At 62.3% G+C, this 115,343-nt stretch carries 100 protein-coding genes and 3 tRNA genes (2 of these 103 cut by a window edge); 69 read left to right on the top strand and 34 right to left on the bottom strand.

The window, feature by feature from the left end; all coding sequences use genetic code 11:
- The 5 genes in view from bluB to RC54_RS14625 are tightly spaced (each overlapping or abutting the next) and all read left to right on the top strand, a layout consistent with a single transcriptional unit that may run on beyond the window.
- A protein-coding gene (bluB, locus tag RC54_RS14645) for a 5,6-dimethylbenzimidazole synthase (protein ID WP_061789538.1) crosses the window boundary here: on the top strand, positions 1–506 show its 3' portion. The gene continues 166 nt to the left of window position 1, outside the view; the window shows 506 of its 672 coding nt (coding positions 167–672); the start codon falls outside the window, past its left edge; its stop codon occupies positions 504–506.
- Positions 503–1,114 carry a bifunctional adenosylcobinamide kinase/adenosylcobinamide-phosphate guanylyltransferase gene (gene cobU / locus RC54_RS14640; protein ID WP_061789539.1) on the top strand — a complete coding sequence of 204 codons (612 nt, stop codon included), beginning with the start codon at positions 503–505 and terminating at the stop codon, positions 1,112–1,114. The genes bluB and cobU overlap by 4 nt, the downstream gene beginning before the upstream one ends.
- Positions 1,108–2,055, top strand: coding sequence for an adenosylcobinamide-phosphate synthase CbiB (gene cbiB / locus RC54_RS14635; protein WP_061789540.1), 948 nt, complete (start codon positions 1,108–1,110; stop codon positions 2,053–2,055). The genes cobU and cbiB overlap by 7 nt, the downstream gene beginning before the upstream one ends.
- Positions 2,048–3,058, top strand: coding sequence for a threonine-phosphate decarboxylase CobD (gene cobD / locus RC54_RS14630; RefSeq protein WP_061789541.1), 1,011 nt, complete (start codon positions 2,048–2,050; stop codon positions 3,056–3,058). Before cbiB ends, cobD begins: the two co-directional genes overlap by 8 nt.
- Positions 3,051–4,520 carry a cobyric acid synthase gene (locus RC54_RS14625; protein WP_058895837.1) on the top strand — a complete coding sequence of 490 codons (1,470 nt, stop codon included), beginning with the start codon at positions 3,051–3,053 and terminating at the stop codon, positions 4,518–4,520. Before cobD ends, RC54_RS14625 begins: the two co-directional genes overlap by 8 nt.
- A 70-nt stretch (positions 4,521–4,590) precedes the next feature.
- On the opposite strand, the gene RC54_RS14620 is transcribed toward RC54_RS14625, so the two are convergent.
- Positions 4,591–4,788 carry a hypothetical protein gene (locus RC54_RS14620; protein ID WP_058895836.1) on the bottom strand — a complete coding sequence of 66 codons (198 nt, stop codon included), beginning with the start codon at positions 4,786–4,788 and terminating at the stop codon, positions 4,591–4,593.
- A gap of 573 nt (positions 4,789–5,361) precedes the next feature.
- On the opposite strand from RC54_RS14620, the gene RC54_RS14615 reads away from it, so the two are divergent.
- From RC54_RS14615 to RC54_RS14600, 4 genes are read left to right on the top strand one after another with little or no spacing between them, the layout of a single operon-like run.
- Entirely contained in the window at positions 5,362–6,513 is a 1,152-nt protein-coding gene (locus RC54_RS14615; protein ID WP_197416621.1) for an efflux RND transporter periplasmic adaptor subunit, read from the top strand.
- Positions 6,514–6,517: 4 nt separating this feature from the next.
- Positions 6,518–9,751, top strand: a complete 3,234-nt coding sequence (locus RC54_RS14610; RefSeq protein WP_061789542.1) for an efflux RND transporter permease subunit — start codon at positions 6,518–6,520, stop codon at positions 9,749–9,751.
- A complete protein-coding gene (locus tag RC54_RS14605; protein ID WP_061789543.1) occupies positions 9,748–12,879 on the top strand; it encodes an efflux RND transporter permease subunit in 3,132 nt (1,043 codons plus the stop codon). The genes RC54_RS14610 and RC54_RS14605 overlap by 4 nt, the downstream gene beginning before the upstream one ends.
- A gap of 5 nt (positions 12,880–12,884) precedes the next feature.
- Positions 12,885–14,387 carry an efflux transporter outer membrane subunit gene (locus tag RC54_RS14600; protein ID WP_123020502.1) on the top strand — a complete coding sequence of 501 codons (1,503 nt, stop codon included), beginning with the start codon at positions 12,885–12,887 and terminating at the stop codon, positions 14,385–14,387.
- Between the two features lie 52 nt (positions 14,388–14,439).
- Here the strand turns inward: RC54_RS14600 and RC54_RS14595 are convergent, their stop codons facing one another.
- Both RC54_RS14595 and RC54_RS14590 read right to left on the bottom strand, forming a co-directional pair.
- Entirely contained in the window at positions 14,440–15,426 is a 987-nt protein-coding gene (locus tag RC54_RS14595) for a response regulator transcription factor (protein WP_061789544.1), read from the bottom strand.
- Positions 15,404–18,826 carry an ATP-binding protein gene (locus RC54_RS14590; protein WP_058895831.1) on the bottom strand — a complete coding sequence of 1,141 codons (3,423 nt, stop codon included), beginning with the start codon at positions 18,824–18,826 and terminating at the stop codon, positions 15,404–15,406. Before RC54_RS14590 ends, RC54_RS14595 begins: the two co-directional genes overlap by 23 nt.
- Positions 18,827–19,321: 495 nt before the next feature.
- Here RC54_RS14590 and urtA point away from each other — a divergent pair, with 495 nt between their 5' ends.
- From urtA to RC54_RS14550, 8 genes are all read left to right on the top strand, one after another.
- Entirely contained in the window at positions 19,322–20,578 is a 1,257-nt protein-coding gene (gene urtA / locus RC54_RS14585; protein WP_008329498.1) for an urea ABC transporter substrate-binding protein, read from the top strand.
- 116 nt (positions 20,579–20,694) lie between these two features.
- Positions 20,695–21,612: an urea ABC transporter permease subunit UrtB gene (gene urtB / locus RC54_RS14580; RefSeq protein ID WP_058895830.1), complete on the top strand. Its 918-nt coding sequence runs from the start codon at positions 20,695–20,697 to the stop codon at positions 21,610–21,612.
- A gap of 43 nt (positions 21,613–21,655) precedes the next feature.
- On the top strand, positions 21,656–22,861 hold the full coding sequence (gene urtC / locus RC54_RS14575) for an urea ABC transporter permease subunit UrtC (RefSeq protein ID WP_061789545.1): 1,206 nt from the start codon (positions 21,656–21,658) through the stop codon (positions 22,859–22,861).
- Entirely contained in the window at positions 22,858–23,625 is a 768-nt protein-coding gene (gene urtD, locus RC54_RS14570) for an urea ABC transporter ATP-binding protein UrtD (RefSeq protein WP_058895828.1), read from the top strand. The genes urtC and urtD overlap by 4 nt, the downstream gene beginning before the upstream one ends.
- Before the next feature lie 25 nt (positions 23,626–23,650).
- On the top strand, positions 23,651–24,340 hold the full coding sequence (gene urtE / locus RC54_RS14565; RefSeq protein ID WP_017450343.1) for an urea ABC transporter ATP-binding subunit UrtE: 690 nt from the start codon (positions 23,651–23,653) through the stop codon (positions 24,338–24,340).
- Positions 24,341–24,369: 29 nt separating this feature from the next.
- The gene (locus RC54_RS14560; protein WP_058895827.1) at positions 24,370–25,401 is read left to right on the top strand and encodes an aliphatic amidase; all 1,032 of its coding nucleotides are present in this window, start codon (positions 24,370–24,372) and stop codon (positions 25,399–25,401) included.
- Positions 25,402–25,452: 51 nt separating this feature from the next.
- The gene (gene fmdA / locus RC54_RS14555) at positions 25,453–26,631 is read left to right on the top strand and encodes a formamidase (RefSeq protein ID WP_017450345.1); all 1,179 of its coding nucleotides are present in this window, start codon (positions 25,453–25,455) and stop codon (positions 26,629–26,631) included.
- A gap of 89 nt (positions 26,632–26,720) precedes the next feature.
- Positions 26,721–27,017 (top strand): FmdB family zinc ribbon protein, encoded by a 297-nt coding sequence (locus tag RC54_RS14550; RefSeq protein ID WP_044528480.1) that lies wholly within the window; start codon positions 26,721–26,723, stop codon positions 27,015–27,017.
- 9 nt (positions 27,018–27,026) lie between these two features.
- On the opposite strand, the gene RC54_RS14545 is transcribed toward RC54_RS14550, so the two are convergent.
- Both RC54_RS14545 and RC54_RS14540 read right to left on the bottom strand, forming a co-directional pair.
- Positions 27,027–27,263: a hypothetical protein gene (locus RC54_RS14545; RefSeq protein ID WP_058895826.1), complete on the bottom strand. Its 237-nt coding sequence runs from the start codon at positions 27,261–27,263 to the stop codon at positions 27,027–27,029.
- A 21-nt stretch (positions 27,264–27,284) separates the two neighbouring features.
- On the bottom strand, positions 27,285–28,157 hold the full coding sequence (locus tag RC54_RS14540; protein WP_061789546.1) for an HDOD domain-containing protein: 873 nt from the start codon (positions 28,155–28,157) through the stop codon (positions 27,285–27,287).
- Between the two features lie 138 nt (positions 28,158–28,295).
- On the opposite strand from RC54_RS14540, the gene RC54_RS14535 reads away from it, so the two are divergent.
- Positions 28,296–30,755 carry a DUF3141 domain-containing protein gene (locus RC54_RS14535; protein WP_061789547.1) on the top strand — a complete coding sequence of 820 codons (2,460 nt, stop codon included), beginning with the start codon at positions 28,296–28,298 and terminating at the stop codon, positions 30,753–30,755.
- A gap of 32 nt (positions 30,756–30,787) precedes the next feature.
- On the opposite strand, the gene RC54_RS14530 is transcribed toward RC54_RS14535, so the two are convergent.
- From RC54_RS14530 to psrA, 5 genes are all read right to left on the bottom strand, one after another.
- Positions 30,788–31,333, bottom strand: a complete 546-nt coding sequence (locus RC54_RS14530; protein ID WP_044529096.1) for a glycerol-3-phosphate responsive antiterminator — start codon at positions 31,331–31,333, stop codon at positions 30,788–30,790.
- Between the two features lie 146 nt (positions 31,334–31,479).
- Positions 31,480–33,006: an FGGY family carbohydrate kinase gene (locus tag RC54_RS14525; RefSeq protein ID WP_058895823.1), complete on the bottom strand. Its 1,527-nt coding sequence runs from the start codon at positions 33,004–33,006 to the stop codon at positions 31,480–31,482.
- A complete protein-coding gene (locus tag RC54_RS14520) occupies positions 32,993–34,450 on the bottom strand; it encodes an MFS transporter (protein ID WP_058895822.1) in 1,458 nt (485 codons plus the stop codon). The genes RC54_RS14525 and RC54_RS14520 overlap by 14 nt, the downstream gene beginning before the upstream one ends.
- A gap of 168 nt (positions 34,451–34,618) precedes the next feature.
- Positions 34,619–35,446 (bottom strand): phosphonoacetaldehyde hydrolase, encoded by an 828-nt coding sequence (phnX, locus tag RC54_RS14515; RefSeq protein ID WP_058895821.1) that lies wholly within the window; start codon positions 35,444–35,446, stop codon positions 34,619–34,621.
- A gap of 33 nt (positions 35,447–35,479) precedes the next feature.
- Positions 35,480–36,571, bottom strand: a complete 1,092-nt coding sequence (psrA, locus tag RC54_RS14510) for an iron-containing alcohol dehydrogenase PsrA (RefSeq protein WP_061789548.1) — start codon at positions 36,569–36,571, stop codon at positions 35,480–35,482.
- Between the two features lie 131 nt (positions 36,572–36,702).
- On the opposite strand from psrA, the gene RC54_RS14505 reads away from it, so the two are divergent.
- The 4 genes from RC54_RS14505 (at position 36,703) to RC54_RS14490 (ending at position 38,840) form a co-directional block, all read left to right on the top strand.
- A complete protein-coding gene (locus tag RC54_RS14505) occupies positions 36,703–37,563 on the top strand; it encodes a LysR substrate-binding domain-containing protein (RefSeq protein WP_058895819.1) in 861 nt (286 codons plus the stop codon).
- Between the two features lie 73 nt (positions 37,564–37,636).
- A complete protein-coding gene (locus RC54_RS14500) occupies positions 37,637–37,939 on the top strand; it encodes a Dabb family protein (protein WP_061789549.1) in 303 nt (100 codons plus the stop codon).
- A gap of 7 nt (positions 37,940–37,946) precedes the next feature.
- Positions 37,947–38,381 carry a PaaI family thioesterase gene (locus RC54_RS14495; protein WP_017450356.1) on the top strand — a complete coding sequence of 145 codons (435 nt, stop codon included), beginning with the start codon at positions 37,947–37,949 and terminating at the stop codon, positions 38,379–38,381.
- Between the two features lie 42 nt (positions 38,382–38,423).
- On the top strand, positions 38,424–38,840 hold the full coding sequence (locus RC54_RS14490) for a GNAT family N-acetyltransferase (protein WP_017450357.1): 417 nt from the start codon (positions 38,424–38,426) through the stop codon (positions 38,838–38,840).
- 11 nt (positions 38,841–38,851) lie between these two features.
- Here RC54_RS14490 and RC54_RS14485 read toward each other — a convergent pair whose 3' ends face one another.
- Positions 38,852–40,429, bottom strand: coding sequence for a HAMP domain-containing methyl-accepting chemotaxis protein (locus RC54_RS14485; RefSeq protein ID WP_164471219.1), 1,578 nt, complete (start codon positions 40,427–40,429; stop codon positions 38,852–38,854).
- A 317-nt stretch (positions 40,430–40,746) separates the two neighbouring features.
- On the opposite strand from RC54_RS14485, the gene RC54_RS14480 reads away from it, so the two are divergent.
- The gene (locus RC54_RS14480) at positions 40,747–42,072 is read left to right on the top strand and encodes a dicarboxylate/amino acid:cation symporter (RefSeq protein WP_058895816.1); all 1,326 of its coding nucleotides are present in this window, start codon (positions 40,747–40,749) and stop codon (positions 42,070–42,072) included.
- 95 nt (positions 42,073–42,167) lie between these two features.
- On the opposite strand, the gene RC54_RS14475 is transcribed toward RC54_RS14480, so the two are convergent.
- Positions 42,168–43,079, bottom strand: a complete 912-nt coding sequence (locus tag RC54_RS14475) for a LysR family transcriptional regulator (protein WP_174526100.1) — start codon at positions 43,077–43,079, stop codon at positions 42,168–42,170.
- Positions 43,080–43,212: 133 nt separating this feature from the next.
- Between RC54_RS14475 and RC54_RS14470 the strand changes: the two genes are divergently transcribed.
- Positions 43,213–43,911, top strand: coding sequence for a type 1 glutamine amidotransferase domain-containing protein (locus RC54_RS14470; protein ID WP_061789551.1), 699 nt, complete (start codon positions 43,213–43,215; stop codon positions 43,909–43,911).
- Positions 43,912–43,967: 56 nt separating this feature from the next.
- Here the strand turns inward: RC54_RS14470 and RC54_RS14465 are convergent, their stop codons facing one another.
- From RC54_RS14465 to RC54_RS14450, 4 genes are read right to left on the bottom strand one after another with little or no spacing between them, the layout of a single operon-like run.
- A complete protein-coding gene (locus RC54_RS14465) occupies positions 43,968–44,888 on the bottom strand; it encodes an ABC transporter permease subunit (protein WP_058895813.1) in 921 nt (306 codons plus the stop codon).
- The gene (locus RC54_RS14460) at positions 44,888–45,766 is read right to left on the bottom strand and encodes a carbohydrate ABC transporter permease (protein WP_058895812.1); all 879 of its coding nucleotides are present in this window, start codon (positions 45,764–45,766) and stop codon (positions 44,888–44,890) included. Before RC54_RS14460 ends, RC54_RS14465 begins: the two co-directional genes overlap by 1 nt.
- A gap of 18 nt (positions 45,767–45,784) precedes the next feature.
- Positions 45,785–47,128 (bottom strand): extracellular solute-binding protein, encoded by a 1,344-nt coding sequence (locus RC54_RS14455; RefSeq protein WP_058895811.1) that lies wholly within the window; start codon positions 47,126–47,128, stop codon positions 45,785–45,787.
- Positions 47,125–48,222, bottom strand: coding sequence for a LacI family DNA-binding transcriptional regulator (locus RC54_RS14450; RefSeq protein WP_058895810.1), 1,098 nt, complete (start codon positions 48,220–48,222; stop codon positions 47,125–47,127). The genes RC54_RS14455 and RC54_RS14450 overlap by 4 nt, the downstream gene beginning before the upstream one ends.
- 428 nt (positions 48,223–48,650) lie before the next feature.
- Here RC54_RS14450 and RC54_RS14445 point away from each other — a divergent pair, with 428 nt between their 5' ends.
- The 6 genes from RC54_RS14445 (at position 48,651) to RC54_RS14420 (ending at position 56,463) form a co-directional block, all read left to right on the top strand.
- Positions 48,651–51,449, top strand: coding sequence for a TonB-dependent receptor (locus RC54_RS14445; protein WP_058895809.1), 2,799 nt, complete (start codon positions 48,651–48,653; stop codon positions 51,447–51,449).
- Positions 51,450–51,502: 53 nt separating this feature from the next.
- Positions 51,503–52,228 (top strand): MotA/TolQ/ExbB proton channel family protein, encoded by a 726-nt coding sequence (locus RC54_RS14440; protein WP_058895808.1) that lies wholly within the window; start codon positions 51,503–51,505, stop codon positions 52,226–52,228.
- Positions 52,225–52,623, top strand: coding sequence for an ExbD/TolR family protein (locus tag RC54_RS14435; protein WP_058895807.1), 399 nt, complete (start codon positions 52,225–52,227; stop codon positions 52,621–52,623). Before RC54_RS14440 ends, RC54_RS14435 begins: the two co-directional genes overlap by 4 nt.
- A gap of 7 nt (positions 52,624–52,630) precedes the next feature.
- Complete coding sequence (locus RC54_RS14430) at positions 52,631–53,332, top strand: energy transducer TonB (RefSeq protein ID WP_058897585.1); 702 nt, start codon at positions 52,631–52,633, stop codon at positions 53,330–53,332.
- A 25-nt stretch (positions 53,333–53,357) separates the two neighbouring features.
- A complete protein-coding gene (locus RC54_RS14425; protein ID WP_272481398.1) occupies positions 53,358–55,448 on the top strand; it encodes a phosphocholine-specific phospholipase C in 2,091 nt (696 codons plus the stop codon).
- An 88-nt stretch (positions 55,449–55,536) separates the two neighbouring features.
- Complete coding sequence (locus tag RC54_RS14420; RefSeq protein ID WP_244216350.1) at positions 55,537–56,463, top strand: glycerophosphodiester phosphodiesterase family protein; 927 nt, start codon at positions 55,537–55,539, stop codon at positions 56,461–56,463.
- Positions 56,464–56,693: 230 nt separating this feature from the next.
- Here RC54_RS14420 and RC54_RS14415 read toward each other — a convergent pair whose 3' ends face one another.
- From RC54_RS14415 to ygfZ, 3 genes are read right to left on the bottom strand one after another with little or no spacing between them, the layout of a single operon-like run.
- Positions 56,694–57,542, bottom strand: a complete 849-nt coding sequence (locus tag RC54_RS14415) for an NRDE family protein (RefSeq protein WP_061789553.1) — start codon at positions 57,540–57,542, stop codon at positions 56,694–56,696.
- Positions 57,533–57,832 (bottom strand): DUF4936 family protein, encoded by a 300-nt coding sequence (locus RC54_RS14410; protein WP_058895804.1) that lies wholly within the window; start codon positions 57,830–57,832, stop codon positions 57,533–57,535. Before RC54_RS14410 ends, RC54_RS14415 begins: the two co-directional genes overlap by 10 nt.
- A gap of 35 nt (positions 57,833–57,867) precedes the next feature.
- Complete coding sequence (gene ygfZ, locus RC54_RS14405; RefSeq protein ID WP_044527720.1) at positions 57,868–58,932, bottom strand: CAF17-like 4Fe-4S cluster assembly/insertion protein YgfZ; 1,065 nt, start codon at positions 58,930–58,932, stop codon at positions 57,868–57,870.
- Between the two features lie 143 nt (positions 58,933–59,075).
- Here ygfZ and mltG point away from each other — a divergent pair, with 143 nt between their 5' ends.
- The 7 genes from mltG to RC54_RS14370 all read left to right on the top strand — a co-directional run bounded on the left by mltG (position 59,076) and on the right by RC54_RS14370 (position 65,303).
- The gene (gene mltG / locus RC54_RS14400) at positions 59,076–60,056 is read left to right on the top strand and encodes an endolytic transglycosylase MltG (RefSeq protein ID WP_017450375.1); all 981 of its coding nucleotides are present in this window, start codon (positions 59,076–59,078) and stop codon (positions 60,054–60,056) included.
- 41 nt (positions 60,057–60,097) lie between these two features.
- The gene (tmk, locus tag RC54_RS14395) at positions 60,098–60,706 is read left to right on the top strand and encodes a dTMP kinase (RefSeq protein ID WP_017450376.1); all 609 of its coding nucleotides are present in this window, start codon (positions 60,098–60,100) and stop codon (positions 60,704–60,706) included.
- 9 nt (positions 60,707–60,715) lie between these two features.
- A complete protein-coding gene (locus tag RC54_RS14390) occupies positions 60,716–61,753 on the top strand; it encodes a DNA polymerase III subunit delta' (protein ID WP_058895802.1) in 1,038 nt (345 codons plus the stop codon).
- Between the two features lie 45 nt (positions 61,754–61,798).
- Positions 61,799–63,136 carry a HAMP domain-containing histidine kinase gene (locus RC54_RS14385; protein ID WP_061789554.1) on the top strand — a complete coding sequence of 446 codons (1,338 nt, stop codon included), beginning with the start codon at positions 61,799–61,801 and terminating at the stop codon, positions 63,134–63,136.
- Between the two features lie 84 nt (positions 63,137–63,220).
- The gene (locus RC54_RS14380; protein WP_017450379.1) at positions 63,221–63,769 is read left to right on the top strand and encodes a response regulator transcription factor; all 549 of its coding nucleotides are present in this window, start codon (positions 63,221–63,223) and stop codon (positions 63,767–63,769) included.
- 86 nt (positions 63,770–63,855) lie between these two features.
- Complete coding sequence (locus RC54_RS14375) at positions 63,856–64,635, top strand: TatD family hydrolase (protein WP_061789555.1); 780 nt, start codon at positions 63,856–63,858, stop codon at positions 64,633–64,635.
- Positions 64,632–65,303, top strand: coding sequence for an ankyrin repeat domain-containing protein (locus RC54_RS14370; RefSeq protein ID WP_058895799.1), 672 nt, complete (start codon positions 64,632–64,634; stop codon positions 65,301–65,303). Before RC54_RS14375 ends, RC54_RS14370 begins: the two co-directional genes overlap by 4 nt.
- Positions 65,304–65,392: 89 nt before the next feature.
- Here RC54_RS14370 and RC54_RS14365 read toward each other — a convergent pair whose 3' ends face one another.
- The 3 genes from RC54_RS14365 to hpnD all read right to left on the bottom strand — a co-directional run bounded on the left by RC54_RS14365 (position 65,393) and on the right by hpnD (position 68,916).
- Positions 65,393–66,535 carry an alpha-hydroxy acid oxidase gene (locus tag RC54_RS14365; protein ID WP_017450382.1) on the bottom strand — a complete coding sequence of 381 codons (1,143 nt, stop codon included), beginning with the start codon at positions 66,533–66,535 and terminating at the stop codon, positions 65,393–65,395.
- Positions 66,536–66,730: 195 nt separating this feature from the next.
- Positions 66,731–68,062 (bottom strand): hydroxysqualene dehydroxylase HpnE, encoded by a 1,332-nt coding sequence (gene hpnE, locus RC54_RS14360; protein WP_061789556.1) that lies wholly within the window; start codon positions 68,060–68,062, stop codon positions 66,731–66,733.
- A gap of 20 nt (positions 68,063–68,082) precedes the next feature.
- The gene (gene hpnD / locus RC54_RS14355; protein ID WP_044530120.1) at positions 68,083–68,916 is read right to left on the bottom strand and encodes a presqualene diphosphate synthase HpnD; all 834 of its coding nucleotides are present in this window, start codon (positions 68,914–68,916) and stop codon (positions 68,083–68,085) included.
- Between the two features lie 338 nt (positions 68,917–69,254).
- On the opposite strand from hpnD, the gene RC54_RS14350 reads away from it, so the two are divergent.
- Positions 69,255–70,094 carry an HDOD domain-containing protein gene (locus RC54_RS14350; protein ID WP_058895797.1) on the top strand — a complete coding sequence of 280 codons (840 nt, stop codon included), beginning with the start codon at positions 69,255–69,257 and terminating at the stop codon, positions 70,092–70,094.
- Positions 70,095–70,190: 96 nt separating this feature from the next.
- Here RC54_RS14350 and hpnC read toward each other — a convergent pair whose 3' ends face one another.
- The 3 genes from hpnC to RC54_RS14335 all read right to left on the bottom strand — a co-directional run bounded on the left by hpnC (position 70,191) and on the right by RC54_RS14335 (position 73,228).
- A complete protein-coding gene (gene hpnC / locus RC54_RS14345) occupies positions 70,191–71,000 on the bottom strand; it encodes a squalene synthase HpnC (protein WP_061789557.1) in 810 nt (269 codons plus the stop codon).
- Positions 71,001–71,038: 38 nt separating this feature from the next.
- The gene (locus RC54_RS14340) at positions 71,039–71,323 is read right to left on the bottom strand and encodes a hypothetical protein (RefSeq protein ID WP_044530119.1); all 285 of its coding nucleotides are present in this window, start codon (positions 71,321–71,323) and stop codon (positions 71,039–71,041) included.
- Positions 71,324–71,584: 261 nt separating this feature from the next.
- Positions 71,585–73,228, bottom strand: a complete 1,644-nt coding sequence (locus RC54_RS14335; protein ID WP_244216349.1) for a calcium-binding protein — start codon at positions 73,226–73,228, stop codon at positions 71,585–71,587.
- A 67-nt stretch (positions 73,229–73,295) separates the two neighbouring features.
- Here RC54_RS14335 and RC54_RS14330 point away from each other — a divergent pair, with 67 nt between their 5' ends.
- Entirely contained in the window at positions 73,296–73,622 is a 327-nt protein-coding gene (locus tag RC54_RS14330; RefSeq protein ID WP_156481286.1) for a hypothetical protein, read from the top strand.
- A 616-nt stretch (positions 73,623–74,238) separates the two neighbouring features.
- Here RC54_RS14330 and RC54_RS25315 read toward each other — a convergent pair.
- Entirely contained in the window at positions 74,239–74,922 is a 684-nt protein-coding gene (locus RC54_RS25315) for a hypothetical protein (RefSeq protein WP_156481287.1), read from the bottom strand.
- A gap of 218 nt (positions 74,923–75,140) precedes the next feature.
- Positions 75,141–75,425 (bottom strand): hypothetical protein, encoded by a 285-nt coding sequence (locus tag RC54_RS25310; RefSeq protein ID WP_156481288.1) that lies wholly within the window; start codon positions 75,423–75,425, stop codon positions 75,141–75,143.
- Positions 75,426–75,552: 127 nt separating this feature from the next.
- Here RC54_RS25310 and RC54_RS14325 point away from each other — a divergent pair.
- The 6 genes from RC54_RS14325 (at position 75,553) to RC54_RS14305 (ending at position 79,730) form a co-directional block, all read left to right on the top strand.
- A protein-coding gene (locus RC54_RS14325) for an IS3 family transposase (protein WP_123020437.1) occupies positions 75,553–76,787 on the top strand; the annotation gives its coding sequence in 2 pieces (ribosomal slippage) (positions 75,553–75,913 and positions 75,913–76,787; 1,236 coding nt in all).
- 87 nt (positions 76,788–76,874) lie between these two features.
- Positions 76,875–77,249 carry an SMI1/KNR4 family protein gene (locus RC54_RS14320; RefSeq protein ID WP_156481321.1) on the top strand — a complete coding sequence of 125 codons (375 nt, stop codon included), beginning with the start codon at positions 76,875–76,877 and terminating at the stop codon, positions 77,247–77,249.
- A 580-nt stretch (positions 77,250–77,829) separates the two neighbouring features.
- Positions 77,830–78,060 (top strand): hypothetical protein, encoded by a 231-nt coding sequence (locus RC54_RS14315; RefSeq protein ID WP_123020455.1) that lies wholly within the window; start codon positions 77,830–77,832, stop codon positions 78,058–78,060.
- A gap of 35 nt (positions 78,061–78,095) precedes the next feature.
- Positions 78,096–78,458 carry a hypothetical protein gene (locus RC54_RS14310; protein ID WP_061790124.1) on the top strand — a complete coding sequence of 121 codons (363 nt, stop codon included), beginning with the start codon at positions 78,096–78,098 and terminating at the stop codon, positions 78,456–78,458.
- Between the two features lie 239 nt (positions 78,459–78,697).
- Positions 78,698–79,021, top strand: a complete 324-nt coding sequence (locus RC54_RS25305) for a hypothetical protein (protein WP_156481322.1) — start codon at positions 78,698–78,700, stop codon at positions 79,019–79,021.
- A 454-nt stretch (positions 79,022–79,475) separates the two neighbouring features.
- Positions 79,476–79,730 (top strand): hypothetical protein, encoded by a 255-nt coding sequence (locus RC54_RS14305; protein ID WP_061790125.1) that lies wholly within the window; start codon positions 79,476–79,478, stop codon positions 79,728–79,730.
- 386 nt (positions 79,731–80,116) lie between these two features.
- On the opposite strand, the gene RC54_RS14300 is transcribed toward RC54_RS14305, so the two are convergent.
- A tRNA-Leu gene (locus tag RC54_RS14300) sits at positions 80,117–80,203 on the bottom strand.
- Positions 80,204–80,407: 204 nt separating this feature from the next.
- Here RC54_RS14300 and RC54_RS14295 point away from each other — a divergent pair.
- The 9 genes from RC54_RS14295 to RC54_RS14250 all read left to right on the top strand — a co-directional run bounded on the left by RC54_RS14295 (position 80,408) and on the right by RC54_RS14250 (position 88,511).
- The gene (locus RC54_RS14295) at positions 80,408–80,602 is read left to right on the top strand and encodes a DUF1653 domain-containing protein (RefSeq protein WP_061790126.1); all 195 of its coding nucleotides are present in this window, start codon (positions 80,408–80,410) and stop codon (positions 80,600–80,602) included.
- A 77-nt stretch (positions 80,603–80,679) separates the two neighbouring features.
- Positions 80,680–81,177, top strand: coding sequence for a CreA family protein (locus RC54_RS14290; RefSeq protein WP_061790127.1), 498 nt, complete (start codon positions 80,680–80,682; stop codon positions 81,175–81,177).
- A 283-nt stretch (positions 81,178–81,460) separates the two neighbouring features.
- Positions 81,461–82,810 carry a trigger factor gene (gene tig, locus RC54_RS14285; protein WP_017454807.1) on the top strand — a complete coding sequence of 450 codons (1,350 nt, stop codon included), beginning with the start codon at positions 81,461–81,463 and terminating at the stop codon, positions 82,808–82,810.
- A 51-nt stretch (positions 82,811–82,861) separates the two neighbouring features.
- Entirely contained in the window at positions 82,862–83,488 is a 627-nt protein-coding gene (gene clpP / locus RC54_RS14280; protein WP_008329424.1) for an ATP-dependent Clp endopeptidase proteolytic subunit ClpP, read from the top strand.
- Between the two features lie 260 nt (positions 83,489–83,748).
- Positions 83,749–85,014 (top strand): ATP-dependent Clp protease ATP-binding subunit ClpX, encoded by a 1,266-nt coding sequence (gene clpX / locus RC54_RS14275; protein ID WP_058895787.1) that lies wholly within the window; start codon positions 83,749–83,751, stop codon positions 85,012–85,014.
- Between the two features lie 282 nt (positions 85,015–85,296).
- Positions 85,297–87,705, top strand: coding sequence for an endopeptidase La (gene lon / locus RC54_RS14270; protein WP_058895786.1), 2,409 nt, complete (start codon positions 85,297–85,299; stop codon positions 87,703–87,705).
- Between the two features lie 300 nt (positions 87,706–88,005).
- Positions 88,006–88,278, top strand: a complete 273-nt coding sequence (locus tag RC54_RS14260) for an HU family DNA-binding protein (RefSeq protein WP_017450395.1) — start codon at positions 88,006–88,008, stop codon at positions 88,276–88,278.
- Between the two features lie 55 nt (positions 88,279–88,333).
- A tRNA-Val gene (locus RC54_RS14255) sits at positions 88,334–88,409 on the top strand.
- A 25-nt stretch (positions 88,410–88,434) separates the two neighbouring features.
- Positions 88,435–88,511: transfer RNA gene (locus RC54_RS14250), tRNA-Asp, on the top strand.
- Positions 88,512–89,118: 607 nt separating this feature from the next.
- Here RC54_RS14250 and RC54_RS14240 read toward each other — a convergent pair.
- The 5 genes from RC54_RS14240 to RC54_RS14220 are packed head-to-tail and all read right to left on the bottom strand — an operon-like array spanning position 89,119 to position 93,466.
- Positions 89,119–89,901, bottom strand: coding sequence for an amino acid ABC transporter ATP-binding protein (locus RC54_RS14240; protein ID WP_058895783.1), 783 nt, complete (start codon positions 89,899–89,901; stop codon positions 89,119–89,121).
- Positions 89,898–90,839, bottom strand: a complete 942-nt coding sequence (locus RC54_RS14235; protein ID WP_061790129.1) for an amino acid ABC transporter permease — start codon at positions 90,837–90,839, stop codon at positions 89,898–89,900. Before RC54_RS14235 ends, RC54_RS14240 begins: the two co-directional genes overlap by 4 nt.
- Positions 90,836–91,747: an ABC transporter substrate-binding protein gene (locus tag RC54_RS14230; protein WP_058895781.1), complete on the bottom strand. Its 912-nt coding sequence runs from the start codon at positions 91,745–91,747 to the stop codon at positions 90,836–90,838. Before RC54_RS14230 ends, RC54_RS14235 begins: the two co-directional genes overlap by 4 nt.
- A gap of 18 nt (positions 91,748–91,765) precedes the next feature.
- Positions 91,766–92,566: a deaminated glutathione amidase gene (locus RC54_RS14225; protein ID WP_058895780.1), complete on the bottom strand. Its 801-nt coding sequence runs from the start codon at positions 92,564–92,566 to the stop codon at positions 91,766–91,768.
- Positions 92,567–92,578: 12 nt separating this feature from the next.
- Positions 92,579–93,466: a substrate-binding domain-containing protein gene (locus RC54_RS14220; RefSeq protein WP_231738636.1), complete on the bottom strand. Its 888-nt coding sequence runs from the start codon at positions 93,464–93,466 to the stop codon at positions 92,579–92,581.
- Between the two features lie 98 nt (positions 93,467–93,564).
- Between RC54_RS14220 and RC54_RS14215 the strand changes: the two genes are divergently transcribed.
- The 7 genes from RC54_RS14215 to RC54_RS14185 all read left to right on the top strand — a co-directional run bounded on the left by RC54_RS14215 (position 93,565) and on the right by RC54_RS14185 (position 104,991).
- Positions 93,565–94,905: an aminotransferase class I/II-fold pyridoxal phosphate-dependent enzyme gene (locus tag RC54_RS14215; RefSeq protein ID WP_061790130.1), complete on the top strand. Its 1,341-nt coding sequence runs from the start codon at positions 93,565–93,567 to the stop codon at positions 94,903–94,905.
- Positions 94,906–95,288: 383 nt separating this feature from the next.
- Complete coding sequence (locus RC54_RS14210; RefSeq protein WP_061790131.1) at positions 95,289–96,932, top strand: methyl-accepting chemotaxis protein; 1,644 nt, start codon at positions 95,289–95,291, stop codon at positions 96,930–96,932.
- A 255-nt stretch (positions 96,933–97,187) separates the two neighbouring features.
- Positions 97,188–99,764 (top strand): 2-oxoglutarate dehydrogenase E1 component, encoded by a 2,577-nt coding sequence (locus RC54_RS14205; protein ID WP_061790132.1) that lies wholly within the window; start codon positions 97,188–97,190, stop codon positions 99,762–99,764.
- Between the two features lie 598 nt (positions 99,765–100,362).
- Positions 100,363–102,159: a sensor histidine kinase gene (locus tag RC54_RS14200; protein WP_058895775.1), complete on the top strand. Its 1,797-nt coding sequence runs from the start codon at positions 100,363–100,365 to the stop codon at positions 102,157–102,159.
- Between the two features lie 12 nt (positions 102,160–102,171).
- Positions 102,172–103,635 (top strand): hybrid sensor histidine kinase/response regulator, encoded by a 1,464-nt coding sequence (locus tag RC54_RS14195; RefSeq protein ID WP_061790133.1) that lies wholly within the window; start codon positions 102,172–102,174, stop codon positions 103,633–103,635.
- Entirely contained in the window at positions 103,636–104,286 is a 651-nt protein-coding gene (locus RC54_RS14190; protein ID WP_017450498.1) for a response regulator, read from the top strand.
- Between the two features lie 249 nt (positions 104,287–104,535).
- The gene (locus RC54_RS14185) at positions 104,536–104,991 is read left to right on the top strand and encodes a response regulator (RefSeq protein WP_061790134.1); all 456 of its coding nucleotides are present in this window, start codon (positions 104,536–104,538) and stop codon (positions 104,989–104,991) included.
- Positions 104,992–105,082: 91 nt separating this feature from the next.
- On the opposite strand, the gene RC54_RS14180 is transcribed toward RC54_RS14185, so the two are convergent.
- Entirely contained in the window at positions 105,083–105,760 is a 678-nt protein-coding gene (locus RC54_RS14180) for a Crp/Fnr family transcriptional regulator (RefSeq protein WP_061790161.1), read from the bottom strand.
- A 268-nt stretch (positions 105,761–106,028) separates the two neighbouring features.
- Here RC54_RS14180 and RC54_RS14175 point away from each other — a divergent pair, with 268 nt between their 5' ends.
- The 8 genes from RC54_RS14175 to alaC all read left to right on the top strand — a co-directional run.
- The gene (locus RC54_RS14175) at positions 106,029–107,990 is read left to right on the top strand and encodes an AMP-dependent synthetase/ligase (RefSeq protein WP_061790135.1); all 1,962 of its coding nucleotides are present in this window, start codon (positions 106,029–106,031) and stop codon (positions 107,988–107,990) included.
- 76 nt (positions 107,991–108,066) lie between these two features.
- Positions 108,067–108,948: an ABC transporter ATP-binding protein gene (locus tag RC54_RS14170; RefSeq protein WP_058895774.1), complete on the top strand. Its 882-nt coding sequence runs from the start codon at positions 108,067–108,069 to the stop codon at positions 108,946–108,948.
- Positions 108,949–109,020: 72 nt separating this feature from the next.
- Positions 109,021–109,935, top strand: a complete 915-nt coding sequence (locus tag RC54_RS14165; protein ID WP_017450503.1) for a branched-chain amino acid ABC transporter permease — start codon at positions 109,021–109,023, stop codon at positions 109,933–109,935.
- 66 nt (positions 109,936–110,001) lie between these two features.
- Positions 110,002–111,078 (top strand): branched-chain amino acid ABC transporter permease, encoded by a 1,077-nt coding sequence (locus tag RC54_RS14160; RefSeq protein ID WP_017450504.1) that lies wholly within the window; start codon positions 110,002–110,004, stop codon positions 111,076–111,078.
- A gap of 87 nt (positions 111,079–111,165) precedes the next feature.
- The gene (locus tag RC54_RS14155) at positions 111,166–112,497 is read left to right on the top strand and encodes an ABC transporter substrate-binding protein (RefSeq protein ID WP_017450505.1); all 1,332 of its coding nucleotides are present in this window, start codon (positions 111,166–111,168) and stop codon (positions 112,495–112,497) included.
- Between the two features lie 67 nt (positions 112,498–112,564).
- Entirely contained in the window at positions 112,565–113,425 is an 861-nt protein-coding gene (locus RC54_RS14150; RefSeq protein ID WP_174526125.1) for an ABC transporter ATP-binding protein, read from the top strand.
- 10 nt (positions 113,426–113,435) lie between these two features.
- The gene (locus RC54_RS14145; RefSeq protein WP_061790136.1) at positions 113,436–114,707 is read left to right on the top strand and encodes a phenylacetate--CoA ligase family protein; all 1,272 of its coding nucleotides are present in this window, start codon (positions 113,436–113,438) and stop codon (positions 114,705–114,707) included.
- A 137-nt stretch (positions 114,708–114,844) separates the two neighbouring features.
- On the top strand, positions 114,845–115,343 hold the beginning of the coding sequence (alaC, locus tag RC54_RS14140; protein ID WP_061790137.1) for an alanine transaminase. Its footprint extends 779 nt past the window's final position; the window shows 499 of its 1,278 coding nt (coding positions 1–499); the start codon lies at positions 114,845–114,847; the stop codon falls past the right edge of the window.

Below are 115,343 nucleotides of genomic sequence, written 5' to 3'. Positions count from 1 at the left end.
TGCAACCCTGGCGCTTCATCCGCATCGCCAGCCGCGCTTTGCGCCAGCAGATCCACGCCCTGGTCGAACAGGAACGCATCGCCACCGCCCAGGCTCTGGGCCAGCGCGAGGATGAATTCATGCGCCTGAAGGTGGAGGGCATCCTGGAGTGTGGCGAGCTGCTGGTGGCGGCCTTGATGGATCGCCGCGAAGCGCACGTCTTCGGTCGTCGCACGCTGCCACAGATGGACCTGGCCTCGCTGGCCTGCGCCTTGCAGAACATGTGGCTGGCGGCGCGTGCCGAGGGCTTGGGCATGGGCTGGGTATCGCTGTTCGAGCCGCAGGCGCTGTCGCACTTGCTGCATCTGCCAAGCGGGGCAGAACCGGTAGCGGTGCTGTGCCTGGGCCACGTGCCTGCCTTCTATGACAAACCCATGCTGGAGCAGCAGCAATGGGCGCAGCGCCAGCGCCTGCAAGACCTGGTCTTCCAGGACCGTTGGCCGGCGCAAGGAGAAACGCCGGCATGACCGCCTCCACTCTCGCATCATGCCGCAGCCTGGTTTTCGGCGGCGCTCGCAGCGGCAAGAGCGCCCATGCCGAGCAACTGGCACTGGCCGCCTTGCAGGCCGGCGCCAGCGAGATCGTCTATATCGCCACCGCCAGTGCCCACGCCAGCCGCAGCGACACCGAGATGCAGGCGCGTATCGCCCATCACCAGCAACGTCGCATCGCCCTCGGTGGTCAGTGGCGTAAGGTCGAAGAAGCGCTGGCTCTGGGCGATGCGCTGCGCGCCCATAGCCGCCCCGATAATGTCGTGCTGGTCGATTGCCTCACCGTGTGGCTGGCCAATCTGCTTTTTGCCGATGGCCTCGAATTTCCCGAGGTCGGTCCTATCGAGGCACCGCCCGCCTTCACCCTGCAGCGTGTGTCCTTCTTGCGCGCCTTGCAGGAGGCCGCGGGTACGGTGATTCTGGTGTCCAACGAAGTGGGCATGGGCATCGTGCCGCAGGGCGCCATCTCGCGCTGGTTCGTCGATGAGGCAGGGCGCCTGAACCAGGCCGTGGCCGCCCTCTGCGAGCGGGTGCAATGGGTGGCGGCGGGCCTGCCGCTCACCCTCAAGGGCAGCCCATGTTGAGCGGCCTCTCCTGGCCCTGGCTGGCCGTGCTGATGGCGCTGGGCATGGCGCTGGACCTCCTGTTGGGCGAGGCGCGGCGCTGGCATCCGCTGGTCGGTTTCGGCCACCTGGCCCAGCGTATCGAAGCGCTGCTCAATGCGCGACCGGGGCTGCGTCTGCGTGGGGTGCTGGCGTGGAGCCTGGCGGTGCTGCCCGCAGTACTGCTCACGATCTGGCTGCTGTCATGGCTGCCGTGGTGGTTATCGGCGCTGCTCCATGCGACGCTGCTGTATTTCTGTATAGGCTTGCGCAGCCTGCGCGAACATACGCTGCCCATCGCCCAGGCCCTGGCTACTGGCGAGCTGGAACAGGCGCGTCGTCTGACCTCTTACATCGTCAGCCGTGACACGCGCCAATCCAACGAACAGGAACTGGCCAAGGCCGGGGTCGAATCGCTGCTGGAAAACGGTAACGATGCGGTCTTCGGCACGCTGTTCTGGTTCCTGGTGGCCGGTGGCCCCGGTGCCTTGCTGTTCCGGCTGGCCAATACGCTCGATGCGATGTGGGGTTACCGCACAGAGCGCTTCTTGCAGTTCGGCTGGGCAGCGGCGCGCATCGACGATGTGCTGAACTGGATACCGGCGCGCCTGACCGCCTTGTCCTATGCCTGGCTGGGACAGCGCCAACTGGCCATGCGCTGCTGGCAGCAACAGGCCCCGGCCTGGAGCAGCCCCAATGCCGGCCCGGTGATGGCCGCCGGTGCCGGTGCCCTGGGGCTGGCCCTGGGCGGCCCGGCCATCTATGACGGCGAACTGGAGCAGCGTCCGCCCTTGGGCCTGGGCCAGCCGCCGCAAGGGTCGGACATCCTGCGCGCCTGGCGCCTGGTGGCCATGAACGCGGCCCTGTGGCTGGCGGTGGTCGGTGCCGTGGCCGTGCTGTGCCTGGGAGGCAGCCATGCTTGAACACGGCGGCAACCTCGACGACGCAGCCCGTCATTATGGCCGTGCGCGCAGCCAGTGGCTGGACCTGTCGACCGGCGTCAACCCCCGGCCTTACCCGGCGCCAGCACCTTCGGCCGAGGCCTGGCATCGCCTGCCCGAAACCTCGCACGCCCTGCAACATGCGGCCTGCGACTACTACCTCGCGCCGCATATGCTGGCCGTGGCCGGTACCCAGGCGGCCATCCAGGCGCTACCCCAAGTGCGCCTGCGCCAAGATGGCCGCCCGGCCCAGGTGGTGGTGGCCGCGCCCATCTATGCCGAGCACGCGCATTGCTGGCGGCGTGCTGGTCACCAGGTGCGCGAAGTCAGCTACGCCGACCTGGAAGACGCCGTCAGCACACCCGGCTGCGAAGTGCTGGTGCTGTGCAATCCCAACAATCCCACCGGCGCGCTGGTGGCTCCCGAACACCTGTTGCGCTGGGCCGCGCTGCTGGCCGAGCGCGGTGGCTGGCTGGTGGTCGATGAAGCCTTCGGCGACACCCTGCAGGGCTACAGCGTGGCGCCCTACAGCGAACAGCCGGGTCTGATCGTCTTGCGTTCGGTCGGCAAGTTCTTTGGCCTGGCCGGCTTGCGACTGGGTTTTGTCGGCGCCGCGCCTGCGCTCCTGGCTGCGCTGGCCGACTGGCTGGGACCGTGGACCATCACTGGCCCGGCCCAGCAGATCGGCAGCACGGCCTTGCGCGACTTCGCTTGGCAGCAACAGACCCGGCAACGCTTGTTGAGCGAGGGTGAACGCCTGCATGAACTGCTGGCGCAGCAGGGCATTGCCGCCAGCGGTACGGCCCTGTTCCAGTGGTGGCCGGAGCCACGTGCCGCGGCCTTTCACGATGCCATGGCGCGCGCTGGTATCTGGGTGCGCCTGTTCCGCCAAGGGGCGGGCGGCATCCGCCTCGGGCTGCCCCCGGATGAAGCCGGCTGGAGCCGCTTGCAGGAAGCATTGATGGCATGGAGCCCGCATGGCTGATTTTCCTTTCCATACCCTGATGATCCAGGGCACCACCTCGGACGCCGGCAAGAGCACGCTGGCGGCGGCCCTGTGCCGGCTGTTGAAGAACGATGGCATTGCCGTGGCGCCCTTCAAGCCGCAGAACATGGCCTTGAACAGTGCGGTCACCAGTGACGGCGGCGAGATCGGCCGCGCCCAGGCCTTGCAGGCCCAGGCCGCTGGCATCGCGCCGCACACCGATATGAACCCGGTGTTATTGAAACCCTCCAGCGATACCGGCGCCCAGGTCATCGTGCATGGCAAGGTGCGCGCCGATATGAACGCTCGCGACTACCATCGCTACAAGACCGAAGCCATGCAAGCCGTGCTGCAATCCTATGCACGGCTGCGCGCGCAATATGCCTGCGTGATCGTGGAAGGGGCGGGCAGTCCGGCCGAGATCAACCTGCGCGCACGCGACATCGCCAACATGGGCTTTGCCGAAGCGGTCGATTGTCCCGTCATCATCGTGGCCGACATCGACCGCGGTGGTGTCTTCGCACACCTGACCGGCACCCTCGACTGTCTGTCCGAGAGCGAGCGCGAACGTGTGATCGGCTTCGTCATCAATCGCTTTCGCGGCGACATCAGCCTGCTGCAACCGGGCCTGGACTGGCTGGAGCAGCGCACCGGCAAGCCGGTACTGGCGGTGCTGCCTTACCTGCATGGCCTGCACCTGGATGCCGAGGATGCGGTGGCGGTTACGCAGGAGGTCAAGGGTGATTTCCGCATCGTGGTGCCGGTCTTTCCGCGCATCAGTAACCATACCGACTTCGACGCGCTACGCGCTCATCCCGGAGTGGATCTGCGCTTCATCGGGCCGGGCCAGCCGGTGCCGCCGGCCGACCTCATCATCCTGCCCGGTAGCAAGAACACGCGTGGCGACCTGAGCTGGTTGCGGGAGCACGGTTGGGACGCTGCCATCGACCGCCATCTGCGCTATGGCGGCAAGCTGATCGGCATCTGCGGCGGTTTCCAGATGCTGGGCGAGAGCGTGGATGATCCGCATGGCGTGGAAGGCGTGCCCGGCAGCAGTCCCGGTCTGGGCCTGCTGTCCATGCGTACCGCGCTCACCCGCGAAAAACGGCTCTTGCAGGTCAGCGGCCATTGCGCCTTCGGCGACACGGCCGCGCCGGTGCGTGGCTACGAGATTCATATGGGCGTGTCATCCGGCGCGGCGCTGCAGCGGCCGGCCTTCGTCATCGAGGGGCGTGGCGAGGGGGGGCAATCGGCCGATGGGCAGATTCTGGGCAGCTACCTGCATGGCATGTTCGACACGCCGCAGGCTGTTGCCGCACTGCTGGCCTGGGCGGGGCTGGCAGGCGTGGAGGCGGTGGATCTGGATACGTTGCGCGAAGCCAGTCTGGAGCGTCTGGCGCAATCCTGCCGGCCTTTGTATGAGGCGCTGCAGGGCCTGCCCACGCGCTTTGGTCGGACCTGATGCGCGGTGGCACCAACGAAAATCCCGGCTTTGCGGGCCGGGATGCGGTTGGGGAAGTATCTGATGAAAATCAGGCCAATGCTTCCTTGGCAGCTTCTTCCGGGGTAAGTCCATCGTAGTAGAGGTCGGTGAACCATTCGACCTGTTCTTCGATGTGCTCCTGTGCCTGCTCCAGCGTGGCGCCGCCCTTGACCAGGAATTGCTCGACTTCGGTACACCATTGGATCAGGGCTTCGGTTTCCGGATCCAGTTTCTCTTTCTTGGCCATGATGCCTCCTTGCTTCGGTGATGATGGGCGTGAGTGCCCTGTGCAAGGATAGGGGAAGCCAGCGAGCATGGGGGAATTTTCTTCGCCGTACGCGCCGGCCTTCTCAGCAGGAGTGCCATTAAGCTCAGCAAATCTTGAGGGAATAATGAGGAAAATGTTGAATTGCTGTAAGCGCTGTGCGACCAATGGTAAAAAACTTGCCTCGCCCCATATTGAGGCTCCACACTAGCGACCGTTCACATTCTTCCAGGATTGCGCTTTGGGGCGTGACCAACGGATCTCACCTGCGCTCTTGCTGACCCTAGTCGCAACACCGCGATGGCGCTGGCCGGGGCGAGCGGCCACTGGCACCCCCGGATGGAATGTGAAACGGCCGCAGGCCAGGGAAGACATTCTTCCTTTCATATCGTCCGTCCGTTCAGCCATGCCGCTCCCAAGCGGACAGCCAGTGATGACGGGCGAATTCGACTGACCAGAACCCATCCAATTCCAGGCCGCCTACACATGACTGCCCAATCTTCTGTTCCGCCGGTCCGCCGCCCTCTGCGCTGGCTTCTTGTCCTCGTTGTGCTGTTGCTGCTCATCGCTGTGGGCTGGTTCCTGTCCCACAAGATGGGGCGCCGACCTTTCCCCAACATGGATATGCCGACCCCGGTGCAGGCCGGCGCAGCTACGACCGGGGATGTGCCGGTGACCCTGACCGCCCTGGGGACGGTCACTGCCAACGCCAGCGTGACCGTGACCAGCCGTATCGACGGGCACCTGCAAGCGGTCTACTTTACCGAGGGGCAATACGTGCAGAAGGGCCAACTGCTGGCGCAGCTCGATACCCGTGCCTACCAGGCTGAAGTGGTCCAGTACCAGGGCACTCTGGCGCAGAGCCAGGCGCAACTGGTCAGCGCCAGGCAGACCCTGGATCGTTATGAGCGGCTGTTTGCCAAGGATTCGCTGGCACGTCAGGATCTGGATACCCAGCGCTCCACCGTACTGCAATACCAAGGGGCCGTGCAGGCCGCCCAGGGCCAGATCCAGGCCGCCCAGCTCAATATCCAGTACGGCCGCATCACCGCGCCGGTGAGCGGCTATGTCGGCCTGCGTCTGGTCGATCCGGGCAACGTGGTCCACGCTAGCGATACCACCGGCATCGTCACCATCACCCAGACCCATCCCATCGCGGTGAAATTCAGTATTCCCCAGGCCAGCCTGAAGTCGGTTCTGGGGCCGTTGCGCCAGGGTCAGACCTTGCCGGTGCAGGCATTGGAGCAGCAGGGCACGCAGAGCATCGCCAGCGGCAAGCTGATGTTCGTCAGCAATGAAGTCGATACCACCACGGGCAGCGTGCAGCTCAAGGCCCTGTTCGATAACAATGATGACGCGCTCTATCCCAACCAGTTCGTCAACGTGCGTCTGCAGGTGGACACTCTCAAGCAGGCTATTCTGGTGCCCGCGTCCTCGGTGCAGCAGAGCGATTCGGGCAAGTACGTGTTCGTGGTCAACGCCGACAATACCGTGCGGCGCCAGGTGGTGAGCACCGGCCCCGTGACCGATGACGGTCGCATCGTCATCAGCAGCGGCGTCAAGGCAGGCGACCAGGTGGTCACGCAAGGCATCGATTCGCTCACCAACGGCAGCAAGGTCAAGCTGGTCAAGGCCCGGCAGGTCGATGCCAGCGAGCTGGAGAACGCGCCTCAACACCGCATGCACATGGGTCCGCCGGGACGTTGAAGCGATGAATCCATCCAGTCTCTTTATCCGGCGGCCGGTTGCCACGCTGCTGCTGATGATCGCGGTGGTGCTGTCGGGGATGTTTGCTTACCGTACGCTGTCGATTTCGGCGCTGCCGCAGGTGGACTATCCCACCATCCAGGTCACTACGCTCTATCCGGGTGCCGGCCCGGAAGTGATGACTACTGCCGTGACGGCGCCGCTGGAGCGGCAGCTCGGCCAGATGGCCGGGCTGGCCCAGATGTATTCCACCAGTGCCGGTGGCGCTTCGGTCATTACGCTCAAGTTCAATCTCGCACTGTCGCTGGACGTGGCCGAGCAGGAAGTGCAGGCCGCCATCAATGCGGCCAATGCGCTGCTGCCCTCGGGCTTGCCCAACCCGCCCACCTATAAAAAGGTCAACCCGGCCGATACCGCCGTGCTGACGCTGGCGGCTACCTCCGAGTCGCTACCGCTGACCCAGGTGCAGGATCTGGTCAATACCCGCATCGCCTTGAAGTTGTCGCAGGTCTCCGGCGTGGGCCTGGTGACCCTGGCCGGTGGCCAGCAGCTGGCCATTCGCGTGCGGGCCAATCCGACCGCGCTGGCGGCGCACGGCCTGACGCTGGAAAACCTCTACAACGTCATCAACAACGGCAACGTCAACGGTTCCAAGGGCGGCTTCGATGGTCCCGCCCATTCGGTGACCATCGATGCCAATGACCAGCTGCGCAGTGCCGAGGAATACGGCAATCTGGTGGTGGCTTACCAGAACGGGCAGGCCCTGTTCCTGCGCGACGTGGCCAGCATCGACCAGGCCCCGGAAAACATCTACCAGGCTGCCTGGGCCGGCAACAAGCCGGCCATCGTCATCAATATCCAGCGCCAGCCGGGCGCCAACGTGGTCCAGGTGGTCGATAGCATCAAGGCCTTGCTGCCCTCGCTACAACAGAGTCTGCCCGGCGCGGTGAAGCTGGAGATCCTGAGCGACCGCACCCAGACCATCCGCGCCTCCATTTCCGACGTGCAGTTCGAGCTGATGCTCTCCATTGCGCTGGTGGTGATGGTGTCCTTCCTGTTCCTGCGCACGGTGTCGGCCACGCTCATTCCCAGCGTGGCGGTGCCGCTGTCGCTGGTGGGGACTTTTGGCGTGATGTATCTGGCGGGTTTTTCACTGAACAACCTGACCCTGATGGCGCTGACCATTGCCACCGGCTTCGTCATCGATGATGCCATCGTGGTGGTGGAGAACATCCAGCGCCACCTGGAAAACGGCGACAGTCCCATGGAAGCCGCCTTCAAGGGCTCGCGCGAGATCGGCTTTACCATCATCTCGCTGACGTTCTCGCTCATTGCGGTGCTCATTCCGCTGCTGTTCATGGGCGATGTGGTGGGGCGGCTGTTCCGCGAATTCTCCATTACGCTGGCCGTTTCCATTCTGGTGTCGATGCTGGTGTCGCTCACGCTCACACCGATGCTGTGCGCCTATCTGCTGCGCCACATTCCACCCGAGCAGGAAGGACGCTTTGCCCGCTGGAGCGCCGGCCGTTTCGACCGTCTGTTGCAGGCCTATGAACGCAGCCTGGGCTGGGTGCTGGGACATCAGCGCCTGACACTGCTGGTGGCTGCTGCCAGCCTGGTGTTGACGGCACTGCTGTATATGGCCGTGCCCAAGGGCTTCTTCCCGACCCAGGATACCGGGCAGCTCCTGGGTGTGACCACGGCGCCGCAAAACGTCTCGTTTGCGGAAATGTCGCGCCGTCAGCAGGCGCTGGCTGCGGTCATCCAGCAGGACCCTGCGGTCAAGTCGATCTCCTCGGTGGTGGGGGTGGACGGCGCCAACAATACCTCGCTCTCCAATGGCCGTCTGCAGATCGAACTGAAGTCCTTCGATGAGCGTAGCGACAGGGCGCCGGTCATCATCGAGCGCCTGCGCGCGGCTGCGGCACAAGTGCCGGGTATCAAGCTCTATCTGACCGCCAGCCAGGACCTGAGCGTGGATGATCAGGTCACGCCGAGCCAATATCAGCTCACCCTGTCCACGCCGACCCAATCCGATCTGGAGGCCTGGGCCCCGCGCCTGGTGGCGGCACTGGCCAAGCATCCCGAATTGCGCGACATCACCAGCAATCTGCAGAACAGCAGTCCGGTGGCCTATGTCGACATGAACCGCATGGCGCTGGCCCGCTATGGCCTCACTGCCACCGACGTCGATACGGCCTTGTATAACGCCTATGGGCAGCGGCTGGTCTCGACCATCTTCACCCAGGCCAACCAGTATCGCGTGGTGCTGGAAGTGGCACCGCAATTCCGCCAGGATGTGTCGGCCTTCGATCAGCTGTACCTGGCCGATGCCAACAGCACGTCGAGCAGTTCCAGCAGTACCTCCAGCTCCAGTTCCAGCAGCAGCTCCAGCAGTTCCAGTAGTTCGAGCAGCGCCAGCAGCACCTCCAGCAGTACATCGACGTCGAGCAGTACCACGCTCACGCCGATGGTGCCACTGCGCAACGTGGCGCGTATCCAGGAGCGGGTGGGCTACCAGAGCCGTTCGCGTCTGAACCAGACGCCGGCCGTGACTCTTTCCTTCAATCTGGGCAAGGGCTATTCGCTGGAGCAGGCGCGGGCAGCGGTGAGCGAGGCAGTGCAGGAGATCGGCCTGCCAGACACCATCAGCCTGCGCTACCAGGGTGCCGCACAGGCGTTTGCGTCGGCCACCTCCAATACCTTGTGGCTGATCCTGGCGGCGGTGATCACGATGTACATCGTGCTGGGCGTGCTCTATGAGAGTTTCATCCATCCGGTGACGGTGCTGTCGACCCTGCCATCGGCGGCCATCGGTGCCTTGCTGGCGCTGTTGCTGACCGGCTCGGACTTCAGTCTCATCGCCTTGATCGGGGTGATCCTGTTGATCGGCATCGTCAAGAAGAACGCCATCATGATGATCGACTTCGCCCTGCAGGCGCAGAAGGAAGGCAAGAGCGCCTTCGATGCGATCCAGCAGGCCTGCGTCATGCGCTTCCGTCCCATCATGATGACCACCATGGCCGCGCTGCTGGGCGCAGTGCCGCTGATGTTGGCGACCGGCTCCGGTGCCGAGCTGCGGCGTCCGCTGGGGCTGGTGATCGTGGGCGGGCTCTTGTTGAGCCAGTTGCTCACGCTCTTCACCACGCCGGTGATCTATCTGTTCTTTGACCGGGCAAGCGTCGCCGTCAAACGCCGCTGGGCCGCCCGTGCGTCCAGTCTGGGTGAGTCCGCATGAACCTGTCGCGTCCTTTCATCCTGCGCCCGGTTGCCACGCTGCTGCTGAGCCTGGCGCTGACCTTGCTGGGCGCGCTGGCGTACCGGATGCTGCCGGTGGCACCGTTGCCGCAGGTGGATTTTCCGACCATCATGGTCACCGCCAGCCTGGCCGGCGCCAGCCCGGAAACCATGGCCGCGACCATTGCCGCGCCGCTGGAGCGGGCCATGGGGCAGATCGCCGGTATCACCGAAATGACCTCCAGCAGTTCGCAGGGCTCTACCAACGTGATCGTCCAGTTCGACCTGGAGCGCGATATCGATGGTGCTGCCCGCGATGTGCAGGCTGCCATCAATGCGGCGCGCAGCCTTCTGCCCAGCAGCTTGAAGACCTTGCCCACCTACCGCAAGGCCAATCCGGCCGATGCGCCCATCCTGCTGCTGGCCTTGACTTCCAAGACGGTGGACAAGGGCAAGCTCTACGACCTGGCCTCCAGCAAATTGCAGCAGACCATTGCCCAGGTGCAGGGGGTAGGGCAGGTCTCGCTCATGGGTAGCGCTTTGCCTGCGGTGCGCATTGAATTGCAGCCGCAACAGCTGAGCCACTACGGGATTTCGCTGGATACGGTGCGCCAGGTCGTGGCCAATGCGACCACCAACCTGCCCAAGGGCGAACTGCAAGGCGAGGGCCTGCACTGGTGGGTGGATGCCAACGGCCAACTGACCAAGGCCAGCGACTACACCAACCTGGTGGTGAGCTACCAGAACGGCGCTGCGGTCAAACTCTCCGACGTGGCCCGGGTCTATGACTCGGTGCAGGACCAGTACGTGGCGGGCTACTTCAACGACTCGCCTTCGGTGATGATGGGTATTACGCGCTCCTCCGGTGCCAACATGTTGGCCACCATCGATGCCATCAAGGCGCAGCTGCCGATCATGCAGAAGATGCTGCCCAAGGAAGTGCAGCTCAGTCTGGCGATGGACCGCTCGCCCTCGATCCGCGGCTCCCTGCGCGAAACCGAACTGACCTTGCTGATCTCGACGCTGCTGGTCATTGCCGTGGTCTTCCTGTTCCTGCGCAATGCACGGGCGGTGCTCATTCCTGCGGTGGCCTTGCCGATTTCGCTCATCGGCACCTGTGCGGCCATGTATCTGCTTGGATACAGCCTGGATACCCTGTCGTTGATGGCGCTGATCATCGCCACCGGCTTCGTGGTGGATGATGCCGTCGTGGTGCTGGAAAACATCAGCCGCCATCTGGAAGAGGGTGCGCCGCCGCTGAAGGCGGCGTTGGATGGCAGCAAGGAAGTCGGTTTTACGGTGCTGTCGATGACGGCTTCGCTCATTGCGGTGTTTCTGCCTATCCTGCTCATGGGCAGCATCGTGGGCCGCCTGTTCCGCGAGTTCGCCGTCACCCTGTCGGTGTCGCTGGTTCTGTCGATGATCGTCTCGCTGACCCTGACGCCGATGCTGTGCTCGCGCCTGCTGCGCGCGCACAAGCATGATGCGTCGGGCGCACCGGTGCAGCCCAATGTATTTTATCGGGCCATCGAGCGCGTCCTCAATGCCGTATCAGATGGCTATGCCAGCAGCCTGGAATGGGTCATGCGCCACAAGCGCCTGACCTTGCTGAGCCTGGTGCTGACGGTGGCATTGAATCTGTTTCTCTTCACCGCCGTGCAAAAGGGCTTCTTCCCTGACCAGGATACCGGCATGCTGATGGGCCAGATGCGGGCCGACCAGGCCGCGTCCTTCCAGTCGGTGCATCCGCAGTTGCTGGCCTTCAGCCGCTTGATCCAGAGCGACCCGGACGTGGCTTCGGTCATGGCCTCCACCGGGGGCGGGGCGTTTGGTTCGCGCAATACGGCCAATTTCTTCGTCAGCCTCAAGGACAGCAGCCAGCGCAAATCCACCGCCACCGAGATCGCCAACCGCCTCACGCGCAAGGCCAGCGGTGTGCCAGGTGCTTCACTGTTCCTGATGGCCGGGCAGGATCTGCGCATGGGCGGACGCAGCGCCAATGCCACCTACCAGTACAGCCTGCAATCGGATTCGCTGGATACGCTGCGGGAGTGGTCGCCGAAAGTCTATGCGGTGCTGCGTAAGCTGCCGGAACTGACCAGCGTGGACACCGATGCGCAAAGCGGCGGCCAGGCCGTCAAGCTGGTGATCGACCGCATCGCGGCGCGCCGGCTGGGGCTGGAAATGACGAACATTGATGATTTTCTCAATAATGCTTTCAGCCAGCGCCAGGTCGCCACGCAATACCAGGCGCTGAACCAGTACTACACCATTCTTGGCTTGGCGCCCCAATACACCCAGGATCCCGAGGTACTGAAGCAGTTGTTCGTGCTCAATAGCGCCGGCAACGCGGTGCCGCTGTCGGCCTTCGCACGCCTGCAAAGCGCCAGTGCGCCGCTGGCGGTGGCGCACCAGAACCAGAGCGCCACTACCACCATCGCCTTCAACCTGGCCGATGGCGTTTCTCTGCAACAGGCCAAGGCGGCCATCGATGCGGCCGTCATCAGCCTGGGCCTGCCCGGTAGCATCCATGGCGGCATGCAAGGCACGGCGCAAGCCTTCGTGGCCATGGCCAGCGCCATGCCCTGGCTGATCCTGGCGGCGCTGCTGGCGGTCTATATCGTGCTGGGGATGCTCTACGAGAGCTGGATCCATCCCATCACGATCCTCTCCACTTTGCCCTCGGCCGGCGTGGGCGCGTTGCTGCTGCTGTTGGCGACCCATACGCAATTTACGGTGATTGCATTGATCGGCGTGCTGCTCCTGATTGGCATCGTCAAGAAGAACGCCATCCTGATGGTGGACTTCGCTCTGCACGTCGAGCGCCAGCACGACTGGGCAGCGGAGCGCGCCATCTTGGAAGCCTGCCGCATGCGTCTGCGTCCTATCCTGATGACCACCATGGCGGCCTTCTTCGGGGCCTTGCCGATGGTGTTGCAAACCGGTGGCGACGCCGCGCTGCGCCGTCCGCTGGGCCTGACCATCTGCGGCGGCCTGGCCCTGAGCCAGCTTCTGACCCTCTATACCACGCCCGTGGTCTATGTCTACATGGACCGCATGGGCAGCGCGGCCAAGCGCTTATGGCGCCGTCGCCGGCCGCGTTCGTCCGTCCCTGCAAGCGAGAATTGATCACTATGCCTTCTTTGACTCCATCACTGCGCCTGCGTCCCATGGCCATGGCTTGCTTGCTTACGCTGCTGGCCGGTTGCGCCGTGGGTCCAGACTATCATCGTCCCACCGTGGATATGCCCATCGCCTACAAGGAGGCCACCGGCTGGAAACAGGCTGCACCGTCCGATGACCAGCCGCGTCGCGCCTGGTGGCAAGCCTTCGGGGACGAACAGCTCGATGCCCTGATGCGCCAGGTGGAGATTTCCAACCAGAACGTGGCGCAATACGCGGCCCAGTATGCCCAGGCCCAGGCGGTCGTGCGCCAGGCCGATGCCAGCTTCTTTCCCACCGTCACGGCCACGGCCAGCGGCACGCGCAGCGGCAATGCGTCTGGCACCACGAGCAGCAAGACCACTACCAGCACCGCCAGCACTACCCGTAGCGGCGTGAGCAATGAGGTCTCGGCCTCGGGCAGCCTGAGCTGGGAGTTGGATCTGTGGGGCAAGCTGCGCCGCACCCGTGAAGAAGACGTGGCCAGCGCCCAGGCCAGCCAGGCCGATCTGGCCAATGCATTGCTGAGCGCGCAATCCAGTCTGGCGCAGGATTACTTCTCGCTGCGCATTCTGGATGAGCGCATCGCCCTGTATGAAAAAACGGTGGCGGCCTATACCCGCTATGCCAGCATCGTCGAGAACCAGTACACCGAGGCCCAGTCCTCGCGCGCGGACGTGGCGCAGGCACGCAACCAGCTGGAGTCGGCCAAGGCCTCCATGCATGATCTGGCCTGGCAGCGTGCGCAGTACGAGCACGCCATCGCGATCCTGCTGGGCAAGGCGCCGGCGGCGTTTTCGCTGCCGGCCGTTATCGGCGGCCCGATGCAGGTGCCGGTCACGCCCGTGGGGCTGGCCTCCACGCTGCTGGAGCGGCGCCCCGACATCGCCTCATCCGAACGCAGCATGGCCAAGGCCAATGCAGCCATCGGGGTGGCCATCGCCGCCTATTATCCTGACCTGACGCTCTCGGCCAGTGCCGGCTTCCAGAACAGCAGCGCCAGCAAGCTCTTCACGGCGCCGTATCGCTTCTGGTCGCTCGGTCCCTCGTTCAGCCAGACGCTCTTTGATGGCGGTTCCATCAAGGCCCAGGTTGAGCAAGCCCGCGCTAGCTACGATGCGGCCGTGGCCAGCTATCGCCAGACGGTGCTGACGGCCCTGGGGCAGGTGGAAGATTATCTGGCCAAGATGCGCATCATGGAGTCCGAAATACAGGCCCAGCAGGCGGCCACGGATGCGGCCATCGTGTCGGCCCGGGTGACCCGCGATCAATACGAGGCCGGCAAGATCAACTACCTGGACGTGGCCACCACCGAGGCCACCAGCCTCTCCGCACAGCAAAGCCTGTGGGAACTCAAGGGCACGCAGTTGACCACCAGCGTGCAATTGATCGTCGCCCTGGGAGGCGGTTGGCATGCCGATGACGGTGAGGCTTCTTCCGCAGCCCATCAGGCCGACAAGACACCGGCCAATTGATGGCAGGGCGGCCAAGGTGCCGCCCTGAACCTGCATCAGTCGCAGAGGTGCGTTATTGCAGCAACTGGCTGCCGCTGGCCGGTGCGCTCGCCATTGCGCTGGCCAGCACCGCTGCAGCCGAGCGTGTCTCCACACCCAGCTTCACGAAGATGTGTTCCAGGTGCTTGTTGACCGTGCGCGGGCTCATGCCGAGGATCTCGGCGATGTCGCGGTTGGTCTTGCCCTTGCCCAGCCATAGCAGTACGTCGTTCTCGCGCGGGGTGAGGCGGCAGCTTTCCAGCGTGGGCGGCAGGCTCATGCCTTCGTCGGTACGCAGGGCGGCGCTCGCGGTCTTTTCTTCCAGCACGAGGCTCACGCCATGGCCCTGGCCGGGGCCGGACAGGGTGATGTGCAAGGCATCCTGCTGGTGCCGCACGATCAGCGGCGGCACATGGTCCAGGCTCCCGCCCTGGCGTTGGCGCACCAGCTGTTCGTTGAGCCAGACCTGCAAGGGCGCGGGCAGCTTGTGGCTGGTGGGTGCGGCCGGGCCGTAATATTTTTCCAGCCATTGCGATGCCTTGCTGGTCTGCCACATCGGCAGGCCATTGCCGCCCAGCACGATCACTGCATGGGCCGCATGTTCCAGCACGCCGCGCGTCTGCGTCATCAGGCGCGCAGTGCGGATGTGGGCGCCGATGCGGGCTACCACTTCCTGTGGTCGGATCGGCTTGGTCACGTAATCGATGCCGCCGACCTCGAAGCCCCGCACCACATGCTCGGTCTCCGACAGGCCGGTCATGAACACCACCGGCACATGCGCCACGCGCTTGACCTGCTTGATGCGGCGGCAGGTCTCGAAGCCGTCGATGCCGGGCATCATGGCGTCCAGCAGGATCAGGTCGGGCGTGATGTGGTCCAGCCGTTCCAGGGCCGCCTGGCCGTCGGTGGCGACCAGAACGATATGGCCGCTTTCATCCAGTGCGTCGGACAACATGGCCAAGTTATCGGGCATGTCATCGACGATCAGGACCACGTGTCTATCGAACGTCGTTGAGATCATGTCGGATCAGCTCCTTGATACGGGTGACGTATTCATTCAATCGGAATTGCTTGACCAGTAGCCGCAGTTCGGTGGTGAAGGGCAGGTAGGCCGGATTGCCACTTTCCAGAGCATCGAGCTGGCGCAGGATTTCCTTGGCGTAGCCGATGTGGCCCAGCTCCAGCAGGGCGGCGAGCTTGTCTTGCGTGGGCACCAGCATCAGCGACTGCGACACCACCGCTGGCGCGGCCGGTGTGGCCACCCAGTCCAGTTGCAGATGCTGCCGGATCTTGCCTAGCAGTTCGTTATAGGACACCGGCTTGACCACGAAGTCATTGACCAGCGGCGGCTCGTTGCGCTCGTGCAGGTTTTCGAAGGCATTGGCCGAGACCAGCAGGATGGGCAATTGCGTCAGGCCACGGGCGCGGATGGCGCGCGCCACCGTCCAGCCATCCATCTGCGGCATGGCGATGTCCAGCAGCACCAGGTCCGGCACTTCATGCGCCAGCCGCTCCATGCAGGCCAGGCCACTGTCGGCCTGGCTGACGGTAAAGCCCAGCGGCAGCAGCATGTCCTGCAGCAGGCGGCGCTGCGAGGCCTGGTCGTCCACCACCAGGATGTGGCGCGAACGGCCCAGGTAACCAGACATCTGATCTTCGAGCGGAATGCGCGGGCGCGGGACGTGGACTTCGGGCAGGTAGATCTTCAGGTGGAAGCTGCTGCCCTGGCCGACCTGGCTTTGCACGCCTAGTTCGCCACCCATGATGTGCACCAGCATACGGCTGATGGCCAGGCCCAGGCCGGTGCCGATGTCTTCGCGCAGATTGGCGGCGCTGCTGCGTTCGAAGGGCAGGAAGATGCGTTCCAGGTCGTCCTCGGCAATGCCGATGCCGGTGTCGATGACGTCGAAGTAGGCGATCTCGCGGGCATAGCGCAGCTTGAGTGTGACGCCACCACGGTCGGTGAACTTGACCGCATTGCCCAGCAGGTTGATGAGGATCTGGCGCAACCGCTTCTGGTCGGCATGGACGATCTGCGGCAGGCGCCCGGTTTTTTCGAAGCGGAACTGCAAGCCCTTTTGTTCAGCCTGCGGCGCGAACATGCCCACGATCTGCTCCAGGAAAGCTTCCAGCGCCAGTTCGTCGGAAGCCAGGCGCATCTTGCCGGCCTCGATCTTGGCGATGTCGAGCAAGCCGTCGATCAGGCTCAACAGGTGTTCGCCACTGCGGCGGATGATGGCGATGGCTTCCTTGCGGGCCGGCGGGATGGTGGCATCCACGTGCAGGATCTGGGCGTAGCCGAGGATGCTGTTCAAGGGTGTGCGCAGTTCATGGCTCATGCCGGCCACGAAGCGGCTCTTGGCCAGATTGGCCGATTCGGCGGCTTCCTTGGCGCGCTGCAGTTCGGCGTCGGTCTGCTTGTGGGCTTCGATTTCCTGCAGCAGCAGGTTGGTCTGGCGCTCCGATTCTTCCTGCGCTACGGCGCGGCTTTCGTTGGTCAATACCAACCACCAGGCCCCCACGCCCACCACCACCAGCAACAGGCAGAACAGCTTGATGAAGACGCCCCGCAGCGAGTCCGGGGCTGACAGCGTCAGTCCCGAAAGATCGGCCATCTGTTGGAAATACAGCATCCACAACACGATGGCCAGCCCACCCGCCAGCAAGCCGAAGACGGCGAGGTAATGCCCGATGCGTGTATTTAGCTTGAGCGTAAAGCGGGCCGGGATCAGTTGACGCAGGGTGTGCAGGATCTGGTTGGGCAGTCGTGCGCGTGGGGTCTTGCAGCGGTCCTTGCAGCGTGCATCGAGCGAACAGCACAGCGAACATATCGCGCCCTGGTAGGCCGGGCAATGCGCCATGTCCGGGGTTTCGAAGGCATTGCCGCAGATCACGCAATCCAGCACCGAGTGCGCCTGGCCGGGGGTGTAGGGGCGATAGCTCTGCTCGGACAGGGTGTCGCGCCGTGCGATGTAGTAACGGCTGCCGGTGGCCACGGCAATCAGGGGCGCGCTCACCAGTGCCGTGCCCAGCGCGATGAAGGGCGCCATCGCCGCCACCGTCTTGCCCAGTACACCCGACATGGCCAGCGTAGAGAGCAGGGTGGCGATGGTCATCGAGCCCACGCCCACCGGGTTGACGTCATACAGGTGGGCGCGCTTGAATTCGATATGGGCAGGGCTTAAGCGCAGCGGCTTGTTGATGACCAGGTCGGCCACTACCGCACCGATCCACGAGATTGCCACCAGGCTATAGAGCGCCAGCACGTGCTCCAGTGCATTGAACACGCCCAGTTCCATCAGCAGCACGGCGATCAACACATTGAAGACCAGCCACACCACCCGCCCCGGATGGCTGTGCGTGAGACGCGCAAAGAAATTGGACCAGGCCAGCGAGCCGGCATAGGCATTGGTGACATTGATCTTGATCTGCGACACCACCACGAACAGCACCACCGCACCCAGCGCCAGGGCCGGATTGCCGAACACGTACTGGTAACCGATCAGGTACATCTGGGTCGGTTCCACCGCGCGTGCCATGGGCACTTCATGCTGGATGGCGAGGAAGGCCAGCAAGGTGCCGCCCAGCATCTTGGCGCCACCCAGCAGAATCCAGCCAGGGCCGGCCAACAGTAGCGCGCCCCACCAGCGACCACGATTGGCGCTGGTCTTCTGCGGCAGGAAGCGCAGGAAGTCCACCTGTTCACCCACTTGCGCAATGAGCGAAAAGGCCACCGTGGCCGCCGCACCGAACAGGGTCAGGTTGAAGGAACTACCTTCCTCGGCGCGGCCGGCGAAGCTCAACAGGTTCGACAGGGCCTCGGGCTCCTTGTACAGCACGCACACGTAGGGCAGCACCAGCAGCACCAGCCACAGCGGCTGGGTCCACATCTGCAGGCGGTTGATGAGGGTGATGCCGTAGGCCACCATGGGGATGATGATGAGCGAACAGAGCACATAGCCATACACCAGCGGCAGGCCGAAGTAGATCTCGATGGCCTGGGCCATGATGGCCGCTTCCAGCGCGAAGAAGATGAAGGTGAAGCTGGCGTAGATCAGCGAAGTGATGGTCGAGCCGATATAGCCGAAGCCGGCGCCGCGCGTGAGCAGGTCCATGTCCACCCCGTAGCGGGCGGCGTAGTAGCTGATCGGCAGCCCCGTCAAAAAGAACAGCACCACCACGCAGACGATGGCCCAGAAGGCATTGGTGAAGCCATAGCTCAGGGTGATGGCGCCACTGATGGCTTCCAGCGCCAGGAAGGAGGTGGCGCCCAGGGCGGTATTGGCCAGGCGGAATTCCGACCAGCGCCGAAACGACAGTGGTGTATAGCGCAGGGCATAGTCTTCCAGTGTCTCGTTGGCGACCCAGGTGTTGTAGTCGCGGCGGACCTTGACGATGCGTTGGGTGGCGGGTGGGGTCACGTTGGCTCTGGCTTAACTGAAGTCGGGATCGGGTCAGGTCCCTGTCAGCTTGCTTGCTGGCGGAACCGCTCGCGTTTATGCGCAAGCAATTTTCAAACCATTCGCGCGTCGGGGGCATACGTCAAATGACGTAGATGCGGCGTTGCATCACGCGGGAATTCACCAAAACGCAGCAAGCTTGACCAGCTCTGCGAGAGCTTGCACACGCCCCCGCTCATCCGCTTGCACCACCAGCAGGCAAGCCGCGGGCAAAAGCTGTGCGGGCCGCAACGCCGCACCAGCAGGGGGCTTACGTCAAACAACGTATTGTTGCGATGCACTGCGGAACCTATTCTGCCTCCCAGAACGAAGGGCCAGACAGCGGGCCGGGGAGGCAAGGAAGAAAGCTTCACCCACTCAGCGGGCAGCGACTTGCCGGGGCCTTCGTTTCATTGCTTGCATGACGCCACGATGGCCCAGACCGAGTCCAACAACAACGCCCGAAAGGAGTACCGCATGTCGCATTCCTCGTCTTCCAACCCTCCCTCGTTCCCGCGCCGCAAGATCTTGATGGGTCTGGCCGCTGGTGCGGCAGCAGCGGCCCTGCCGGGCATGGCCTCGGCTCAGCAGTATCCGACCGCCAAGGTCAATACCACCAAGCTGGCCATCACCGATACCGAAGTCACGGTGGGCCAGTTGCACTCGGCTACCGGCACCATGGCCATCAGCGAGACCGGATCGATCCAGGCTGAACGCCTGGCCATCGACCAGATCAACGCGATGGGCGGCATCCTGGGACGCAAGATCAAGATCATCCAGGAAGACGGTGCCAGCGATTGGCCGACCTTCGCCGAAAAGGCCAAGAAGCTGCTGGAGAACGACCGTGTGGCGGCTGTCTTCGGCTGCTGGACCTCGGCCTCGCGCAAGGCGGTGCTGCCGGTGTTCGAGAAGGACAACGGCCTGCTGTACTACCCGACCTTCTACGAAGGCCTGGAGCAATCCAAGAACGTGTTCTATACCGGGCAGGAGGCGACGCAACAGGTGCTGGCGGGCCTGAACTGGGTGGCCAAGGAAAAGAAGGCCAAGACCTTCTTCCTGGTCGGCTCCGACTACATCTGGCCGCGCACCTCCAACAAGATCGCCCGCAAGCACATCGAGAACGTGCTCAAGGGTTCGGTGGTAGGCGAGGAGTACTACCCGCTGGGCAATACCCAGTTCGGTTCGCTCATCAACAAGATCAAGCTCAAGAAGCCGGACGTGATCTTCGCCGACGTGGTGGGCGGCTCCAACGTCGCCTTCTACAAGCAGTTGAAGGCCGCCGGCGTGACCGCCAAGACCCAGAACCTGCTGACCATCTCGGTGACCGAGGATGAAATGCTGGGCATCGGTGGCGAGAACGTGGAAGGTTTCTTCGCGTCGATGAAGTATTTCCAGAGCCTGGACAATCCCAACAACAAGAAATTCGTGGCCGAGTTCAAGGCCAAGTTCGGCGCCAATTCGGTCATCGGCGATGTCACCCAGGCCGCCTATCTCGGTCCCTGGCTGTGGAAGGCAGCGGTGGAAAAGGCCGGCAGCTTCGACGTCGACAAGGTGGTGGCGGCGTCACCCGGCATCGAACTCAAGACCGCGCCGGAAGGCTACGTCAAGGTCCACGAAAACCATCACCTGTGGAGCAAGACCCGCATCGGCGAAGCCCAGAAGGATGGCCAGTTCAAGGTGGTCTACGAGTCCGAACTGATTGAGCCGAATCCCTTCCCCAAGGGCTATCAGTAAGGTGTTTCGGCTGGTACGTACCGGCCCTTGTGCAGCAAAGCGGCGGTGTCTGTAGTGACATGCGGGCGCTGCCGCCCCTTCCTCCAATCTCCAAACCTGCCCCGTCGGGAGTCAACATGGTTTCTCTATCCGAATTCGGCGCCATCTTCGCCATGCAGGGCTTCAATGGCCTTTCGGTCTTTTGCGTGCTGCTGTTGATGGCGCTGGGCCTGGCCATCATCTTCGGGCAGATGGGCGTGATCAACATGGCCCACGGTGAATTCCTCACCATCGGCGCTTACATCACCTACCTGCTGTCGCACCTGACCACGACCTATGCGCCGGCCTTGCAGCCGTTCTATTTTTTCGCGGCCATCGTGCTGTCCTTTGCGGTGGCGTATGGAGTGGGTTATCTCACCGAGCTGCTGCTCATCAGCCGCCTCTACAAGCGTCCGCTCGATACGCTCCTGGCCACCTGGGGCTTGTCGCTGGCGATGCAGCAGACCTTCCGTTCCATCTTCGGCGCCAAGGAAGTCAGCGCCACCTTGCCGGACTGGCTCATGGGTTCCTTCAAGCCTACCGATGCCATCGACATTCCCTTGAATGGCCTCTTCATGATGGGCCTGACGGTCTTGCTGACCGGCGCCATCTTCGTGCTGCTGTTCCGTTCGCGCTGGGGCTTGCAGGTACGTGCCACGATGCAGAACCGCGTCATGAGCGGGGCAGTCGGCATCAATACCCGCAAGGTGGACCGTACCACTTTTGCGCTGGGTTGCGGCGTGGCCGGCGTGGCTGGCGCAGCCTTCACCACCATCGGTTCCACCGGTCCCACCAGCGGTTCGCTCTACATCGTCGATACCTTCCTGGTGGTGGTCTTTGGTGGCGCGCAAAGCCTGATCGGCACCATCGCCTCGGCCTTCTCTATCGCCCAGACCCAATCCACGGCGGAGTTCTTCCTGACCGGTTCCATGGCCAAGGTGCTGACCTTGTCGGCGGTGATCGTGATCCTGATGCTGCGTCCGCAAGGGCTGTTCTCGGTGAAGGTGCGCAAGTGATGGCCGCTTCCTACAGATCAAACAATACGTGCGAGGTCCGATAATGAATGCAGCCGATGAAAAACTGTTGGGCGGGCGCTCCGGTGCGCTTGGCCTGCTGGTGATGGCGGCACTGCTGCTGGTGGTGTTCCCGCTGACGATGGACATGTTCCGGCTCAATCTGGTAGGCAAGTACCTGTCCTATGCCTTCGTCGCCGTGGGCCTGGTGCTGTGCTGGGGCTATGGTGGCATCCTGAGCCTCGGGCAGGGCGTGTTCTTCGGCCTGGGGGGCTATTGCATGGCCATGTTCCTGAAACTCGAAGCCTCCGACCCCATCAGCACCAAGATCCAATCCACGCCGGGCATTCCCGACTTCATGGACTGGAACCAGATCACCGCCTTGCCGGCCATGTGGGAGCCCTTCCACAGCTTTGCCTTCACCATCTTTGCCGTGCTGGCGGTGCCGACCGTGTTGGCCATGCTGATCGGCATGGCGATGTTCAAGCGCCGCGTGGGGGACGTGTATTTCTCCATCGTCACGCAGGCCATCGCCGCCATCCTGTCCATCCTCATCATCGGCCAGCAGGGGCTCACCGGCGGCGTCAATGGCATCACTGACCTGAAGACCCTGATGGGCTGGGATATCCGCACCGATCACGCCAAGCTGGTGCTGTATTTCGTCAATGCCGGCCTGCTGTTTGGCTGCATTCTGTTCGGTCGCTATGTGCTCAGTTCCAAGCTGGGCCGCTTGCTGGTGGCCATGCGCGACAAGGAAGAACGGGTACGCTTCTCCGGCTATGACGTGGCCAGCTTCAAGGTCTTCGTGTTTTGCGCGGCGGCCATGTTCTCGGCCATCGGCGGAGCCATGTTCACGCTGCAGGTGGGCTTCATGTCGCCCTCCTTCGTCGGCATCGTGCCATCCATCGAAATGGTGATCTTTGCTGCAGTCGGAGGCCGTATGTCGCTGCTTGGCGCGGTGTATGGAACGCTGCTGGTGAACTTTGGTAAAACCTATTTCTCCGAGACCTTCCCCGAGCTGTGGCTGTTCCTGATGGGCGGCCTCTTCATCGCCGTGGTGATGTACTTCCCCAATGGCTTGGCCGGTCTCTGGCAGACCCAGGGCAAGCGCCTGATGGGCAAGCTGCGCGGCGACCCCAAAGCAGTGGTTCCTGCTGCGGCCGAACCGCTCAAGAGCGTGGCCCGTTCGTCTACCCCTGAAACCAAGCGCGATGGCATCGAGCCCGGCGCCACCCTGGAGGCCAGCAAATGAGCGAGAACCCCATCGGTTTCGAATCGGATGCCCATCCGGTCCTGGCCATCGAAGACCTGACCGTGTCCTTCGACGGTTTCAAGGCCGTCGACAAGCTCAATCTCTACGTGCAACGCAATGAGGTGCGCGTGGTGATCGGTCCCAACGGCGCGGGCAAGACCACGGTGCTGGATCTGATCTGCGGCAAGACCCGCGCCACCTCCGGCAGCATCAAGTTCAACAACCATGAACTGACCAAGATGAGCGAGCACGCCATTGTGCGGGTGGGGGTAGGGCGCAAGTTCCAGACGCCATCCATCTACGAAAACCTCTCCGTGTTCGAGAACCTGGAGATGTCCTTCCCGCGTGGCCGCAAGGTGTTCGGCGCGCTGACCTTCAAGCGTTCGCCGGATGTGGTGGCGCGGGTGGAGGCGGTGGCTGCCGACATCTTTTTGGAAGAGCAACTGCATACCCAGGCCGACTTGCTTTCGCATGGACAGAAACAGTGGCTGGAAATCGGCATGTTGCTGATGCAGGAGCCGGAGTTGCTGATGCTGGATGAACCGGTGGCCGGCATGAGCGTGTCCGAACGCGAAAAGACTGCCGAGCTGCTGGGCCGCATCAGCCAGGGCCGTTCGGTGGTGGTGATCGAGCACGATATGGATTTCGTCAAGAGCATCGCGCACAAGGTCACCGTGCTGCACCAGGGCAAGATCCTGGCCGAAGGCAGCATGGAGAAGGTGCAGTCCGATCCCAAGGTGATCGATGTCTACCTCGGTCACTGAATCCCCATCCCCCTCGGAGCCTGCCATGTTCAAAGTCTCGCAACTCGCTTCCGGCTACGGCCAGAGCAAGGTCATCCACGACGTCGATCTGTCGGTGGCCAAGGAAGAAATCGTCGCCGTCATGGGCCGCAACGGCATGGGCAAGACCACGCTGTTCAAGACCCTGATGGGCATCCTGCCGCTGCGCGGCGGCAGCATCAGCATCGATGGCGTGGAGCTGGGTGGCTTGGAAAGCCACCAGCGCGTCGAGCGCGGCGTGGCCTATGTGCCGCAGGGGCGCATGATCTTCTCGCACATGACGGTGCTGGAAAACATCCAGACCGGCTTGCCCGCGGCGGCCCGGGGCAAGGTGCCCGATGAACTGTATTCATTGTTCCCGGTGCTCTACGACATGCGTACCCGCAAGGGCGGCAATCTCTCCGGTGGCCAGCAGCAGCAACTGGCCATTGCGCGCGCACTGGCGACCAATCCGCGGGTGCTGCTGCTGGATGAGCCGACCGAAGGCATCCAGCCTTCCATCATCAAGGACATCGCCCGGAGCTTGAAGGAAATCCGCAAGATCCGTGCGCTCACCATCGTGGTCTCGGAGCAGGTGCTGAGTTTCACGCTGGAGATTGCCGACCGCTTCCTGGTCATCGACAAGGGCCGCTTCGTCTACGAAGACACGCGCGCAAACGTCGATGCACCCACCATCAGCAAGTACCTGTCGGTCTGATGTGACCGTCTTTTCAGAGGAGCAAGTTCATGCGACATGGAGACATTTCAAGTAGCCGCGACGCCGTCGGCGTAGCCGTGGTGAACTACAAGATGCCGCGCCTGCATACGCGCGGCGAGGTGCTGGAGAATGCACGGCGGATCGCCGCCATGCTGGTCGGTATGAAGCAGGGATTGCCGGGGCTGGATCTGGTGGTGTTTCCCGAGTATTCCACGCACGGCATCATGTATGACCGTGAAGAAATGTTCGAGACTGCCGCCGCCATTCCTGGTGAGGAGACCGCCATCTTTTCCGAGGCCTGCCGCATCGCCGGCGTGTGGGGCGTGTTTTCGCTGACCGGCGAGCGCCATGAAGAGCATCCGCGCAAGGTGCCCTACAACACCCTGATCCTCATCAACGACCAGGGCGAGATCGTGCAGAAGTACCGCAAGATCATGCCGTGGACGCCCATCGAGGGCTGGTATCCGGGCGATACCACCTATGTCTGCGACGGCCCCAAGGGCTTGAAGATCAGCCTCATCATCTGCGATGACGGCAACTATCCCGAGATCTGGCGTGATTGCGCCATGAAGGGCGCGGAACTGGTGGTGCGCTGCCAGGGCTACATGTACCCGGCCAAGGAACAGCAGATCATGGTCTCCAAGGCCATGGCCTGGATGAACAACCTCTACGTGGCCGTGGCCAATGCCGCCGGTTTCGATGGCGTCTATTCCTACTTCGGCCACTCGGCCATCGTCGGCTTCGATGGCCGCACGCTGGGCGAATGCGGCACCGAGGAAATGGGCATCCAGTATGCCGAGCTGTCGATCTCTGCCATCCGCGATGCGCGCCGCAACTGGCAGTCGCAGAACCATCTCTACAAGCTGCTGCATCGCGGCTACACCGGCAAGATCAATTCGGGCGAGTCGCCGGCCGGCGTGGCCGACTGTCCTTTCGACTTCTACCGCACCTGGGTCAATGATCCGCAGGCGGCACGTGCCCAGGTCGAGGCGCTGACCCGCAACAGTGCCGGTACGCCCGAATGTCCGATGCCGGGGATTCCTACCGAGCCGGCGGCCTGAGGCCCAGCGCCCCCGAGGTCGTCATCACACACCCACCACCAAGGAGATCGTATGCAACACTTCAAGATCAAGCCCGGCGTCCCGCTGGCAGAGCAGGCCGAACTGGGGCACAACCGCTGGCACCCGGACCTGCCGTTCCTGGCCTCGGTCAAGCCGGGCGAATCCATCCTGATCGAATCGCTGGATTTCCTGGACGCACAGATCCAGGACACCGATGACGTCTCCGATGTCAAGAACGTGGATCTGACCCGCGCGCATCCGCTGACCGGTCCTTTCCATGTCGAGGGCGCCGAGCCGGGTGATCTGCTGGTGATCGATCTGCTGGACATCAAGCCGGTGACGCCGGTCGGTTTTTCGGGTGTCTTTGCCAAGGAAAACGGTGGCGGCTTTCTGGCCGATTACTTCCCCGAAGCCGACAAGGCCATCTGGGACTTGAAGGGCTTGTATGCCACCTCGCGCCACATCCCTGGCGTGCGCATCGCCGGCCTGACCCACCCGGGCTTGATGGGTTGCCTGCCGTCGCATGATCTGCTGGCCGAATGGAATCGCCGCGAAGCGCCGCTGGCCGCCAAGGGCTTGGCACAGCCGCCCAACCCCAGCACTGCGGTGCTGCGCGGCCTGACTGGTGCCAAGTTCGACGAGATGGCCAAGGTGGCGGCGCGCACCGTGCCGCCGCGCGAGCATGGCGGCAATACCGACATCAAGGACTTGTCGGCGGGTACCCGCATCTTCTTCCCGGTGTACGTCAAGGGTGCCGGCTTCTCGATGGGCGACCTGCACTTTTCGCAGGGTGATGGCGAGATCGGTTTCTGCGGCGCCATCGAGATGGATGGCGTGAGCCATGTGGGCTTCGACCTCATCAAGGGCGGCATGGCCAAGTACAACATCACTTCGCCCATCTTCATGCCCAGCATCGTCAAGCCGCATTACGAGCAGTGGCTGACCTTCGAAGGCATCAGCGTGGAAAACGGCGTGAACTATTACCTCGATGCCACCGTGGCCTATCGCCAGGCCTGCCTGAAGGCCATCGACTACCTGACCCACTTCGGCTACACCGGCAGCCAGGCCTACATGCTGCTGACCGCCGCACCGGTGGAAGGGCGCATCGGCGGCATCGTCGACATCCCCAACTGCGCCTGCACGGTGGCCTTGCCGACCTCGATCTTCGACCAGGACATCACGCCCAAGGGCATGTTGAACGACAAGTCCTATTGGGGGCGCAAGGCCTAGCGGTTTTCGTGGTTCGTAGTGACGTGTGTGTTACCGGCCGGGCATCGGCCTGGCCGGTTTTTTTGCCAGCCATTCTGGAGGAGGCCGACATGCCTTTGTATGACATCCGTTGCAGCCATTGTGAAGGTATCTTCGAGCGACTCATCCCGCTGCAGGGACTGCATGGGCAGACTCCCTGTCCTTACTGCAAACAGCAGACGGCTGCCTCGCCCATGCCCACGGGTGGCCATGTGGGATTGCAGGTCAAGTATCGCTGGCAGCCGCGCAACGGTGCCGAGCAACTGGCCGGGCAGGGCGCCACCGGTCCCGGCACGCACGCGGGCGCGGGGCGCAGCAGCGTGCTGCACAATTGCAAGGGGCATAGCTGCAGTATCTGCGCGACCTGATGGTGCAGATCAATTCAGCAGGTGGGCCGCCAGAATCACCAAGGCCACCGTGGCCAGCAGGCCTAATAGCGCCACCAGTTCGAAGTCCTGCGCCTGCTGGCGCCAGTGGCCTTGGCGCAGCGGCAGCCAGCGTGGGTAGCGGCCTAGGGTGAGCAGCTTGAGCAGCACGCCGCCGATGGCGTAGAAGATGGTATTGACGGCCAGGTAGCGCAGCAGTCCGAGTGCGGCACCGATCAGGTTGTCCATGGAGGTCCTGTCTTTGTTGTCTTATTCGAGCATGGCATCCAGCCCGGCAGAAAGTTCGCCGAAGGCCGGCATGGCACGCTCGGCCTTGTCGGCGGCATGCTTGACCAGCAGCGGTCGCCAGGCCGGGTCCACGCCCAGCTTCTTGGCCAGCCCAAGGGGATAGCTGGCCTGCGCGGCGGCGTCATCGAGCTGGAGCACCTCGACCCGGGCTGCCCAGGCGCCCAGGTGGACCCAGCCTGCGCTGCGTTCCAGGCGACCGGCCGCCAGCGGATCGGGAATGGAACGCAAGGCGTTGGCCATGGCGTCGGGAAAATGCCAGATCGTCGCCAGTTCCGCCGAGACGTCGGCGTAATGAAAGCCCCAGGCCTCTTTTTCGCGTTGGGCACGGTCGGCGTCGAGGACATTGCATTGCCTGTCCAGCGGCGCCACGGCCGCGGCGGCCACGGCATGAAGCTGCAACTGGCCGATGCCATGCATCATGCCTACCGTGAAGACGGCGTCGCCATTGTCTTCGCCGGATGTGCCGGCGTGCATGGCTAGCCAGCGCGCGGCCACGGCGGTGTAGAGCGTGTGGCGCCAGAACTGGTGCAGGTCCATGCCGCGCGTGTTCTTGAAGGCCGCCACCATGCCATTGCCCAGCACCAGGTTGCGCACCATGATGAAACCCAACATGCGCAATGCATCGTCGACGGTGCCGATGGTGCGCGAGGCGTGGAAGAAGGCCGAGTTCGCCAGTCGCAAGACCTTGGCGGTGAGGGCCGGGTCGGCGGCGATCTGCTGGGCGATGTCGTGCGAGGAGACATCCTCGGCATTGAAGCTGGCAATCAATTGCTGGACCACCTTGGGAACGGTCGGCAGTTTGCCAGGCTGGTCCACCAGGCTCTTGAGCTCCATGTCAATTCCTCCATGCAATATTTTTGTTGCATTTCACAGCCAATACCGTGAATTGCGGTTCCATTGTCGCAGAGATCGGACGATTTGCCGTCTTCTTTATCCGTATCATGATGGCATTCCTTGCTCTGGAGTGCATTCATGGTCAGTCGCAACAAATCGGCATCCATCACCCACGACGCTGCGGGTATCGAGGCGGGCAATACGGCCACGCCGTCAGCCTGGGGCGATGTTCCCGCCTACGTAGAGGATTGCGTACAGCGCAGCTTCCTGTTCCTCGATACCCTGCTTGATCGCGGCAATGACTACCTGCAGCACCTGGAGCAGGGCACGCCACCGCTGCTCAAGTTCGACCATGAACTGGTGTTGGACGGCCACGATTTGCCGCAGCCCTGCAACTACGCGCTGCTGCGCCTGCAGCCGCCTGCCGGCCTGGCGGTCGATCCGCAGGCGCGGCCGGTGGTGGTGGTCGATCCGCGCGCCGGGCATGGGCCGGGCATCGGCGGCTTCAAGTTCGATTCCGAAGTGGGCATGGCAATGAAGGCCGGGCATACGGTCTATTTCGTCACCTTCCGCCCTGAACCGGAAGATGGCCAGACCCTGGTGACGGTGATGGATGCCGAAGCCCGCTTCCTGGAAGAGGTGATCCGTCGCCATCCGCAATGCTCGGCCAAGCCGGTGGTGATCGGCAATTGCCAGGCTGGCTGGGCCATGATGACGCTGGACGCGGTGCGGCCGGAGCTGTTCGGTCCGCTGATGATGGTGGGCGCACCGGCTTCCTACTGGGCCGGCAGTTCCACCTTGAATCCGATGCGCTACAGCGGTGCCACCCTGGGCGGTACCTGGCTGGCTTCGCTGGCCGCCGACCTGGGCGCAGATCGTTTCGACGGTGCCTACCTGGTCGAGAATTTCGAGAAGCTCAATCCGGCCAATACCTTCTGGGGCAAGTACTACAACCTGTGGGCCGGCGTCGACCAGGAGGCGGCGCGCTTTCTGGAATTCGAACGCTGGTGGGGCGGTTTCTTCCGCATGACCGGGGCCGAGATCGAGGCCATCACGGAAAACCTGTTCGTGGGCAACAAGCTGGCGCGCGGCGAACTGGAGGTCAAGGGCCGTGCGGTCAACCTGCGCGACATCACCGCGCCCATCGTGGTGTTCGCTTCCTGGGGGGACAACATCACACCGCCCCCGCAGGCGCTGGACTGGATCATCGATACCTGGGGCGATGAGCGCGCCATTGCGGCGGCCGGGCGTACCATCATCTACGTGTTGCATGAGAGCGTGGGACACCTGGGCATCTTCGTGGGCGGTTCGGTGGCGCTGAAGGAACATGACCAGCTGGTGAGTTCGCTGGACGTGATCGAGAGCCTGCCGCCCGGTCTCTACGAGATGAAGCTGGAGCGCAAGGATGGCCGCGAGACCCAGCGCTGGGATGCGCTGGAGCCGGGCGACTACACGGTGCACTACGAGCACCGCACCATGGCCGATCTGCGCAAGCTCAATCCCGAGGGGCGCGAAGAGGAATCGATGTTCTCTACCATCAGCCAGTGGTCGCAGATCAATGCCCAGCTCTACAAGACCTGGGTACGCCCCTGGGTGCGCATGACGGCCACCCGCGACAGCGCCAATGCGCTCATGCGCCTGAACCCGCTGCGGATGCAGCGGCAACTGTTTTCGGATGCCCATCCGGCAGCGGCCTTCATTCGCCAGCAAGCCGCGCGGGCGCGGGCACAGCGGGTGCATCTGGACCCGGAGCATCCGCTCAAGCTCTACGAGCGCCGCATGGCGCAAAAAATCACCGAGGAACTCAATGCCTGGCGTGACCAGCGCGATGCGGGCACGGTGCGCGTGACCCGCCAGCTATTCGGCCGCAATGGTCTGGGCGCCTGGCTGCCGCCGCGTGAACCGGATGCCGAGCTGGCACAGCGCTGGGCGCAGCAGGAACTGGGTCGCTATCGTGCCACCGTGATCGACCAGATCGCCGAGGGTGGCTTTGCCGAGGCGGTGTGCCGCATCGTCATTGCCGGGATGCTTTCCATTGGCGCCTTCGAGCGGCGCAGCCTGCGCCTGGCGCGCTTGCTGGCGCAACTGCCGAACATGCACGCCAGTGTTTCGGCCAAGACCAACTGGGTGCAGTTGTTGAAGGAACAGGCGCGCATTACCGCCGTGGCGCCGGTGGAAGCGCTCAATGCCCTGGGCCAGATGCTGCCCGATCGCGCCAGCCGCGAACGCGCCCTGGCGCTGGCAGCAGCGGTGATGATGATAGAACCGACCCTGGCCAATCCGCGTTCGGAAATCATCGAACTCTTGATCGGCACGCTGGACGTGGAACCGGACAAGGTCATCGCCCTGGCACGCAAGCTGACCACGGCCATCGGCGAAGACAGCGATGAGCTGCGCCTGCCGCAGGCCGAATCGGCACCGGCGGTGGCGCCCAGGAAGGCAGCGCGCAAACCGGTGGCACGCAAGCCGGTAGCGCCGGTCAAGACCACAACGACAACCAAGACCGCAACCAAGGCCACAGCCAAGACCAAAGTCAGTTCCAAGCCAGCGCCGAAGAAAGCCACCACTCCCGCCAAGCCACGCACGCGGCGTAGTTGATGCCGCATGAGGCGGGAGGTGGTGCGCGCGGTTCAGGCCGCCCGTAGCATCTTTCCAGACAGGTTCCACATTCCCTGGTCGCTGGTGGACAGCGCCACCGCCCCTGTGGCCAGGGCGGTGCGCGCATCGTGCTCGTTGCAGACGAAGCCGGAGGCGACGATGGGCGGCAACAACTCGCGGTCGGCTGGCTTGACCATTGCCAGCATCGGCGCCGGCATCAGTTGTACCAGGTTGGGGGAGCTCTGTTCGAGTGCCTTGAGACTGCGCGGCCAGGTGGTGCGGTCGGTGACGAATACCTTCTGCATGGTGATCAGCCCGGCCCGACTGGCACGCAAGAGCGTGGACACGCGCGTGGAGACCAAGGCCGGCACGCCGATCTCGACCAGATAGTCAATCGCGGCTTTGTCCTGGGACAAACCTTCGCAGGTATCCACATTGAGTAGCGGGAACTTGCCGGCGGCCTTGACGGTGGCAATCATCGCCTGCAATTGGCGCAATTCCACATGGGCCACGATGGCCACTTCGGCAGCGCTGTCGAGGAAGGCCGGCAAGTATTGCAGGCCATAGACGGCGGCCATGATCGGATGGCGTTTCAGACGCGCTTGCAGGGACTGGTCATGGTCCCGGCTACTGGCGGTGGCCGTGGAGAGGGCCTGGGGTGGGAGAGGGGGACGACGCATGATGCTAGGGCTCCTATGGAGAGTAAAGAAAAGGTCGGGGCCGCTCAATGCGCGGTGTCGCGTCCGGCGTAGGCCAGTTCTGCGGCAACACGGGCTTGCCAGGGCGCCCGGCGCGCTGTACGGGCAGCGGCATCGAGGCGTGGTTCGAACACCGCGCGCAGGCGGGTGCGGGCGCAGGCTTGCGGCAGGTCGTCCCACAGCAAGCCCTGGCTGCCAGCCAGGTAGGCGATGCCGCGCAGGCTGGCATGAGCGGCCTGATGGGTGCGATAGGTGGGTACGCCGGTCAGGTCGGCCTGCAATTGCAGCAGCAGGTCGCTGGCCGAGAGGCCACCCCCGCTCATGAGTTGCGTCACCGGCAGGCCGGCCACCTCGGCATTGGCGTGCACGCAGGCCGCGACCGCCTGGGCGATGCCTTCCACCAGGGCATGGGCGATCTCGGCGCGGCTGCTGGCCAGCGACAGGCCTTGCAAGGCGGCGCGGGCGCCACTGTGGCGTTGCGGCGCCTGGATGCCGGCCAGGGCCGGCACGAAACTCACCCCCCCTGCGTGCGGCACGCTGGCCGCCAGCGAGAGCAGGGCACGCGCATGAGGAAACCAGCGCTGGCGCTGGCAGGCCCAGGTCAGCACGGCGCCGGTGGTGGCGCAAAAACTCTCCAGGGCAAAATGGGAGACGCCCTGCTGGCGGCGCGCCGTGACCACCACGCTGCCGGTTTGCTCGCTGATGCCAGTCGCCAGCGGCGCGCGCGTGCCCACCAGCAGGTTGATGAAGCTGCCGGTGCCATGCACGCACAGGGCTTGACCGGCGGCCAGGCAACCCAGGCCGATGGCGCCGGCCAGCTGGTCGCCGGCACAGGCGCGAATGGGCAGGGCGGCTCCCAGTACGCTGGTCTCGCTCATGCCGTAGTCATCGGCATCCTGGTACAGCGGCGGCAACAGCTCCAGCGGAAAATCCAGTGCTTGCAACCAGTCCAGCGCATAGGCGTGTTCGTCCAGGCAGTAGGCATTGCAGGCGGTGGCATTGGTGGCGCTGGTGGCCAGCAGGCGACCAGCGCTCAACTGCCACAGCAACCAGGTGTCGATGCTGCCGAAGCCCAACCGCCGCTGCCGCCAGGCCTGGGCCACGGCAGGGTTGCTGCGCAACAGATGGGCCGCCCACAGGTAGGGTGAACGTGGTCCCAGTGGACGCCCCAGGCGCGGGCGCAGGCGACGCTCCCAGTGCACGGCCAGCTTGGCCAACTGGGCGGCATGGCGGCTGTCCTGCCAGACCAGGGCCGGCGCCAGCGGCTGGCCGCTGACGGTATCCCACAGCACGGCGCTGGCGCGCTGGTTGCACAGGCCGATGGCGCGTACCTGCAGGCGCTTCTGGCGCGCCTGCTGCAGCGTGGCGCGGCACACGGCCAGGGTGTGTTGCCAGATCAGGGCGGCATCCTGCTCGACCACGCCGGGTTGCGGTGAATGGATCGGCAGGGGCAGGTGGTGCAGGCAGGAGACTTGGCCGTTGGCCGTCACCACGGCCGCGCGAGTGCCGGAGGTACCGGCATCGATGGCCAGGATGGCCTCACGACCGCTCATGGCGTCTTCTGTCGCTGGGATAGGGCGCCGGGTCGGAGGTATCGGCAACCGCACAAGGACGTTCGAGGTCGGGATGGAAGTCCACGCGCTCTGGATCCCAGGGGATCAGGCGGCACAGTGCGCTGGCGGCCAAGGGCAACATGGCGACCAGCAGCAGGCACAGGGAACTGCCCAGGCTTGCTTGCAGCAGCGGGAACAGGAGTAGCCCAAGGGTCGCGCCGCCGGCGCCCAGGGCGCCGGTGATGCCATTGGCGCGGGCCCGCAATTCGCTGGGAAAGGATAGCGAGGACAGGCTCTTGCCATTGGCACCCGGCCCGGCCGCATGGCATAGCAGAAACAGTGAGGGTAGCAGCCAGGCTTGCCAGGACCGCAGTTGCGGCCAGGACGCCGCCAGCATCAGCAACACCAGGCCGGTGGCGCCAAAGCCGCAGGCCGCGGCGTTGCGCAAGCCCAGCCGGCGCGCCAGCCAAGGGGCCAGCAAGCCACCGGCGATGCCGCACAGGTTGAACACCAGCGCGCCCCAGGCGGCTTGCCGCGCATCCTCGCCAAACAGTTCCAGGCCCAGAATGGGGAGATACCAGCCGATGGCGAAGTACTGCACCGCCTGCACCACTTGCACGGTGGCGGCCAGGATCAGGCGCAGCAAGTAGGGCTGATGCAGGAGTTGTCGCAGGCTGGCGTGGGGAGCCTTTGTCAGGCCACCGTTGTGTTGTGCAGGATGGCGCTCGAGTAGCTGGAAATAGGGAGCATCGTAGAGCCGCGAGAGCGCCTCGGCGCATTCCTGCCAGCGCCGCCGGCGCGCCAGCCAGCATGGGCTTTCCACCAGGAACAGCAGTTGCAGGTTCAGCATCAAAAAGGCAGCCAGCGCCGTCGCCGCCAGTGGATAGCGCCACAGGCTCTGACCTACGTCCCATGGTTCCACCAGCAGCACCAGCAGCAGGTTGCCGCATACCGCCAGGTACCACAGCGCTTGCCATAGCGAGAGGCGACTGCGCAGGTGCTGGGGGGTGATCTCGGCCAGCATTGCCATGGCCACTGCGAAGTCCAGCCCGAAGGCGATGCCGGCCAGCAGGCGGCCCATCAGGATGCTGGCGAAATCGGGCGCGCAGGCCACCAGCACTGCTCCTCCCAAGGCCAGCAACTTGGCCAGCAGTAGTGGCCGCCTGCGCCCCCAGCGGTCGGCCAGCCAGCCGCCCAGAGGATTGGCCAGCAGTGCCGAGGCGGCCGCCGAAGACGCCAGCCAGGCCACCTCGGGCGGTCCCAGGCCAAGCTGACCGATCATGGCCGGCAAGCCCACGCTCAAGGCCGAATGCGACAGGGCTTCCAGGAACAGGCCGCCCAAGAGCAGCCACCACACCAGGCCGGCATGGCCATGCAGGGACGGGCGGGAATTGATGAAGGCGACGACATCGTCGATGTCTCGCAGGGGGACTGCAGCTTGCACGGGGCTCTCCTGATGAAGTCTGTAAGAGGCCGTCGCAAACCGCGCACGTGGTGAGACCATCCTACAGATGGTCTCTTATCTAAAAATCTGCCGGGCAATTCTATGAGCCCGGCGCCGGGCTTGTCAACGATTGGCGGCTCCCAGCCGTCCGCCGTATTATCTCGGCGCTCAGGGCCGCGCGCCGCTGGCCAGGCGCGCCCGCACCTGCGCCACGACCTGCGGCAGTTCGGCTACCGAGTCGATCACGTAGTGGGCGCCGGCTGCCCGCAGGCGGAGTTCGGCCTGTTGCTTCAATCGCGTGACTTCCTCATGGGGCAATTGCGCCAGTTCCTCGCGCGTCAGGCCGACTTCGTTACCGGACAGCGACACGCCCACGCTCCACATGCCGGCGCGAATGCCTTCCTCGATGCCGGGCACGGTGTCGTCGACCTTGATGCAGGCGGCCACATCATCGATCTTCAGCGCCAGCACGTTGGCCAGCGCCATGTAGGGGCCGGGGCGGCCGCCTGCGGACAATTCATCGCCGGCCACCACGTGGTCGGGCGCGATGCCGTCGACCGCCGCCATGGGCCGCAGTACCTCCAGCACCTGACGCGGATAGCCGGAGCAGGAGCCGATCTTCAGGCCCTCTGCGCGCAGCCAGGCCAGCACCTGTGCGGCACCCTCGATGGGCTGCGAATACTGACCCACCTTGGCGATCTGCATTGGCATGAAGCGCGCATAGATGGCGTCGACATCGGCGTCCGATGGCGCACGTCCGCTGTGCGCTTGCCACTGCGCGGCGATGGTCGCATCGTCCAGCAGCACGCGGATGTGCTGCCACTTGGACAGACCCATGGGGCCGCGTGCCTGGGCCAGGGTGATATCGATGTCGAAGCTCTTGAAGGCATCGACGAAGATCTGGGTCGGCGCCAGCGAGCCGAAGTCGACCAGGGTGCCGGCCCAGTCGAAGATGACGGCCTGCAATGGGCGGACGGTGGCTTGTGCTTGGTGCATGGAGTGTTCTCCTTGGCGGAAGGTAAGGGGGATTCAGCAGGCTGCGGCGATGAAATTGCGCCCGCGCGTCCCCTGCAGGGCGGCCTGCAGCGCGGCCTCCCAGCGCCCGCCCAGACCATAGCAGGCGGGATCGGTGGACACGCCCAGCGCTTCCAGGAAACCGGTCAGGCGGGCAATCGCCTGTTCGGCGCTGTAGGCATCGAAGATCTGCAGCAACAGGGTATCGACCTGGGCATCGCGCCCCAACGCCAGGCGCAGGATATGCGGCAGCGAGAAGGAACAGGCGATGCCATGCGCCACGCCTTGGCGCAGCGTAATGTCATAGGACAAAGAATGGGCCAGCGCGGTCTTGGTATTGGAAAAGGCCAGTCCGGCTTGCAGCGCCGCCAGTGCCATCTGTTCGCGCAGGGCCAGGTCACGCGGCTGGCGCATCAGGGCCGGCAGCTTGACGAGGATAGTGCGCGCAGCTGCCACGGCCAGGGTCGAGGAGACCGGATTGCGATGCACGTTCCAGATCGCCTCCAGGGCGTGCGATAGGGCATCCAGGCCGCTGGCCAGGGTAGTGGCGGCAGGCAGGCTCAACATCAGGCGCGCATCGATGATGGCCGCCTGCGCCCAGGTCCAGGGGCGGTGCAGGGAATACTTGCGGCCGCCGCTGGCATCCCACAGCGTGGCCCAGGGCGTGACCTCGCTGCCGGTGCCGGCGGTGGTGGGGATGGCGATGAGCGACTTCAGGCGCGTCGGCTCGGGCTGGAAGGCCGATTCTTCGCGCAGGTGCGCGAGGACTTCATCAAAACGGCCCGAGGGTGTGGGTGCCAGCATGGCCTTGGCGCAGTCGATGACGCTGCCGCCGCCCAGAGCGATCAAGCAGGGGACATCGGCGTGCTGCTGCCACAGACGCTGGTACATGTCAGCCAGCCAGGCCACATCCGGGTTGGGTTGCACGGTATTGTCGATGCCCGCCAACTGCACGCCCAGCAGTTCGGCCACGCTGTCTTCCAGCCCCAGCGCGGCGGCGTCGGGAAAGGTGAGCAGCAGCGCGCGGCGACCTGCCAGCAGGCGCGGCAGTTGTGCCAAGCTGCCGGCGCCGGCATGGAGGGTGACCGGGTTATGGAAATGCCACATGGTGTCGTTCTCTTTTTCAAGCCAAGCAAAGGCGTCAGCGTTGACAGGACAAGAGCTTAAAGAGACATTGTGACGCCCCTGTTATCGATATAATCATCAAAACTGGACCGAGCTATTGATAGGATCTATAGATGACCCCCTCCCAATTACGCGCTTTCCTGGCGGTGGCGCGCCACCGCGGCTTTTCGGCGGCGGCCCGGGCGCTGGGTGTGAGCCAGCCGACCCTGACCACGCAAGTGCAATCGCTGGAGCGCGAGCACAACGTGGAACTGTTCTTTCGCCGGGGGCGGCGAGTGGACCTGTCGGAGACCGCGCAACGCCTCTTGCCGATCGCCCAGAACATTGCCGAACTGGAGCTGGATGCCCTGAACCTCCTGGTCAATTCGGGGGCGCTGCATGTGGGACATCTGCGTATCGGTGCGGTGGGGCCGTTCCACGTGATCGAGATGGTCGATGCTTATCGCGCCCGCTATCCGCGAGTCGAGCTATCCATCAAGCTGGGCAACTCCGCACAAACGCTGGCCGACCTGGAAAACTACGTGACCGATGTGGCCGTACTGGCCAGTTTTACCGACGATGCGCGCTTTCATGCCTTGCCCTATGCCGACCATGCGGTGGTGCTGTTCGTCCATCGCAGCCATCCTTTCTACCAGCGCGATGCGGTCGCGCTGGCCGAGCTGGACCAGCAGCCCATGCTCATGCGCGAGCAAGGTTCCACCACCCGCCTGGCACTGGAAAAAGCCATGCAGCAGGCCGGCGTGAGCCCCCGGATCGTGATGGAAATCGGCAGTCGTGAAGCTTTGCGCGAGGCCGTGGCGCGCGGGCTGGGCCTGGGCACGGTGTCGGAGGCCGAATTCATTCCAGATGAACGTTTTCGCATGGTACGCATTGAGGGCGATCCGGTCAGCACCCACACCTATGTCTATTGCCTGGCCGAACGTCGCGAAGGGCGGCTGGTCGGTTCCTTCATGAAGATCGCGGCGCGCAGTTGAAGGCGCGACCGCCTGGGCTATCGCTTTGCCTTATCATTACGGTTTCTTCATTTCTGACCCAGGAAGACCGACCGTGATCAAGCATATCGTGATGTGGAAGCTCAAGGACCATGCAGAAGGCGCCGACAAGGCCACCAACCTGCGCAAGATGAAAGAATTGCTCGACAGTTGTGCCAATGTGGTGCCGGGCATCCTGAAGTTCGAAGCCGTGCTGGCGCAGCCCGGCCTGGAAGCCACCTACGATGTGGTGCTGTATTCGGAGTTCGCCTCGCGTGAGGCGCTGGACGCCTACCAGGAACATCCTGATCACGTGGTCATCAAGCCCTTCATCGGTGCCGTGCGCGAAGCGCGCCAGTGCATGGATTACGAGATCTGAGGCAGGCATGAGTCTGCCCTTGAGCGAGGTCTTCCCGCAAGGTAATCCCTACCTCGAAGCGCTGGGCGTGGAAGTGCTGGCCTACGGCGAGGACCGCGCCGTCATGGCGCTGCGCCTGAAGCCGGAATTCATGAACAGTTGGCAGGTGGCCCAGGGCGGCATCAGCATGACCCTGCTGGACGTGGCCATGGGCCTGTCGGCGCGGGCCGGGGTGCCGGATGCCAAATCCTCGGCTACCGTCGAGATGAGCACCAGCTTCCTGCAACCGGCCGGTCATGCCGGCGAGACCATCATCGCGCGCGGTCATACCTATCATCGCTCCACCACCATGTGCTTTTGCCAGGCCGAGCTGTTCAATGGCGAGCGCCTGGTGGCCAAGGCCATGGGCACCTTCAAGCTGATCCGGCGGCTGGATATCTCGCGCAAGCTCGATCATGAATGAGCCGATGTGCTCTTGTTTTGAACCCTGTGCAGGAACGTTGCAATGAAAATCACCGTAGATCACTGGGAAGCGCTGCGCGCCCAGGCCCAGCCGATTCGTTTCGAAGTCTTCGTCGATGAACAGCAGGTGCCGGCCGAGATCGAGCTGGATGACATGGACCCGCATTGCCTGCACGCGGTGGCCTATGACGATGCCGGCCAGCCCTTGGCCACCGGCCGCCTGCTACCGGACGGCCACATCGGTCGCATGGCCGTGCGCAAGGCCGGGCGTGGCAAGGGCGTGGGCGGCGCGGTGCTGCAGGCGCTGATGCAGGCGGCGCGCCAACGCGGCGATGTCGAAGTCATCCTCAATGCCCAGGTCCAGGCTGAAGGTTTCTACCAGGCCCACGGTTTTGCGCGTGAAGGCGAGCAGTTCATGGAGGCCGGCATCGCCCACATCACCATGCGCGCCCGTCTTTGAGTCTTTGAATCTCAGACCGGCTGCGCCTTGGCGCGTGGCAGGTCGTCTTGCAGCCTGAAGTAAGCCAGTTGGGCGCTCAATTCATGCGCACGTTCGGCCACCACTTCGGCGGTCGTGGCCAGTTCCTCGGAGGCGGCGGCGTTGCGCTGGGTGGTGTCATTGAGCTGGGCCACGGCCGAACCGATTTCCTGTACCCCTTCTTCCTGCATCCGCGAGGACAGCGTGATCTGGTTGATCTGCTGCGAGGCCTGGCGTATTCCCTGCAGGGTGCCATCGACCAGTCGCTGGCTGGTTTGCTCGGCCATCTCCACGCTTTGCTGGGCAATCACGCTGATCTCGTGGGCGCTGCCCTGGCTGCGCTCGGCCAGCTTGCGGATTTCGGCGGCCACCACCGAAAAGCCGCGCCCATGTTCCCCCGCCCGGGCCGCTTCGATGGCCGCGTTCAAGGCCAGCAGGTTGGTCTGGTAGGCGATGTCGTCAATCACCCCGACCTGGCGCGCGATGCCGCGCATGGCCGCCACCGTGGTCTGCACCGCCGCGCCACTCTTGTCGGCATCGGCCGCTGCTGCCACCGCGATCTGGTCGGTGCGGCGGGCGTGTTCGCCGGTCTGCTGGATGGCCCGGCTCATGTTGGTGATGGCGCTGTGGACTTCCTCCACCGCTGCCGCCTGTTCACTGGAGGCCTCTGCCAAGTCGTGCGCGGTGGCGTTGAGCTGGCGTGAGGAGTGCTCCAGCGCCTGGGTCGACAGCGTTACGGCGTGCATGATCTCGGTGAGCCGTTCGCGCATGGTGTGCATGGCATAGAGCAGGCTGCCACGGTCACGGCGGCGCAGTCGCACGCTCACCCCAAGGTTGCCCTCGGCGATCTGGCGCACAATGTGGGCCGCGTAGTCGGGTTCGCCACCGAGCTGGCGGCGCAGGCTGCAGATGATCCACAGAGCGATGACAAAGCCCACGGCCAGTGCCAGGCCGGCGATCTGTAGGTTGTGGCGGCGCAGGGTGGCGTATTCCTCCAGGGCGGCGTTGTAGGATTCATGGGTCAGGCTTTCCTGCAACTGCCCCAGCCTGCCCAGTTCGGTGGCCAATGAGGCCAGGCGTGGGGTCAACTGGGTCCAGCTCTGGTTGGCTTGCAATAACTGGGTGGTGGCAATCAGTTCGATGACCTGGTTGCGCTCTTGCAGGTAGGTTTTCCAGCTTTGTTCGAAGCGTTCGGCTTGGGCTTGCTCCTCCGGGCTCAGGCGGGTGGCGCGGTAGGCTTGCCAGGCTTGTTCGAAACTAGCGTCCAGGCCTTTGAGGCGGCCCAGCCACTGCTGGATCTGTTCATGGGCGCTGGCCCCATCGGGACCGGGCGCGGTCGGTACGTTGGCCAGCATCAGGGCGCGCCCCATGACGTCGCGGTTGGTGTAGAGCGCATCGCGCACCCGGGCGATGTGGACCAGGGCCATGGTCCGGTCTTCATAGACATAGCGCAGCTTGTCGTTGCTGGAAGCCATGCCCAGCATGTCGCGCCAGGCCAGCAAAAGCACGCTGGCGCACATTACCGCTACCAGGAGCGCCAGGCGAGCGGTAACCGTCAGTTTTCGTTGCACGATATTTTCCTTGTGAGTGCGGACGGAAAGAAGGGGGAGGAGTGGTGAGGGTTCCTTCAGTCCAGCACAGAATATAGCGAATCTTGTTGCTATGCAGAATGAAGAATAGAGCAGTTTGCGTCCCTGTTTCCTGAAGCTATGTGGTTTCCCACAATACCGGCCCGGAATCGGCTGAGAGATACTTGCGGCCGAACCGGGGAGGGGGAGTTCTCCCGGACAGAAAATAATCAACTGGCCTGAACGGACGACGATCCGATAACGGCTGGCGGCAGGTCTGGCTGGACCTGCCGGTCATCCACGCTTAAGGAGAAAGCACCATGTCGGCGCAAAAACCGCCCCTTTACAAGTCACTGTATTTCCAGGTCCTGTGTGCCATCGTGATCGGCATCCTGCTGGGCCACTTCTATCCTTCCACGGGTGAAGCCATGAAGCCGCTGGGCGAAGGCTTCGTCAAGCTGATCAAGATGATCATCGCGCCGGTCATCTTCTGCACTGTCGTCATCGGTATCGCCGGCATGGAAGACATGAAGAAGGTCGGCAAGACCGGCGGCCTGGCCCTACTGTATTTCGAAGTGGTCAGCACCGTAGCTCTGATCATCGGCCTGTTGCTGGTGAACTTCCTGCAACCGGGCGTGGGCATGAACGTCGATCCCTCCACGCTGGATACCAAGAGCATCGCCTCCTACACCGCCCCGGGCAAGATGGGTTCGGTGACCGATTTCATCATGGGCATCATCCCCACCAGCATGTTCGACGCCTTTGCCAAGGGTGACGTGCTGCAGGTGCTGCTGGTGGCGGTGCTGTTCGGCTTCGCGCTGCACAAGTTCGGCGGCCGCGGCACGCTGGTGTTCGATTTCATCGAGAAGATTTCGCACGTGCTGTTCTCGGTGGTGGGCGCAATCATGAAGGTCGCCCCGATCGGCGCCTTCGGTGCGATGTCCTTCACCATCGGCAAATACGGCGTGGGTTCGCTGTTCTCGCTGGCCAAGTTGATGGGCACCTTCTACCTGACCTGTCTGCTGTTCATCTTCGTGGTGCTGGGCATCATCACCCGTCTGCACGGCTTCTCGATCTGGAAGTTCGTCAAGTACATCAAGGAAGAACTGTTGATCGTGCTGGGTACTTCCTCCTCGGAATCGGTGCTGCCGCGCATGTTGGCCAAGATGGAAAACGCCGGCGCCAAGAAGACCGTGGTGGGTCTGGTGATCCCGACCGGTTACTCCTTCAATCTGGACGGCACCGCCATCTACCTGACCATGGCGGCCGTGTTCATCGCCCAGGCCACCAACACCCCCATGACCTTCGTGCAGGAACTGACGCTCTTGGGCGTGCTGCTGTTGACTTCCAAGGGCGCGGCTGGCATCACCGGGTCCGGCTTCATCGTGCTGGCCGCCACGCTGTCGGCAGTGGGCCACGTACCGGTCGCCGGCCTGGCGCTGATTCTGGGGATCGACCGCTTCATGTCCGAAGCCCGTGCCCTGACCAATACCATCGGCAACGGCGTGGCCACGTTGGTGGTGGCCAAGTGGAGTGGCGAACTGGATAGCGAGCGCCTGACCAAGGTCTTGAACAACGAGACCGTGGAAGACGCGCAGGCACCGGAAGCCGTGCTGGATCGCACCGAAGCCAAGATGCATCACTAAGCAGACTGCGGGAGCGCACTCCCGTACAGCCTGCCTGATCGGCCCCATCCTCGCGTCATTGCTGGCGCGGCGATGGGGCCGATGTCTTTGCGGGATCAGGTCCGCACCGCCTCGATCAGGAAATCGACAAACGCCCGCACCCGCGCCGAGAGATGCCGGTTGTGCGGATAGAGGATGGAAAAACGCCGGGTACGATGGCCGGCCGCCTGCAGTACTTCCACCAGTTCGCCGCGCTGTACGGCGGCCTGGGCGATGAAGTGATAAATCTGGAACAGTCCGCCGCCGGCAATGGCCCAGTTGACGCAGCCTAGCACGTCGTCGTGGATGCGCTGACGGCTCTTGAAATGGAAGTCCACGTCGCGTCCCTGGGCATCCTTGAAGATCCACGGCATGGCACGCCCGGTGCTGGGCAGGATGAACTGGATGCAGTCGTGCTGTTCCAGCTCGGCCACGCTGTGCGGCGTGCCGCGCCGCTGCAGGTAGGCCGGGGCGGCAAAGACGCCCAGCGTGGCGTCTTCCAGCGGGTGGGCGATGAGCCGCGAATCCTGTGGGATGCCCAGGCGGATGGCCAGGTCATAGCCTTCCTCGACGAAATCGATAACGCGGTTGGCAATGCTGACTTCCACCTCGATCTGCGGATAGCGGGCCTGGAAGCGTGGCAGCAGGGGCAACAGTCGGTAGTGCGCATAGGGTGTGCCCACGCTGATGCGCAACAGGCCGCTGGGGACTTTTTGCTGGCCGGTCAGGAAGCGCTCGGCTTCGGCGATCTGTTCCAGCGCCTGGCGGCATTGCTCGTGGTAGAGCTGGCCTTCGCGGGTGAGCCGTATCTGGCGCGTGGTGCGGGCAAACAAGCGCACCCCCAGGCGCGTTTCCAGGCGGCTGATGGAGCGGCTTACCGAGGCGGGCGTGACCCCCAGCGCTTCGGCGGCAGCGGTGAAGCTGCCCAGTTCGGCAGCCTTGCAGAAGAGTTCGATACTGCCTAGCTGGACGGGGTCGAAGCTGCGCATTTGTTCAATGATGTAATGAATGAATTGACTGGAAGCCAGTTTATCTTCGTTGCGGGAGGCAATAAAGTGGCGTCCATGCTGGCAACGCATTTTTGTGCAGTTGCCGCTTCCCCCTGATGAAGAAAGGAACAGCATGAAGACCCCCAATATCCTGATGATCGTCACCTCCAGCAGCCGCATGGGCGACACCGACAAGCCCACCGGCCTGTGGGCCGAGGAACTGGCGGCGCCTTATTACGCGCTGGTCGATGCCGGCGCCTCGGTGGTGATCGCTTCGACCGCCGGTGGCCGCGCGCCCATCGATCCGGGCAGCGTCAAGGCCCAGGGCCAGAACGATGCCATCGTCGAGCGTATGTTGGCCGATGCCGAGCTGCAGCAACGCATCGCCCAGACCTTGCCGCTGGGGCAGGTCAAGGTCGATGCGTTTGATGCCGTGTTCTTCCCCGGCGGCCACGGCACCATGTGGGACTTGCCCACCGATGCCAATGTGAAGGCGACCGTGGAGGCCGCGTTTGGCGCCGGCAAGTACATTGCTTCAGTCTGCCATGGCGCCGCTGGTCTGGTCTCGGCCGTGCGCGCCGATGGCAAGCCGATGGTGGCAGGCAAGCGTGTCAATTCCTTCACTGATGCCGAAGAGCGCGAAGTGGGACTGGCCGAGGTGGTGCCGTTCCTGCTGGAGAGTCGTCTGCGCGAGCTGGGCGGGGTCTTCGAAGGAGCCGATAACTGGCAGGTGTTCGCGGTGCGCGATGGTCAGTTGATCACCGGCCAGAACCCGCAATCCTCGGAGCGGGTGGCGCAGGTGCTGCTGGAGGCGCTGGGCATGGCGGCTTGATCGTCCATCCTCGGTCGCCTGCGGCAAACAAGGCCTGTCCAGCATATGGACGGGCCTTAGTTTTTTTCGGTGCCGATGATGCCCTTGACGAACCAGCGCTGGGTGGCCACCACGAACAGCGCCGGGATGACGATGGCGACCAGGGCGGCGGCCATCAGCAGGTTCCATTCCGGCATCTGGCCGGCTTCGATGGGGATGAAGCTGGCCATGGCCAGAGTGATGGTGCGCATCTGGTCGTGACTGGTGATGACCAGCGGCCACATGTAGTCCTTCCAGGTGCTGATGAAGACGATGGCGCCCAGGGCGGCAAAATTGGTCTTGGATAGCGGCAGCAGGATGTCCACGAAAAAGCGCCACGGGCCGGTGCCGTCGATGCGCGCCGCCTCCACCAGTTCGGGCGGGATGGTGCGGTAGAACTGCAGGAACAGGAAGGTGCCGGTGGCCGAGGCCACCAGCGGCAGCGACAGGCCGGCATAGGTGTTGATGAGGCTGATCGAAGGCACGATGTGAAGGCCAAGCAGATCGTGCAGCACGCCATCGATGCCGGTGGCCTCCAGCAGGGCGCGCAGCGGCTCGAACAGGTCGGAAGCGGCGGCATAGGTGGGCACGATGCGCACCTCCAGTGGCAGCAGCAGGGCGCTGAAGAGCAGGGCCAGGATCAGGCCGCGGCAGCGCGGCTGGAAATAGGTGACGGCAAACGCGGTCACCGAGGATAGCAACAGCTTGCCGGCCACCACCAGGCTGGCCACCAGCAGGCTATTGAACAGGTAGCGTCCCAGGTCGATGCGTTGCGCTACCTCGTGCAGATTGTGCAGCAGTGCGGTGCCCGGCGTGAAGGGCATTCCCTGGGTCAGCCACTGCTGGCTGGAGACGCTAGCCGAGCACAGGATCAGGTACAGCGGCCCCAGCGCCAGCAAAAGGCCCAGGGCCAGTACGCAGTAGGCCAGGGCGGTCATGAGGGGATGCCGTTCGACCATCACCATCCTCCTTGGCGGAAAAAGCGTAGCTGCAACAGCGTCAGCGCCACGATGAACAGCATCAGGATCACCGACAGGGCCGAGGAGCCCGACAGGTCCAGCCCGATGAAACCATCCGAATAGATCTGGTAGGCCAGGATCGCGGTGCTGCGGCCGGGACCACCCTGGGTCAGCGCATCAACCAGGCCGAAACCGTGGGTGAAGGCTTCGATCACGTTGATCACGCAGGCCAGCAGCAGGGCCGGGGCGATCATGGGCAACTGGATGTCGGCAAAGCGCCGCCAGGGCCCGGCACCATCGATGGCGGCCGCCCCCAGCAGATCGACCGGGATGCGCTGCAGGGCCGCCGAAAAAAGGATGAAGTTCAGCGGCACCTGGGTCCAGGCGAAGGCCAGGATCAGTACCAGCATGGCTTGTTCGCCATAGAGATGGGGTGCCCACAGGCCCGGCCAGGTATGGTTGAGAAAGGCCAGGGCGCCGGTGACCGGATTGATGAGCACCTTGAGCACGATGCCGATCACCACCCCGGCCACCGCGTAGGGCCAGATGAAGATGCTGCGCAAGAGCCGTTTGCAGCGCACGTCCAGTTCCAGGCAGGCTGCCAGCGCCAGGGCCATGCCCACGGCCAGCAGCGTGCTGCCGGCAGTAAACACCAGGGTGGCGCGCAGCGAACCATAGAAGGCGTCGTCGCTGAGGATGCGCAGGTAATTGTCCAGTCCCACGAACACCGAGCCATTGCCGAACGGGCGCACCAGGTACAGCGACCAGGCAATGGCCTTGATGGCCGGCCACAGGAAGAACAGGAACACGATCAGCATCTGTGGCGTGGCCAGCAGTAGCGGAAACCAGCGATCAGGGAAGGCGGGACGTTGGTTCATGATGGGTAGGATGGTGCTTCAGGGGGAGACCGGTGCGGCATAGGTGCGGCGAAAACGCTGCAGCAGACCATCACCGCGCTGTCGTGCACGGGCCAGGGCCTGGCGCATGTCCTGTTCGCCGGCCAGGGCGGTCTGCACCTGTTCGGTCCAGGCCAGCCGCAGTTGCGGGAAAAATCCCAGGCGCGGGCCGACGCCGCATTGCCTGGCCGCGGTATCGAGCGAATGGATGCCGGCCACGACCGAGGGCGGATAGCCGCTGGCGTCATCCATGATCTGTGCTGCTACCTGGCGCGTCACCGGCAGGTAGCCGGTCTGGCGCACCAGCATGAGCTGGTTCTGCGGTTGCTGCAGGTAGGCGATGAACGCGGCCACCGCCGCATAGACCTCGCGGCTGAAGCCTTTCATCACCCATAACGAGGCCCCGCCCGGTACGCTGTTGTGGCGCGTGCTGTCGGCATGGATCGGCAGCGGCCGTACCGCGACGTTCTTCAGCCCGCTCTTGGCCACGGCATCCCAGGCACTGCTGGAGTCCAGCAGCATGGCGCATTCACCGGTGGTGAAGGCTAGCGTATGACCTCCGGCGCGGGTGGCTGCGCCTTGCACCAGCAGATGCTGGCGGTACCAGCGCAAGACTTCTTGCATGAAGCGCAGGTGCAGGCCCTGATCGAACAGGTAATGGCGGGACAAGCCCAGGTGACCATTGTCCTGGTCGGCGATGGGCGCGCCTTCGATGGTGCTGACCTGTTCCAGCATGATCCAGGGATTGAAGTCGCTCACCAGCGGACAGGCCTGGCCGGCTGCGCGCAGCTGGCGGGCGGCTTGTTCCAGTTCGCCCCAGGTGGCCGGCAACGTGCTGATGCCCGCGCGGCGTAGCCGGTCGGTGTTGAGATAGAGCACGGCGGTGGAGACATTGAAGGGCAAGGAGTCGAACTGGCCCTGGGCATCGGTGTAGTAGCTGCGGATGGCCGGCAGGTAGTCCTGCCAGTCCACCACCTGGCCATGCTCGGCCATCAACTGGTGCACCGGGACGATGGCGCCGCTCAACATCATGTCCAGCGTGCCCACGTCATAGATTTCCACCAGCGCCGGTTGCTGCCCGGCGCGATAGGCGGCGATGGTCTTTTGCATGGTCTGCTCGTAGGTGCCGGGGATGACGCAACGCACGTGATGCTGGTGCTGGGCCGCATTGAAGCCGGCGCAGAGCTGGCGCACCGCAGCGGCCGTGGCGCCGGCGTGGCTGCTCCAGAATTCGAAGTTGGCGGCTGGTGCCCGTGGCATGACCAGCAGCAGGCACAGCCCCAGTGCCAGTACGAGCAGTGAGGAGCGATGCCACGGTCGGCAGGGGATGCGCAGGGTCTTCACATGATGGGGCGGGTACTGTCGCGGATGACCAGGTGGGTCGAGAACACTTTCTGCACCAGGGTCGCGGGTTCACCGCCGTCCGTTTTGCGCTGGCCGCGCTGCCCGATGTGTTCCAGCAGCAGCCGCACGGCGAATTCGCACATGTCCAGCATGGGGGCATCCACGCTGGTGAGCGAGGGGATGCTGAAGTCGTCATAGCGCATGTTGTCGAAGCCGACCACGCTGATCTCGTGCGGCACTTTCACGCCCAGGTCGTAGAGCGCCTTGAGCGCGCCCAGCGCCATGCGGTCATTGCCCAGGAAGATGGCATCGGGCCGTTCGGCCTGGTGGCATAGCTGGGCGGCGGCGCGATAGCCACTCTCCAGCGACCAGTCGCCGGTGACTATCCATTCCGGGTGCGGCGTCAGACCGCATTTTTCCAGTCCATCCAGATAACCGAAATAGCGTGCCTCGCTGGAGGTGGGCACGCCATCCTCGCGCGACTTGCCGGGCAGGTGGTCCTTTTGTGGGCCGGTGACCAGGGCGATCTTGCGGCAGCCGGTGCGGTACAGGTGTTCCACCACCGCCAGGCCGGCCTGGCGATCCGATTGCACCACGTGGTGACAGACCGGATCGGCCATGCCATAGACCACGCAGGGATAACCCAGCCGGTGCAGTTCGGCCACCACCGGATTACCGGCCCGGTTGACCATGGCGATCATGCCGTCGATGCGCCCGGCCAGGAACAGGTCGCGCACGTAGACCAGCGAGGCTTCATCCTCGCGCATCAGGTTACGTTGCAGCAGCGTATAGCCGGCGCGGTCGGCGGCGCGGGTCAGGGTTTGCACCACGTTGTGGTAGTGGGTGTCCTGGGTGCGCTCGGAACGTTCGTCGTAGGACGAACCGTTGAACATCACGCAAGCCAGGGTCTTGGTGGAGATGTTGCGCAGCGAGCGCGCGGCCACGTTGGGAATGAAATTGAGCGCATCGATGGCGCTTTGCACCAGCTCGCGCGTCTTGGGGGCCACTTTCTCGGGGTGGTTCAGCACCAGCGAGACCGTCTGGAAACTCACGCCGGCAGCCTTGGCGACGTCCTTGATGGTGAGGCGGGTCATGACTGGGGCAGGTACAGCGGTGAATGCGATCCGTGGAGGTGTTTCATGATGATTCAGCAATGGTGGGCAGCCCTGGTGCGGCGGCTGGCCGGGCAGCGCAATCATATATGACGCTTTGTGCAACAGGCACAAAAATGTTTTTCTGCGCTGCGGCCAGATGTAATCACGAGGTCATAAATCTTCGCGAGAATAGCGGTAGTTGGAACGTTCCAATGTAAAGCAAGAGCGAATAAATTGCAAAAAAGAACTGGAGAGGCCATTCGATGTAAAGAAGGCCACTTTTTTTCTCTTTGAATTAGAACGTTCTATTTAATTGATACGATACGCAGCCGGTCTCCAAGCCTTGCTGGCTGCGTCTTTGTCACTTCCGTCAGTTTCGCCACTTTGGTCACCACCTTAGCCACGATTTGCTTTTCAGGGGAAATAACATGTCTTACCGCAGCCAATGTCACCACTATCTACGTTTGTCATTGATGAGCCTGGCCATCTTGTCGGTGCTGCCGATGCTGGCGCGCGCCGCCGACGATGTGCCGGCCACCGGCGCGGCCCAGGCCAGCGATGCGCCGGCCGCCCAGGATGGCAGCGTCAAACGCTTGGACAGCGTGGTGGTCACGCGCAAGCGCAGCCAGAGCAGCGCGGCGGTGGCCGGCAAGGAAGTGGAAGACCGCGTCATGGATAGCGTCACCCGCGAGCAGGTGGAGCGCCTGCCGGACTCTACTGTCACGGACGTGGTCAAGCGCGTAGCGGGGGTATCGGTCAGTTTTAACCCGGACAACGTGAACGGTCGTGACAAGGCGCAATTCATCGCTATCCGCGGCCTGGATGGCAGCTATAACAATGTCACTATCGATGGCGCGCCCATGGCCTCGGTCGACCAGACCACCCGCAGCCCCCGCACCAATATGCTGCCGGCCTCGATGGTCAAGGAAGTGCAGGTCTTCAAGACCTGGACGCCCGACATGGACCCCAATGCGGTCGGTGGCTCGGTCAACATCGTTGGCCGCAGCGCCTTCGATAATGGTGGCAAGCCCTATTTCAGCGCCACCGGGGCGGTCGGTCATGCCGCCGGCAGCGGCAAGGTGACTTCGGGCGCCGATGGTCTGGCCAAGAAGTCGGATGTGAGCTTCAGCAATACCTTCGGTCCGGATCATCGCTTCGGCTACGTGGTCTCGGCCAACTTCGAGAAGGAAAACACGGTCTCCATCGGTCACATGACCACCGATAACATCTTCTACAACTACTACAACCCCAACGGCAGCATCGCCAACCCGGCGTCCTCGGGCGGCCCCAATACCGGTAACGGCTTCCCGGTGCCGCAGCAGTTCAAGTACTGGCAGCACCTGAAGAACACCGAGACCAGTGGCTTCAATGCCAAGCTGGAAGGGCGCTTCACGCCGGATCTGTATGGTTTCGTGGGATTCGGCTACAACAATGATTCCACCCATATCCTGCGCAATGAAACCTTCATCGATGACAGCCGCAGCACCGGCAATAACCCGGTCCTGAACCAGACCGCCACCAGCGGCCAGTTTGCCCGCGGCGAGGCCGAAGCCGGCTATGCCGCCTCTACTGTCAAGCGCACCGTCTCTGCACTGCAGGGCGGCCTGGACTGGAAGCTGGACGATAACCAGGTGCTGTCGCTGCGTTCGTCCTTCTCGCAAGCCCAGCACCGCGAACCCCGTCAACTGGCCAAGTACATCTTCGCCAACTACACCTATCCGGGCGCCGGTTCGGCACCTGTGTTGAGCGGCACCAATGCGCTGGGCATGAGCTACAACACCGCCGGCTTCGAGCCTTCGGTGGCACTGAACAATCCTTCCAACTTCACCAACCTGAACAACTGGCAGGCCTATTACTGGCGCAAGGAAATGGTCAAGATCGATGACCAGGTGGGTGACGTGAAGCTGGATTACCGCTGGAACATGGACCAGGATGCACGCGGCCTGGGTGCTGGCGTGGGGGTGGATTACCGGCGCCTGGAGCATAGCTACGACTATGTCAACAACCAGTATTTCCCTACCTCAGGGGGGCTGAACATGGTGGGCAACGGTTTCGTCTCGGGCACCATCATGCCTTATAGCGGCGGCTTGCCCTTCATCCTGGTCAATGGCCCGCAGGCCTGGCAGCAGTTCGCGGCCAACCAGAACCAGATTGCCGCCAGCAGCGCCAACAGCATCAACAGTCTGCAAAGCAATTACTCGCACAGCGAACAGACCGCAGCCCTGTATGCGATGGCTTCCTACCGCACCGATGGCTGGAGTACGCTCTTTGGCCTGCGTCAGGACAACACCAACCTGTCCACCACCGGCAACGTGCGCAGTGTGACCAATGGCGCCACCAGCTGGGTCTCGCAGACCAAGGATTCCAGCTACAACTACCTGTTGCCAGCGGCCTCGCTGATCGTCAACGCCACCGATGCCCTGAAATTGAAGTTCGCCGCCAGCCAGACCATCGGCCGCCCCAACTTCGACGCCTATGCCCCCAACACCACCATCAGCCAGAACACCGATGGCTCGGTGTCGGTGACCCAGGGCAACCCGGACATCAAGCCGCGTGAATCGAACAACCTCGATGTCTCGGCCGAGTGGTACCTGCCCAATTCCAACCTGGTTTCGCTGGCGCTGTTCAACAAGAAGATCAAGAACGAGATCTACACCCTCTCCAGCCAGGGCAGCCTGTTCTACAACGGTGCCACCCGCGCTGCTTCGATCACCCAGCCGGTCAACGCTTCCAGCTCCAAGATCAATGGCGTGGAACTGAGCTACGTGCAGAACTCGCTGGGCTGGATCAGCCCGCTGCTGCAGGGTCTGGGCTTCTCGGCCAATATCAGCTTCCTCAATGGCCGCCTCAACGCCGCCACCAGCAACGGCAGTACTCGCACCATCAACAACCTGGTCAACCAGCCCGACCAGATCCGCAACCTGACCGTGTTCTACAACTACCAGAAGCTCGATCTCTCGGCCGCCTACAACTGGACCGGTCGCAGCCTGCGCCTGGTGGACGCCAGCCTGCCCAGCCAGGACGTCTACTGGCAGGCGCGCAAGCAGATCGACCTGCAGGCCCGCTACGACTTGGGCAATGGCTGGCGCGCCTTCGCCGAGGTGGCCAACCTGACCAATTCGCCGGTCACCAGCGTCACCGGTCCCAACAAGGATCTGCTCAAGGACACCTTCTCCATGGGCCGGATGATCTGGGTCGGCGTGAACTACAGCCCCAAGAACCTGTGATGCAACTGGTTTCATTTGACTTCCCCTTGTACCTCCCCCTGTAAGGAAATGCCATGTCCAATCTTGAACAACTCCTGGAATTGAGCCGCCAATCGATGGGCATCATTCCCATCCTGGCCCTGCTGCTGCTGGTGGTGCTGGCCGTCTCGGTCGAGCGCTTCATCTTCTTCGCGCGCTGCCTGCCTTCGGGCAAGCGCATCGACGAGGCGCTCACACAAGCCGACCATCAGAATACTGCCGCGCTGCAGGACATCGTCCAACGCTATCGCAGCACCATCTTCGGCCCGACCCTGCAGGCTTCGGTCGAATCCCGGGCGCTGGCCTCGGGCGAGGCCATGGAGCGTTACATCGATGAGAGCATCGTGCGCACCATGCCCGAACTGGATCGCTCGCTGTGGTTGCTGGGTGCGGCCATCACACTGGGTCCGCTGATCGGTCTGCTGGGCACCATCATCGGCATCACCGAATCCTTCAACGTGCTGGGCACTGCCGGCAGCAGCAGCGGCGCGGTCACCAACGGCATCGGCCACTCGCTGCTGGCCACCGGTTGTGGCCTGCTGGTGGCCATTGCCGGGGTGGCGGCCAACAGCTATTTCGCCAAGCGCGTGCGCCTGGCCTTGCTGGAGCTGGATCTGATCAAGCTGGTCTTCATCAAGCAACATTGCCTGTATGAAGAATCGATCATCGTGCGTCAAGCCGCCGATGCCCAGGGTGCAGCGCAGGGCAAGAGCGTCATCAAGCGCGTAGCCGATGTGGCTTACGCTGGAGCCGCATCATGAGCCGCACCCGTTACCTGCAATCGGATGAGCCGCATATCGAGATCATCCCGATGATCGACATCATGATGTTCTTGCTGATTTTCTTCATGGTGACCATGTTGAAGATGATCGATGTCAGCGGACTGAAGATCAATGTACCGCAAGCCGCCAGCGCCGCCACGCTGCCCAGCAAATCGCTGACCATCGTGGTCAACCAGCAAGGCGAGATGTTCTTCGAGGGCAAGCCGGTCCAGCACGATGCGCTGGTGGGCGAACTCAAGGAGCGGGCGCAGACGGCCAAGCTGGAAGTGCTGGTGGCTGGCGACAAGGACGTCTCGCTGGAAAACCTGTTGCACGTCATGGATGTGGCGCGCGAGGCCGGAGTGGAAGACATCGGCATCGCCGCCAAGCATTGAGATGGCCATGATGAGTGATTCCCTGACCCTGCCGCGCCACGGGATGGCGCCTGCCTTCCAGGGTGGTGCTGCGCTGCGCTGGCCGTTGGCCATCGCCGTGGCGGTGGCCATTGAAGTGGCCATCGTGTGGCTGGGCTGGCCGCAGGCCCATGTGCCCGAACCGGTACCGGAGCCGGTCAAGGTGATGAAGCTGGTCACCATCGCCGAGGCCCCGCCGCTGCCGGAACCGGCGCCGCCGGTACCGCCGCCGCCCACCCCTAAGCCGCCCAAGCCCACACCCAAGCCCAAGCCGGCGCCAACGCCAACGCCGCAGGCCAAAGCGCAACCCGTGCCGCAAGAGCCGGCCCCGGTCGCGCAAGCCGCACCGCCGCCCAGCCCAGCCGTGGCTGCCAAACCGGCCGCCCCGAGTGCGCCGCCAGCACCGGTTCCGCCCAAGGTTGACGCGGGTGCGGTCAGGCGCGGACTGGTGCCGCTGCTGCGGGTGGAGCCGGATTACCCCCCCAAGGCCCTGGCCAGCAATACCGAAGGCGTGGTGGTGGCGCACGTGACCATCGAGAAGGATGGCTCGGTCAGTGCGGTCAAGATCGTGCGCGCCCAGCCGGCCAAGCTGTTTGACCAGGCCGCCACCAAGGCGCTGATGCAATGGAAGTTCTCGCGTACCGATGAACCGGTGTTGGGCGAGGTCGAACTGCGCTTCAGCCTGAACTGAGAATGAGCAATCGAGGATGATGTCGATGAAAAGAAACCCCTATGGCCGCCGCAATTTCCTCAAGGCCGCTGCCCGCTCGGGCGGCGCGGCGCTGGCCTTGTCGAGCCTGCCGGCCAGTATCCGCAAGGCCTTGGCCATTGCCCCGTCCTCACCCACGGGCAGCATCAAGGATGTGAAGCATGTGGTGATCCTGATGCAGGAGAACCGTTCCTTCGATCACTATTTCGGCTGCCTGAAAGGGGTGCGGGGTTTTGGCGACAGCATCCCGCGCCCCCTGCCGGACGGCAACCCGGTGTTTTACCAGCGTGATGCCCAGGGCAAGCTGGTGCTGCCGTATCGCCTGGAGATGGCCACTACCAGCGCCGGGCGTGCCGGTGGCAACCTGCCGCACGCCTGGAAGGACCAGCACGCCGCCTGGAACCGGGGCGACTATGATCGCTGGATCGAGGCCAAGAAAGACACCGTCACCATGGGTTACTTCACCCGCGAAGACCTGCCTTTCCACTATGCCCTGGCCGAAGCGTTCACCATCTGCGATGCCTACCATTGCTCGGTGCTGGGTTCGACCAACCCCAACCGCTTTCACCTGATGAGTGGCGGCATCGACCTGGCGGGCCGCTTTGGCGGTCCCATGACCTACCAGCCGCGCACCGGCGCCTGGTCGGGCGTGCCGGGCCAGGTGCGCACCGGGGCCGACAGCTTCCGCTGGATGACCTACCCGGAGCGGCTGGAGCAGCACCAGGTGTCCTGGAAGGTCTACCAGGGGACTGATGAAGAGCAGCAGGACCATGGCGACTACCCGAGCGACTTCAATGTCCTGCAGTACTTCTTCAACCAGTACCAGACCGCCGCCCCGGATTCGCCACTGTGGCAGAAGGCTTGCAGCAAGTTCACGCTGGCCGACCTGGCGCGTGACGTGCAGGGCGGTAGCCTGCCGCAGGTCTCGTGGCTGATGCCGCCCAAGCTCAGTTGCGAGCACCCGGATCGTACCCCCGGCTATGGCGCTCATTACATCAGCCAGGTGCTGGATATCCTCACGGCCAATCCAGCCTTGTGGAGCAGCACCGTGCTGCTGGTGAACTATGACGAAAACGATGGCTTCTTCGACCACGTGGTGCCGCCTACGCCGCCGCTTCACGCGCAGCAAGGCTTGTCGACGGTGGACGTGAGCGGCGAATTCCACCGCGTGGGCGACTACGTCAATCCCGCCGACGACTTGCCGGCCGGGCTGGGTGCGCGGGTGCCGATGCTGGTGATCTCGCCCTGGTCCAAGGGCGGTTACGTGTGCTCGGAAGTGTTCGATCACACCTCGGTGATCCGCTTCCTGGAGCAGGTCTTCGATGTCCACGAGCCCAACATCAGCCCCTGGCGCCGTGCCGTCTGCGGCGACCTGAGCACGGCCTTCGACTTCAGTCGGCGTGATGCCCTCACGCCGGTCTTGCCCGATACCTCGGCCTACCGCGCCTTGTCCGATGCCCAGGCCAGCCTGCCGGTGCCAGTGGCCCCCAGCAATCCGGTCATGCCGCAGCAGGAGCGCGGCGCCCGTCTGGCGCGCGCCTTGCCTTATGACCTGGCAGTGCATGACCGGGTCTTGCCGGCGCAGGGGAGCATCCAGCTCGATTTTCTCAATCCCGGCCGGGCCGGCGTGGTTTATCAGGTCTACGCCAGGCAGGACAGCGAACGCTACAAGACCTTCACCGTGGAGCCCGGCAAGTCCTTGTCGGCGCAGTGGAGCGGGGTGGGGCCGGTGGGTGGTTACGAGCTCAAGGTCTATGGCCCCAATGGTTTCCTGCGCGAGTTGCGGGGCAGCCTGGTGCGCCCGCAGTTGGCCGAGCCGGTGGTGCAGGCGCGCCACGATGGCGAGCGCGGCGAGCTGGTCCTGACGCTGGAGAACCCCGGTGCGCAGCCGCTGCGTATCGTCATCCACGACCAGATCCATGGCCAGGCAACGCGCACGCTGACCTTGGCAGCGGGGCAGCAATTGCGTTACCAGTGGTCGGTGGCGGCCAGCCATCATTGGTACGACCTGCTGTTGCAGGTCGAGGATGTGCCGGGCTTTGCACGTCGCCTGGCTGGCCACGTGGAGACCGGGAGCCCCTCCGTTTTCATCAGTTAGCAGTCCTGCGGCGGGCCGTATTGTTGCGGCCCGTTTCCTGCCTGTTCTTTGCCTGTTCTTTGCCTATTCTCTTTGCCAGGAAGTTTTCATGAATCACCTTGGTCGTCTCCTTGCCACCTGTACCCTTTGCCTGCTCATGGATCAAGCGCACGCCTTTCCCGCATGGCGCCAATCGGCGCTGACCACCCCCACTGGCGTCGTGCTGGTGTCTTCGCACCGTAGTTGCTGGACCGAGACCTCGGAGAATTCCCTGGACGGTATCCGGCGCTGCATCGCCGAGGGCATCGACATCGGCGAGATCGATGTACGTACCACACGCGACGGCGCTCTGGTGCTGATGCATGACGAGACGGTGGACCGTACCACCGACGGCCAGGGTGCGGTGGCCGACCTGAGCCTGGCGCAGATCCGCAGCCTGCGACTGCGCGCCCATGGCGGCGGGCATAAAGCGGCTTTGACCGCGCGCCGGATACCCACGCTGCAGGAAGCGCTGGCCGCAGCCCGCGGCAGGATCCTGCTGAACCTGGACGTGAAGGCCGCCGACATCGGCCCGATGGTGGCCGCCATCATGGAGACCGACACGGCCCATGACGTGCTGCTCAACATCAATGAAGGCGTCGATCCGCAGCAGGTGGCTTGGGTGCGTTCGCTGGGCATTGCCGTGCAGACCCTGTATTTCGATGAAAAGACCGGCGCTTCCAGACGCCAAGCGCAATTGCAGGCGATGGCCCGGCAGGAGCCGACGGTGTTGCAGCCTATCTTCCACGATCCGGCGGTAGTCGACGCCGCGCGCCAGGCAGTGCAGGGACGTCCGGTACGGCTCTTGGTCAACACCATGGCGTTGGACATCGACAGCGGGCGTCCGATGAACCTGGCCGGCCCTTACCTGGACACGGTGGCGCTCCAGCATCCTGAACAGGTATGGGGCAAGCTCATCGAGAACGGGGTGAGCATCATCCAGACCGATGAGCCGCAGCGTTTGTTGGCCTGGTTGAAGCGCAAGAAGTTGCGGTGATGGATCAGAGAGAAAGCCCTGCGGGGCTTTTTTTGTACCGGTGAAGGCCAAAAAAAAAGCCCACGACCTTGCGGTGTGGGCTTGAATCCAATTCTTTAGGAGGAAATTGGAGGAGACAGGTGTGACTTTACTGCTCTGCACCAAATCCATCCAATTTATCTTTCATATATCTGATATTCAGCATGGTTATGTCATGCGAATGCCATAGGAGGCGCTCGGAGGCCGCAAGCTCAAGCAGGGCGGGCTTGTCCGTCGTCCACTCCAGACTCGGGTGAAGCTCCCTGCACTCGGGGCTTGCAGGGGATCTTGCAGGCCTTGTCGGTGGCTGGCTCGGCGCTATATTGCATCGCCATAGGGTCAACCACCTGCTCGGTGAGCACCGGTTCGCCGATGATGGGCACGCGCAAGACCGTCGAGCAGCGGGTGCCATAGTCGGGCGAGCGGATGAAGATGGGCGAGAGCATCCTTTCCTTTTCCAGCCCGATACCAGTATCGGGCAGGCGGCAGTCGTTGGCGCGGGTGCCGTCGGTGAGCATCTCGAAGAAGGTTTCTTCAGGCGCGCCCTGGCACAGCAGGCTGGCGAATTGCGCCTTGGCGCGGGTGAGCTTGGGCCAGGGCGTGTCCAGCAGGGCGTTGGAGAGGCCATAGACGCCATAGTCCAGCGGCTGCCCATTGCGCGCATCCTCGCCGCCCCGGTTGGAATACCACAGCATGGTGTCGCGATTGCCCAGCAACAGGTTGAAACCATTGTATTGCTGCGCACTGGCTTCGATCTGGCGCAGGTAGTCTTGCGGCTCCAGCGTGCCGGCCAGGTAATCGGCCACCAGTTGGCCACGCGTGGGGGCGTCGCTACGTCGCTCGGCGGGCGCGCGTACATTGGTGATCGCCGCGAAACGGCCATCGCGGGTCACGCCCAGCCAGGTGCCGCCGCCTTGCAGGTCGCGCCCGCCATAGATGTGCGGGTGATCGTTCCACCAGTCGGCGTGGGCCGCCGGGCGGGCGTAGAACTCGTCGCGGTTAGCCGCCAGGATCAGCGGCATTCCGGGGATCACTTTCCAGGCGAAGATGATCAGGCACATGGGGCGACGTCCTCGAACTGTTCCACATGGCGCGCTCCCTGGATGAGTGCGCTGGCGCCGGCATCGTCCAGGGCTCGCTGCAGGGTCTGCGTGAACGCATCGACCCCGGCCGGCAGGATGGCTTCATAGACTTCCATCCAGGTCTGCAAGCCGTCCTCTTCACCGGGGCGGCGCTTGAGGGCGCCGGCAATGCCCAGGCGCGCCTGCAGTGTGGCTTGCACGCCCTTGATCTTGCCCAGCAGCGGGGCGGTATCGGTGCTGGCGACCCGGTAATAGATGTAGAGATCCATGGATTCGTCCCTAGGGCTGGTGGCTTGCACGCCGCTTATTGCGGATCGGCCAGCTCATAGGGCAGGGCGTGGAAATGCAGTGCCGGGCCATCGGCCGCACCCAGGTGGACGGTGTCGTCGGCCGCGGCCAGTTTCATTTCCACCAGGGCCAGCGCATGGCAGTCGTCCAGGGCTTCGGCATTGACCACCATGCCGCAGGGCTGGCCGGGGTCGGCCGCAGCAAACACTTCCTGGCCGGCTTGTGCTGCCGCGCTATCGATGGTGGCCAGCATGGTGCGCCGCTTGAGCTTGCCCAGGTACTGGCTGCGCGCCACGATTTCCTGGCCGGGGTAGCAGCCTTTCTTGAAGTTGACGCCGCCGATCAGTTCGAAATTGATCATCTGCGGCACGAACTGCTCCTGGGTCGCAGCCACGATGCCGGGCACGCCGGCACGGATATCCGACAGGCGCCAGGCCAGGCTGGCGGTCGGCTTCAGGTGTTGGGCCAGCTTGGGCCAGGCTGCCGTGAGCGTGTCGACCGGGGCGATCCACTGGTAGCGCGCGCTGCCGGCGGCGTCGGCCATGCGGATCAGGCTGCCGTGGCTGTTGTCGAGCTTGTCGTAGGGAGCGGCGGGCGTTACCGGGAACCATTCGGCCAGGGTATTGGCGGCGGCCGGGCCGACCAGGCCCAGGACGGCATACTCGGTACCGGCATCGGCCAGTTTGGCCTTGGCGCGCATGATGAACATCTGCAAGCGTTTCTGGATGGCCGGCTGCAGGCTGCGCGGCAGTTGCAGGTAGATCGTCTGCGCATCGCGCCAGATCAGCAGCGTGGCCAGCAGACGCCCCTTGGGCGAGCAATAGCCGGCCAGGCGGGCGGCGTTGCTGTCGAGGTGCTGCACATCATTGGTGAGCTGGCCATGCAGGAAGGAGGCCGCCTCTTCGCCAGTGGCGGCGATCAGGCCCAGGCCGGTCAGCGGGGCCATGAAGCTTTCCAGGCTTTGCGGGGCCGGCGCGTCGGGGCCGAAGCCCAGTACATCGTTGCTCTCGGCATCGAACTGTGCGCCTTGTTGCGTGAGGAAGTCGCGCCAGGCAGAGGGCGATGGGGTCATGTCGGTCATAGGAAATCTTTTACGGATTACATCTTGCCGGGTCGGTCTACCCGGCAAATTAGGCAACTGTCGTGCCAGCGATTATCATTGATGCCTCGATTATAGTGATCTCCGAAAAATCGCGTCGGAGCAACAGGAATTTGGCATCTGGTATGAAGAAGTTATTGGCAACATTGTTCGTGCTGGCCGCACTGGTGGCCGCCGCAGGCGTGTACTGGAGCAAGCAGCCCATCGTGCCGCCCGAAGGCCAGGTGATCGCCTTCACCATCACGCCCGGCGCCGGCGTCTCCGGTGCTGCCCAGCAGATCGCGGCCGCCGGGGTGCCGGTCAATCCCGATCTCTTTGCGTTGTATGCGCGCTTGTCCGGCGAGGGGGCCCGCATCAAGGCCGGCAGCTACGAGATCAAGCCTGGATACACGCCGCAGCGCCTGCTGCTACAACTGGTGCGCGGCGAATTCGCCCAGGAGGCGCTGACCATCATCGAAGGCTGGACCTTCAAGCAGATGCGAAAGGCCATCGCCGCACAGCCTTCGCTCAAGCACGACACCAGCAACTGGACCGACCAGCAGATCCTGGCCAAGCTGACCACCGAGTATACCTACCCGGAAGGTCTGTTCTTCCCCGACACCTATCTCTTCGCCAAGGGCGCCAGCGATATGCAGGTCTACAAACAGGCTTTTACGCTGATGAGCAAAAAGTTGAATGAAGCCTGGGCCCGGCGCGACCTGTCGCTGCCGTATCGCACGCCCTATGAAGCCTTGATCATGGCCTCCATCGTCGAGAAGGAAACCGGCCAGAAATCCGAGCGCGGCATGGTGGCCGGGGTCTTCATCAATCGTCTGCGCACGGGCATGTTGCTGCAGACCGATCCGACCGTGATCTATGGCATGGGCGATCGCTACCAGGGCAAGATCCACAAGGTCGACCTGTTGACCGACACTCCCTACAACACCTATACCCGCGCCGGCCTGCCACCCACCCCGATTGCATTGCCCGGCGCCGCTTCGTTGGCGGCGGCGTTGAACCCCGACAAGACCGAAGCCTTATACTTCGTGGCGCGCGGGGATGGCACCAGCCATTTCTCCAGCAACCTGAACGAGCACAACCAGGCCGTCAACCGCTACCAGCGTTGACGCCTTTCCTTTACCGTTTTCATTTGAGTAGCGATACCTTCATGGCATCAGGCAAATTCATCACCTTCGAAGGCATCGACGGCGCCGGCAAGTCGACCCATATTCCATTCGTCACCGAGCTCTTGCGTGCGCGTGGACTGACTGTCGTGGCCACCCGCGAGCCGGGCGGCACCGACCTGGGCGAGCGCCTGCGCGAGCTGGTCCTGCATCATCAGATGCATCTGGAAACCGAGGCCCTGCTGATGTTCGCCTCGCGTCGCGAACACCTGGCGCAGGTGATCGAGCCGGCGCTGGCGCGCGGCGACTGGGTCATTTCCGACCGTTTCACCGACGCCACCTTCGCCTACCAGGGCGGTGGCCGCAAGCTGGCGTTAGACAAGCTCAATGACCTGGAGCAATGGGTGCATCCCCATTTGCAGCCGGATTTGACGCTGCTCTTCGATGTGCCGCTGGAAGTGGCGCGCGCACGCCTGGATGCCGAACGCACGCTGGACAAGTTCGAGCAGGAAAAGGCCGATTTCTTCGCCAACACCCGCGCTGAATACCTGCGCCGCGCCGCGCAGTTCCCGCAGCGTTTCCGCATCATCGATTCCACCCGCCCCATTGCCGTGATCCAGGAAGAGTTGCGCGCCCTGGTGGCGGCGCTGTAAGGGAAAACCATGTCCGTGACTTCATCCGAGGTGTTGCTGCCCTGGCAGGGCGAGAGCTGGCGCCAGTTGCAGCAATTGCGCGAGCGCCTGCCGCACGCGCTGCTGTTCTATGGCGCCGCCGGCACCGGCAAGACGCAGTTCGTGGAAGCCTTCGCCAAGTCCCTGCTGTGCGAATCGCCCACGCCCCAGGCCCATGCCTGTGGCGTGTGCGCCTCCTGCAACTGGTTCTCGCAATCGAATCACCCGGACTACCGGCGCGTGCGCCCGGAAATGCTGGAAGAGGAAATGGCCGAGGACGAGGCAGGTGAAGAAAAGAAAAGCACCAAGGCCAGCAAGGCCCCTTCCAAGGACATCAAGATCGACCAGATCCGCGCACTGGCTGATTTTATGAATGTTTCCACCCACCGCTCGGGCCTGCGGGTGGTGATGCTGTATCCGGCTGAAGCGCTCAACACGGCGGCCGCCAATGCCTTGCTCAAGACGCTGGAGGAACCGCCACCAGGCACTATGTTCCTGCTGCTGTCGAACCGCCTGGACCGCCTGTTGCCGACCATCCTCTCGCGCTGTCGCAAGTTCGCGCTGACTGCGCCCGGCCATGATGAGGCGCTGGCCTGGCTCAAGCAGCAAGGCGTCAAGGATGCCGACGCCTGGCTGGCCGAGCAGGGCGGGGCGCCGCTGGCGGCGCTGCAAGCCGCGCAAGGCGAGGGCCGCGAGGCCTTGGACGAATTGCTGCGCCATCTGGCCCAGCCCGGTGTGGACGGTGCCTTGCGCGCTGCCGACAAGTTGCAGAAGACGCCGGCGGCCGAACTGGTCGGCTGGGTCCAGCGCTGGCTGTATGACTTGCTGTCGCTGAAGTCGGCCGGCGTGGTGCGTTATTACCCGCGTTATGGCAAGGAGCTGGGCCGGCTGGCCGGGCGCGTGGAAGCCCTGGCCCTGACCCGCGCCTTGCGCGGCATGGGCGAGCGCCGGGCCATTGCCGACCATCCGCTGTCGGCCAAGCTGTTCATCGAGGAAATGCTGATCGATTACGCGCGCCTGTTCGATTGAGTGCGGCGCGCAGAGGGAAGACGGCCTGCCCCGTATAATCCCGGCATGACATCCCTGACCTCTTTCTTCAGCGCCACCCACGATCCTGTGAACCCGCCGCAGCACCTGTTGCTGTCGCGGCTGTTCTGGCTGCGCTGGGCGATGGTGGCAGGTGAGCTGCTGGTGCTGGCGGGCGCCCATTTCTGGCTGGGTATTGCCTTGCCGCTGCCGGAGCTGGGGGCGCTGATCGCCCTGCAAGGGTTGATCAATGGCATCACCTGGCTGCGCCTGCGCTGGGTGCGGCCGGCCGAGCAGGGCGAATTGTTCGCGCAGTTGCTCATCGATGTGACGGTACTGACGGGCTTGCTCTATCTCTCGGGCGGCTCGACCAATCCCTTCGTTTCCTTCTACCTGCCGGCATTGGCCGCCGGTGCGGCCAGCCTGACCTGGCCCTATGCCTTGCTGCTGGCGCTGTGCGCGCTGGGCGCCTATTCCGGGCTGGTCTATTTCTATCAGCCGCTGCACATCCACGATCACGGCCAGGCCATGGCCTATCACCTGGCGGGGATGTGGATCAATTTCTCGATTTCGGCCTTGCTCATTACCTGGTTCGTCAGCCGTATCGCCGCCGCCGTGCGCTTGCGCGATGGGCAACTGGCGCAGGCGCGTGAGCGGCAATTGCAGAGCCATCGCATCGTCGCGCTGGGCACCCAGGCTGCTGGGGCAGCCCATGCGCTCAATACGCCACTGTCGACGGTGGCCGTCATCGCCGGCGAGTTGCGCCGCGAGATGACTGCCAACCCGGCCCTGCGGCCCTATGAAGAAGACGTGCGCATCGTCGAAGAACAGATCGCGGTATGCAAGGCGGCGCTGGAAAACATGCGGCTGGATGCCGACGCCCAGTTGCGCAACGAGGACAGCGCCGCCATCACGCCCTGGTTGACCAGTCTGCTGGAAGGCTGGCGCCTGCGCCATCCGGCCGTGCTGCTGGTGGCCGAGGTGCATCAGCCGGGCTGGGTGGCCAGCCAGTTGCAGGACTTGTCGCAGATCCTCTTGACCTTGCTGGACAATGCCGCCCACGCGGTGCGCAGTCTCGGTCACCAGGGCGAGATCCGCATCCGCCTGCTGCCGGCCGAGGCGCTTGATGTGGCGCAGGGTGGCAAGGCTCTGGCGCTCAAGCCGGGCAAAAAGACGGCTATCATTGAGGTCGCCGACAACGGCAGCGGTATCGCCCCGGAACTGTTGCAGCGCCTGGGGCATGGGCCGGTCACCAGCGGTTCGGGCGGTTCCGGTATCGGCCTCATGCTGGCCTTTGCTGCGGCCACTCACCTGGGCGGAAAGCTGCGCCTGCGCTCTACGGTGGGGCAGGGGACGGTGGCGCAGTTGCGCTTTCCGCTGTGCTGATGCCGGTGCCGTGGCCGGCCATCATGGCCTGAACTGAATTGTTTATTTGATTTATATCGTTTATTTCTTTTTGCAGATTTCCTGATGAGTGCAGCCTTCCTGATCCTCGATGACAACGATGTCTTTGCCAGCACCCTGGCCAGGTCGCTGGCGCGCCGGGGGTTTCGCGCCACCGTGGCGCATAGTGGCGAAGAGGCGCTGGAGGCGGCGCGGCGCGAACGTTTCGACTTTGCCACCATCGACCTGCAACTGGAAAAGGATTCCGGCCTGCAATGGGTCTCGCCGCTGCGCCAGGCCTTGCCCCAGGCGCGGCTGCTGGTATTGACCGGCTATGCCAGCATCGCTACCACGGTGCAGGCGATCAAGTCCGGCGCCGACAATTACCTGGCCAAGCCGGCCAATGTCGATTCCATCCTCTCGGCGCTGTCCCATGCGGCCGAGGGAGCGGCGGCGGCCGAGCCGGTGTTGCCGGTGGAAGAGGCCTCGCCGCTGTCGCTGGAACGGCTGGAGTGGGAGCACATCCAGCGTGTGCTGGCCGAGCACGAAGGCAATATTTCCTCGACCGCGCGGGCCCTGAACATGCACCGTCGCACCCTGCAACGCAAGCTGGCCAAGCGGCCGGTGGCGCGCTGAAGGCGCGCGATCGCCCTCTGTCACCCAAGGTAAGCGCCAGACAAGCAGGGGCGACAGCCTGTCGGCATGGCTTTACAATAGCGGCCATGTATATCGATTCCCATTGCCACATCAACTTCCCCGACCTGGCCGCGCGTCTGCCCGAGATCTTCGGCAAGATGGCCGAGAACCAGGTCAGCCATGCCCTGTGCGTGTCGGTCGACCTGCCGGATTTTCCGCAGGTCCTGGCGCTGGCCGAGCAGTATCCCAATGTCTATGCCTCGGTGGGCGTGCACCCGGACTACGAAGACACGCCCGAACCCTCACTGGAAGAGCTGGTGCGCCTGGCCGACCATCCGCGCATCGTCGCCATCGGCGAGACCGGCCTGGATTATTACCGCCTGCAGGGCGATCTGGAATGGCAGCGTGAACGCTTCCGTACCCACATCCGCGCCTCGCGTGCCACCGGCAAGCCGCTCATCATCCATACCCGCTCGGCTTCCGAGGATACCCTCCGCATCCTGCGCGAAGAGGGCGCCAGCCCCGCCGCCGGGGGCGTGACGGGGGTCATGCATTGCTTCACGGAATCACAGGAAGTAGCCGATGCCGCCATCGAGCTGGGCTTTTACATCTCGTTCTCCGGTATCGTCACCTTCAAGTCCGCCAAGGATCTGCAGCAGGTGGCGCGCACCATTCCGCTGGAGCGCATGTTGATCGAAACCGATTCACCCTACCTGGCGCCGGTGCCGTTCCGCGGCAAGACCAATGAGCCCGGCTACGTGCGCCACGTCGGTGAATTCATTGCCGACCTGCGCGGCATTTCGGCGGCCGAAGTGGCTCGCCAGACCTCTGACAACTTCTTCAAGCTGTTCGCAATCAAGCCATGACCTTGCTGGAAAAGCTGCGTTCCCGTTTCGGTGGCCTCGGCCGCTTCGTCCTTTACACTTCGCTGCTGCTGCCGGGGGCAGCGCGTGCCGGGGCCTATGAAGAATACTTCCAGGCCATCCGCATGGATAACGTGTATTTCCTCAAGCAACTGATGCAGCGTGGCATGGGGCCCAACCTGATCGAGCCCAAGCGCGGCTATACCGGCCTGATGCTGGCCATCCGCGAGGATTCGATGAAGGCCTTCGACGTGCTGGTCAATGCCCCGGACGTCAACCTGGAAGCCCAGGCCACCAACGGCGATACGCCGCTGATGCTGGCTTCGTTCTACGGCAACGTCCCGGTGGTCAAGCTGCTGTTGGCGCGCCAGGTGGAAGTGAATCGGCCCGGCTGGACCGCCTTGCACTATGCCGCCATCAATGGCAGCTCGGAAATCGTCAAGCTGCTGCTGGACGCCTCGGCTTATGTGGACGCCGAATCGCCCGACGACAAGATGACCCCGGTCATGCTGGCCGCCATGCGTGGCCGGGTGGCCGCAGTCGAAGTGCTGCGCGACAATGGCGCCGACCTGAGCTTGAAGAACAAGGATGGCCTGACCGCCATGGACCTGGCCAAGCGCTACGGTCAGGATGGCGTGATCGATGCCTTGAACGAAAAGCCGCGCCAGTAAGCCTCACCGCCTGTCTAACGGCCCTCTAACGCCAACGTCCCGGCCACCTTGCGGTGGACCGGGACGTTGGCTTGGCAACAGCTCAATGATTAGCGGATCAGGATCTGCGGTCCCACATCCTTGATGTCCTTGGTGCCGGTCAGGGCCATGCTGACATCGAGTTCCTTGCGCATGATCTCCAGCATCTGCGACACCCCTTCGCCGCCCATGGCGCCCAGGCTGTAGAGGAAGGCGCGGCCGATCATGGTGCCGCGTGCCCCCAGCGCCACCGCCTTCAACACATCCTGGCCGGAGCGGATGCCGCCGTCGAACCAGACTTCGATCTGGTCGCCCACGGCCTGGGCAATGGCCGGCAGCGCTTCGATGGAAGACATCGCCCCATCCAGCTGGCGCCCGCCATGGTTGGAGACGACGATGGCGTCGGCCCCGCTCTGCACGGCCAGCTTGGCATCCTCAACGTCGAGGATGCCCTTCAAAATCAGCTTGCCGCCCCATTGCTGCTTGATCCAGGCCACGTCATCCCAGTTCAGGGTCGGGTCGAACTGGCTGGCGGTCCACTTGGAGAGGGTCTGCACGCCACCGGCGCCTTCCCCGCCCTTGATGTGGCCGGCCAGGTTGCCGAAGGTCTTGCGCCCGCCCAGCGCGCGCAGCGCCCAGCCGGGCTTGCTGGCCAGGTCCAGCAGGGTGTCCAGGGTCAGCTTGGGCGGCACCGACATGCCGTTCTTCAAGTCCTTGTGGCGCTGGCCCAGGATCTGCAGGTCCAGCGTCAAGACCAGCGCCGAGCACTTGGCGGCCTTGGCGCGCTCAATCAGCGACTTCACGAAGCCACGGTCCCGCATCACGTAGAGCTGGAACCAGAAGGGCTTGCTGGTCACGCTGGCCACGTCTTCGATGGAGCAGATGCTCATGGTGGAGAGGGTGAAGGGGATGCCGAATTTTTCGGCGGCGATGGCGCCCAGCATCTCGCCATTGGCCCATTGCATCCCGGTCAGGCCGGTCGGGGCGATGGCCACCGGCATGGTCACGTCATGGCCGATCATGGTGCTGCGGGTGCTGCGTTCATCGACGTTGATGGCCACGCGCTGGCGCAGCTTGAGGGCAGCCAGGTCGCGGCTGTTGGCGCGGTAGGTGCTCTCGGTGTAGGAACCGCTGTCGGCGTAGTCGTAGAAGGCCTTGGGCACGCGTTTCTTGGCCAGCAGGCGGAAGTCTTCGACACAGGTCATGACCGGCATAGTATTTCTCCGTTGTTATTGATTATTCGTCGGGCGCGGCGTGTTGCCGTGCCAGGCAGTGGGCTAGCAGACACGAACCGGAATCGGGATTGCGGACGGGGAACTGCAGATTGACCTACATCCTAGTGCATCCCCAAGAGCCTTGGGGTGAATCCCTTTGCATCACCGATGAAAATTTTGGGGGCGGCTAGGCGGCTAGGCGATGAGCAGGCGGGCTGCGGCCAAGCCGCTGCGCACGGCCCCTTCCAGCGTGGCCGGATAGTCGCCGGCCACATAATCCCCAGCCAGCGCCAGACCGGCTGGCATGGCGGCATTGTCGGGACGTTGCAGGCCGGGCGTGCAGGCAAAGGTGGCGCGCTTTTCGGTGATGACCCGGCGCCACTGTGGCGTGGCCAGCGCCGGCAGGGCAAAGTCGGTCGCCAGTTGGCGCGTGATGCCAGCCGCGAGGGCCGCGTGACCCTCGGCAATGGCCTGGCCGGCTGCACTGACCACCACCGCCAGACAGCCCGCCTGGCCGCCCAATTGCCCGCGATCGAAGACGAACTGCCCCCAGGCCTGGCGCGGCGCATCATCGGCCAAGGCCAGGAAGGGCGCGGGCAGGCGCACGCTATCCGGGTATTGCAGGTAGCAGGTGGTGATGGGCTCATGCTGCAGCGCCTGCAGCAAGCCGGTGTCATGCTGGCCCGCCAGTAACTGCGCGGCAGCCTCTGGCCCCGTGGCCAGCACCACCCCGGCGAACTGGCCCAGACTCTCGCCGGCGCGGTCTTGCAGGCGCCAGGTATGTGCTTCATTGCCCGGCAGCAGGCGGCTGACCATCACGCCGGTGTGCACCAGTGCGCCGCGCTGCTCCAGGTAGGTGGCAGCGGCATCGGGCAGCAGCGCGCCCAGGTCCAGGCGCGGGATCAGCATGTCGGAGGCGGCCCGGCGCGCGCCCAGGCTGTCGCGCAAGACGTTCAGGAAAACTTGGGCCGAGGCCTGCTCCGGTGCGGTATTCAAGGCGGCGATGCACAACGGGCGCCACATCAGGCGGATCAGGCGCGGGGTCTGTTCAAAGCGCTCCAGCAGCTCGGTCACGCTGCAATCCTGGTGCAATTGCCAACCCATCCAGCGCGCCGTGGTGGAAAAGCGCGCCAGCGCCATCTTGTCGTCGCGGGCCAGCCCCTTGGCGCGCCACAGGGCCACCGCCAGGTGCCAGGGCGCCGGCAGGCGTGGGGCGACGAAATCCATGCCCTCGCTGCCGGCAGCCAGCGGGTAGCGCATCTGCAAGGGCAGACGCAGCAGCGCCCTGGCTGGATCGACCCCGACCTGTTTCATCAGCGCCAGGGTGGCGCGATATGCGCCCAGCAGGATGTGCTGGCCATTGTCCAGCACCTGCCCATCCAGTTCCACCCGGCGTGCCCGCCCGCCCAGGGTACGCGCAGCCTCGAACAGGCTGACCCGATGGCCGCCCGCGGCCAGCGCCACGGCCGCAGCGCAGCCGGCCCAGCCGGCGCCGATCACGGCATGGTGGCGTGGGGCGTTATGCATGGAGTGAGCAAGCGTGGCGTTCAGCCGAAGACATAGGTCTTCCAGGCCAGCCACAGCTTGCGGATGGGCGTCAGGGAAATGCGCTGGTTGAGCACCTGGTAGCCGTCGCGGGCGATTTCATCGAGCAAGGTGCGGTAGATGGCGGCCATCATCAGGCCGGGGCGCTGGGCGCGGCGGTCTTCCTTGGGCAGCAGCGCAAAGGCTTCGTCATAGACCGCCTGGGCGCGTTCCACCTGGAACTTCATCAATGCCTGGAAACGCTCGCTGTGGCGGGCGTTGAGGATGTCGGCGGCGGTCACGTTGAATTGCTGCAACTCGTTGACCGGCAGGTAGATGCGGCCCTTGCGACCATCCTCGCCGACGTCGCGGATGATATTGGTGAGCTGGAACGCCAGTCCCAGCTTTTCGGCAAAGAGCAGGGTGCCGGGCTGGGTATGGCCGAAGATGCTGGCCGAGAGCACCCCCACCACGCCGGCCACATGCCAGCAATAGCGCTGCAGGCCGGGATAGTCGAGGTAGCGGCTCTGGTCCAGGTCCATTTCCATGCCATCGATGATGGCTTGCAGGTGCTCGCCCTTGAGCTGGTAGCTGGCCATGTGTGGATGCAGGGCCTTGGTCACCGGATGGGTCGGCTGGCCTTCCAGCATGGCGGCGATTTCCTTGCGCCACCACATCAGCTTGGTGCGGGCCACCATCGGATCTTCGATTTCATCGACGGTATCGTCGACTTCGCGGCAAAAGGCATACAGCGCCGTAATGGCCAGCCGGCGCGGCGGCGGCAGGAACAGGAAGCTGTAGTAAAAACTGGAACCGCTGGCGGCGGCCTTCTGCTGGCAGTATTCGTCTGGAGACATGGGTGCGTGGCGGCGGTGGAGGCGGGCCGGGGCAGCCATTTCGGCGCCTTTCGGCAAAGGCGCTATGCTAGCCGAGTGCGCAGCGCAGGGCAAATGCCGGCTGGTGCCGTGCGTACTTCGGTCAGGCTTCTATTGCGGCTACCCGCGTTGTCCTTTAAGCTCAAGCCAAGGTAATCCCGGAAAACAAATTCACATCCCATCAAATCCGGCTGAATGTTGCCGATAATCAGAGGGAGCAGGATCAAGCGCAGCGCGCCGCGCGGGTCGGCCATCTCGCAGGGCGTAGCAAATCGGCAACCCCACCCCTCCGGGACGGCATTCTGGAGGCAGGAGACATCATGGACAGACTGGAAATCTTTCGCAATATCGCTTCGCAGGCAGGCCGCGGCGAGCTGGTATTCCCCGCCAACGTCAGTGCCTCGATCAAGCTGCAAAAGGCGCTGGCCGACCCCGACTGCCACCTGGAGCTGGCCGCCAAGCTGGTGATGGCCGAGCCGCTGGTCTCGGCGCGCACCGTGGCCATTGCCAACTCGGCGGCCTACAACCGTTCCGGCGGGGAGATCAACAATGTGCGCGCCGCCGTCATGCGCCTGGGTTTTCGGACCCTCAACACCATCACCACCTCGGTGATCGTGCGCCAGCTCGGCCGCACCATCAACAACCCCGGTATGCGCATCAAGTCGGCCCAGTTGTGGGAGCACTGTGCCCACGTCGCGGCAATCTCCTATGTGCTCACCTCCAAACTGACCAAGGCCGATCCGGAAACGGCCATGTTCGCCGGCATCGTGCATGAGGTGGGCGGCTTCTACCTGCTCTCACGCACAGATGACTTCCCGGGGCTGCTTGACGGCGGCACCGAAGACTGGATGGAATATGGCGAAAAGATGATCGGCCGTGCCGTGCTCAAGAAGCTCGGCGTGCCCCAGCCGGTGGTGGACGCCATCGAATCGCTCTGGCACGGGGTGCGCGTGCTGCCGCCGCAGACCATCGGCGACGTGCTGTTGCTGGCCAAGGAACTCTCGCCGGTGCCGTCGCCGCTGCATCGTACCGTGGTGGCCGAGGCCGGCATCGGTGGCGAGAACCCGGTCGATGACTACATCGGCGACCATTCCCTGCGCGAGATGCTGGACGATTCGGAAGAGCAGATCCGTACCTTGACGGCGGCCTTGCTGGTCTGATCCCGCCGCATTGTCCTGATAGGCTGCCAAAGCCCCGCCTGGCCTGCGTGCCAGCCGGGGCTTTTTGCCGGGCGCAGCTTACGTCCCTTACATCCCTTACATCCGCAGGCCGCGCCAGCCCACCAGCAGCCAGTCCAGCTTGCCCAGCTTGGGGCGATGATGGAAGACATCCCCTTGCACCGCCTCGATGCGCTCCAGGATCCGCAGGCCGCCTTGCACCACCATCCGCAATTCCAGCCCGATGCGGCCCGGCAGCCGTTTGGCCAGCGGTGCGCCCGCGAGCATCAGGGCGCGCGCGCGTTCGGTCTGGAAATGCATCAGTTGTTGCCAGCGGAGATCCACGCAGGCTTGGGCGATATCGTCCTGACTGACGCCAAAGCGTTCCAGGTCTTCCAGCGGAAGGTAGATGCGCGCCTTTTGCCAGTCGATGGCGATGTCTTGCAAGAAGTTGATCAATTGCAGGGCACTGCAGATGGCGTCTGAATCGCGCAGATTCTCTTCATTTGCTGCGCCGTAAAGGTGAAGCATCAAGGTTCCCACCGGGTTCGCGGAGCGACGGCAATAGTCCAGCAAGTCCTGGTAATGCGGGTAACGCGTGGTCACCACATCTTGCCGGAAGGCCGAGAGCAGGTCGCGCAAGGGCTGCAAGGGCAGGGCGTATTGCGCGATGGTCTGTTGCAGGCGCTGCAACAGCGGCAGGGTACACGGCACCTGGGCCGCGATCAGGTCGAGCTGGGCCTCATAGGCTTGCAGCGCAGCCAGGCGTTCGGCGCTGCTGGCTTCACCTTCGTCGGCAATGTCGTCGGCGCTGCGGGCAAAGGCATAGATGGCGGCCACCGCTGGCCGCAGGCGGGCTGGCAGCAGGAGTGAGGCGACCGGGAAGTTCTCGTAGTGATCGACGGCCATCAGAGTAGCTCGTAGGGAGGATGCGGACGGGGCCGGGCTTAGTCGAACTTGTCCTTGAGCAGCGCCTCGATGGTGGCGATGCGGGTTTCCACCGTCTCCAGCAGCGCCTTGGGCATGGTGCCCCCGGCATCGAGTTGCGCGGCCAGCGAGCGGGCGATGCCCATGGCGCCTGCGGTGAACTGCTTGCCATCCTTGGACAGCACGGCGGCAGCCGTGAAGAGGGTGGAGAACAGGATCTGGTCGGCGGTATTGTTTTCGATGAACTTGTTGAGCAGCGCGTGGTGGCTTTGCTTCAAGGCGTCGAATTCTTCCTGGGTGGGCATGGGTGGTCCTCCGATGATGAGACGGCACGGCAGCATGGCCGGCAAAGGCGCGGATTGTAGCAGTTAAGTGCGGGAGGACGATGAAACCGGCTGCAACTGGTGCGAAGGGCCCTGGATCAGGCCAATTTCGCCACGATATGAAGGTTTTTGCAGGCCAGGCCGGGATACCGCCCTGAGACGGCATCCCTGTTGGCGGCAGGTGAAGCTTTCTTTCGACATCTCCAAGCTACCCACACCGACTGGACAGCCCGGCCCGCAGGCTCAATGACTGATGGTCAGCAGCACCTTGCCATTGCCGCCCTGGGTGGTCGGCCAACTGGTCTGGGTGGCCGCTGGCGGCGCGAAGCTGGCCATGGCTTGCACCAGCTTGTCGACGTCGCTGTCGTAGAGGGTCTTGCCATCGGCGGTCTTGATGCGTTCGACATGGTGGTCGCTGCCGCTGTCGCCGCCCACGTACCAATCCTTGACCAGCACCTGATCCGTTGCACCCATCACATCGATGCGCAGGTCGCGGCCGGCCTTGCGGAACCACAGGTTGCTCTGTTTGGCGTCGCTGAAGGTGAGCGTATCCAGATTGCCCTTGGTCGCGTCGTGGTCATAGAGCACATCCTGTCCATCGCCCTTGGCAAAGGCGTAGCTGTCATTGCCGGCGCCGCCGATGAGCAGATCGTTGCCTTTGCCACCGGTGAGCACGTTGTTGCCGCGATTGCCGACCAGGATGTTGTCCAGTGCATTGCCGGTGGCGTCCAGGTTTTGGTTGGCCAGCTTGATGGGGTCATCGGTGGTAACGGTATCAGCCCCATAGACGTTGGTGGCCTCGCGCAAGCGCTGCAGCGTGACGAAGCGGCACATGTCGCTGCTCAGGCCGCGCCCGGAGTCGGCGATATAGAAGCCGACGATCTTGCCGCTGGCGGCCGAACAGGCCACGCCGGTGACGGTGATGGCGTGGTCGCTGTGCTGCTCGTTGTCTTCATGCAAGTCCCACAGCTTGCTGGCGCTCACGCTGATGATGACGCCCTTGCCGTCCTTGATGCTCTGGGCCACCGCCTTGAGATCGACCTGCTCATCGATGGTGGAGGCAAAACCGAAGTCCTGAAGCAAGGCTTGCCGGTCGTCTTCCGAGGTGGCGCCGCGCATGTCAGCCGATTCGGCTGCGGTATCGCAGAGGTTTTCCTTGATGGCGCGCTGGACCACTTCTTTTTCGGAGGCGGCATGGCCGCCCATCAGGGTCACGTTGGCCACGCTGGTTTCACCACAGGTTCCCCAGTAGCCATCGACTTCGCCGCCTTGGTCGTAGTCCAGCTGATAGGAACGGGGCATCCCGTAGACCAGCACATTGACGCCATTGACCACTGCGCTTTGGGGCTTGCTGGCATCGAGCAGGACCAGGTTCTCCACATTGGCCACCAGCGTGGTGCTGGCCGTGGCGTAGAGCGTATCGACGCCTTCGCCGGCCTGTTCGACGATCTTGTCGCCGGCATTGTCCACGTAATAGCTGTCATCGCCCTTGCCGCCGATCATGGTGTCGGCCCCGCCCATGCCGTCGAGGATGTTGTTCTGCTCATTGCCGGTGAGGCGATTGTCCAGGCCATTGCCGATGCCGCTCAAGCTGCTCTCCAGAGACAGATCGTCCGTGTCTTCATCCAGGCTGAGGAATTTCGCGGCAACCGCTGGCTTGTCTTTCTTGGACTTGGGAGCTTCGTCGCCGAAGGGGGCGGGGGCGTAGAAGTTGTCCTGATAGCGCGCCGCATTGGCCTGGGCGATCAGGTCGATGGGAGGGGCAGTGTCAGCCGGGGCGGGCGCAGGTGTCTGGTTTGCTGTACTGGTACTGGCCGGCGGCATGGCGGGTGCTGTGCTGGCCGCTGGCGTGGGAGTGAGCGGCGGCGCACTGCTGACTACCGGCATCGCGGGAGCCCCTGGCGTAATGGGCGGTGCAATGATCGGAGGCGTGTATGGCGTCACGGGCGGCGCAATGACCGGCTTGCTGATGATGGCCGATGGAGGCGTTAGGGGAGGTATATCGGTACTGACAGGGACTGTACTGGTCGGTTTGCTGGTGATGGCCGTCGGTGTGACCGCAGGTGTACTGGCTGGTGTTGTGATGGCTACTGCGGGAGCGGGCGATGCCGTGGCAGGCTTGCTGACCGGTGCCGGGGGCGCACTGCCAAAGAGCGTGATGCCGGGCCGGATCGGTGAGAACACGACTTCGGAAACGCTGCCGCGCCGGATGCTGACGAAGCGGTCGTCGATGCGGGTGATGACGGGGTCTATCGGTTTTGCAAGAGTGGTGGAAGAGTGAGAGGAGGCTAAGCTTGTTGACACGGGTTCCCTTTCAAGTGCGCCATGGATGGCGTTGTGATACGGGGAGGGCAATCGCATGTAGCGTCCCGCCCCGGGGACCTGTTTTCTGCCGCCCTGGCCACGGGCAGCGACAGGGCGGGCAGGTCTGGTGTTTTGTTGGTCCCGCGACGATTCAATCGGATTGAAATAATTCGGTAAATCGCACGAAAGTGCCGTTGGTTGGTTGACAAGCTGAAGCCAGGGGGAAAAAGACAAGTTGAGGCAACCGAGGGTCGCTCAAAGAAGGGAGTGTGACTGCAATGGCTGTGCACGGGCTAGCGGGGATGGTGAGAGGGTGTGTGACGTTTTGTTCACATCGGAGGCATGATGAGCGACTGACCTGCCCCGGATTGTTCGGACCGCTGAAAATTTGAGAAGATAGCTTTCAATCAGAAAGGAATCCATGAAAAAGAGGCGATACAGCGATGAGCAAATTGTACGGATATTGCGCGAAGCCGATAAGGCGACGACATCGTGCACGACCTCAATGCCTGCATCGAGAAATATCATGCCGACGAGGCCATGATGCTATGTGCTACCTGCTCACACGGCAATTAGTTAGTTGGTTTGAAGTGCTAATTTGCTTTAATCGGCGCATCAATGGCTTCAAATTTGGAGCTAGGCCGTCTGATCCGATATTGCGGGTTAGCGCCATAATAGATGGCCGGAATATTGGGCTTGTGAGCCCACATAATGTCGCAGGCACGTAACGACTGTGAAGTGAGCCAAACGTTTTTGCTTGGGGAGGCCGGAGAGTTTGTAGGGTAAATCTCGCGAGGGAATCTGCCTAGACCTGCGTTGTATTTTTGGATGTCATTGAGTATCGTGTCAGGTCCTGCGATGTTTGTCACCAGAAATGCTGTCTGCTCTATGCAAAACAAAGTCGAAATCAATTCAGTCATAGGTTTGATGAAACCTGCAGGAACCTCGACGGGATTTTGATGGAAGTAGCCGGCCATCATTCCATCTGGAGATCGAACCCTCATAGCAGATATGTGAAAGCCTTCAGGCATTTCTCCCCATTTGAGCGCTCTCAACTGGGATGGCTCAAAAATTCCAATATTTAAATGCTTCGCAAGATTGATAGAGACCATTGCACACCATCTGGCCAAAATCCTGCATTGCTCATTATTAAGATCTGGCCATTCGCCAGTAACCAGGCTCACCAAGATTGGTTTTGCTTGCTTTTGAAGATCACTCATCCAGCCACGATTGCAGTCTTCGCAGACATGTGCTTTTTGCAGATCGTAGGGCGACACCTTTTTTATTTCTACCCTAACATGGGGACCTTCATTTCCGATTTCATATCTTTCAGGTCGAGTGAACGTTTCTCGATAGTAATTTGCTGCTGGGGGAAAAGTTCGTTTAAGCCATTTCCCGAATATATGTTCTCTCGTAATTTTTTGTCGCTGATTCGGTCCGTCAGCGCTGCAATAGGTGCAAAGCCCCTGAGGGCCTCGGTCAGGATTTTCGTGCCTCAGTCAGGATTTTCGTGCCTCAGGTCAAGCTTGCACTCCCCGCAGAATGGCGCTGTGTTGGGAAGCGCTGTTTTGCAGCGTGGGCAATGACTCGGGAGAGGTGTCAGCATGGTGATGAGATATTTTTGGAAAAGGTCGCGCTGTGCTCCGGAACAATAATATTTTGTAGAAATTCTTTCGAGGCCGATCAGCAAAGAAAAACGTCCGCGCGGGCGTTTTTTTAATTGATCGGATGAATTCCATTTTGGTGGTACATCTTCTTTAATCAGATCCTTCCTGTCCATGCGAACTGGACCTGAAGCGACTTTGATTCGGGAAAAAATTCGTATTGAGGAAAACGCAAATTGCGTTGGTGGAATAGCCCCTTGAATCTCAGGACACGAAGACTCTCTTAAAATAGAGGACAGTCTTATGACCAGTTTTACGACTAGGCAAACCGTGGACCATATCGAGATTCTGACCGAGCCGGAGCGTCGCAGAAGACGCACGCCCCAAGAGAAAATAGCCATCGTCCAGGAGACCTTGGCTCCTGGAGCTTCCGTATCAGCCGTTGCCAGGCGACACGGGGTGAACGCGAACCAGGTGTTTGGTTGGCGCAAGCAGTACCAGGAAGGCAGTCTGACTGCCGTCAAGGCTGGCGAGACGGTAGTGCCGGCCTCGGAGCTGGCCGCGGCCATCAAGGAAATCAAAGAACTGCAGCGGCTGTTGGGCAAGAAGAGCATGGAGAACGAGATTCTGCGCGAGGCCGTCGAATGGGGCCGGTCAAAAAACCTGATTGCGCGCTCGCCCTTGCTGCCGGAGGACGACCAATGAAAGTGGTTTGTGACGTTCTCGGTGTGGCGCGCTCTGCAGTGGCAGTAAAACGAGCCCGGAGCCCGGAATGGCGAGATGGCCGCAGTGTTCGCAAAGTCGACGACAGCGGCTTGCTCGAAGAGATTGAACTGCATGTTGCGAGCTTGCCGAGCTATGGCTATCGCCGCATCTGGGCTTTGCTGCGACGTAGCCGGGAATCCCTGGGCCAGGCGTGCGTGAACCATAAGCGGGTCTATCGCGTCATGCGAGAGCACGAGTTGCTGCTGCGCCGCCCTGGTGTGAGACGTGACAATCGACGCCACGATGGTAGCGTAGCGGTCAAGCAAAGTAATGCGCGCTGGTGTTCGGACGGCTTCGAATTCCGTTGCGATGACGGGTCTGCATTGCGAGTGACGTTTGCGCTGGATTGTTGTGACCGTGAGGCCATCAGCTGGGCGGCCACTACCGGTGGGCATAGCGGGGATGTCGTGCGCGACGTGATGCTGGCTGCCGTAGAGCAGCGGTTTGGGAGCACGCAGACTCCAGAGGTGATTGAATGGCTCAGCGACAACGGCTCTGCCTACATCGACCATCGCACACGCAGCTTCGCGCGCGAGCTGGGACTGGAGCCCTTGACCACGCCCGTGCGCTCGCCACAGAGTAACGGCATGGCGGAGCGGTTCGTAAAAACGATGAAACATGATTACATCGCCTTCATGGACAAGCCCGATGTGCCCACGGCGCTCACACATCTGGCCTCTGCCTTCGAGCAATACAATGAGCACCATCCGCACAAGGCCCTGAAATACCGCTCGCCTCGCGAGTTCAGACGGGCTGCAGCATCACTAACTTAACGATGTCTGAGTGTCCTGAATTGCGGGGGCAACTACAGGCATCCGTTGGCGACCTGTACTATTGGATCCGACTGCCTCTGGCCGATAGTGTTTGAAGTCGGCTTCCGGCCAGAAGCCGACGTTCAAAATAATGAGCTAGATACTATGCTTCCATCGATACCAAGCAGCTACCGCGACTATATTCAAGAAAATGGTTTGTTCGAAGGGTTTACTGTCGATGATGCGCTCCCAGGCTACGTTAGCCTCTGGGCTATGGATGAAATTTCTGAAAGCAATTCGGATATTGAAATCGAAACGTACGCGCCGGGCTTCATTGCTTTTGCGGGGAATGGCGGAGGTGAAGTGCTAGCCTTTGATGAACGAGGGAGTGTCTACATGTTGCCACTGATTGGAATGGAGCCTGAGGCCGCCATCCGAATAGCCGATAGCTTTCACGATTTCGCCAGTCAATTCGTCCGCTAGCGGCCAGTAGCCGACAGTGCAGAATGCAAACAATGGTCTTACTAGGGCGATCCTCTATGAGGACTTCGAGGTCTTATCCTTTTCTGGCTTTCTTCCTTGCCACGTAGACGGGGTTCTGGCGGGAGTTGAATACTACGCGATGAGTGTTTCATCAGAAGAGATATCCGAGCTTGCATTGCAGTCGCAGATGGATTTTTCTGTTTTGTTCTGTATCGGTTCAGCGCCATTGGGAATGACGACAGCACTTGTGGCATCTAGCGTGCTTGCGTCAATATCAGGTGGGGTTCTTGTTGACCCACAGGAACGGACCGTTATTCATGCGCGTGACGCAATACACTGGGCCTCCAGCCGACTATATTGAGATGTCCTCAAACGGCCAGAGGCGGGCGTTTCCATTAATCTTTCAGCTAATTCTGAAGGATAGATAACGGACAAATCCCGCCCCCACGCCCATCAACCACCTTCGTATGATTTGCTGGGATGCATACCGGATTCCACATCCGGCCACCCCGATTTTTCTTTGAGCTAAGATGTCTGCTATCGGCCAAGAGCGGCCCTCCACTAATCTTTGCGACACAATATGAAAACTGATCTAAACGACACTGAATTCGACCAAGTGATCTCGCTTCGGGATGCATATCGTTGCATGGAAGCGTTTACTGCGGCCTATGTGGCACGTGGTGATGGCGCAGTTTCAGAGTTCTTCGATTTCTATGTGAGTACCGCTGCTGATGGACTCGCTCAGCATTCTGACGCGCCAAGAGATTTTCTGAATGCGCTGGCTTCGATACGTGTTGCTGACAGCAGCTGACGGCCAGAAGCCGCCACTCCTTTAAAGAAATTCAAATGATGCAGATATACATCTATCTGACTATTGTTCTCTTGGCGATCCTGATGGCGCTCATCGCACCCTGGCGATCTATTCGGCAACATGGGACTTTGCTACCCTCCGACATTGCCCTGCCTTTTGCGCCGCCAGCATTCACATTGTTCGGACTGGCATTCTTGAATGATGCTGCCCAAGTGGGGTGGGGAGCGATTTTGTATCCAGCCTTTGCCATATTGCCTGGGGCTATCATCCTGAATGTCAGGGCCTTCCTTCTGGCTGGGCTGAGCGTTTCCCCGGAAAAAATATCTATTGGTTTGCTGGCCGCTGCTGCGGTGATAGCATTTCTTGTCGGTGGAATGGTCCCGCCTTGGTACGACTGAGTCTACGGCCTCTTTTCCGCAATCGGCCAGAAGCGGACGTACCCAGCAATTTTTCAGCTGATTCTGAAGGGTAGATAACGGACAAATCCTGCCCCCACGCCCATCAACCACCTTCGCATGATTTGCTGGGATGCACACAGGCTTCCATATCCGCCCCCCATTTTTTCTTTGAGCTAAGATGTCTGCTATCGGCCAGAAGCGGACTATCGCAACGTTCAAAATTTGAGGGGGATCACGCCGTGCAGGACGAATTTTTTCTCTATCTCGAAGGCCCTGGCGATAGGCCGGCATACTATAAAATCGCCGATTTTCTGTGGGGGAAAGCGGCGAACGTAGACTCGGATGGTGATAGCCGTAATCCAGACGATACGCAATGGACTGAGGTCTCACTAATTCTTCGCGGCAGGAATAAAAAGGAACAAGTCCATGTTGACCCAGTATCGGTTAAACCACTTGTCTTAAAGATTCGCTCTCCCGATAGAGAAATTACAAAGCGCGTTACCGCCTACCTTCAGGAAGTTGCTGGCGGTGTGGTTTCACAACAACCTCCAAAGCTGCCCTGACGCAATGCGAATGCCACCTACCGGCCAGAAGCGGCCAAATACGTAAATCAAAAAAGGGGATTCATGTTCTCTCTGTCTTTGTTCGTTGCTCTACCATCCGTGCTCGCAATAGGTTTCTCTTGCATTACTTGGAACAGCCTCAGCCGGCCGTGGTTATTTGTCGTTTCATCGACACTGCTACTCAATGTTTCGTATGCACTAGCGGCGCTTTTCTATGGCCCTGGCACCTCTGGCTTATTCTTGGAATATCAGGATTCCGCCAGCAGAACTGAGGATAAGTCGTTATTGAGTCCTGATGCTATTTTCATGATCCTATTTTCCGTAGTCGCAATTCTTCTATTGCTCGGCGCTTGGCGGATCTTTCGTAAAGCGGCCTAGAGAAGTCCGCAATCGGCCAGAAGCGGACGCAGGTGGCCCTCAGACAACCAGACCTCGGACGCATTGGAGTATATGTATGGCTCAAGCCCAACCTTTCCTGTGCGCGGCTGCGAACGTGGAAGTCCCGGCCTACCTCGTCCTCAGCCAGAAGGCTTACATCGTTACCGCAGCCGGAAATGACGACTGGTACGCCGAGAAAGACGGCATGATTTTCCAGGCCGAAAGTTTGATAGAACTACTTGGGGTTGTGAGCATGTATGAAGCGCGTGGCCCCAAATGGGCAGCTGCCGATCAAGAGATTGACGACTTCTTGGCGAAGTACGACCAGTAAATTCCTGTGTCAACTTCGGGTCAACTGCTGCCGGTCGTGACTCTCCGTGACTATTGAGGCGCACCAACTTGCTATGCCCGCGTGAACAGCTGGGTTCGGCCAGAAGCGGACCTTAGTCGCTAGACGTGCTTTTGGGTAATAAGCCTGTCTTTCAGCTTATTCTGAAGGGTAGATAACGGACAAATCCCGCCCCTGCGTTGACTCTCCATTGAGTCGCCAAGAGGAAAAATCAAAGGCCTCTAGCGCGTGAGCGTTAGAGGCCTCTTCGTTTCACCTATGCAGAAGCAGGTTGTCATTATGTTGGCATTCCTGTGCTAAATAGATCAAAAATACCCAAAATAATGACAGTCTAAATTCTTTAAGCTGTTGATTTTAAACGGATTGTCTGGTGCGAGGAGGGGGACTCGAACCCCCACACCATTGCTGGCGTCAGGACCTAAACCTGGTGCGTCTACCAATTTCGCCATCCTCGCTGAAGGTGTCGGGCATCGGTGCGATAGCAATCTGGCAGCCGGCTTGCTGCAGAGTTGCCGCTACCGATGCAGGTAGCATTTTGTCAAAGCGCGCCATTGTACTGCAAGCTGTTGCCGCTGTGGGCGTTTTTCTGCGCGGACATTTCATCTTCAGCACCCATCGGTAGTACCATGCCGCCTGTCTTATGACCGACCGGGATTCGCATGACACGCTATCGTCACTACAAGGGTGGGATTTATGAATATATCGATGAGGCCATCCTTGAGGCCGACCTGACCCCCATGATCATCTACCGCGCCGCCGATGGTCGCCTGTGGCTGCGTCCGCGCGAGGCCTTCTTTGAACTGGTGGGGGTCGATGGCCGGCAGGTGCCGCGCTTCCAGAAGATCGAGGATTGATGCATTGCCGCCGGCAAGCTGAACAATGCGCGGCGGCGCCGGTCTATCCCCTTCATTGATCACTTCCAGGTATTCCTATGAAACTTCAAGCACGCGCCCTGGTGGGGGCGATCCTCTCGGTCTGCTCCATGGCCGCCATTGTCCCGCACGCGGCGTCGGCCGAGGAGCTGGCTGACGTCAGCACCGCCTTCCGCTGGCTGGGCAAGAACGACCGGGTGGTCATCGAGGCCTATGACGATCCCAAGGTGGTCGGAGTGACCTGTTATGTGTCGCGCGCCCGTACCGGTGGCGTCAAGGGGACCGTGGGCCTGGCCGAGGACAAGTCGGAGGCGTCCATCGCCTGCCGTCAGGTGGCGCCGAGCATCCAGTTCCAGGGCAAGCTGCCGGTCCAGGAAGATGTCTTCAGCGAGCGCATGTCGATTCTCTTCAAGCGCCTGCACGTGGTGCGGGTGGTCGATGCCAAGCGCAATACCCTGGTCTATCTGACCTATTCGGACAAGCTCATCGATGGCAGCCCGATGAACGCGGTGACGGCCGTGCCGGTGTCGCCGGCCACGCCGATTCCGGTGAAATAATAAAAATTCACTAAATTCTTTACGGACGGCTTTTGCTGGCGAGCAATGCGCAGTTTCTTCATATTCCGCCTCAACCCGCGCCAGCCGGGGCCGGGCGGGAGATTGCGCAGGCCGATCCCGGTTTGTGGCGAGGGCAGCCCAATTTTGGACTCGCGGCGCTTTTTGCGTATAGAATAGCGAGCTTTAGCGCGGCCGGGCAGGGCGCTTTTCGTCTGCAGTCAATCGATTGGGGGAAAAGCAGCGTGCTCCGGCTTACGGAATTCTTAACATTTGGACGATTTAAATGGCAACTGCAGTCGAAACCCTGAGCAAACTCGAACGTCGTATGACCCTGTCTTTCCCGCTGGCCGATGTTCAGGCTGAAGTGGAAAAGCGCCTGAAGGTGCGCGCCCGTACTGCCAAGGCACCGGGTTTCCGTCCGGGTAAAGTGCCGATGAAGATGGTTGCCGCCCAGTTCGGCTACCAGGTCGAAACCGAAGTCTTGAACGACAAGGTCGGTCGCGCATTCAATGACGCCGCCGTCGAGAACAACCTGCGCGTGGCAGGTTTCCCGCGCATCGAACCCAAGACCAGCGAAGAAGCCGGTGAAGGCAAGCTGGCCTTCGACGCTACCTTCGAAGTCTACCCGGAAGTGACCCTGGGCGACCTGTCCGGCGCCGAAGTCGAGAAGACCACCGCATCGGTGTCCGACGCTGAAATCGACAAGACCATCGACATCCTGCGCAAGCAGCGCGTGCACTACCACGTCAAGGGCGAGCAAGGCGCGCACGGCGACGGTGGCGCCGACCAGTCGGCCCAGAACGGCGACCGCGTGACCGTGGACTTCGTGGGCAAGATCGACGGCGTGGAATTCCAGGGCGGCAAGGCCGATGCCTTCCCGTTCGTATTGGGCGAAGGCCGCATGTTGCCGGAATTCGAAGCCGCGACCATCGGCCTGAAGGTCGGCGAAGCCAAGACCTTCCCGCTGGCCTTCCCCGAGGATTACCACGGCAAGGATGTGGCCGGCAAGACCGCTGAATTCACCATCACCGTCAAGAAGATCGAATGGGCGCACATGCCTGAAGTCGATGCCGCCTTCGCTCAATCGCTGGGCATCGAAGACGGCGATCTGACCAAGATGCGCGAAGACATCAAGAAGAACCTGGAGCGCGAAGTCACCGCCCGCACCAAGGCCAAGACCAAGGACAGCGTGATGAACGCCCTGATCAAGGCGTCCGAACTGGAAGTGCCCAAGGCCCTGATCGACCAGGACGTCGAGCGTCTGTCCGAAATGGCGCGTCAGGACATGGCCCAGCGCGGCATGGATCCCAAGGGTATGCAACTGCCCAAGGAACTGTTCACCGCCCAGGCCGAGCGCCGCGTGCGCCTGGGTCTGATCCTGGCTGAAGTGGTCAAGCAGAACAAGCTGGAAGCTACCGAAGAACAGGTCAAGGCCCAGATCGAAGACTTCGCCCAGAGCTACGAAGATCCGCAACAAGTGCTGAAGTACTACTTCTCCGACCGTCGTCGTCTGGCCGAAGTCGAAGCTCTTGTTTTGGAAGAAAACGTCGTCAACTACGTCCTCGGCAAGGCCAAGGTCTCGGAAAAGCCGGTTTCGTTCGACGAACTGATGGGTAATCAGGCGCAAGCGTAATCCGGTTTTCTCTAGTAGTATCAGAAAACTCTTACGCTTAAGGATGCATACATGACTGGTCTGATGAAGCAATCTGCACTGGATACCCAAATGCTCGGCATGGTGCCGATGGTGATCGAACAGAGTGGCCGTGGCGAACGCGCCTACGACATCTATTCGCGTCTGCTGAAGGAACGCATCATTTTCCTGGTCGGACCGGTCAATGATGCGATGGCCAACCTGATCGTGGCCCAGCTGCTGTTCCTGGAAAGCGAAAACCCGGACAAGGACATTTCCCTGTACATCAATTCGCCTGGTGGTTCGGTTTCGGCCGGCATGGCGATCTTCGACACCATGCAGTTCATCAAGCCGCAGGTGTCGACGTTGTGCACGGGTCTGGCTGCCTCCATGGGCGCCTTCCTGCTGGCCGCTGGTGCCAAGGGCAAGCGTTTCTCGCTGCCGAACTCGCGCATCATGATTCACCAGCCTCTGGGCGGCGCCCAGGGCCAGGCATCGGATATCGAGATCCAGGCACGTGAAATCCTGTACCTGCGCGAACGTCTGAACACCATCCTCGCGGAAAAGACCGGCCGCACGGTCGAGCAGATCAGCAAGGATACCGATCGCGACAATTTCATGTCGGCCGAGGCCGCCGCGGAATATGGCCTGATCGACCAGGTGCTGACCCAGCGCGCTTGAGTTTGTCGTATTGCGGCGTTGCAAAACGCCTGGAAGAAGCCCGAACCGTAATCGTTCGGGCTTTTTTTATGCAAATTTTGACGAAATTGGCACAGAGCGGCTTTTCTGGCTCTGTTTGCTTGATAAATGGCACCTGTGCTGGCATATAACGGTCATACGGCAGTCCTGTGAAGCATTTTGGGACAGCAAAAATGACCAAGCCGTGACGAATCCGGATTTCACGGGTATGATCGGGTCGTAACTTCTATCCTAGTAGCTCTATGTCTGAGAAAAAATCTTCCAGCGGCGAAAAACTGCTTTACTGCTCCTTCTGCGGCAAGAGCCAGCATGAAGTCAAGAAGCTCATCGCCGGTCCTTCGGTCTTCATCTGCGACGAATGCATCGACCTGTGCAATGACATCATCCGTGATGAAGCCGCCAGCGTGGAAAGCGTGACCGGCGCCAAGTCGGATTTGCCGACCCCGCAGGAAATCACCGACCTGCTGGATCAGTACGTGATCGGACAGGCTACGGCCAAGCGCATCCTGTCGGTGGCGGTCTACAACCACTACAAGCGTCTGAAGCACCTCGGCAAGAAGGATGATGTCGAGCTGGCCAAGAGCAACATCCTGCTGGTCGGCCCCACCGGCTCCGGCAAGACGCTCCTGGCGCAAACCCTGGCACGGATGCTCAACGTTCCCTTCGTGATCGCTGACGCGACCACGTTGACCGAAGCTGGCTATGTCGGCGAGGACGTGGAAAACATCATCCAGAAGCTGCTGCAGAACTGCAATTACGAAGTCGAGAAAGCCCAGAAGGGCATCGTCTATATCGACGAGATCGACAAGATTTCCCGCAAGTCGGATAACCCGTCGATCACCCGTGACGTGTCGGGTGAAGGCGTACAGCAGGCCTTGCTGAAGCTGATCGAAGGCACCATGGCATCGGTGCCTCCGCAAGGTGGCCGCAAGCATCCGAATCAGGACTTCGTGCAGATCGACACGACCAACATCATGTTCATCTGCGGCGGTGCCTTCGATGGCTTGGCCAAGATCATCTCCGATCGCTCCGAAAAGAGCGGCATCGGTTTTTCGGCCAGCGTCAAGAGCCAGTCCCAGAAGAGCAATTCGGAAGTGCTGTTGAACGCTGAACCGGAAGATCTGGTCAAGTTCGGCCTGATCCCGGAACTGGTCGGCCGTCTGCCGGTCATTGCTACCTTGAACGAGCTGGATGAAGAAGCCCTGATCCAGATCCTGATCGAGCCCAAGAACGCGCTCATCAAGCAATACGCCAAGCTGCTGCAGATGGAAGGCGCCGAGCTGGAAATCCGTCCGGCAGCCATGCACGCCATCGCCAAGAAGGCGCTGGCCCGCAAGACCGGCGCGCGCGGCCTGCGTTCCATCCTGGAGCACGCACTGCTGGACGTGATGTATGAACTGCCCAGCGAGCAGAACGTGGCCAAGGTGGTGGTCGATGAAAACACCATCACCAATGGCGCCAAGCCGCTGCTGATTTATCACGACCAGCCCAAGGTGTCGGGCGGTTGATTGCCCAGCGCCTGCAAGGAACAGGAAAACCGCCCCGGGTCATCGGGGTGGTTTTCTGGTAGCAAGAAGCCACCCGAAGTCCGGTCACCGCAAACACGGTAAAATAAACCGGCGCACATGAACTGGCTTCCATCGAAAAGCCACCCGGAGTTAGCTTCGCGTGTGGCTTTTTATTTTGTTGCGATCATGACAACGCGCAACCGGTGAATATTTAGTTTGCCGGACTTGTGTTTTGGTCACTCGTGCCAACATCATTCACAGTACTTATTGATAAGGCCCGCCATGACGACTCCTATACTCACAGAACAATCGCAATTGCCGCTGTTGCCCTTACGGGATGTGGTTGTCTTCCCGCATATGGTGATTCCGCTCTTCGTCGGCCGCCCGAAGTCGATCAAGGCGCTGGAAGCGGCCATGGAGCAAGGCAAGAGCATCATGCTGGCCGCCCAGAAGGCCGCCGCCAAGGATGAACCCTCGGCCGAGGATATCTACGAAATCGGCTGCGTGGCCAACATCCTGCAGATGCTGAAGCTGCCCGACGGTACCGTGAAGGTGCTGGTCGAAGGCGCGCAGCGCGCACGCATCCACCACATCAGCGAACTGGAAACTCACTTCGTCGCCGACCTGACCCCGGTCGAATCCGAGCAGGGCGACGAGGCTGAAGTCGAAGCCATGCGCCGCACCATCGTGCAGCAGTTCGACCAGTACGTGAAACTGAACAAGAAGATCCCGCCCGAGATCCTGACCTCGCTGGCCGGGATCGACGACGCTGGCCGCCTGGCCGACACCATCGCCGCGCATCTGCCGCTGAAGCTGGAGCAGAAGCAGGTGATCCTGGAGATATTCAACGTCACCAAACGCTACGAGCATCTGCTGGGCCAGCTGGAAGGCGAACTGGATATCCTGCAGGTGGAAAAGCGCATCCGTGGCCGCGTCAAGCGCCAGATGGAAAAGTCGCAGCGCGAGTACTACCTGAACGAACAGGTCAAGGCCATCCAGAAGGAGCTGGGCGAAGGCGAAGACGGTGCCGATCTGGAAGAGCTGGAAAAGAAGATCGTCGCTGCCAAGATGCCCAAGGAAGCCCTGGAAAAGGCCCAGTCCGAGCTCAAGAAGCTGAAGTTGATGTCGCCCATGTCGGCTGAAGCCACCGTGGTGCGCAACTACATCGACACCCTGGTCGCGCTGCCCTGGAAGAAGAAGTCCAAGGTCAACAACGACCTGCCCAATGCCGAGAAGGTCTTGGAAGGCGATCACTACGGCCTGGAAAAGGTCAAGGAACGCATTCTGGAATACCTCGCCGTGCAGCAGCGCGTGGATAAGCTGAAGGCACCTATCCTGTGCTTCGTCGGCCCCCCGGGCGTGGGCAAGACCTCGCTGGGCCAGTCGATTGCCCGTGCGACTAACCGCAAGTTCGTGCGCATGGCACTGGGTGGCGTACGTGACGAGGCCGAGATCCGCGGCCATCGTCGCACCTACATCGGTTCCATGCCGGGCAAGATCCTGCAGAGCCTGTCCAAGGTCGGCGTGCGCAACCCGTTGTTCTTGCTGGATGAAATCGACAAGCTGGGCATGGATTTCCGTGGTGACCCGTCGTCGGCCTTGCTGGAAGTGCTGGATCCTGAGCAGAACCATACCTTCTCCGACCACTATATCGAAGTCGATTTCGACCTCTCGGACGTGATGTTCGTGGCGACCTCGAACTCGTTCAACATCCCGCCGGCGCTGCTGGACCGGATGGAAGTGATCCGCCTGTCGGGTTACACCGAGGACGAGAAGACCAGCATTGCGCAGCGCTACCTGCTGCCCAAGCAGATCAAGAACAACGGCCTGAAGGAAGGTGAGATCAGCGTGGCTGAATCGGCCATCCGCGACATCATTCGCTACTACACCCGTGAAGCCGGTGTGCGTTCGCTGGAACGCGAAGTCTCCAAGATCTGCCGCAAGGTCGTCAAGCTGCTGCTGCTGAAAAAGCAGGAGAAGAAGGTCACCGTCACCTCGCGCAACCTGGACAAGTTCCTGGGCGTGCGTCGCTACGACTTTGGCATCGCCGAAAAGGAAAACCAGATCGGCCAGGTGGTGGGCCTGGCCTGGACCGAAGTGGGCGGCGATCTGCTGACCATCGAAGCGGTGAACATGCCCGGCAAGGGCCAGATCATCCGCACCGGTACCTTGGGCGATGTGATGAAGGAATCCATCGAAGCGGCACGCACCGTGGTGCGCAGCCGTGCACGCAAGCTCGGCATCAAGAGCGAAGTGTTCGAGAAGAGCGACATCCACATCCACGTGCCGGAAGGCGCGACTCCGAAGGATGGCCCGTCTGCCGGTATCGCGATGACCACGGCCTTGGTGTCCATCTTCAGCGGTATTCCGGTGCGTGCTGATGTGGCGATGACCGGTGAGATCACGCTGCGCGGCGAAGTGCTGCCCATCGGCGGTCTGAAGGAAAAGCTGTTGGCGGCGCATCGCGGCGGCATCAAGACCGTGTTGATTCCTGAGCAGAATGTGAAGGATCTGGCCGAGATTCCGGACAACGTCAAGAACAAGCTGGAAATCATCCCGGTGCGCTGGATCGACAAGGTCCTGGAAGTCGCCCTGGAGCGCCAACCGGTACCGCTGAGCGAAGACGAAGCCATCGTCGAGGCCGCAGTGGCACCCAAGGAAGGGGCGACCGATCCGGTGGTGAAGCACTGATCCGGCTGGTCTAATCCGAATCCAAGCTGTGGAAAGCGCCTCGCAAGAGGCGCTTTTTTTATGGCTCGCAGCTTCGTATTTCAGGCCGTGAGAATGATGCAGAAAGCTTCACTGAAAATCGCCGCAAGTGCAGCACGCAGCTTGACACCGCCGACAGGCGGCCTGTTTAATAGCCGCTGCGAAATTTTTTCCGCCGGGCAAGTGATGGTGAGGAAGGCTCTATCACGGTGTCACGTGGCCGAGTCCGGGCGCTGTCGCTTGATATCAAAAACCAAGCAAATACTCATTCAAGGGGCGTAAGTGAATAAAGGCGAACTGGTTGAACACATTGCCGGTGCGGCGGATATTTCCAAGGCAGCGGCGGGACGTGCAGTAGACGCATTCATTGGTGCAGTGACGACCACGTTGAAGAAGAATGGCACGGTGACCCTGGTGGGTTTCGGCACCTTCGCCGTGGGTAAGCGTGCCGCGCGCGCGGGACGTAATCCGCAGACGGGGGCCGCTATCAAGATCAAGGCCTCGAAAGTTCCTAAATTTAAAGCTGGCAAAGCTTTAAAAGATGCTATAAAATAATGTTCTTTCGTTGCTGCGGTAGGTAGAGCAAGCAACGAGACTGTCAAGTTTGCCGGGGCGCTTAGCTCAGTTGGTAGAGCGGAGCCCTTACAAGGCTTAGGTCGGGAGTTCGAGCCTCTCAGCGCCCACCAGCAATTTGCAGTCATGACCAGTTTAGGAGCGGTAGTTCAGTTGGTTAGAATACCGGCCTGTCACGCCGGGGGTCGCGGGTTCGAGCCCCGTCCGCTCCGCCAGATAAAATGCTCTGTTCGCAAGAACAGAGCATTTTTGTTTTTGCGCAGCAAAAACTGCGGAGTGGAGGGAGCCGCCTGCGCGGCTCCCGGCGGGGCGAGAAGGGAATCGCTTGCAAGCGATTCCGCGGCCTGCGCTTGTGTAGGAGAGCCCCGTCCGCTCCGCCAGATAAAATGCTCTGTTCGCAAGAACAGAGCATTTTTGTTTTTGCGCAGCAAAAACTGCGGAGTGGAGAGGTTCGCCGGATCAGAAAGTATGTTTCACCCCGGCCGTATACAACATGGGATCCGAACCATCCGGCGCGCCACCTTCGGCCAAGCTTGCCAAGCCGAATCTTGCACTTTTGTTGTTGCTGATATGCGCCATTCCTCCATAGAGATGGGTACGCGGGCTCAACCCATAGGTATAGCCCAAGGCCAATTGCCGTGCATCTCCTGAGTGATAAAAAAGGTATTCGGTACTTCGAGGTAGGTTGTTCTGGTCCACCTTCGGCCCTAGCCACAGCACCGCAAGGCGCGTCTTTGCCTCGCGCCGCGCGGGCGTGCGCGGTGGCGATGTATCGGGATAGGGCAGTGCAGGTGAAAGGCAGACGCAAGGTCTGCCGGGTTGCTACAGGAAGCGACTCAGGAATGCGCGGGTGCGCCCATGCTGAGGACGGGAAATGACTTCATCGGGCGGCCCCGCTTCCAGTACCTTGCCGCCATCCATGAAGATCACGCGGTCGGCCGCCTCACGGGCAAAACCGATCTCGTGCGTGACCACGATCATGGTCAGACCCTGTTCGGCCAGGCTGCGCATGGTGGCCAGCACTTCGCCGACCAGTTCCGGGTCCAGTGCCGAGGTGGGTTCGTCAAACAACAGCAGTTGCGGCTTGACCGCCAGCGCACGGGCAATGGCCACCCGTTGCTGCTGGCCTCCCGATAACTGGCGCGGATAGGCATGGGCTTTGGCGCCCAGCCCGACCTGTTCCAGCAGTTGCAGGGCTTCTTGCTCGACCGTACCGCGTTCGCGGTGGTGTACGTGCAGGGGCGCTTCCATCACATTCTGCAAGGCTGTCAGATGCGGGTAGAGATTGAATTGCTGGAACACCATCCCGGTCTTGCGCCGCTGCCGAGACAGCTCGGCCTGGCTCAACTTGCGCAGCCGGCCAGCGTGCTGGCGATAGCCGATCTGCTCACCGTCGAGCAGGATGTAGCCCTGGTCGATGCTCTCCAGGTGATTGATGCAGCGCAGCAGGGTGGACTTGCCCGAGCCCGAGGGACCGAGGATGACCACTACCTCTCCGGTGTGAACGTCGATGTCGATGCCCTTGAGCACCTCATGCGCACCGAAGCGCTTGTGTACGTCCCGGATTACCACCAGTGGCGTGTCTTGCATAGCTTCTTTGTTCATGCCAATGCCTCCGGAGATGAACGCTCTGCCGAGGCGGAGCCCGATGGCGCCTGGCCTATCGCCTCATCGCGCTCGCTTTTGCCGTAATGGCGCTCGATGGCGGACTGCACCCAGTTCAGCAGGGAAGTCAGCGTCAGGTACCAGCACACCGCCACGATCAGCAAGGGAATCACTTCGAAGGTCTGGTTGTAGACCGTCTGCACCGAGTGCAGCAGATCGCCCATGGCAATCACGCTCACCAGCGAAGTGGCCTTGAGCATACTGATCAATTGATTGCCGGTCGGTGGCACGATGGAGCGCATCGCCTGCGGGATGAGGATGCGGCGCAAGGCACACCAGCGCGAAGCGCCGAAGGCTTGTGCGGTTTCCAGTTGGCGAGGATCGACCGCGAGCAACCCGCCCCGGATGATTTCGGCCATGTAGGCGGCCTCGTTGAGGGTGAGGCCGATGATGGCGGCTGTCAGCGGTGTGATCAGGTCATTGGTTTTCCAGCTGATCCAGGTGGGACCGAAGGGCAGGCCGACAGAGATTTCCGGGAACAGCGTGGCCATGTTGTAGAGGAAGATCAACTGCACCAGCAAGGGGGTGCTGCGGAAGAACCAGATGTAGAGGCCGGCGATGTACCTGAGCAGGCTCGTCCTGGACAGCCTGGCAATGGCCAGTACCAGGCCCAGCAAGGAACCCAGCACCATCGAGATGGCCGTCAAGCCCAGCGTGACACCTAGGCCGCGCAATACCGAGGGCGCACTCAACCAGTGCGCCACTACCGGCCACTGGAAGGCTTCGTTGTGCGCCACCATCCACAACAGCCGCAGCAGGCAGGCCAAGGCCAGCAGCCACATCACGATGTGCAGTCTGTCGATGGGCAGATGTGCCTGGCGCACGTCGATCGCGATTGGCTGCGGCGGCGCGGGGTTCAGGGACCGGGTAGCGCTCATTGGGGTGTCTCCTTGGCCAGGTTCAACCCGGGCGCCTTCAGCAGATGTTCCTGCAACTCCCATTTCTTCATGATCCGTTCGTAGGTGCCGTTTTCAAACAGCAGGCGCATGGTGTCCAGCAAGACCGGTCCCAATTCGCTGCCCTTGGGGACGATGGCACCCTGATAGATGCGTCCGAAGCCATTCCCCGCGCCCACCCCGGCCAGTTCCAGCTGGCCCGGTTGGCCGTGGGTTTTCTTGACGAAGTATTTCAGCGGCGCGTGGGAAGAAAAGAAGCCATCGGCCCGATCCGAGCGCACCGACAGCAGCGCCGTGGGTTGGTCGTTGTAGATCTGTACCGTCACCGGTGGCTGGCCTTGCTTGACGCAGCCGGTGGAGAACTGATGGATGACCTTCTCGGCCGAGCCGCCGCCCATGACGGCGATGCGCTTGCCACAAGTGTCCTTGATGGAGTTGATGGTTTGCGGATTGCCTTTTTGTACCGCAAAGGCCACGGATTCCTCGACGAAATCGATGAAGTCCACCGAGGCCTGGCGCTCCGGGTAGTCGCCGATCGGTCCGAAGGCCAGGGTGTAGCGGCCAGACTTGATGCCGATCAGGATGGCGGACAGTCCGCTGACAGACTGGTGCACGATCTTCACTCCCCACACCTGGGCCACCGCCTCGGCCAGTTCGGCCGAGGCGCCCTGCACTGAGGAGGTACTTTGGGCGATCAGGTAAGGCGGGAACGAGCCATGATTGACCGCCACGATCTGGCCTTCCTTCGTGATCTGCTCGGGCAGGCGCTTGCGCAGCGCCTGGTAAGCCGCGTTCTCACCCTGTTGGGCTGCCACGGTGAGTGGGCAGAGCAGGGTCAGTGCGAGCAGGCCGGTCCAGGCCGTGCGCGCTGCTTGATAGGTTTTTTTCATTCTTATCTCCTGGGGTGGTCATGAAGGGAACTGCAATTCGGGACGGCTGAAGCGCCGGTTCTTCAGTACAGGCAGCACTGCACGCGCAGCGGCCAGTCGTGCCGGGTCGAGCGTGGCAAAGACCAGGGTGCTGGCTTCTGCGGCCTGCACGACCGGCACCCCGAGCGGATCGATCACCATGCTGCAGCCGATGTTGCGTTCTCCACATTCGCCTACGGCCACCAGATAGGTGGTGTTTTCCACCGCACGGGCACGCAGCAGGGTTTCCCAGTGCATCTCCTTGAGGGGCCCCTTGACCCAGGCCGCCGGCAGCACCAGCACTTGCGCACCGTCCAGTGCCAGGCGTCGCGCCAGCTCGGGAAAGCGCAGGTCGTAGCAGGTCATCACGCCCACTTGCATCCCGCCCACCTCGACCAAGGGCGGCACTTCATTGCCGGGCTCGACATTGCGCGATTCCTGCCCGGTAAAGGCGTCGTAAAGGTGCAGCTTCTGGTAGCGCGCAATGATGCAGGCGTCGCGGATGACGATGAGCATATTGGCCACCCGCAGGCCATCGAGCGGCACATGCACGCAGGTCACCAGCGTGAGCGGGGTGCCGCGCGTGGCTTCGCACAAGGCACTGACGAACGGGCCGTCCAGCGCTTGCGCGCTCTTGCGTACCAGGTCGGGGTCGGTGATGTCGCGCGCCAGGATGCCTTCGGGCAGTACCAGCAATTGCGCTTCCTGCTCAAGGGCGCGGCGCATCAGGCTCAGGCAGGTGCCCAGGTTGGTTTGCCAGGTCTTGGCGACGGCGAATTGGCCTAATGCCACTTTCAACATGCAAGGTCTCCATCAGGAACGGGAATGCTCGGGGAAAATCTCGTGGGCGTGCAGCGCCCGGCTGGTCAGTCCTTGCCGGAACAGGCTGGCGGCAAAGTCGCTGATCATGCGGAAGTTCTCGTCCACGCCGCTGGCATCCCAATGCGGCGGCAGGTCCGCGCCACATAGCTGCCATTGCTCGTTGATCCAGGGGCTGGTATCCAGGTAGTGCTGCCGTTTGCTGCGCCAGAGTTGGCGCGCGGTGTCGATCAGGTCGCTCAAGGCTTGCGGCAGCCAAGGATGGCGCCGTGCCAGCGATTGACGCACGGCCAGGATGTGGATGCCCGGCACGTAGCCCACGCTGGCCAGGTAGTGGCGTTCCTGTTCCAGGCAATTGCGCTGGACCGGACGCAATGGTGCATGCGGCGTGAAGAAACCGGCTGGCATGAAGGGCAGGAAGGCGGCATCCGCATCGCCCCGCTGCAGCATTTCCAGGGGTGAGGGACCGTCGCTGCAATCCAGCCAGGTGATGTCTTCCAGTTGCACGCCCTGATGCAGGAGCGCGGTACGGGTCCAGGTGTGGCCGGAATTGGGCCATCCCGCCAGCGCCACGCGACGCCCTGAAAGTTCATCCAGAGCCATCAGGGAACTGTCGCGGGTGGTCACCACGCAGCGATGCCGAAAGCCGCGCATGACGAAATTGGGGATGCCGATCATGTCGCATTGGCCTCGGTCCAGGGCGCGCACATACTGGCTGAAGGAAAGTTCACAGGCATCGCACAGTTCGGGTAGGGGATGCAGCCCCGGTAGGCGATCGACGCGCTTGAGGATCAGATCGAAATCCGGCGACGCCAGGTCGCCCAGCAACAGCGGCGTGAGGTAATCCCAATCACGCATGGCAAGCAGTACTTGTGGTTTCACGCGGACTCCATTGAGGTGTGAACATTGAGGGCTTTGATCCTAAATGTTTACAAAAAGCTGTACAATTTGTATTTAGTTACTGAACAATTAAATTTTCTATGGCTGATGAAATCTCGATAGCATGGCTCGCACAACAGCTTTCCGACCGCACCACCCGTGGCATTGCCCTGGGCACGACCGCGTTGATTCGGGCGGGTGCCATCCCGGTGGGTGCCAAGCTGCCGCCGGTGCGCGACCTGGCCGATGCCTTGGGGGTGAGCCCGGCGACCATTTCCAGCGCTTGGGGCGCCTTGCGCAAGCAGCGCGTGATTATCGGGCGGGGACGCAACGGCGCCTGGGTCAACACCAATGATGTGACCCCAAGACCGATAAGATTCGAGACACCGGGCAACTTTGGTGAACATTTGCGCACCGACCTGAGCCTGGCCGTGCCCGATCCGGCCTTGCTGCCGGACTTGTCGCACGCTTTTGCCGCAGGGGCCAAGGTGGCCTCACTGAACGTTTATGAACGCGCGCCCATCGTGCCCGCGTTGCGTGCAGCAGCAGAGCGCCACTGGCCTTATCCGGCCCCGGCCTACCTGGCGGTCAATGGCGGCTTCAGTGGCGTGCACCTGACCCTCAAGAGCCTGTTGCTGCCCGGCTCGGTGGTGGCGGTGGAAGACCCCACTGCCGCCCGCGTGCTGGACAACCTCGATCATCTCGGCGCCGAGGTCGTGCCGGTGGCGTGTGATGCCGAGGGGCCCTTGCCCGATTCACTGGCGGCGGCCCTGGCCAAGCGCCCGGCGGCCTTTTTCTACCAGCCGCGCACGCATTCGGTGACCGGCGTGTCGGTGAGTACGGCGCGGTTCGAGGCCTTGCGCCGACTGCTGCTATCCACTGACCTGCTCATCGTCGAAGACGATGGGTTAGGCGCCTTGTCATCGGCGCTGCCGCTGAGTATGGGGTGTCATTTTCCCGAGCGCACCATCCACATCACGTCCTACTCCAAGGCCTTCGGTCCCGACTTGCGGGTGGGAGTGCTGTCCGGCCCGGTCGAGCTGGTCCGGCAGATCCACGGTTATCGCAATTTCAGTGATCGCTGGACCAGTCGCATCCTGCAGGAAGCCATGGCCTTCCTGCTCACCGATACGCAGTGCCTCGCTACTGTCGAGCGGGCCAGGGGCATCTATGCCCAGCGCCGTCAGGCGTTGGTAGCGGCCCTGGCGCAGCGCGGCGTGGATTGTCCGGCAGGGGATGGGTTGGCGATCTGGCTGCCAGTACCCTCGGAGCCCTATGCCTTGGTCACCATGGCCGCACATGGTTATGCCGTCGGCGCAGGCAGTCGCAACTCTCTGCTGCCGGGCCGCGCGCATTTGCGGATCGGGACCAGTCGGCTGGAGAGCGAGAGCCAGGCCATCGCCGATGCATTGTGTTTGTGCTGTCACAATCCCGACACTTGAAAAGCAAGCTCTGCTGTAGTTGCAGCACAGCATTTCTCCTATGAAAATGACGCCACATGTTTAATAAAAATTCGAGTTTTTAGTACTATTTCTATTCGGAAATGCTTACACTAGACCCGAATTTGCGGTTGCACAAAAACAGGAGACCGGCGCACGCCGGGGCGTATCGATTTTTGAGGGAACCCGGCTGCGCGCACCGGCCGAGGAAGAAGGTCCAGAACCGCTCCCCAAAGATGTAGAGAGAACCCAAGAAGCGCAGTAGCGGATTCGCAGGAAGTGCAGTGCCATGGCAGCAAGGGATGTGAATGGACGTGACGATCGGGGTTTTGTCGTCCTGCTGGTCTGTACGTGGGTATCTAAATGGGATCATTAAGGGGGTAGCGATGAAGCTGGCCAATTTCAATATTGGCGTCCGCCTGGGCGGCGCATTTGCAGTGGTCTTGCTCTTGATCGTGGTGACAGCCATGGTCGGGATCAGGAACCAGTCTTCCAACAACGCTGAAATCAACAGCATCGTCAACGAGAAGTACCAGCTCATCGCCTTGAGCAATCAGATCAAGAACAATGGCTACAAGGCCAATGCGGTACTGTCCAACATCCTGTTGGCCACGACCCCCGAGGCATCGGCCAAGTACATGGATGAATATGCCGGCCTGCGTAAGGCCAATACCGAGGCCTACCAGAAACTGGAAGGCCTGCTCGATTCCGACAAGACCAAAGCGCTCTACGCCGAGCAGACCAGCGCTCGTTCGGCCTACGGTGTGGCCGTGCGCAAGTTCTTCGCATTGATGAAGGACGAACAGCGTGCCGAGGCCACCACGCTCTACCAGGGCGACATGTCGCGCCTGCAAGGCGAATACTTCGTGATGGTCGACAAGATGGTCAATTCGCTGGCCAAGGAAATGGTCAACGATTCCCTGGAGGCCGCCGAGGAAGGGCGAATGGCCGTGATCCAGATGATCGTGCTGGCCGGCGTGGCCGTGGTGCTGGCCTCGGTCATCGGTGTGCTCATCACGCGCTCCATTACAGCACCGGTGCGCCACGCGGTAATGCTGGCCGAAACGGTGGCACAGGGCGACTTGTCCTATCGCCTGCAGGCCAATGGCAAGGATGAAATCAGTCGTCTGCTGCTGGCCCTGCAGCACATGAGCGATAACCTGCATGACACGGTGTCCAATGTGCGCAATGGCACCTCGGCCATCGATATGGCTGCGCGCGAACTGGCTCAGGGCAACATGAGCCTGTCGGACCGCACCGAACAGCAGGCCAGTTCGCTGGAAGAAACCGCCTCGGCCATGGAACAACTGACCTCGGCGGTGCGCCAGAATGCCGACAACGCACGCCAGGCCAGCGAGCTGGCGGTCTCGGCCTCGGATGTGGCCGTGCGGGGCGGCGCCTCGGTAGAGCAGGTGGTCAACATCATGAGCGCCATCAGCACGTCCTCGGGCAAGATCGCCGACATCATCACCGTCATCGATGGCATCGCGTTCCAGACCAATCTGCTGGCCTTGAATGCCGCGGTGGAAGCGGCGCGCGCCGGTGAGCATGGTCGCGGCTTTGCGGTGGTGGCCAGCGAAGTGCGTGGACTGGCCCAGCGCAGCGCGGTGGCGGCCAAGGAAATCAAGTCGCTCATCGAGGGTTCGGTCAATCACGTCAAGGCCGGCAGCGGCATCGTCGAACAGACCGTGGCCACCATTGATGAAGTCATCGCCAGCATCAAGCACGCCACCGATCTCATCACCGACATCAGCGCCTCCAGCAAGGAGCAAAGCGAAGGCATCGAACAGATCAACCAGGCCATCAGCCAGATGGACCAGATGACCCAGGAAAACTCCGCCCTGGTGGAGCAGAACGCGGCGGCGGCCAAAGCCCTGCAATCCCAGGCCGAGCAACTGTCAGCGCTGATGGGGCGCTTCAAGTTGAGCGAATTGCTCACGCATGGCACGACGCATTCCCAGGCGGGCAAGGCTCGCAGCGGTGTGCGCGAAAAGATCCTCCAGCCCGAACTGTCCTTGCTGGAAGGCTGATGTATCCCTTCGGCGGCTCGCCCGCCGTCTGAACCTCTAGCTTGTCAATATCTGCGAGGAGACCGCGCCCGAACATCCACGCTCGGGCGTGACAAGAACAAAGCGTTCCACCTGCAGCGGTTGCGGCGTCCGGCCTGAACGGGGGCGGTAGCCGGCTGGCGGGAGAGGGCGCAGGCGTCGTGTCGTGGGTGCCGGTGGCAAACGGCCGGCGCTGGCGGCATGACATGTCCACGTCCTTGCCAAGAAAGGTTCGCCATGACACTGCACCAGTCCACCTCCCTCAATCATTCCACCAGTGCCCGCCAGGCGTTGGCCCATGCGCGTGTCCAGTCCTTCATTGAGGCCTACCGCAACGAGGGTTACCGCATTGCCGACATCGATCCGCTGGGGACCATTTCGCTGCCCGAGATTGCCGCGCTGCTGCCCCAGACCCACGCCCTGGAAGATGAAGATATCATCCTGGCCCAGCATCGCCTGCTCGACGGCCTGGGCCTGACTACCGTCAAGGAATTGACGCACCATCTGAGCCGTCTCTTCTGCGCAGCGCTGGCGCTGGACGCCAGCGGCGTGCGCGATGAAGCGCGCCGGCAATGGCTGTTTGCCCGCTTGGCCGCGCGTGACCATGGCGCCGAGCCCGATGCGCCTGAACGCGCCGCGGTGTTGGCGCGCCTGGCCGCCGCCGAGCAATGGGAACACTACCTGCAGCAAGACTATCCGCAGGCCAAGCGCTTCTCGCTGGAAGGCTGCGAATCGCTGCTGCTGTTGATGGATGCGTTGGTGGAGCGCAGCAGCTTCTACCAGTTGGACCAGCTATTCATGGCCATGCCGCATCGTGGTCGTCTCAACCTGCTGGTGAACCTGATGCAGATGCCGGCGGCCGAGATCGTCGCCTACTTCGATCCGGAGCGCACCACCCCGGCTGCCGCCAATGCGGTGGACTTGCCGTACCACCTGGGCGCCCAGACCGTGCGCGCCACTGCCCATGGCAAGGTCGGGCTGTTGCTGGCACACAATCCTTCCCACCTGGAAAGTGCCTATCCGGTGCTGCTGGGCATGACTCGTGGCTACCGTGCGCGCCATCCGCAGGCGCCGTTGCCGGCCTCGGTGGTGATCCACGGTGACGCCGCCTTCTGCGGTCAGGGGGTGGTGATGGAGTCGCTCAAGCTGGCCCAGCATCCGGGCTATGGCGTGGGCGGTACGGTCCACGTGATCGTCAATAACCAGATCGGCTTTACCACCCCCAATCCGCTGGACCCGGAAAACCACGGTTATTGCACCGACATCGCCCGCATCGTCGGCGCCCCGGTGCTGCACGTCAATGCCGACCAGCCGGAGATGGTGCTGCGCGCCGCCCGCATTGCTTTCGATTACCGGATGCAGTTCGGTGCCGACGTGGTGATCGATCTGGTCGGCTATCGTCGCTGGGGCCACGCCGAGCAGGACACCGCCACCGTGACCCAGCCGCTGCTGCACGGTTTCATCGACAAGCATCCGCCGGTCACCCAGCTCTATGCGCAAGCCGGCTGGCCCGGTTCGGAGGAGGGGATGGCCCTGCTGGCGGCCAGCAGTCAGCAAGCTTTGGCGGCCTTCAAGGCCAGTCGCGTCGGCAGTGCCGCTGCGGCCGCAGCAGTTCCCGTTTCCCCGGCACCCGTTGCCGGCCCCGACCTGCTGCGCATCCGCCAGTTCGTCGAACGCATGACACACCTGCCGGACGGGTTCGAGGCCCATCCGACCATCCTGCGACTGATCGCCCAGTGGCAAGACTGCGTGAGCGCACCCGAGCAGGCGTGCAGCTGGAATTTTGCCGAGAACATGGCCTATGCCTCGCTGCTGGCAGAAGGTCATGGCGTGCGCATTTCCGGCATGGATGTGCAGCGTGGCACCTTCATGCAGCGCCACGCGGTGTGGCACGCCGTCGATACTGCCCAGGGCGTGCAGCAGGCCTACTGGCCGCTGCGCCAGGTCGCCGCACCCAGTGCTGCGCTGGAGGTCATCAATTCGCCGCTGAGCGAAGAGGCGGTGGTCGGTTTCGAATACGGCTTCAGCGTCCAGGCGGGCGCCAATGCACTGGTGATCTGGGAAGCCCAGTTCGGTGACTTCGTCAATGGCGCCCAGATCATGATCGACCAGTACGTCACCTCCGGCGGCGGCAAGTGGGGCTATGCTTCGGCCCTGACCCTGCTGCTGCCGCACGGTTACGAAGGCGTGGGGCCGGAGCACTCGACCGGCTACCTCAGCCGCATGTTGCTGCTGTGCGCCGGGCAGAACATCCGCGTGGCTTGCCCGACCACTTCGGCCCAGTGGTTCCACCTGCTGCGCGAGCAAGCCCTGCAGGCCGAGCGTCCGCTGGTGGTCTTCACTCCCAAGTCGGTGCTGCACGCGCAAACGCGTTCCCATTCGCCGCTGTCGGCCTTGCTGCAGGGGGCTTTCCAGCCGCTGTCGGACGACCCCGAGGCACCGCCGGTCCAGCAGGTGCGACGGGTGGTCTTGTGTAGCGGTAAGGTGCGGCACGACCTGGCTGCAGCGCGAAGCCAGACCGTCAATGATGAGACTGTGCTGCTGTCGGTGGAGCAGCTCTATCCCTTCCCGACGCAGGCGCTGGGTGAGTGCTTGAACAGCTATCCAAACCTGGCCGAAGTGATCTGGGTACAGGAGGAAGAGCGCAACCAGGGTGCCTGGCTGTGCGTGCGCGATGCCATCGAGGCCGCCCTGCCAGCAGGAGTGCCGCTGCGCGCGGTGTATCGCCCCGATACCGCTTCCGGGCCGACGGCCTCCAAGGCCACCCACTACGCCCAGCAGGCGGCGCTGATGCAGGCAGTGTTTGCGGGCTAGGGGGCAGGCCTCATTCTCGCAAGTTGAAAAAAACGGTGCACTTCATCGTGAAGTGCACCGCCCACCCCCTCCGGTTTCCCCGGTATCCGCTATAGCTGATGTTGTAGTCCTCGCCGTGTGCCATCGTCAAGCCGGATCGACATCCGGGGCAGGAATCGTTGCGTCAAAACCGCGTCATCATCATCCTCGTTGGCAAGCAAGGGGAGGCTGTCGGTCCGATCCGATCGCTATCTAAAAAAGAGGTAAATCTCACAAACTAATATAGAATTAATTCGGATAATCAAGAGGAAAACAGGAAGGCGCATGGACAGCGTCCGCTGAAGCCCCGCCAGAGGCATCCGGGACGTGGCGTTTTCTACGAAATTGAAGAATTTGGCTTCATTTGCTGACATAAAGAGAACAGTAGGTGCCGGATGCACAGGTGCCCGGCATTGAGGCAGGCAGCAAGAAAGCCTTGGCGGCTATCCGCAACCCGGCGCAGACAGGGGGGGCGGGCCGCAGCAGTGGGGGCGTCCAGCGTGGCATTGTAGGATGCCGGCTGGGCAGGTAACCGACTATTACGTCTTGGGCGTGACTGTCGGATCAACGAAACTGAGACATGCCGATAACTAGACAAAGCGGACTGGCCGGTGCCAGCACCGGCATCTTCTTCCTGTTGGCCTTGTTGCTCTCACTGGGAGTGGCCGGCTTTTCCTATCACAGCGTGCGCGACTTCGAGCAGCACGCCGTGTGGCTGCAGCACAGCTATACCGTCCTCAACAAGCTGGAAGAGATCAATGCGACCCTGCGCGAGACGGTTGGCAATTCGCGCAGTTATGTCGTCTCGGGCCAGGAGGAATACCGTGGTAACTTTGACGCCGGCGAGCGCCAGGTCAATGTCTTGTTGCGGGAATTGCGCAATCTGGTGAATGACAATCCGCAGCAGACCCAGTTACTGGGGCGTACCGACGACCTGGTGGCGCAGCGCTTGGCGATGTCGCGCCAGTTGATGGCGTTGAACCCGGAAGAGGGCCGCGCTCGCGTGCTCGAAGGCAAGGACCTGGGCGACCGCATCCGCAGCAATGTCGAGCTGATGAAGGGTAACGAAAATACCCTCTTGGCCACCCGTGCCAAAGATACGGCGGTCAGCGCCAATCTCACCATCTTCATGGTTATCAGCGGCAGTCTGCTCAGCATTGCTTTGCTGCTGCTGGTCTATCGCAAGCTGCGTCGCGAAATGGCGCGTCGGGTGGAAGCCCAGCAGCGCGCCCAGGCCTATTCCGATGAAATCGAAGACCTCTACAACAACGCGCCCTGCGGTTATCACTCAGTCGATGAGAGCAACAAGATCATCATCAAGATCAACGATACCGAGCTCAAGTGGCTGGGCTATACGCGCGACCAGGTGGTGGGGCGCATGACCCAGGCCGACCTGCTGGCGCCGGCCAGTGCCGAGCGTTACCAGCGCGAGCTCTATCCGCAGTTCCTGTTGAAGCGCGAGATCAGCGGCATTGACCTCAATTTCCGCCGGGCCGATGGCAGCGAATTTACCGCCCTGGTCAACGCTACCGCCATCCCCAGCCGCGACCAGCGCAAGCTCATCAGCCGTACCGTCATCTACGACATTTCCGAGCGCAAGCGCGCCGAAGAAGAGATCGAGGCCCTCAATGCCGATCTGGAACGCCAGGCCCAGCATCTGCACAGCGTGAACAAGGAACTGGAAAGCTTTTCCTATTCGGTCTCGCACGACTTGCGTGCCCCGCTGCGTGCCATCTCCGGCTATGCCATGATCCTGGAAGAGGATTACGCCCAGGCCATCGATGACAAGGGGCGCGAACAGTTGCAGGTGATCCGTCGCAACGTGCGCAAGATGGATGCGCTCATCAATGACCTGCTCAAGCTGGCCAAGTCCACCACCGGTGAACTGACCTTGCAGCGCTTCTCCATGGATGAACTGGTCGGTCAGGTGATTGCCGGTCTGCGCCAGGAAAATCCTGGCGTGGCCTTCGAGGTACCGCACCTGGAAGGCGCCGTGGCCAATCGGGGGTTGATTGCCCAGGTGTGGGAAAACCTGCTGGCCAATGCCGTCAAGTTCAGCAGCAAGAGCGAGCAGCCCTTGGTGCGGGTGAGCATGGAGGTCAGTGCCGACGAATACATCTACGGCGTCCACGACAATGGCGTGGGCTTCGACATGCGTTATGCGCACAAGCTCTTCGGTACCTTCCAGCGCCTGCATCGCCAGGAAGAATATGCCGGCACCGGCATCGGCCTGGCGCTGGTGCAGCGTATCGTGATCCGCCACAGCGGCCGGGTGTGGGCCGAGAGCCAGCCCAAGCAAGGTGCCAGTTTCTACTTCGCGCTGCCGCGCAAGCACGTCTTGCCCGGCGTGGGCGAGGCGCACCGTGCCGCACACTGAAAGACATATCCCATGAGCATTCCTCTGCGCGTGCTGTTCGTCGAAGACATGGAAGAAGATGCCGTGCTGATGGTGCGCGAGCTCAAGCGCGGCGGCTTCGAACCGAGCTGGCAGCGGGTCGATGATGAACAGGCGCTCTTGGCGGCACTGCATGAGCAGCGCTGGGACATCGTCATCTCCGACTATTCCATGCCCATGTTTTCCGGGGTGGAAGCCTTGAAGCTGGTCAAGGCCGACAATGACCAGACCCCCTTCATCATCGTCTCCGGCGTCATCGGCGAGCAGACGGCGGTGGAGGTGATGAAGGCCGGCGCCCAGGATTACTTCTTGAAGAGCGCCATTGCGCGCCTGCCGCACGCGGTCGATCGCGAATTGCGCGATGCCCAGGCGCGGCGCAAGCAGCGCGCCAGCGCCCAGGCCCTGCGCGAGATGCAGGCGCGCTTCAATGCCTTCATGAATGCGGCGCCCATGCCGACCTGGATCAAGGATGCGCAACTGCGCTACAGCTACGTCAATCCGGCGCAATCGGCTTTCTATGGCATGACCCCGCACGACATGGATGGCATGACCGATGCCGAGTTGATGACCACGGGCGCGGCCGAAGCCTCGCGTGAATACGACCGCAAGGTGCTGGTAGAAAAGTGCGAGCTGCACACCCAGGAAACCGTGTTCGACCACAACCACAATGCCCGCATCCTCGACGTGGTGCGCTTTCCGATCAGCGGCGAGGGCAAGGGCGACATGGTGGCTGGCCTGGCCATCGATGTCACCGAGCGCGAACAGTCGCGGCGCGAGCTGGAACTGGCGATCCAGCGCCAGCAACTGCTGTCTTCGCGCGTGATCGAGGTGCAGGAGCGCGAACGCCAGCACCTGGCGCGCGGCTTGCATGATGATGTGGGCCAGTCGCTCACGGCGCTGAAGATCAACCTGGAAACCATCAAGAAGACCGGTACCCTGGAAGGGCCGTCGCTGCAGAATGGCATCGACATCGTCACCGCCGTGCTGGCCCAGGTGCGCAGCCTGTCGCTGGACCTGCGCCCGCCGCAGCTGGACAACCTGGGCCTCATTGCCGCCCTGCGTTCCTACGTGGAGCAGAAGTCCAAGCTGGCCAACGTGAACGGCTGGTTCGAGAGCAGCGGTCATGATGGACAATTGCACCACGACATCGAAAACACCGCCTTTCGCATCGTGCAGGAGGCCGTCACCAACATCCTGCGCCACGCCAAGTGCCAGAACATCTGGGTCAAGATCGACCGCCAGCAGGACCAGCTCTATCTCAGCATCCGCGATGACGGCAAAGGCTTCGACATCGAACGGGCGCGCAGCAACGCCATTTCCGGCACCAGTTTCGGCCTGCTCAACATGGAAGAGCGGGCGGTACTGGTGGGCGGGTCCATGGATATCACTTCGGCGCCCGGCGCAGGGACGGAAATCGTCATGCACCTGCCGGTCGCTCCCATCGTCAGGAGAATGTAAATGCTTACCCGAATCATGCTGGCCGACGACCATGCGCTGGTGCGCAGTGGCATCAAGGCATTGCTTACCGCCATGCCGGGGGTGGAAGTGGTGGGTGAGGCGTCCGATGGCGCCGAGGTCATCGAGATGATCCCCAAGCTGCAACCCGACCTGGTGCTGCTGGACATCGCCATGAAAGGTATGAATGGCCTGGAAGCCTTGCGCCGCCTGCGGGGCGAGTATCCGACCATCCGCTTCCTGATGCTGTCCATGTATGGCAGCGAGGAATACGTGATGCAGGCCTTGAATGCCGGCGCCAATGGCTATCTCTTCAAGGATTCGGCCGCCACCGAGCTGGAAAAAGCCCTATATGAAGTAAAACATGGGCGCCAGTACCTGGATTCGCACATCTCGCGCGAGGCGCTGGACAATTATATGAAGCGTGTTGCACAAAATGGCACGCCGGTGGAAGTGCTGACCCCGCGTCAGCGCGAAATCCTGCAGTTGATCGCCGAAGGCAACAATACCAAGGAGATCGCCTATCAACTCAACGTCAGCGCCAAGACCATCGAGACCCACCGCGCCCAGTTGATGGAGCGGCTCGATATCCGCGACGTGCCGGGACTGGTGCGCTATGCCATCCGTACGGGTATCGCCACCACGGACAAGTGACTAGTCCTGGTGAAATGATATTCACTTTCAGGAAAAATCTGATTTTTTTTGAAAACGTCTGTGCAATAATCCTCTGACAGTACGGGGATCGGCGTCGGTACTGGTTTTCAAGCAGAGCGTCGGTGCTGGAACAGGCCCTAGCCACGGCAGATCACTGTCCCGAGGATGGACGGAGCAGGGAGGGCCGGAAGTGGTCAACTAGACAAGAAATGTTCCAGCTTGAAATTTACTGAAGAAAGCGATCCATCCATGGATATCGAGCAATACGACATCATCCTAGTCGACGACAGCCCCGAAGTGGCCGAGCTGACTCGCCTGGCGCTGGGCAGCCGCAAGCTGGCCGACAAGTTGACCTGGTTTGCCGATGCGGAGCTGGCCGAGGAATTCTTCTTCCAGGGCGAATACGCCAGCCGAAAGGATCTGCATCCCTACCTGATCCTGCTGGACCTGAACCTGCCGCTGATGAGCGGCCACGATTTCCTGAAGATCATCAAGTCCAATGCCGCCACCTCCCATATCCCGGTGGTGATGTTTTCTTCTTCGGACGACCAGCGCGACATCAACCATAGCTATGAGCTGGGTGCCAATGGTTACGTTGTCAAATCCACCGATCCCAAGGAATTCATGGGTACTGTCGCCGATACCGGCATCTACTGGCGCAACCGCAATCGCCCGGCGCGTGGTGATGAGGCGGGTGCACCCTGAGCGTCATCCTGAGCATCCAGCAAAAAGCGCGGCAGGCCGCGCTTTTTTCATATCCATCGCTGGTGGATGTCAGTCCTTGCCAACCGGCGTTTCACCCCGGAAATTGCCGCAGTCCATCCAGGTCATTGATGGTGATGCTGCCGTAGTCCACCTTCAACAGGCCGGCCTTTTCCAGCACCTGCAAGGCCTGGTTGGCGCGCTGGCGCGAGGTGCCCGAGAGGTTGCCGACTTCTTCCTGGGAAATCTGCAGATTGAGCCCGATGCCCGGGTTCAGGTAGGGATTGAAGAGCGCCGCCAGGCAGCGGGCCACGCGCGCATCCGGTTCCAGCATCCGGTCGTATTCCACCAGCGAAATGAACAGCGCCAGGCGCTCGTTCAATTGCGTCACCAAAAAGCGGTTGAAGGGAATACTGTTGTCCAGCAACCAGATGTAGGTGGACTTGGGCATGTACAACAATTCACTTTCGCGCAAGGCCACCACATCGTACTTGCGCGGTTCATCCTTGAGCAGCGAGCCTTCGCCCAGCCAGCCGCCATTGGCCATGCCGGCAAAGGAGACGGTCTTGCCTTCCGGCGAGACACTGCTCATCTTCAGCAAGCCTTCGTGCACGCCGATCCAGTGCGTCACCGGATCGCCCTTGCGGCACACATAGCCACCGGCGGCAATCTTGCGGCTGACCACTTCGGACTCCACCCGGGTCAATTGTTCTTCGGTCAGCGCCTGAGCCCAGATACTCCTGGAGAGCATCTGGCGAATGGTTGTCTGCATGATGATGCGTCGCAATATCGAAAGTTGGCTCAATTGTCGGTGAGATGACATCTACTGGCAACCACTGACTCTACTATCATCGCAAAAAGGACCAGGGCAATTCCTGGCCAACTATAGAGACAGGACAGCTGGTATATCCGACAGGATGACTGCGTCAGTAAGAGCGGCGTAAGCCTGGCGGCACAGACTGATCCGACACCGGGTTCGCTTCCTCACCGTAAAGAGTGAAGGAAACGGATCTTTCGAACCTGCACAAGAAGGTGGGAAGATGGTGGAGACGAGACAAGACACCCAAGCTGCGACCTTTGCGCAGCTATTGCTGGCCCATGCCCGCCAGCGACCCGAACGGGCTGCCTTCCGCGAGAAGGACCTGGGCATCTGGCAGAGCACCAGCTGGCGCGAAGTGGCCGAGCAGGTGCGCAGCTTCGCCTGCGGTCTGGCTGCGCTGGGCTTCAAGCGCGGCATGAGCCTGGCCATCATCGGCAACAATTGCCCGCGCCTGTATTGGGCCATGAGCGCCGCGCAGGCGCTGGGCGGAATGCCGGTGCCGCTGTACCAGGACGCCCCGGCGGCCGACATGGCCTATGTCCTGGCCGATGCCAACGTCGATTTCGTCATGGCCGAAGACCAGGAACAGGTCGACAAGGTTTTCGAGATCAAGGAAAACCTGCCGCGCATCGCCCACGTCATCTATGACGATGAGCGCGGGATGCGCAACTACCACCAGCCCGAACTGCTGTCCTTTGCCCGCGTGCAGGAACTAGGACGGGCCTATGAACGCTTGCACCCGGATTTCTTCGAGCAGCAGGTGGCGGCCGGCTCACCGGACGATGTGGCCATCATCCTCTACACCTCCGGCACCACCGGCAAACCCAAGGGCGTCTGCCATTCGCATCGCGCCATGATCACCACCGCCACCACGCTGGTGGAGTTCGATCACCTGGACCAACACGACGACATCCTGTGCTACCTGCCGCTGGCCTGGGTCGGTGATTTCCTGTATTCCTTCGCCCAGCAGCACGTGGCTGGCTTCTGCCTCAATTGCCCGGAGTCGCCCAACACCGTCATGAGCGACCTGCGCGAGATCGGCCCCACCTATTACTTCGCACCGCCCCGGGTCTACGAGAACATTCTGACCCAGGTCATGATCCGCATCGAGGATGCCGGCTGGTTCAAGCGCAAGATGTTCCACGGCTTCATGCGCGTGGCGCGGCGGGTGGGCATGAGAATCCTGGACGGCAAGCCCGGTGTCTCGCTCATCGACCGCCTGCAATATGCGCTGGGCGACCTGCTGGTCTATGGACCGCTCAAGAACGTGCTTGGCATGTCGCGCCTGCGCGTGGCCTATACCGGGGGCGAGGCCATCGGGCCCGACCTGTTCGACTTCTACCGCTCGCTGGGCATCAATCTCAAGCAACTCTATGGCATGACCGAAACCTGCGTGACGGTCTGTATGCAACCCTCGGGCGACGTCAAGCTCGATAGCGTGGGCCGCCCCATGAAGGGAGTGGAAGTGCGCATCGATGCCAATGGCGAGGTGCTGGTGCGCTCTCCCGGCTTGATGAAGGAATATTTCAAGCGGCCCGATGCTACCGCCGAAGCCATCGATCAGGACGGTTATTTCCACACCGGAGATGCAGGTTTCTTCGACAGTGACGGTCACTTGAAGATCATCGACCGCGCCAAGGATGTCGGCAAGATGGCCAGCGGCAGCATGTTCGCGCCCAAGTACATCGAGAACAAGCTGAAGTTCTTCCCCTTCATCAAGGAAGCGGTGACCTTCGGCAATGGCCGCGAACAATGCATGGCCTTCATCAACATCGACATGGATGCGGTGGGCAACTGGGCCGAACGGCGCAACCTGCCTTACAGCGGCTATACCGACTTGGCCGCCAACCCGGCGGTCTATGAACTGGTGCGCGACTGCGTGGAAAAGGTCAATGCCGATCTGGTGGCGGACCCCTTGCTGGCCGATTCGCAGATTCATCGCTTCCTGATCCTGCACAAGGAACTCGACCCCGACGACGAAGAACTGACCCGCACCCGCAAGGTGCGGCGCGGCTTCATCGCCGACAAGTATGCGGTGCTGATCGAGGCGCTCTATGCCGGTCGAACCTCGCAGTACATCGAGACCCAGGTCAAGTTCGAGGACGGCCGCCAAGGCATGATCTCGGCCGACCTCAAGATCGCCGAGGCCAAGACCTTCAAGACGCTGCAAAGCGCCGCCTGAGCAGCACGCAGTCCCGTCCCGGACGCCCGCAATAAGGCGTTCGGCCAGCAGCGTAGCCCGACCAGACCACCGTTGAATGAACACCACCATGAAACGACACCTGTCTTCCGAAATCCTGCCCGCGGGCCTGCCGCCCGTGGCCAGCCCCGATGACGAAGCCCCGGCGGTGGCCGCCAATGGGCGCCGTATCGGCGAGGTCATCCTGGACCTGCAGAACATCTCGCTGTCCTTCGGCGGCGTGAAGGCCCTGACCGATATCTCCTTCGACGTGCGCGAGCATGAAATCCGCGCCATCATCGGCCCCAACGGCGCCGGCAAGAGTTCGATGATCAACGTCATCAACGGCGTCTACCATCCGCAGAAGGGCCAGATTCTCTATCGTGGCCAGCCGCGCCTGGGGATGCATCCCAGCAGCATCGCGCGCCAGGGCATTGCGCGCACCTTCCAGAATATTGCGCTGTTCAAGGGCATGACCGTGCTGGACAACATCATGACCGGCCGCAATACCAAGATGCGCTCGGGTCTGTTGTCCAATGCGATGTGGTGGGGGGCGGCGCGCAATGAAGAAATCGCCCACCGCCGCAAGGTGGAAGAGGTGATCGACTTCCTGGAAATCCAGCACATCCGCAAGACCCCGGTAGGGCGCTTGCCCTATGGCCTGCAAAAGCGCGTGGAACTGGCGCGCGCCCTGGCCGCCGAGCCGCACATGCTGCTGCTGGATGAACCGATGGCCGGCATGAACGTGGAAGAAAAGCAGGACATGTGCCGCTTCATCCTGGACGTGAACGACCAGTTCGGCACCACCATCGTCTTGATCGAACACGATATGGGGGTGGTCATGGATATCTCGGATCGCGTGGTGGTGCTGGACTATGGCAAGAAGATCGGCGATGGCACGCCGGACGAAGTGATGAACAATCCCGAAGTCATCAAGGCCTATCTCGGGACTTCACACTGAATCCGTCGGGTTCAAAAATGAAAATAATATAAATAATAAAAATAATATGGATATGGCAGGCAAGGAGACGACATGCAATTCTTCCTCGAAGTTACCCTGAGCGGCTTGCTCTCGGGTTTGATGTATTCCCTGGTGGCGCTGGGTTTCGTGCTGATCTACAAGGCCTCGGGCGTCTTCAATTTCGCTCAGGGCGCGATGGTGTATTTCGCTGCGCTGGCCGTGGTGGGCCTGATGGAAAAGGGGATGCCGATGTGGGCCGCCATCATCGGCGCCTTCGTGGTCATGATCCTGGTGGGGCTGGCCACCGAACGCTTCGTGCTGCGCAAGCTGGTGAACCAGCCGCCCATCACGCTCTTCATGGCCACCATCGGCCTGACCTTTTTCCTGGAAGGCCTGGGGCCGATGCTCTTCGGCAGCGAGGTGCGGCCCATCGACCTGGGCATCGTCGATGAGCCGATCCAGTCGGTGATGGACAGCATCGGCATCGGCATTTCCAAGTTCGACCTCTTTGCCTCGGGCATGGTGGTGGCGCTGGTGGCGGCGCTGGCGCTGTTCTTCCAGAAGACCAAGGTCGGCCGCGCCTTGCGCGCGGTGGCCGACGATCACCAGGCGGCGCTGTCGCTGGGCATCCCGCTGCAGCACATCTGGGCCGTGGTGTGGGGCGTGGCCGGGTTCGTGGCGCTGATCGCGGGGCTGCTGTGGGGCTCGCGCAATGGCGTGCAGTTCGCGCTGACCATGACCGCCTTGAAGGCCTTGCCGGTGCTGATCCTGGGTGGCTTTACCTCGATTCCCGGAGCCATTGTCGGCGGCCTCATCATCGGTGCTTCCGAAAAACTGGCCGAGATCTATATCCCACCGGTGATGCAGGACGCCTTCGGCGGCAACTTCGGCGGCATCGAAGGCTGGTTCCCGTATGTGTTTGCGCTGCTGTTCCTGCTGGTGCGACCGGAAGGACTGTTCGGCGAGCGGCATATCGACCGTGTATGACAATGCGCTCATTCCAATCTTGGCGATATGTCGCCATGGCTGCGATGCAGGAACAAGGAGAACATGATGCTGTACCGTGAAGCAGGACAATTCAAGACAAGCTACATCGCCGACAGTCAGATATTCCCGATCCGCCAGGATCGCATCCTCTTTACGCTGTTCATGGTGTTCGCCTTCGTGGGCGTGCCGCTCTTGGGCAGCGAATACTGGTTCTCGGCCATCCTGGTGCCCTTCCTGGTGTTTGCCCTGGCGGCCCTCGGCCTGAACGTGCTGACCGGATACGCCGGCCAGCTCTCGCTGGGCTCGGCGGCCTTCATGGCGGTGGGCGCGTATGCGGCCTACAACTTCCAGTTGCGCGTGGAGGGCATCCCCATCGTCGCTACGCTGATTCTCTCCGGTGGCTGTGCGGCCTTGGTGGGCGTGCTGTTCGGGCTGCCGTCGCTGCGCATCAAGGGTTTCTATCTGGCCGTGGCCACGCTGGCGGCGCAGTTCTTCGTGGTGTGGGCGCTGACCAAGTTTCCCTGGTTTTCCAACAATTCTTCCTCGGGCGTGATCAGCACCCCCAAGATCGATCTGTTCGGCATCGCCATCGACACGCCCGTGCGCAAGTACCTGTTCGTACTGGCCGTGGTCAGCGTGCTGGCGCTGGTAGCCAAGAATCTGGTGCGCTCTTCCACCGGGCGCGCCTGGATGGCGGTGCGCGACATGGACGTGGCCGCCGAGGTGATCGGCATTCCGCTCATGCGCACCAAGCTGACCGCCTTTGCGGTGAGCTCCTTCTATTGCGGCGTGGCCGGTGCCCTGTATGCCTTCTGCTACCTGGGTTCGGTGGAGCCGGACGGCTTCTCGCTGGACCTGTCCTTCCGCATCCTGTTCATGATCATCATCGGCGGCGTGGGCAGCATCCTCGGTTCCTTCCTGGGGTCGGCCTTCATCCTCTTGCTGCCGATCTTCCTCGACAACGCACTGCCGCCGCTGGCGGCACTGCTGCATCTGCCATTCACCAATGCCACCGTGTCGCACATCCAGATGATGGTGTTCGGCGCCCTGATCATCTTCTTCCTGATCGCCGAGCCGCACGGACTGGCGCGGCTGTGGCAGATCGCCAAGGAAAAACTGCGCCTGTGGCCGTTCCCGCACTGACCACGGCTTGTATTGCAATGAGGTAGGAGGGGCCGGCACACCGGCGCCAGATAAGTCGGCAACGACAACATAAAGGAGACTGAGACCATGAAAACCATGAAGCATCTGAGGCAGCTGGTGCTGGCTACCGCCTGCGCCGCCGGCCTGCTGTCGGCAGCCGTGCCGGCGCTGGCGCAGAGCAATGAGCAGTTCATCGCCATCCCCAGCTATCGGGTCGGCCCCTATGGCACCAACGGCCAGTCTTACTACGGCGGCTATGTCGATTACCTCAACTACGTCAACCTCAAGGAAGGTGGCATCAACGGCGTCAAGCTGTCCTGGGAAGAATGCGAGACCGAGTACAACAACGCCAAGGGCGTGGAGTGCTACGAGCGCATGAAGAACAAGAACCCGGTCACCCACGGCACTGCCATCAACCCCATGGCCACCGGCATTTCCTATGCCTTGATCGACAAGACCGCCGAAGACAAGGTACCGCTGGTGATGATCGGCTATGGCCGCACCGATGCGGTGGATGGCTCGGTGTTCCCGTATGCCTTCCCACTGGTGACGACCTACCAGATGCAGGTCTCGGCCATCGTCAAGTACCTGGCCGGCAAGAACAATGGCTCGCTGGCGGGCAAGAAGATCGTGTTCCTGTACCACGATTCAGCCTATGGCAAGGAACCCATCGTGGCCTTGCAGGCCGAGGCGTCCATCGGCAAGTTCAAGCTGGTGGAAATCCCGGTGGCGCACCCCGGCAACGAGCAGGGCGCGCAATGGTTGCGCATCCGCCAGGAAAACCCGGACTACGTGATCTTCTGGGGCTGGGGCGTGATGAACCAGACGGCATTGAAGGCGGCGCAAAAGGTCGGCTATGCGCGTGACAAGATCATCGGTTCCTGGTGGGCCGGTTCGGAAGAAGACACCATTCCCGCCGGTGAAGCCGCCAAGGGTTACCTGTCGGCCACCTGGAACGTGGCCGGCAAGGATGTGCCGGTGATCGCCGACATCGACAAGGTGGTCTATGGCGCGGGCAAGGGCAACATGCAGGACAAGAACAAGCTCGGCTCCATCCTCTACAACCGGGGTGTATCGGCCGCCATTGCGACGGTGGAAGCGGTGCGCACCGCCCAGGCCAAGTTCGGTAAAGGCAAGGTCATGAGCGGCGAGCAGGTGCGCTGGGGCTTTGAAAACCTCAACATCACCGATGCGCGCTTGAAAGCCTTGGGTGCCACCGGCCTGCTGCCGGAGATCAAGACTTCCTGCGAGAACCACGAGGGGTCGGGCAAGGTGAAGATCCAGCAATGGGATGGCAGCAAGTGGGTGCTGGTGTCGGACTGGATCGAGGGCAACAAGAACCTGATCCACCCGCTGTTCAAGGCTTCTGCGGCGAAATACGCAAAAGAAAAAGGCATCACTCCTGCCTGCATGAAGTAGGCGCTTGCGCCGGCGGCCTTGCACGTCTCCCACGGCCGTCGGTGCTTTTTTGGAAATGCGAATGACCATGAATGCCACATCGCTTTCGACCAGTGCGGCTGCCGCTGATGTTGCTCCTGCTACCGTGGGCAAGGCACTGTCGATCAACAATATCGAAGTCATCTACGACCACGTGATCCTGGTCTTGAAGGGCGTCTCGCTGGACGTGCCCGAAGGCAGGATCGTGGCGCTCCTGGGCGCCAATGGCGCTGGCAAGAGCACCACCTTGAAAGCCATTTCCAACCTGCTGCACGCCGAGCGCGGCGATGTGACCAAGGGCAGCATCGAATTCCGGGGGGAGCGGGTGGACCGCATGACCCCCAATGACCTGGTCAAGCGCGGCGTCATCCAGGTGATGGAAGGGCGCCACTGCTTCGGTCACCTGACGGTGGAAGAAAACCTGTTGACCGGGGCCTATACGCGCGGCATCAGCCATGCCGAAGTCAAACACGAGCTGGAAAAGATTTACGCTTATTTCCCGCGTCTGAAGGTGCGTCGCAAGTCGCAGTCCGGCTATACCTCGGGCGGCGAGCAGCAGATGACGGCCATTGGTCGCGCCATGATGGCCAAGCCCTCCATGATCCTGCTCGATGAACCCTCGATGGGCTTGGCGCCGCAGATCGTCGAAGAGATCTTCGAGATCGTCAAGGACTTGAACAGCAAGGAAAAAGTCTCCTTCCTGCTGGCCGAGCAGAACACCATGGTGGCACTGCGCTATGCCGACTTCGGCTACATCCTCGAAAACGGCCGCGTGGTGATGGAAGGCGCGGCCAGTGAATTGGCCGATAACGAAGACGTCAAGGAGTTCTATCTCGGCGTGTCGGGCGCCGGGCGCAAGAACTTCCGCGACATGAAGTTCTATCGCCGCCGCAAGCGCTGGCTGGCTTAAGGGGAGCATCATGTCCGATCCGAAGCAGGTACTGGCCGAGCTGGACGCCCTGGAGCGGCGCGACCCGCAACAGCGTGAGCAACAACTGATACGGGCCTTGCCGCAACTGTTGGCACGGGCGCAAGGGGCGGCGGGCTGGGCGCGCATTCTGGATGGCGTGGACGCGGCGGCGATCGACTCGCGCGCCGCGTTGGCGCAATTGCCGGTCACGCGCAAGTCCGACCTGAAGGAACTGCAGACCCGCGAGCGTCCCTTCGGTGGCTTGAACACCACGCCTGCCCGGCAATTGCGGCGGCTCTTCGTCTCGCCCGGCCCGATCTACGATCCCGAGGGGCAGGGCGCGGATTGGTGGCGTTTTGCCAGTGCGCTGAAGGCACTCGGACTGCAGGGCGGGCATATCCTGCAGAACTGTTTTGCCTATCACTTCACGCCGGCCGCCTTCATGGTCGAAGGCGCAGCGGCCCGTCTCGGTTGCGCGGTGATTCCGGCCGGCATCGGCCAGACCGAATTGCAGGTCAATGCGATGGCGGCTTTGAAGCCCGATGCCTATGTCGGCACGCCCTCGTTCCTGAAGATCATCATCGAGAAGGCGCAGGAGATGGGCGCCGATATCTCCAGCGTGCAGCGCGCCCTGGTCAGTGCCGAAGCGCTGCCGCCCTCGCTGCGCCACTGGTTCCATGAACACGGCGTGGCGCAGGTGCTGCAACTGTATGCCTCGGCCGATATCGGCAATATCGCCTACGAGACCATGAGCGACGGCGTGGTGCATCCCGGCATGGTGCTGGACGAAGCGCTGATCCTGGAAATCGTGCGGCCCGGTACCGGCGATCCGGTGGCCGAGGGCGAGGTGGGGGAGGTGGTGGTGACCTCCTTCAATCCCGACTATCCGCTGATCCGTTTCGGCACCGGCGACCTGTCGGCGGTGGTGCCGGGCCCTTCTCCCTGCGGGCGTACCAATACCCGCATCAAGGGCTGGATGGGACGCGCCGACCAGACCACCAAGGTGCGCGGCATGTTCGTGCATCCTTCGCAGGTGGCCGATGTGCTGCGCCGGCACGGGGATGTGCTGCGCGCGCGCTTGGTGGTTTCGGGCGAGATGGCCAATGACGTCATGACCCTGCATTGCGAAGTGGGCGACCCGGAACACCCGGCCATCGATGTCGCTGCGCTGGCCGGCAGCCTGCGCGAGGTCACCAAGCTGCGTGGCGAAGTCTTGCTGGTGGCGCCGGGCAGCCTGCCCAATGATGGCAAGGTCATTGAAGATGCCCGAAAATACGAATAAATGAAGGAAAAGGGCATATATCGATCTTCCTGGCTCATCTAGACTTGTGCAGGTGAAGTTTCGCGCATAGAATCGGCAACGGAACATTGGTTCCAACGTCGCTCGGACGGTTCCGGGCGCTTACGTGAAAGACCTCCATGATGCAATCCGCCGATTCGCGCGATCCCTCGCGCTCGCCTGCCGTTTCCGCTTCTCCTGCTGTTTCTTCTGCCGTTTCTCCCGACGCCTTCCCGGTCAGCTTCCCGCGCATCGAACGCCTGCCGCCCTACGTCTTCAACATCACCGCCGAACTGAAGATGGCTGCGCGCCGTCGCGGCGAGGACATCATCGACATGTCCATGGGCAACCCGGATGGCCCCACGCCGCCGCACATCGTCGAGAAGCTGGTGGAAGTCGCGCAGCGCCCCGACACCCACGGCTATTCCTCCTCCAAGGGCATCCCGCGCCTGCGTCGCGCCATTGCCCACTGGTACCGCAGCCGCTACGAGGTCGACTTCGATCCCGACAGCGAAGCCATCGTCACCATCGGTTCCAAGGAGGGACTGGCGCACCTGATGCTGGCCACGCTGGACAAGGGCGATACCGTGCTGGTGCCCAATCCCAGCTACCCCATCCACATCTATGGCGCGGTCATTG

It is taken from the genome of Herbaspirillum rubrisubalbicans (assembly GCF_003719195.1).
Taxonomy (GTDB): Bacteria; Pseudomonadota; Gammaproteobacteria; order Burkholderiales; family Burkholderiaceae_D; genus Herbaspirillum; species Herbaspirillum rubrisubalbicans.
The sequence above is the reverse complement of the archived record's forward strand: the minus strand, read 5'-3'. Positions and strand labels throughout refer to the sequence as shown.

Bases quoted from the DNA above. Each gene is read 5' to 3' on its own strand.
- cobU (WP_061789539.1), top strand. From the start codon at position 503: ATGACCGCCTCCACTCTCGCATCATGCCGCAGCCTGGTTTTCGGCGGC.
- cbiB (WP_061789540.1), top strand. From the start codon at position 1,108: ATGTTGAGCGGCCTCTCCTGGCCCTGGCTGGCCGTGCTGATGGCGCTG.
- cobD (WP_061789541.1), top strand. From the start codon at position 2,048: ATGCTTGAACACGGCGGCAACCTCGACGACGCAGCCCGTCATTATGGC.
- RC54_RS14625 (WP_058895837.1), top strand. From the start codon at position 3,051: ATGGCTGATTTTCCTTTCCATACCCTGATGATCCAGGGCACCACCTCG.
- RC54_RS14620 (WP_058895836.1), bottom strand. From the start codon at position 4,788: ATGGCCAAGAAAGAGAAACTGGATCCGGAAACCGAAGCCCTGATCCAA.
- RC54_RS14610 (WP_061789542.1), top strand. From the start codon at position 6,518: ATGAATCCATCCAGTCTCTTTATCCGGCGGCCGGTTGCCACGCTGCTG.
- RC54_RS14605 (WP_061789543.1), top strand. From the start codon at position 9,748: ATGAACCTGTCGCGTCCTTTCATCCTGCGCCCGGTTGCCACGCTGCTG.
- RC54_RS14600 (WP_123020502.1), top strand. From the start codon at position 12,885: ATGCCTTCTTTGACTCCATCACTGCGCCTGCGTCCCATGGCCATGGCT.
- RC54_RS14595 (WP_061789544.1), bottom strand. From the start codon at position 15,426: ATGATCTCAACGACGTTCGATAGACACGTGGTCCTGATCGTCGATGAC.
- urtA (WP_008329498.1), top strand. From the start codon at position 19,322: ATGTCGCATTCCTCGTCTTCCAACCCTCCCTCGTTCCCGCGCCGCAAG.
- urtB (WP_058895830.1), top strand. From the start codon at position 20,695: ATGGTTTCTCTATCCGAATTCGGCGCCATCTTCGCCATGCAGGGCTTC.
- urtC (WP_061789545.1), top strand. From the start codon at position 21,656: ATGAATGCAGCCGATGAAAAACTGTTGGGCGGGCGCTCCGGTGCGCTT.
- urtD (WP_058895828.1), top strand. From the start codon at position 22,858: ATGAGCGAGAACCCCATCGGTTTCGAATCGGATGCCCATCCGGTCCTG.
- urtE (WP_017450343.1), top strand. From the start codon at position 23,651: ATGTTCAAAGTCTCGCAACTCGCTTCCGGCTACGGCCAGAGCAAGGTC.
- RC54_RS14560 (WP_058895827.1), top strand. From the start codon at position 24,370: ATGCGACATGGAGACATTTCAAGTAGCCGCGACGCCGTCGGCGTAGCC.
- fmdA (WP_017450345.1), top strand. From the start codon at position 25,453: ATGCAACACTTCAAGATCAAGCCCGGCGTCCCGCTGGCAGAGCAGGCC.
- RC54_RS14550 (WP_044528480.1), top strand. From the start codon at position 26,721: ATGCCTTTGTATGACATCCGTTGCAGCCATTGTGAAGGTATCTTCGAG.
- RC54_RS14545 (WP_058895826.1), bottom strand. From the start codon at position 27,263: ATGGACAACCTGATCGGTGCCGCACTCGGACTGCTGCGCTACCTGGCC.
- RC54_RS14540 (WP_061789546.1), bottom strand. From the start codon at position 28,157: ATGGAGCTCAAGAGCCTGGTGGACCAGCCTGGCAAACTGCCGACCGTT.
- RC54_RS14535 (WP_061789547.1), top strand. From the start codon at position 28,296: ATGGTCAGTCGCAACAAATCGGCATCCATCACCCACGACGCTGCGGGT.
- RC54_RS14530 (WP_044529096.1), bottom strand. From the start codon at position 31,333: ATGGCCGCCGTCTATGGCCTGCAATACTTGCCGGCCTTCCTCGACAGC.
- RC54_RS14525 (WP_058895823.1), bottom strand. From the start codon at position 33,006: ATGAGCGGTCGTGAGGCCATCCTGGCCATCGATGCCGGTACCTCCGGC.
- phnX (WP_058895821.1), bottom strand. From the start codon at position 35,446: ATGCACCAAGCACAAGCCACCGTCCGCCCATTGCAGGCCGTCATCTTC.
- psrA (WP_061789548.1), bottom strand. From the start codon at position 36,571: ATGTGGCATTTCCATAACCCGGTCACCCTCCATGCCGGCGCCGGCAGC.
- RC54_RS14505 (WP_058895819.1), top strand. From the start codon at position 36,703: ATGACCCCCTCCCAATTACGCGCTTTCCTGGCGGTGGCGCGCCACCGC.
- RC54_RS14495 (WP_017450356.1), top strand. From the start codon at position 37,947: ATGAGTCTGCCCTTGAGCGAGGTCTTCCCGCAAGGTAATCCCTACCTC.
- RC54_RS14490 (WP_017450357.1), top strand. From the start codon at position 38,424: ATGAAAATCACCGTAGATCACTGGGAAGCGCTGCGCGCCCAGGCCCAG.
- RC54_RS14480 (WP_058895816.1), top strand. From the start codon at position 40,747: ATGTCGGCGCAAAAACCGCCCCTTTACAAGTCACTGTATTTCCAGGTC.
- RC54_RS14475 (WP_174526100.1), bottom strand. From the start codon at position 43,079: ATGCGCAGCTTCGACCCCGTCCAGCTAGGCAGTATCGAACTCTTCTGC.
- RC54_RS14470 (WP_061789551.1), top strand. From the start codon at position 43,213: ATGAAGACCCCCAATATCCTGATGATCGTCACCTCCAGCAGCCGCATG.
- RC54_RS14465 (WP_058895813.1), bottom strand. From the start codon at position 44,888: ATGGTCGAACGGCATCCCCTCATGACCGCCCTGGCCTACTGCGTACTG.
- RC54_RS14460 (WP_058895812.1), bottom strand. From the start codon at position 45,766: ATGAACCAACGTCCCGCCTTCCCTGATCGCTGGTTTCCGCTACTGCTG.
- RC54_RS14450 (WP_058895810.1), bottom strand. From the start codon at position 48,222: ATGACCCGCCTCACCATCAAGGACGTCGCCAAGGCTGCCGGCGTGAGT.
- RC54_RS14445 (WP_058895809.1), top strand. From the start codon at position 48,651: ATGTCTTACCGCAGCCAATGTCACCACTATCTACGTTTGTCATTGATG.
- RC54_RS14440 (WP_058895808.1), top strand. From the start codon at position 51,503: ATGTCCAATCTTGAACAACTCCTGGAATTGAGCCGCCAATCGATGGGC.
- RC54_RS14435 (WP_058895807.1), top strand. From the start codon at position 52,225: ATGAGCCGCACCCGTTACCTGCAATCGGATGAGCCGCATATCGAGATC.
- RC54_RS14430 (WP_058897585.1), top strand. From the start codon at position 52,631: ATGATGAGTGATTCCCTGACCCTGCCGCGCCACGGGATGGCGCCTGCC.
- RC54_RS14425 (WP_272481398.1), top strand. From the start codon at position 53,358: ATGAAAAGAAACCCCTATGGCCGCCGCAATTTCCTCAAGGCCGCTGCC.
- RC54_RS14420 (WP_244216350.1), top strand. From the start codon at position 55,537: ATGAATCACCTTGGTCGTCTCCTTGCCACCTGTACCCTTTGCCTGCTC.
- RC54_RS14415 (WP_061789553.1), bottom strand. From the start codon at position 57,542: ATGTGCCTGATCATCTTCGCCTGGAAAGTGATCCCCGGAATGCCGCTG.
- RC54_RS14410 (WP_058895804.1), bottom strand. From the start codon at position 57,832: ATGGATCTCTACATCTATTACCGGGTCGCCAGCACCGATACCGCCCCG.
- ygfZ (WP_044527720.1), bottom strand. From the start codon at position 58,932: ATGACCGACATGACCCCATCGCCCTCTGCCTGGCGCGACTTCCTCACG.
- mltG (WP_017450375.1), top strand. From the start codon at position 59,076: ATGAAGAAGTTATTGGCAACATTGTTCGTGCTGGCCGCACTGGTGGCC.
- tmk (WP_017450376.1), top strand. From the start codon at position 60,098: ATGGCATCAGGCAAATTCATCACCTTCGAAGGCATCGACGGCGCCGGC.
- RC54_RS14390 (WP_058895802.1), top strand. From the start codon at position 60,716: ATGTCCGTGACTTCATCCGAGGTGTTGCTGCCCTGGCAGGGCGAGAGC.
- RC54_RS14385 (WP_061789554.1), top strand. From the start codon at position 61,799: ATGACATCCCTGACCTCTTTCTTCAGCGCCACCCACGATCCTGTGAAC.
- RC54_RS14380 (WP_017450379.1), top strand. From the start codon at position 63,221: ATGAGTGCAGCCTTCCTGATCCTCGATGACAACGATGTCTTTGCCAGC.
- RC54_RS14375 (WP_061789555.1), top strand. From the start codon at position 63,856: ATGTATATCGATTCCCATTGCCACATCAACTTCCCCGACCTGGCCGCG.
- RC54_RS14370 (WP_058895799.1), top strand. From the start codon at position 64,632: ATGACCTTGCTGGAAAAGCTGCGTTCCCGTTTCGGTGGCCTCGGCCGC.
- RC54_RS14365 (WP_017450382.1), bottom strand. From the start codon at position 66,535: ATGCCGGTCATGACCTGTGTCGAAGACTTCCGCCTGCTGGCCAAGAAA.
- hpnE (WP_061789556.1), bottom strand. From the start codon at position 68,062: ATGCATAACGCCCCACGCCACCATGCCGTGATCGGCGCCGGCTGGGCC.
- hpnD (WP_044530120.1), bottom strand. From the start codon at position 68,916: ATGTCTCCAGACGAATACTGCCAGCAGAAGGCCGCCGCCAGCGGTTCC.
- RC54_RS14350 (WP_058895797.1), top strand. From the start codon at position 69,255: ATGGACAGACTGGAAATCTTTCGCAATATCGCTTCGCAGGCAGGCCGC.
- hpnC (WP_061789557.1), bottom strand. From the start codon at position 71,000: ATGGCCGTCGATCACTACGAGAACTTCCCGGTCGCCTCACTCCTGCTG.
- RC54_RS14340 (WP_044530119.1), bottom strand. From the start codon at position 71,323: ATGCCCACCCAGGAAGAATTCGACGCCTTGAAGCAAAGCCACCACGCG.
- RC54_RS14335 (WP_244216349.1), bottom strand. From the start codon at position 73,228: ATGCCGGTAGTCAGCAGTGCGCCGCCGCTCACTCCCACGCCAGCGGCC.
- RC54_RS14330 (WP_156481286.1), top strand. From the start codon at position 73,296: ATGACCGGCTTGCTGATGATGGCCGATGGAGGCGTTAGGGGAGGTATA.
- RC54_RS25310 (WP_156481288.1), bottom strand. From the start codon at position 75,425: ATGGACAGGAAGGATCTGATTAAAGAAGATGTACCACCAAAATGGAAT.
- RC54_RS14315 (WP_123020455.1), top strand. From the start codon at position 77,830: ATGAAAACTGATCTAAACGACACTGAATTCGACCAAGTGATCTCGCTT.
- RC54_RS14310 (WP_061790124.1), top strand. From the start codon at position 78,096: ATGATGCAGATATACATCTATCTGACTATTGTTCTCTTGGCGATCCTG.
- RC54_RS14305 (WP_061790125.1), top strand. From the start codon at position 79,476: ATGGCTCAAGCCCAACCTTTCCTGTGCGCGGCTGCGAACGTGGAAGTC.
- RC54_RS14295 (WP_061790126.1), top strand. From the start codon at position 80,408: ATGACACGCTATCGTCACTACAAGGGTGGGATTTATGAATATATCGAT.
- RC54_RS14290 (WP_061790127.1), top strand. From the start codon at position 80,680: ATGAAACTTCAAGCACGCGCCCTGGTGGGGGCGATCCTCTCGGTCTGC.
- tig (WP_017454807.1), top strand. From the start codon at position 81,461: ATGGCAACTGCAGTCGAAACCCTGAGCAAACTCGAACGTCGTATGACC.
- clpP (WP_008329424.1), top strand. From the start codon at position 82,862: ATGACTGGTCTGATGAAGCAATCTGCACTGGATACCCAAATGCTCGGC.
- clpX (WP_058895787.1), top strand. From the start codon at position 83,749: ATGTCTGAGAAAAAATCTTCCAGCGGCGAAAAACTGCTTTACTGCTCC.
- lon (WP_058895786.1), top strand. From the start codon at position 85,297: ATGACGACTCCTATACTCACAGAACAATCGCAATTGCCGCTGTTGCCC.
- RC54_RS14240 (WP_058895783.1), bottom strand. From the start codon at position 89,901: ATGAACAAAGAAGCTATGCAAGACACGCCACTGGTGGTAATCCGGGAC.
- RC54_RS14235 (WP_061790129.1), bottom strand. From the start codon at position 90,839: ATGAGCGCTACCCGGTCCCTGAACCCCGCGCCGCCGCAGCCAATCGCG.
- RC54_RS14230 (WP_058895781.1), bottom strand. From the start codon at position 91,747: ATGAAAAAAACCTATCAAGCAGCGCGCACGGCCTGGACCGGCCTGCTC.
- RC54_RS14225 (WP_058895780.1), bottom strand. From the start codon at position 92,566: ATGTTGAAAGTGGCATTAGGCCAATTCGCCGTCGCCAAGACCTGGCAA.
- RC54_RS14215 (WP_061790130.1), top strand. From the start codon at position 93,565: ATGGCTGATGAAATCTCGATAGCATGGCTCGCACAACAGCTTTCCGAC.
- RC54_RS14210 (WP_061790131.1), top strand. From the start codon at position 95,289: ATGAAGCTGGCCAATTTCAATATTGGCGTCCGCCTGGGCGGCGCATTT.
- RC54_RS14205 (WP_061790132.1), top strand. From the start codon at position 97,188: ATGACACTGCACCAGTCCACCTCCCTCAATCATTCCACCAGTGCCCGC.
- RC54_RS14200 (WP_058895775.1), top strand. From the start codon at position 100,363: ATGCCGATAACTAGACAAAGCGGACTGGCCGGTGCCAGCACCGGCATC.
- RC54_RS14195 (WP_061790133.1), top strand. From the start codon at position 102,172: ATGAGCATTCCTCTGCGCGTGCTGTTCGTCGAAGACATGGAAGAAGAT.
- RC54_RS14190 (WP_017450498.1), top strand. From the start codon at position 103,636: ATGCTTACCCGAATCATGCTGGCCGACGACCATGCGCTGGTGCGCAGT.
- RC54_RS14185 (WP_061790134.1), top strand. From the start codon at position 104,536: ATGGATATCGAGCAATACGACATCATCCTAGTCGACGACAGCCCCGAA.
- RC54_RS14180 (WP_061790161.1), bottom strand. From the start codon at position 105,760: ATGCAGACAACCATTCGCCAGATGCTCTCCAGGAGTATCTGGGCTCAG.
- RC54_RS14175 (WP_061790135.1), top strand. From the start codon at position 106,029: ATGGTGGAGACGAGACAAGACACCCAAGCTGCGACCTTTGCGCAGCTA.
- RC54_RS14170 (WP_058895774.1), top strand. From the start codon at position 108,067: ATGAACACCACCATGAAACGACACCTGTCTTCCGAAATCCTGCCCGCG.
- RC54_RS14165 (WP_017450503.1), top strand. From the start codon at position 109,021: ATGCAATTCTTCCTCGAAGTTACCCTGAGCGGCTTGCTCTCGGGTTTG.
- RC54_RS14160 (WP_017450504.1), top strand. From the start codon at position 110,002: ATGCTGTACCGTGAAGCAGGACAATTCAAGACAAGCTACATCGCCGAC.
- RC54_RS14155 (WP_017450505.1), top strand. From the start codon at position 111,166: ATGAAAACCATGAAGCATCTGAGGCAGCTGGTGCTGGCTACCGCCTGC.
- RC54_RS14150 (WP_174526125.1), top strand. From the start codon at position 112,565: ATGAATGCCACATCGCTTTCGACCAGTGCGGCTGCCGCTGATGTTGCT.
- RC54_RS14145 (WP_061790136.1), top strand. From the start codon at position 113,436: ATGTCCGATCCGAAGCAGGTACTGGCCGAGCTGGACGCCCTGGAGCGG.